The 115343-nt window shown below is 45.0% G+C and carries 92 protein-coding genes and 1 riboswitch (2 of these 93 only partly in view); of the genes, 75 read left to right on the top strand and 17 right to left on the bottom strand.

Translation table 11 applies throughout. The features are described 5' to 3' along the window. From MHB84_RS29265 to MHB84_RS29220, 10 genes are all read left to right on the top strand, one after another. Window positions 1-643 carry the 3' portion of an AraC family transcriptional regulator gene (locus MHB84_RS29265; RefSeq protein WP_076288488.1) on the top strand. Its footprint begins 236 nt before the window's first position, so only the last 643 of its 879 coding nucleotides appear in the window; its start codon lies off the left edge, out of view; its stop codon occupies window positions 641-643. 85 nt (window positions 644-728) lie between these two features. Further along, window positions 729-2003, top strand: coding sequence for an ABC transporter substrate-binding protein (locus MHB84_RS29260; RefSeq protein WP_076288489.1), 1275 nt, complete (start codon window positions 729-731; stop codon window positions 2001-2003). Window positions 2004-2055: 52 nt separating this feature from the next. Next, complete coding sequence (locus MHB84_RS29255; RefSeq protein WP_076288490.1) at window positions 2056-2946, top strand: carbohydrate ABC transporter permease; 891 nt, start codon at window positions 2056-2058, stop codon at window positions 2944-2946. A gap of 15 nt (window positions 2947-2961) precedes the next feature. Continuing rightward, window positions 2962-3843, top strand: a complete 882-nt coding sequence (locus MHB84_RS29250; protein ID WP_064638483.1) for a carbohydrate ABC transporter permease — start codon at window positions 2962-2964, stop codon at window positions 3841-3843. Between the two features lie 196 nt (window positions 3844-4039). After that, entirely contained in the window at window positions 4040-4792 is a 753-nt protein-coding gene (locus tag MHB84_RS29245; RefSeq protein WP_256716775.1) for a response regulator transcription factor, read from the top strand. Continuing rightward, on the top strand, window positions 4761-6413 hold the full coding sequence (locus tag MHB84_RS29240; protein WP_076288492.1) for a sensor histidine kinase: 1653 nt from the start codon (window positions 4761-4763) through the stop codon (window positions 6411-6413). The genes MHB84_RS29245 and MHB84_RS29240 overlap by 32 nt, the downstream gene beginning before the upstream one ends. 219 nt (window positions 6414-6632) lie before the next feature. Continuing rightward, window positions 6633-8270 (top strand): extracellular solute-binding protein, encoded by a 1638-nt coding sequence (locus tag MHB84_RS29235; protein WP_076288493.1) that lies wholly within the window; start codon window positions 6633-6635, stop codon window positions 8268-8270. Window positions 8271-8373: 103 nt separating this feature from the next. Next, a complete protein-coding gene (locus MHB84_RS29230; protein WP_411836161.1) occupies window positions 8374-9324 on the top strand; it encodes an ABC transporter permease in 951 nt (316 codons plus the stop codon). Between the two features lie 10 nt (window positions 9325-9334). Continuing rightward, window positions 9335-10222 (top strand): carbohydrate ABC transporter permease, encoded by an 888-nt coding sequence (locus MHB84_RS29225; protein ID WP_076288494.1) that lies wholly within the window; start codon window positions 9335-9337, stop codon window positions 10220-10222. A gap of 165 nt (window positions 10223-10387) precedes the next feature. Then, window positions 10388-11536 (top strand): glycoside hydrolase family 76 protein, encoded by a 1149-nt coding sequence (locus MHB84_RS29220; protein WP_083678835.1) that lies wholly within the window; start codon window positions 10388-10390, stop codon window positions 11534-11536. Between the two features lie 215 nt (window positions 11537-11751). Here the strand turns inward: MHB84_RS29220 and MHB84_RS29215 are convergent, their stop codons facing one another. Next, window positions 11752-13806 (bottom strand): GxGYxYP domain-containing protein, encoded by a 2055-nt coding sequence (locus MHB84_RS29215; RefSeq protein ID WP_076288495.1) that lies wholly within the window; start codon window positions 13804-13806, stop codon window positions 11752-11754. Between the two features lie 306 nt (window positions 13807-14112). Between MHB84_RS29215 and MHB84_RS29210 the strand changes: the two genes are divergently transcribed. The 10 genes from MHB84_RS29210 (at window position 14113) to MHB84_RS29165 (ending at window position 32319) form a co-directional block, all read left to right on the top strand. After that, the gene (locus tag MHB84_RS29210; RefSeq protein WP_076288496.1) at window positions 14113-15261 is read left to right on the top strand and encodes a GntR family transcriptional regulator; all 1149 of its coding nucleotides are present in this window, start codon (window positions 14113-14115) and stop codon (window positions 15259-15261) included. Window positions 15262-15429: 168 nt separating this feature from the next. Continuing rightward, window positions 15430-17634: a hypothetical protein gene (locus MHB84_RS29205; protein WP_076288497.1), complete on the top strand. Its 2205-nt coding sequence runs from the start codon at window positions 15430-15432 to the stop codon at window positions 17632-17634. Window positions 17635-17680: 46 nt separating this feature from the next. Continuing rightward, complete coding sequence (locus tag MHB84_RS29200) at window positions 17681-20764, top strand: alpha-mannosidase (RefSeq protein ID WP_076288498.1); 3084 nt, start codon at window positions 17681-17683, stop codon at window positions 20762-20764. Between the two features lie 44 nt (window positions 20765-20808). Then, complete coding sequence (locus MHB84_RS29195) at window positions 20809-21735, top strand: ABC transporter permease (protein ID WP_082935088.1); 927 nt, start codon at window positions 20809-20811, stop codon at window positions 21733-21735. Between the two features lie 12 nt (window positions 21736-21747). Beyond that, window positions 21748-22644: a carbohydrate ABC transporter permease gene (locus tag MHB84_RS29190; protein ID WP_063565068.1), complete on the top strand. Its 897-nt coding sequence runs from the start codon at window positions 21748-21750 to the stop codon at window positions 22642-22644. Between the two features lie 62 nt (window positions 22645-22706). Continuing rightward, window positions 22707-24359: an extracellular solute-binding protein gene (locus tag MHB84_RS29185; RefSeq protein ID WP_076288499.1), complete on the top strand. Its 1653-nt coding sequence runs from the start codon at window positions 22707-22709 to the stop codon at window positions 24357-24359. 142 nt (window positions 24360-24501) lie between these two features. Further along, entirely contained in the window at window positions 24502-26511 is a 2010-nt protein-coding gene (locus MHB84_RS29180) for a glutaminase family protein (RefSeq protein WP_076288500.1), read from the top strand. Beyond that, window positions 26511-29756 (top strand): glycosyl hydrolase, encoded by a 3246-nt coding sequence (locus MHB84_RS29175; RefSeq protein WP_076288885.1) that lies wholly within the window; start codon window positions 26511-26513, stop codon window positions 29754-29756. The genes MHB84_RS29180 and MHB84_RS29175 overlap by 1 nt, the downstream gene beginning before the upstream one ends. Window positions 29757-30013: 257 nt before the next feature. Further along, window positions 30014-31588: a glucose-specific PTS transporter subunit IIBC gene (gene ptsG, locus MHB84_RS29170; RefSeq protein ID WP_083678836.1), complete on the top strand. Its 1575-nt coding sequence runs from the start codon at window positions 30014-30016 to the stop codon at window positions 31586-31588. 5 nt (window positions 31589-31593) lie between these two features. Beyond that, complete coding sequence (locus MHB84_RS29165; protein ID WP_076288502.1) at window positions 31594-32319, top strand: N-acetylmannosamine-6-phosphate 2-epimerase; 726 nt, start codon at window positions 31594-31596, stop codon at window positions 32317-32319. Between the two features lie 46 nt (window positions 32320-32365). On the opposite strand, the gene MHB84_RS29160 is transcribed toward MHB84_RS29165, so the two are convergent. Next, entirely contained in the window at window positions 32366-33148 is a 783-nt protein-coding gene (locus MHB84_RS29160; protein ID WP_179087142.1) for an SIS domain-containing protein, read from the bottom strand. A gap of 328 nt (window positions 33149-33476) precedes the next feature. Here MHB84_RS29160 and MHB84_RS29155 point away from each other — a divergent pair, with 328 nt between their 5' ends. The 3 genes from MHB84_RS29155 (at window position 33477) to MHB84_RS29145 (ending at window position 39707) form a co-directional block, all read left to right on the top strand. Then, window positions 33477-37538: an S-layer homology domain-containing protein gene (locus MHB84_RS29155; RefSeq protein WP_076288503.1), complete on the top strand. Its 4062-nt coding sequence runs from the start codon at window positions 33477-33479 to the stop codon at window positions 37536-37538. A 160-nt stretch (window positions 37539-37698) separates the two neighbouring features. Next, window positions 37699-38745 carry an AraC family transcriptional regulator gene (locus MHB84_RS29150; protein WP_076288504.1) on the top strand — a complete coding sequence of 349 codons (1047 nt, stop codon included), beginning with the start codon at window positions 37699-37701 and terminating at the stop codon, window positions 38743-38745. A gap of 167 nt (window positions 38746-38912) precedes the next feature. Beyond that, a complete protein-coding gene (locus MHB84_RS29145; RefSeq protein ID WP_076288505.1) occupies window positions 38913-39707 on the top strand; it encodes an SDR family NAD(P)-dependent oxidoreductase in 795 nt (264 codons plus the stop codon). Between the two features lie 84 nt (window positions 39708-39791). Here MHB84_RS29145 and MHB84_RS29140 read toward each other — a convergent pair whose 3' ends face one another. Then, the gene (locus tag MHB84_RS29140; RefSeq protein WP_076288506.1) at window positions 39792-40697 is read right to left on the bottom strand and encodes a LysR family transcriptional regulator; all 906 of its coding nucleotides are present in this window, start codon (window positions 40695-40697) and stop codon (window positions 39792-39794) included. Between the two features lie 134 nt (window positions 40698-40831). Between MHB84_RS29140 and MHB84_RS29135 the strand changes: the two genes are divergently transcribed. Further along, a complete protein-coding gene (locus tag MHB84_RS29135; protein WP_076288507.1) occupies window positions 40832-41410 on the top strand; it encodes a LysE family translocator in 579 nt (192 codons plus the stop codon). 25 nt (window positions 41411-41435) lie between these two features. Continuing rightward, window positions 41436-42581 carry an epoxide hydrolase family protein gene (locus MHB84_RS29130; protein WP_076288508.1) on the top strand — a complete coding sequence of 382 codons (1146 nt, stop codon included), beginning with the start codon at window positions 41436-41438 and terminating at the stop codon, window positions 42579-42581. 116 nt (window positions 42582-42697) lie between these two features. Here the strand turns inward: MHB84_RS29130 and MHB84_RS29125 are convergent, their stop codons facing one another. Beyond that, complete coding sequence (locus MHB84_RS29125; protein ID WP_072732814.1) at window positions 42698-43357, bottom strand: helix-turn-helix transcriptional regulator; 660 nt, start codon at window positions 43355-43357, stop codon at window positions 42698-42700. Window positions 43358-43522: 165 nt separating this feature from the next. Here MHB84_RS29125 and MHB84_RS29120 point away from each other — a divergent pair, with 165 nt between their 5' ends. From MHB84_RS29120 to MHB84_RS29070, 11 genes are all read left to right on the top strand, one after another. Continuing rightward, the gene (locus MHB84_RS29120; protein WP_076288509.1) at window positions 43523-44926 is read left to right on the top strand and encodes an MFS transporter; all 1404 of its coding nucleotides are present in this window, start codon (window positions 43523-43525) and stop codon (window positions 44924-44926) included. Between the two features lie 33 nt (window positions 44927-44959). Continuing rightward, window positions 44960-45265 (top strand): winged helix-turn-helix transcriptional regulator, encoded by a 306-nt coding sequence (locus tag MHB84_RS29115; RefSeq protein ID WP_076288510.1) that lies wholly within the window; start codon window positions 44960-44962, stop codon window positions 45263-45265. Window positions 45266-45315: 50 nt separating this feature from the next. Next, window positions 45316-45654, top strand: coding sequence for a hypothetical protein (locus tag MHB84_RS29110; protein ID WP_076288511.1), 339 nt, complete (start codon window positions 45316-45318; stop codon window positions 45652-45654). 45 nt (window positions 45655-45699) lie between these two features. After that, on the top strand, window positions 45700-46056 hold the full coding sequence (locus MHB84_RS29105; protein ID WP_076288512.1) for a HesB/IscA family protein: 357 nt from the start codon (window positions 45700-45702) through the stop codon (window positions 46054-46056). Between the two features lie 113 nt (window positions 46057-46169). Then, on the top strand, window positions 46170-47060 hold the full coding sequence (gene murB / locus MHB84_RS29100; RefSeq protein ID WP_076288513.1) for a UDP-N-acetylmuramate dehydrogenase: 891 nt from the start codon (window positions 46170-46172) through the stop codon (window positions 47058-47060). A gap of 6 nt (window positions 47061-47066) precedes the next feature. Further along, the gene (locus MHB84_RS29095; RefSeq protein ID WP_076288514.1) at window positions 47067-47528 is read left to right on the top strand and encodes an Rrf2 family transcriptional regulator; all 462 of its coding nucleotides are present in this window, start codon (window positions 47067-47069) and stop codon (window positions 47526-47528) included. 4 nt (window positions 47529-47532) lie between these two features. Continuing rightward, window positions 47533-48072 carry an NADPH-dependent FMN reductase gene (locus MHB84_RS29090; RefSeq protein ID WP_076288515.1) on the top strand — a complete coding sequence of 180 codons (540 nt, stop codon included), beginning with the start codon at window positions 47533-47535 and terminating at the stop codon, window positions 48070-48072. A 198-nt stretch (window positions 48073-48270) separates the two neighbouring features. After that, the gene (locus tag MHB84_RS29085; protein ID WP_076288516.1) at window positions 48271-49677 is read left to right on the top strand and encodes an outer membrane protein assembly factor BamB family protein; all 1407 of its coding nucleotides are present in this window, start codon (window positions 48271-48273) and stop codon (window positions 49675-49677) included. A 205-nt stretch (window positions 49678-49882) separates the two neighbouring features. Next, window positions 49883-51106, top strand: a complete 1224-nt coding sequence (locus MHB84_RS29080; RefSeq protein ID WP_076288517.1) for an RNA polymerase sigma factor — start codon at window positions 49883-49885, stop codon at window positions 51104-51106. Beyond that, window positions 51082-51273, top strand: coding sequence for a hypothetical protein (locus MHB84_RS29075; protein ID WP_170867790.1), 192 nt, complete (start codon window positions 51082-51084; stop codon window positions 51271-51273). The genes MHB84_RS29080 and MHB84_RS29075 overlap by 25 nt, the downstream gene beginning before the upstream one ends. After that, complete coding sequence (locus MHB84_RS29070; RefSeq protein ID WP_076288518.1) at window positions 51273-52253, top strand: SDR family NAD(P)-dependent oxidoreductase; 981 nt, start codon at window positions 51273-51275, stop codon at window positions 52251-52253. Before MHB84_RS29075 ends, MHB84_RS29070 begins: the two co-directional genes overlap by 1 nt. A 199-nt stretch (window positions 52254-52452) precedes the next feature. Here MHB84_RS29070 and MHB84_RS29065 read toward each other — a convergent pair whose 3' ends face one another. Both MHB84_RS29065 and MHB84_RS29060 read right to left on the bottom strand, forming a co-directional pair. Next, on the bottom strand, window positions 52453-53079 hold the full coding sequence (locus tag MHB84_RS29065) for an HXXEE domain-containing protein (RefSeq protein ID WP_143764610.1): 627 nt from the start codon (window positions 53077-53079) through the stop codon (window positions 52453-52455). A 24-nt stretch (window positions 53080-53103) separates the two neighbouring features. After that, the gene (locus MHB84_RS29060; protein WP_076288519.1) at window positions 53104-53685 is read right to left on the bottom strand and encodes a TetR/AcrR family transcriptional regulator; all 582 of its coding nucleotides are present in this window, start codon (window positions 53683-53685) and stop codon (window positions 53104-53106) included. 280 nt (window positions 53686-53965) lie between these two features. On the opposite strand from MHB84_RS29060, the gene MHB84_RS29055 reads away from it, so the two are divergent. Continuing rightward, on the top strand, window positions 53966-54880 hold the full coding sequence (locus MHB84_RS29055; protein ID WP_076288520.1) for a poly(ethylene terephthalate) hydrolase family protein: 915 nt from the start codon (window positions 53966-53968) through the stop codon (window positions 54878-54880). Between the two features lie 133 nt (window positions 54881-55013). Here the strand turns inward: MHB84_RS29055 and MHB84_RS29050 are convergent, their stop codons facing one another. Further along, entirely contained in the window at window positions 55014-56129 is a 1116-nt protein-coding gene (locus tag MHB84_RS29050; protein WP_076288521.1) for a GntR family transcriptional regulator, read from the bottom strand. Window positions 56130-56536: 407 nt separating this feature from the next. Between MHB84_RS29050 and MHB84_RS29045 the strand changes: the two genes are divergently transcribed. From MHB84_RS29045 to MHB84_RS28970, 16 genes are all read left to right on the top strand, one after another. Further along, window positions 56537-57916: an ABC transporter substrate-binding protein gene (locus MHB84_RS29045; protein WP_076288522.1), complete on the top strand. Its 1380-nt coding sequence runs from the start codon at window positions 56537-56539 to the stop codon at window positions 57914-57916. Between the two features lie 71 nt (window positions 57917-57987). Next, on the top strand, window positions 57988-58881 hold the full coding sequence (locus MHB84_RS29040; protein WP_024631712.1) for a carbohydrate ABC transporter permease: 894 nt from the start codon (window positions 57988-57990) through the stop codon (window positions 58879-58881). Between the two features lie 12 nt (window positions 58882-58893). Then, window positions 58894-59712: a carbohydrate ABC transporter permease gene (locus MHB84_RS29035; RefSeq protein ID WP_024631711.1), complete on the top strand. Its 819-nt coding sequence runs from the start codon at window positions 58894-58896 to the stop codon at window positions 59710-59712. Window positions 59713-59752: 40 nt separating this feature from the next. Further along, complete coding sequence (locus MHB84_RS29030) at window positions 59753-62512, top strand: alpha-mannosidase (protein ID WP_076288523.1); 2760 nt, start codon at window positions 59753-59755, stop codon at window positions 62510-62512. Window positions 62513-62635: 123 nt separating this feature from the next. Next, window positions 62636-68191, top strand: coding sequence for a glycosyl hydrolase family 28-related protein (locus tag MHB84_RS29025; RefSeq protein WP_076288524.1), 5556 nt, complete (start codon window positions 62636-62638; stop codon window positions 68189-68191). Between the two features lie 45 nt (window positions 68192-68236). Then, window positions 68237-69460, top strand: a complete 1224-nt coding sequence (locus tag MHB84_RS29020; protein WP_076288525.1) for an enolase C-terminal domain-like protein — start codon at window positions 68237-68239, stop codon at window positions 69458-69460. 34 nt (window positions 69461-69494) lie between these two features. Next, the gene (locus MHB84_RS29015) at window positions 69495-70337 is read left to right on the top strand and encodes an NAD-dependent epimerase/dehydratase family protein (RefSeq protein WP_076288526.1); all 843 of its coding nucleotides are present in this window, start codon (window positions 69495-69497) and stop codon (window positions 70335-70337) included. Between the two features lie 108 nt (window positions 70338-70445). After that, window positions 70446-72062, top strand: coding sequence for a carbohydrate-binding protein (locus MHB84_RS29010; RefSeq protein WP_341143092.1), 1617 nt, complete (start codon window positions 70446-70448; stop codon window positions 72060-72062). A 52-nt stretch (window positions 72063-72114) separates the two neighbouring features. Further along, window positions 72115-73443, top strand: coding sequence for a family 43 glycosylhydrolase (locus tag MHB84_RS29005; RefSeq protein WP_076288527.1), 1329 nt, complete (start codon window positions 72115-72117; stop codon window positions 73441-73443). A gap of 336 nt (window positions 73444-73779) precedes the next feature. Then, window positions 73780-76251, top strand: coding sequence for a family 43 glycosylhydrolase (locus MHB84_RS29000; RefSeq protein WP_256716777.1), 2472 nt, complete (start codon window positions 73780-73782; stop codon window positions 76249-76251). 219 nt (window positions 76252-76470) lie between these two features. Then, window positions 76471-77388 (top strand): deoxyribonuclease IV, encoded by a 918-nt coding sequence (locus MHB84_RS28995; RefSeq protein ID WP_076288529.1) that lies wholly within the window; start codon window positions 76471-76473, stop codon window positions 77386-77388. A gap of 101 nt (window positions 77389-77489) precedes the next feature. Beyond that, window positions 77490-77834, top strand: a complete 345-nt coding sequence (locus MHB84_RS28990; protein ID WP_024631702.1) for a YojF family protein — start codon at window positions 77490-77492, stop codon at window positions 77832-77834. Between the two features lie 23 nt (window positions 77835-77857). After that, window positions 77858-78532: a bacillithiol biosynthesis deacetylase BshB2 gene (gene bshB2, locus MHB84_RS28985; protein ID WP_076288888.1), complete on the top strand. Its 675-nt coding sequence runs from the start codon at window positions 77858-77860 to the stop codon at window positions 78530-78532. 169 nt (window positions 78533-78701) lie between these two features. Beyond that, entirely contained in the window at window positions 78702-79343 is a 642-nt protein-coding gene (locus tag MHB84_RS28980; protein ID WP_445322117.1) for a hypothetical protein, read from the top strand. Window positions 79344-79503: 160 nt separating this feature from the next. After that, a complete protein-coding gene (locus MHB84_RS28975) occupies window positions 79504-79743 on the top strand; it encodes a hypothetical protein (protein ID WP_143764614.1) in 240 nt (79 codons plus the stop codon). Window positions 79744-79827: 84 nt separating this feature from the next. Continuing rightward, window positions 79828-80082, top strand: coding sequence for a hypothetical protein (locus tag MHB84_RS28970; protein WP_341143091.1), 255 nt, complete (start codon window positions 79828-79830; stop codon window positions 80080-80082). A gap of 116 nt (window positions 80083-80198) precedes the next feature. Here MHB84_RS28970 and MHB84_RS28965 read toward each other — a convergent pair whose 3' ends face one another. The 3 genes from MHB84_RS28965 to MHB84_RS28955 all read right to left on the bottom strand — a co-directional run bounded on the left by MHB84_RS28965 (window position 80199) and on the right by MHB84_RS28955 (window position 82812). Beyond that, complete coding sequence (locus MHB84_RS28965) at window positions 80199-81011, bottom strand: undecaprenyl-diphosphate phosphatase (RefSeq protein ID WP_076288533.1); 813 nt, start codon at window positions 81009-81011, stop codon at window positions 80199-80201. A gap of 16 nt (window positions 81012-81027) precedes the next feature. Beyond that, window positions 81028-81792: a DUF817 domain-containing protein gene (locus MHB84_RS28960; RefSeq protein ID WP_076288534.1), complete on the bottom strand. Its 765-nt coding sequence runs from the start codon at window positions 81790-81792 to the stop codon at window positions 81028-81030. A gap of 168 nt (window positions 81793-81960) precedes the next feature. Next, window positions 81961-82812 carry a bifunctional 5,10-methylenetetrahydrofolate dehydrogenase/5,10-methenyltetrahydrofolate cyclohydrolase gene (locus MHB84_RS28955; RefSeq protein ID WP_076288535.1) on the bottom strand — a complete coding sequence of 284 codons (852 nt, stop codon included), beginning with the start codon at window positions 82810-82812 and terminating at the stop codon, window positions 81961-81963. Between the two features lie 51 nt (window positions 82813-82863). Beyond that, window positions 82864-82945: riboswitch (ZMP/ZTP riboswitch) on the bottom strand. A 241-nt stretch (window positions 82946-83186) separates the two neighbouring features. Between MHB84_RS28955 and MHB84_RS28950 the strand changes: the two genes are divergently transcribed. Genes MHB84_RS28950 through MHB84_RS28940 form a run of 3 tightly spaced genes read left to right on the top strand, consistent with a single transcriptional unit; the run spans window position 83187 to window position 84768 of the window. Beyond that, entirely contained in the window at window positions 83187-83669 is a 483-nt protein-coding gene (locus MHB84_RS28950) for a MarR family transcriptional regulator (RefSeq protein WP_076288536.1), read from the top strand. A gap of 20 nt (window positions 83670-83689) precedes the next feature. Then, on the top strand, window positions 83690-84265 hold the full coding sequence (locus MHB84_RS28945; protein WP_083678840.1) for a nitroreductase family protein: 576 nt from the start codon (window positions 83690-83692) through the stop codon (window positions 84263-84265). 17 nt (window positions 84266-84282) lie between these two features. Further along, the gene (locus MHB84_RS28940; RefSeq protein ID WP_076288538.1) at window positions 84283-84768 is read left to right on the top strand and encodes a nitroreductase family protein; all 486 of its coding nucleotides are present in this window, start codon (window positions 84283-84285) and stop codon (window positions 84766-84768) included. Between the two features lie 169 nt (window positions 84769-84937). On the opposite strand, the gene MHB84_RS28935 is transcribed toward MHB84_RS28940, so the two are convergent. From MHB84_RS28935 to MHB84_RS28925, 3 genes are all read right to left on the bottom strand, one after another. Next, complete coding sequence (locus tag MHB84_RS28935; protein ID WP_076288539.1) at window positions 84938-86200, bottom strand: MFS transporter; 1263 nt, start codon at window positions 86198-86200, stop codon at window positions 84938-84940. 39 nt (window positions 86201-86239) lie between these two features. After that, window positions 86240-87145: an ArsR/SmtB family transcription factor gene (locus MHB84_RS28930; protein ID WP_076288540.1), complete on the bottom strand. Its 906-nt coding sequence runs from the start codon at window positions 87143-87145 to the stop codon at window positions 86240-86242. A gap of 249 nt (window positions 87146-87394) precedes the next feature. Beyond that, window positions 87395-88057: an MBL fold metallo-hydrolase gene (locus MHB84_RS28925; RefSeq protein WP_076288541.1), complete on the bottom strand. Its 663-nt coding sequence runs from the start codon at window positions 88055-88057 to the stop codon at window positions 87395-87397. Between the two features lie 166 nt (window positions 88058-88223). Here MHB84_RS28925 and MHB84_RS28920 point away from each other — a divergent pair, with 166 nt between their 5' ends. From MHB84_RS28920 to MHB84_RS28900, 5 genes are all read left to right on the top strand, one after another. Next, on the top strand, window positions 88224-88751 hold the full coding sequence (locus tag MHB84_RS28920; protein ID WP_076288542.1) for a sigma-70 family RNA polymerase sigma factor: 528 nt from the start codon (window positions 88224-88226) through the stop codon (window positions 88749-88751). Further along, window positions 88738-90210 carry a DUF4179 domain-containing protein gene (locus MHB84_RS28915; protein WP_076288543.1) on the top strand — a complete coding sequence of 491 codons (1473 nt, stop codon included), beginning with the start codon at window positions 88738-88740 and terminating at the stop codon, window positions 90208-90210. The genes MHB84_RS28920 and MHB84_RS28915 overlap by 14 nt, the downstream gene beginning before the upstream one ends. Before the next feature lie 317 nt (window positions 90211-90527). Further along, entirely contained in the window at window positions 90528-91163 is a 636-nt protein-coding gene (locus MHB84_RS28910; protein ID WP_076288544.1) for a glycoside hydrolase family 11 protein, read from the top strand. Between the two features lie 219 nt (window positions 91164-91382). Further along, window positions 91383-92222 carry a formylglycine-generating enzyme family protein gene (locus tag MHB84_RS28905; protein WP_076288545.1) on the top strand — a complete coding sequence of 280 codons (840 nt, stop codon included), beginning with the start codon at window positions 91383-91385 and terminating at the stop codon, window positions 92220-92222. Between the two features lie 344 nt (window positions 92223-92566). Next, window positions 92567-94009, top strand: a complete 1443-nt coding sequence (locus MHB84_RS28900) for a hypothetical protein (RefSeq protein WP_076288547.1) — start codon at window positions 92567-92569, stop codon at window positions 94007-94009. An 80-nt stretch (window positions 94010-94089) separates the two neighbouring features. Here the strand turns inward: MHB84_RS28900 and MHB84_RS28895 are convergent, their stop codons facing one another. Together MHB84_RS28895 and MHB84_RS28890 are read right to left on the bottom strand one after the other, a co-directional pair. Then, window positions 94090-94473, bottom strand: a complete 384-nt coding sequence (locus tag MHB84_RS28895) for a winged helix-turn-helix transcriptional regulator (protein ID WP_063565020.1) — start codon at window positions 94471-94473, stop codon at window positions 94090-94092. Then, window positions 94466-94828, bottom strand: a complete 363-nt coding sequence (locus MHB84_RS28890) for a winged helix-turn-helix transcriptional regulator (RefSeq protein WP_076288548.1) — start codon at window positions 94826-94828, stop codon at window positions 94466-94468. The genes MHB84_RS28895 and MHB84_RS28890 overlap by 8 nt, the downstream gene beginning before the upstream one ends. A 104-nt stretch (window positions 94829-94932) precedes the next feature. Here MHB84_RS28890 and MHB84_RS28885 point away from each other — a divergent pair, with 104 nt between their 5' ends. Then, complete coding sequence (locus MHB84_RS28885; protein WP_076288549.1) at window positions 94933-95847, top strand: arginase family protein; 915 nt, start codon at window positions 94933-94935, stop codon at window positions 95845-95847. A gap of 160 nt (window positions 95848-96007) precedes the next feature. Here the strand turns inward: MHB84_RS28885 and MHB84_RS28880 are convergent, their stop codons facing one another. Then, the gene (locus tag MHB84_RS28880; RefSeq protein ID WP_076288550.1) at window positions 96008-96859 is read right to left on the bottom strand and encodes an aldo/keto reductase; all 852 of its coding nucleotides are present in this window, start codon (window positions 96857-96859) and stop codon (window positions 96008-96010) included. A gap of 226 nt (window positions 96860-97085) precedes the next feature. Further along, window positions 97086-98129 carry an SIS domain-containing protein gene (locus MHB84_RS28875; protein ID WP_076288551.1) on the bottom strand — a complete coding sequence of 348 codons (1044 nt, stop codon included), beginning with the start codon at window positions 98127-98129 and terminating at the stop codon, window positions 97086-97088. A gap of 281 nt (window positions 98130-98410) precedes the next feature. Here MHB84_RS28875 and fba point away from each other — a divergent pair, with 281 nt between their 5' ends. The 13 genes from fba to MHB84_RS28810 all read left to right on the top strand — a co-directional run. Beyond that, window positions 98411-99277 (top strand): class II fructose-1,6-bisphosphate aldolase, encoded by an 867-nt coding sequence (gene fba, locus MHB84_RS28870; protein ID WP_076288552.1) that lies wholly within the window; start codon window positions 98411-98413, stop codon window positions 99275-99277. Further along, window positions 99274-100203 (top strand): 1-phosphofructokinase family hexose kinase, encoded by a 930-nt coding sequence (locus tag MHB84_RS28865; RefSeq protein WP_076288553.1) that lies wholly within the window; start codon window positions 99274-99276, stop codon window positions 100201-100203. The genes fba and MHB84_RS28865 overlap by 4 nt, the downstream gene beginning before the upstream one ends. Window positions 100204-100387: 184 nt before the next feature. Then, on the top strand, window positions 100388-101188 hold the full coding sequence (locus MHB84_RS28860; protein ID WP_076288554.1) for a DeoR/GlpR family DNA-binding transcription regulator: 801 nt from the start codon (window positions 100388-100390) through the stop codon (window positions 101186-101188). A 70-nt stretch (window positions 101189-101258) separates the two neighbouring features. Further along, window positions 101259-102551: an ABC transporter substrate-binding protein gene (locus MHB84_RS28855; protein ID WP_076288555.1), complete on the top strand. Its 1293-nt coding sequence runs from the start codon at window positions 101259-101261 to the stop codon at window positions 102549-102551. Window positions 102552-102566: 15 nt separating this feature from the next. After that, complete coding sequence (locus tag MHB84_RS28850) at window positions 102567-103502, top strand: carbohydrate ABC transporter permease (protein ID WP_076288556.1); 936 nt, start codon at window positions 102567-102569, stop codon at window positions 103500-103502. Window positions 103503-103524: 22 nt separating this feature from the next. Continuing rightward, window positions 103525-104349, top strand: a complete 825-nt coding sequence (locus tag MHB84_RS28845) for a carbohydrate ABC transporter permease (RefSeq protein ID WP_076288557.1) — start codon at window positions 103525-103527, stop codon at window positions 104347-104349. Window positions 104350-104367: 18 nt separating this feature from the next. Next, a complete protein-coding gene (melA, locus tag MHB84_RS28840) occupies window positions 104368-105669 on the top strand; it encodes an alpha-galactosidase (protein ID WP_076288558.1) in 1302 nt (433 codons plus the stop codon). After that, window positions 105669-106622, top strand: coding sequence for a PfkB family carbohydrate kinase (locus MHB84_RS28835; RefSeq protein ID WP_179087144.1), 954 nt, complete (start codon window positions 105669-105671; stop codon window positions 106620-106622). The genes melA and MHB84_RS28835 overlap by 1 nt, the downstream gene beginning before the upstream one ends. 50 nt (window positions 106623-106672) lie before the next feature. Beyond that, entirely contained in the window at window positions 106673-108220 is a 1548-nt protein-coding gene (locus tag MHB84_RS28830) for a right-handed parallel beta-helix repeat-containing protein (protein ID WP_076288560.1), read from the top strand. A 249-nt stretch (window positions 108221-108469) separates the two neighbouring features. After that, entirely contained in the window at window positions 108470-110131 is a 1662-nt protein-coding gene (locus MHB84_RS28825; protein WP_076288561.1) for an extracellular solute-binding protein, read from the top strand. A gap of 96 nt (window positions 110132-110227) precedes the next feature. Continuing rightward, complete coding sequence (locus MHB84_RS28820; protein ID WP_076288562.1) at window positions 110228-112042, top strand: sensor histidine kinase; 1815 nt, start codon at window positions 110228-110230, stop codon at window positions 112040-112042. A gap of 2 nt (window positions 112043-112044) precedes the next feature. Continuing rightward, a complete protein-coding gene (locus tag MHB84_RS28815) occupies window positions 112045-113616 on the top strand; it encodes a response regulator (protein ID WP_076288563.1) in 1572 nt (523 codons plus the stop codon). A gap of 158 nt (window positions 113617-113774) precedes the next feature. Beyond that, window positions 113775-115343: the 5' portion of a glycoside hydrolase family 16 protein gene (locus MHB84_RS28810; protein WP_256716778.1), read on the top strand. The gene runs 480 nt beyond the window's last position; 1569 of the gene's 2049 nt are visible here — the first part of the coding sequence; it begins with the start codon at window positions 113775-113777; its stop codon lies off the right edge, out of view.

The raw sequence follows: 115343 nt of genomic DNA, 5'->3' as shown, positions 1-115343 counted from the left end.
TCATCTTACCATTATCCAGTTTCGATTGGAGTTGCTGACGGGAAGTTTCATAACGGATAACGAAGCACAGAATCTACGAGAGCTTTTCAATAAAACGGTGGTCATTCCGTCAAACATCAGTAACGAAAAAAATCTGGGGAAGTATATAGATGCTTTAGCGAATGAAGAGAAGGATCAACAGGCAGGGTATCGCTGGTTAATGGTTGCCAGATTATATGACCTTATTGTTCATATGCTGCGCACAAATGCACCGATTACAGATAAATTAACTTCAGGATGGCCATGTTCCTCTTCCAAAAAATTTGAATTTCTTGAATCGGTCTGTGAATACCTGGAAGAGCACTATGCAGAACCCATTAAACTCGATCAGGTCGCGGAGCACATTAAATTCAGCAAGTTTCACGTATGTAAACTGTTTAAAGAGATCAAAGGAATCACTTTGATGGAATACCTGAACCATTTTCGAATCATCAAATCGGAATGGGCATTATTGTTTCGTGAAGAATCCATTCTGGATATTGCCATTGGTCATGGGTTCAACAATGTGAACTCATATAACCGTCTTTTTAAAAAATATAATGACTGCACTCCTTCTGAATTTCGTAAGAAGCACCGTACAAATATCACAACATATGAAGGATAATTCACAATATTTGAAGAGAAAGCCTTCTCCAAAATCCATATACTCTAATAAATTGTAAGCGTTTCCTTTTTGAAGGAGGGGGCCCATGAAGAAGTTTAAGCTTAAATATATCTCCATGATTGCACTCGTAAGCGCAGTGATAATGGTGTCTGGCTGCCAACCAAGTGGAGCCAACCAGTCCAAGCAGGAGGAGATCACCGTCTGGAGTTTTACGGATGAAGCAGGTTATGCGATTGAGAAATTCGAGGAGAAATATCCGGACATTAAAGTGAACTTTGTCAATATTCCGGGCAATTTCTACATCACCAAGCTTAAGTCTGCACTACAGACAACGTCCAAGGCTCCGGATGTGTTTATGATCGAGAATGCAAATATAAGAGAGCTGATTGATGTGCCGTACTTGGAGAATTTATCTGAGGCACCGTATAACGCCAATGAACTAATTACAGAGCAATATGCTTTTGTGCAAGCTAATGAGAAGGATAGCGAAGGAAATGTTAGAGCGATCGGTTATCAGGGAACGCCTGGAGGCATTTATTATCGGAGAGATCTGGCCAAAGAATATCTAGGAACGGACGATCCGGAGAAGGTAGCGCCGCAAATTGATACATGGGAGAAGATATTCGAGATTGGAGAAAGGGTAGAGCAGAAAAGTGGAAATAAAGTTCATGCCCTTGCCAACTGGAATGCAATATCTAATTCATTTGATGGTATCCCATGGGTTAAGGATGGGAAGTTAGTCATCGATCCCACCTATATGAAGGTGCTTGACCTTGTTCGTGAAGCACGTCAGCGGCATGTGCTTGCAGAGTTGGATGATGGTAGTGCCGGATATGCGGCTTCAATGCAAAAAGGTCAGGTGATGTTCTATCCAGGAGCAACCTGGGCCTTGCAATACACCTTTAAGGCGAACGCTCCGGATACCGAAGGATTGTGGGGTCTCGCGCCGGGGCCATCCGCTTTTAGTGCCGGAGGAACTTATATTGCGATGTATAGCAAAAGTGAAAAAAAGGATATAGCCTGGAAGTTTATTGAGTTTTATAACTTTGATCATGATTTTCTGTCTGGGCTTGCGACGGAACAGGACTATTTTACAAGCAATATGGTCGTGAATGATCAGCTTGCAGGCTCCGTATCTTCAGCGTATTTGGGCGGGCAGAAGCATTTTGAGTTTTTCTCGGAAGCAGCGAAGCAGGTTCCTGTATATGAGCGAACCAAATATGACTCAATCATTAACAATGATATCTTCAAAAATGTACTCCAGTTGTATCTCAATAACGACATTCAGACCAAAGAAGAAGCCGTAAAACGAATCAATCGTGATGTCAAATTGAGATTTCCGGAGCTGGAAGTGGATTAGCTTAGAAGTAAGCAAATGCCTTTTAATCATCCGATGACTGGGGGTACAAAACATGTTTGCCAAGTCAATCCGCAAAGACCATTACGGATACTATTTCATTGCTCCGTTTTTCATTCTTTTCGCCATTTTTGGGCTATACCCTATTCTGTATTCTCTCTATATCAGCTTCACCAACTTTGATGGAATTACTACGCCGGACTTCGTCGGAATGGGTAACTATATTGCGGTTCTGCAAGATCCTTTGTTCTACAAGACGTTATTTAATACCCTTTTTATCTGGGGTGTCTCTGTAGTCCCACAACTAACCGTTTCGCTTGTACTCGCCTTTATTCTCAACGACAAGTTGCTTAAGGGAAGAGATATTTTCAGAGCGGTTTATTTCTTTCCCAATATCGTTACGGCAGCATCATTGGGTCTACTTGTGAGTCTGATCTTTGATTGGCAATCCGGCGGTTTGAATCATTTTCTGGTTCAAGTTGGACTCATCGATGATCCGATTAACTGGAAAAATGATCCTTGGTTTATGCGACTGATCGTTTCATCCATTCTGTTCTTTCAATACTTTGGTTACTCCATGGTCATCTATCTGGCAGGCCTTCAGGGTATTGATCCGTCACTGCAGGAAGCTGCTCAAATGGATGGGGCGAAAAAGAAACATATTTTCATTCATATCATCGTTCCAATGCTGCGTCCAATCATTCTGTTTCAGATGATCACATCCATTATTGGGGGCATTCAGATTTTCGATCAGCCGTTTACATTGACGAATGGAACGGGTGGTCCGGATCGTGCAGCCATGACGAGTATTATGTATCTGTATAATGTGGCATTCCAAAGTACACGTTTTGGTTATGGAGCGGCCATTGCATTCTGTCTGTTCATCATTATTATCCTGCTATCGGTCGTATCCTTCATGATGACGAAGCGCAAGAGCCGTGCATAGGGAGGGGGAAATGAAATGCCAACCGTCAAACCAGTCGAACAACAAAAAGTTACTCTACAGCAATACGATACTGTGAGGCGTCTGACACTGGGCAAAGTCATTATTTATCTGTGTTTGATTAGCCTAGCCGTGCTCTGTATCATTCCATTTTATCTCATGCTCATCTATTCCACACATAACAATGCAACGATTGCATCGACATTTACGTTTCTGCCCGGCCCCTTCTTGCTGGATAATTATACGAACATGGCTTCCAAAATCAATATCTGGCGCGGGTTTGCCAACAGCTTTTTCATTGCCGGAACGTCTACGGTGTTATCCTTGTATATTGGTTCCCTAACGGCATATGGCTTCGCCAAGTTCAAATTCAAAGGACGTAACTGGCTATTCCTGTTCTTGCTTGCAACCATGATGGTGCCTGGGCAGCTTGCACTGATCGGGATGTATCGTCTGTTCAGTACGTTAGGTTTGCTGGACAGCTATGCAGCGATCATTTTGCCGGCAGCGGCGAATGCATTTAATGTATTTTTTATCAAACAATTTATGGAGAGCAGCATTCCAGACGAGATTATTGAATCTGCACGTGTAGATGGTGCAGGGGAGTTCCGCACGTTCAATCAGATTGTCTTGCCCATTCTGGGCCCAGCCATATCGGCGCTTGGCATATTCACCTTTATCGGTTCGTGGAATAATTTTCTCACACCGCTGGTCCTGTTTTTCTCGCTGGATAAATATCCGCTTCCGGTACTCGTTGCACTGGTACAAGGATATTATGGAATGGATTACGGACTGTTATATTTGGGTGTTGCGATCTCGATCTTGCCTATTATCATTGTTTTTGCGATATTCTCCAGACAAATTATAGGCAGTGTTGCCTTGGGTGCGGTTAAAGGATAACATGTGTACGGAACTAGTCGCCTTCTTGGCGGCTTTTTTGTTGTTTACAAGTTATGCCTATTGCAAAAGTGGCGGAATACCATTTTGAAAGCCTTTCCAAAAATCTATGATATACTACGATATGACTGGCATACCATGGAAAAAAGATATTCCACTTATCGTTTTCTTCACTTTCACTTGCAAAGGAGATGTCATGATGTTTAATGTTCTTGTTGTTGACGATGAGAGCGTTCAAAGAGAAGGCATTAAGGATTTGATCTCTCACTACGGCTTTCCCTTTCAAGTATTGGAAGCTGAGAACGGGATGAGCGCAGAGCGAATCCTGGTTCAGAACGCGATTGATATCCTTATCACCGACGTCAAAATGCCGCTTATGGACGGACTGGAGCTTAGCAAACAAGCCAGGAAAACGCAGCAGAACATAAAGATTGTCATCTGCAGCGGTTATGATGAATTTGAATATGCCCGCAGTGCGATTCGGCTGGGTGTAGTTAATTATTTGCTCAAGCCACTGGTCAGGGAAGAGTTCTTACAGGTGATGGAAGATATTACGCAGATCCGTGCATATGGCGGAGGTCCCGAACCGGATTCAGTGGAATCGAAGGTCATTCAACAGGTGAAGGATTATGTAAAGGATAACCATCAGAGAGATATTTCATTGTCCGAGGCAGCCCACGATGTTTATCTATCTCCAGGGTATTTGAGCATTTTGTTTAAAAAAGAGACCGGGGAAAACTTCTCGAAATATTTGACCGATTACCGTTTGCGGCGTGCAAGCCATCTGCTGGCTCATTCGAATATGAAAATCAATGATATTGCAGGGGCCGTTGGCATAGACAATCATTCTTATTTTGCCAAGCTGTTCAGAAACAGATTCGGTGTCAGTCCGTTACAGTTCAGAGAGTGCGGGGTGCTTCATGATCGGATGGATCAAGAGCAAATTCAATGATATCAAGTTCCGAAACAAGCTGCTGCTGTCGCATTTGGTGATCGCACTCATTCCGATTCTTCTGCTGGGGTTGCTCTCCTTCATTCAATCTTACCGAATTCAAATGAAGGAGTTGCGGAGTGAAGCAGAAGCGAGTCTGGAACAGGTGTCTAACATTATGGATTATAAGATTAATCGGTACAACACGTTAAGTGAGTTCATGGTGCTGAATCGGGATTTATCGCAAATATTTACGAAAGACTACGAAGAAAATTATTATAATATGTACCTGGATTTCCGGGATATCCTGGAGCCGTTGATCTCGAACATCCGGCTGATGGATGATGATATTGAAGACATTACCTTTTATACGTCCGGGGATTTATTGGGAATCCGCAATAATATTTTGCCAATTGGGGATCTCAAGAGCAAGTCCTGGTATGACGGATTTCGAGGCAGGCGCTGGATTGTGGATGGGGAGAAGCTTTATCTCGTTCAGGAATTGATCAGCAATCCGAAAGACAGCAATTTTATGGTGATCTCCATTCAGCATGATAGCATCTTTGCAGACCTGGACAATCTGTCGGAACATGTAGCCGTTTATATTGAGGATGCGAAGCAGCATGTGATCTTTCAGGAAAACCATGAGCATGTTGCTGCGGCCGCAGGTTTGAAAGTTGAGGAGTCTGGTGATTTGAGTCTTAGCCGCTCACTCGCCAACAACGGCTGGACCATTCACTATAATCTGCTGAATACCAATGCGTACGCCAATGCAATTAGTATTTTTCAAATTACGCTGTTTGTCATCATCCTCAGCCTGATTATTACCTTCTTGCTCATTTATGTTATTTCTAATAACTTTACGCAAAGAATTATCCATATCAAGAACAAAGTGGACAAGGTTGAGCGGAACAATCTGGATGTGATTATCCGAAGTTCATCCAGGGATGAATTTGGTGAGCTGACTAACGGTATTGGTAAAATGCTGACAAGGATCAACAGCCTGATCTCCCAGGTGTATCACGCCGAAATTGCCAAGAAGGAAAGTGAATATAACAAGTTGATTAGTCAGATCAACCCTCACTTCCTGTATAATACACTTTCATTTATACGCTGGAGGGCCGAGAAAAGGGCGGATATAGAAACGAGTTATATGGTATCTGCATTAGCCCGTTTCTATAGGACAACACTTAACCAGGGGAAGAATATGGCCACCATTGCGGCTGAGGTGCAGCATATTAAGGCATATTTGGATTTGCAGCTCATCATGAACGATGGCCGATTTGATGTGGATTATCATATCGATGACGATGTACTACATACAGAGGTGATTCATTTTATTTTGCAGCCGATTGTAGAAAATGCCATCAAGCATGGTTTTGTGGAGGCAGCTGCGTCCGATTGTCACATTCACATAGTGGTTGGCCGGGTGGAAGAGGGGATTAAATTAACCGTTCGTGATAACGGTGTTGGCATGACGCCTATACAGACAGCAGGTTTGTTAACAGGAGAGAACGGCGGGTGTGGTGTCCGAAATGTTAATGACCGAATCAAGCTGTATTATGGTGTGGATTACGGGCTTGTTATTCATAGTGAACCGGGCAGCGGAACGGAAGTGTCAATCGTACTTCCTGCCACATGATTGCGTGTAATTATATTAAAAACATAGCGCTAGTACTGAAGCGGTTGCTGTTGCGACCGCTTATTTGTTACTGTTTATAAAATTTAAACACAGAGAAATAAAGTAAATTGGAGGTCATAAAAAAAGTGTTACATATCCGAAAAATGTGGCATATACGCCAATTTTGAAAACGCATACAATTTGGTTATCAAAAGCAAATCAGATAAAGGGGATGACAGGATGAAGAAGCGCACTAAGATGGCTACGCTACTGATTGGAAGCATGATGATGGCTGTAATCAGTGGCTGTACAGGGGGCAATAACGAGAGTGCACAACCGCAAATTTCACAACAGGACTATGAACCTTATGGTAAATATGAGACACCCGTGGAATTTACGATTGGCCGAAATACCAATCATGTGAACAATCTGCCTGCCGGCGATACTATTGAAAACAATCTGGCTACACGCTATGTAGAAGACCGGGTGAACGTCAAGGCCAAGGTAGCTTGGGAAACAGATGATATGGATCAGAAGCTATCACTCTCGATGACGACAGGTGACTTGCCGGATGTAATGCTTGTCAGCCGTGAAATATTTAATCAACTGGTGGATAACGATCTCATTGCCGATATGACAGAGGTTTACGAGAAGACAGCATCCGAGGGTGTTAAAAATATTTATGGTTCCTACGGAGATTTGCTACTGAATCAGGTGAAGGTGGACGGAAAAATCATGGGTCTGCCTATGACGAATATCGGAAACCAGCACCAATTGCTGTGGGTCCGGAAGGACTGGGTGGATAAAGTAGGCGCGAAGCTCCCGGAATCCGTCGAGGATGTATGGAATCTCGCGAGAACGTTTGTGGAGAAGGATGTTTCGGGAACAGGAAAAACGGTAGGTATGGTCATGGATTCCAATGCGATGAACTTTACGCCGATCTTTGCTGCACACGGTGCCTTTCCGATGAACTGGATTCAGAAAGACGGTCAGGTTGAATACGGATCTGTTCAACCCGAAGTGAAGCAAGCGCTGACAGAGCTGAGCGCCATGTATAAAGAAGGTTTGATTGATAAACAGTTTGCTGTCCGGTCGAACGAAGAGAAGGAAGCCCTAGTTATCAACGGACAGGCAGGGATGGTATTTAATCCATGGTGGATCGGCTACACCAACTACAAGGATTCCATTAAGCAAGATTCTGAAGCAGTCTGGGTTGCCGTATCCGCACCAGTAGATGAGAATGGCAAGTTCAAGACGATCAGGCAAGATCCGGTGGGGGGCGGCATCGTCGTTGTGAAGAAGGACTTTGCGCATCCTGAAGCGATCATGAAATCAGTTAATTTAACAACGGATTTTCTGTACTCCTTAACGGAAGACGCAATCAATTACAAGAAAGAGCATCCCGACGAGTTGCTGACCGATGCAAGCCGCTGGAACAATGATCCTACCCAGATTCCGATGCAAGTCGATTATGATGATGTACTCAAGCGTTATTACGATGATCTGATCAAAGCAGATGAGGCAGGTGATGCTTCTGCTGTTCAGGAAGACCGAGTCGTTTCTTTCAAGGCCTATCAGGAATTCAAAGAGAAAGGAAATGCAATTGATGCAAATACCTACGGTGAATACCTCTCCCGGATCGAAGGGCAGCGTGAGGCGAACAATCCGAACCTGGAAGTGATCCCCGCAGGCTTTTATGGAACAACTGAGACGATGAAGCTGAAGTGGGCGAATCTGCAGAAGCTAGAAGAGGAGACCATGCTTAAGATCATTATGGGGGAAGCGCCTGTAAATGAATTCGATAAGTTTGTCGACACTTGGAAACGTACGGGTGGCGATGAGATTACAGAAGAAGTTAACGAGATGAGCAAAAGATGACGATTGCGTGAGCTTAGGTGCGGAAGCCTGATCGTGGACTTTGGCACGGGCTTTCGCCGATAAATCCTGTCCAATTAGGCACATGATGGAGGTGGAAAGGACGATGGCTCAGATGGAAACAACCGTTAGTCAAGAGCGGGAAGTGCGTTACGGGAGGAAAAAGAAACGTAAAACTTTTGATGAAATGACATATCATTTTATGCTGCTGCCTGGCATGATCATGCTGTTCATTTTCTCAATTGTACCGATGTTCGGGGTTGTGATGGCATTCCAAAAGTTCATTCCTGCCAAAGGAATATTCGGGTCCAAATGGGCAGGGCTATCCAATTTCACGTATATGTTTCAACTCCCGGACGCGAAGCAGATTTTCATTAATACATTGGTCATCGCAGTTGGAAAGATTGCTCTAGGGTTGATTGTACCTATCGTATTCGCTCTGCTGTTAAATGAGGTGCGTCTGAAAGTATTCAAGAGTACGATTCAAACCATCGTCTATTTGCCGCATTTTATGTCCTGGGTGGTTCTGGGCACGATGCTGACCATGATCTTTTCCTTCGATGGCATGGTGAACAACTTCCTTGAGTTTCTAGGCTTGGAGCGAATTATGTTCTTGGCGAGCAATGACTGGTTCAGGCCGCTGCTCATTGTGACGGACACGTGGAAGGAATTTGGCTACGGGACGATAGTCTATCTGGCTGCATTAACGGCAATTAATCCTGCATTGTACGAATCTGCCGCAATGGACGGCGCAAGTCGCTGGAAACAGACGCTGAATATCACGCTGCCGGGTATGTTCCCGACGATTATCCTGCTGGGTACGCTGAGTCTTGGTAATGTACTGAATGCGGGTTTTGATCAGGTGTTTAACCTGTATAATCCGCTGGTATATGAAACGGGCGATATTATAGATACTTTTGTGTACCGTATGGGTCTGATCAACATGCAATATTCATTTGCAACAGCGATTGGACTGATGAAATCGGTGATCAGCTTTGTTCTGATCGTGATTTCCTACAGACTGGCTTCGAGGTATGCGGGGTACAGAATTTTCTAGGAGGGTTAGCATGATTCAATCCAAATCGCTCGGCTCCAGGCTATCCCGCCTGTTGATTATGTTTGCGTTAATTCTGATTACGTTCATGTCCTTGGCGCCGATTGTCAATACCATTATGGTGTCTGTCAGCAGTAGTACGGCTGTTAATGCAGGTCGGGTCTATTTTTTTCCAGTGGAGCTGAATTTCTCATCGTATGGCCAGATTCTGAATGATACGAAGTTTTGGAAGGCCTTTGTCATCTCGGTCGAGCGGGTGGTGCTTGGAGGAGCAATCAATATGTTTTTGACCATTCTCATGGCCTATCCGTTGTCACGAAGCGTCACACAATTCAGATCGAGAAACACATATATATGGATTATTGTGTTTACAATGCTGTTCAGCGGCGGAATCGTACCCTGGTATATGGTCATCAGCAAGTTGGGGTTGATCAACAGCATTTGGGCGCTAGTTTTGCCGGGGGCAGTTCCTGTCTTTAATGTAATTCTCCTCATGAACTTCTTCAAGGGAATTCCAAAGGAACTGGAAGAGGCCGCATTCATTGACGGTGCCAGTCCGCTTAAAATTTTGCTCAAAATCTTCATCCCCATTTCCATGCCGAGTCTGGCAACCATCATGCTGTTTGTCATTGTCGGGCACTGGAACAATTTCTTTGACGGGATCATTCTGATTAACGACAGCTCCAAAATCCCGCTCCAAACCTATCTGCAGCAGCTCAGCCTCACACGGGATCAGATGCAGAATCTTTCAGTCGAACAGCTGCAGCAGTTCAATAAAATCTCCAATACAACGTTGAATTCTGCCAAAATTCTGGTATCCATGATTCCCATTCTGCTGATTTATCCTTTTCTGCAACGTTATCTAATCCACGGAATCGTACTCGGAGCCGTAAAAGAATAGTTCTGATTATCAGTATCATTAGCCGTTCTGTCTGAGAAATGTGGAAGGGGGTGAAGGAACGCAACGTCGTCAGGTACAGGCATGTACTGAGCTGGAGCAAGGGATTGACACTGCTTTACAAGTGAACTGTTAGTTAAACGTCGACTGGAGAAGGGAAGGGATCTGATGAGTAAAAGGAAAATGGTGAGCCTCACGCTGGTACTCAGCATTATACTGGTTACCACCATGGGGGCAACGAGTGGTGGCAAGATTCGCTATGCCGATCAGGCGCAGTGGGCGCAAGAGAAGCTGCATGAATACTACTGGAATGATGCATCAAAAATGATGAATAATGCTTATCCATCAACACCAGAAGGTGAACAGGCCTTGAATTACTGGTGGAAGGCTCATGCGGTTGATGCATTGGTGGACGGATATGAACGTACAGGAGACAAAGCGTACACTGAACGTGCGGAAGAACTCGTTCGTAGTATCATTGCTCGCAACGGTTCACTTCACAATGAATTTTACGATGATATGGAATGGCTTGCTCTTGCTGGACTTCGTCTGTATGATGCAACAGGCAGCGAAGAGATGAAGGGATACGTATTGGATTTGTGGGATGATATCAAGACCGCCTGGTGGGAAGATGAGCTTGGCGGTATGGCTTGGAAAAAGGATCAGCGATATAACCGAAATGCGTGCTCCAGTGGGCCTGCCGCCATCTTGGCTGCAAGGCTGTATGAACGTTTTGGCGATGAGCGGGATCTGGAATGGGCCAAAAAAATATATGATTGGGAGAAACAATATCTGGTAAATCCGCAAACGGGCCTGGTAGCGGATGGTTTGGTGCTGAAGGAGGATGGCACACTGGATGTGAATGAAGCATGGATATTCACGTACAATCAAGGCACGTTTATCGGAGCGGGTGTTGAACTCTACCGGATAACAGGGAAGAAAACGTATTTGAAAGATGCCGAGAAAACGGCAGCAGGTTCTCTGAAGAGCTTAACGGATGAGAAGACAGGCATATTTAAAGAGGACGGCGACGGGGACGGTGCGTTGTTCAAAGGCATACTGATCCGCTACATGGTTGAGTTGTATGAAGTCGGGCATAACAAGAGCCTTAAAAAGGCGGTTTATCGCAATGCCGATACCTTACTGAAAGGTAGCCGGGACAATGGATTATTCGGTCAAGCTTGGGGGAAAGCAGCACAGAACCCACTCGACCTTACCGCTCAGCTCAGCGGCGTATTTCTGCTGGAAGGAGCGGCTAAACTGGAAGCAGGCAAAGCGGATAAACCAGGTAAACCGGATAAACCAGTGAAGAAGTAGGCATTTGAGTGGATGATAGGTCAATAGGATAGTAATGATTAGAGGTCAGCGCCTGCATGATTCTTTCCAAAAGAAAGATCATGCGGTGCTGTTATGTTCCGGTGTCACTGTTAAACGGTAGATCAGCGGTGAGGTTCATTCGAAAAAAGCATCGTACCCAATTACTCAGGGTACGATGCTTTTATGTGTCTGCAGATTCATTGTAAGTATGGTTATTACTTGCTAGGGGGTAAGTGGTAGCTTTCTCGGATTAAGGAGAAATAGTCATCAGCACGGACAACCTTGAATTCTGTTCCGAGTTCTTCGGTGATCGCCAGTGCATCGGATGGAGTCGTGCTCCAAGCAAGCAATCCAAGGGAAACGAACAATGGGGACTTACCATCCCAATTCGCTTTCGCTTCATTCAGCACTTGTAATCCGTCTTGCACCGTACTTATTCCACGAATCGTGGATACGGGCAGGCTATCGTTAACGATGTCCACACCATAGTTGTCTTCATAGCTGATGAATAAGCCGGGTGCATGATAATCCTGTGCATAAGCCTTGGCTTTAAATGGCGTGAGAGGTACATTCTCGCTGTCTACACGGTTCAACACATAAGGAATGGTCATGCCGGTCTTTTTCATATATTTTTCGGTTTGCTGCAAAAATTGCCGGAAGCTTGAGTCGGGCCATGCCTCTGGATAGAAGTATCCTGCACCGGACGGTCCTGCGATCAGCAGGTCATTCGGGGTCGCAGTGTTCACATAATAATTCAATATTGCTGGTGCACCTTCGTAGAGAAGCGGGCTAGAAGTCCAGTTAATCGGAACCTTACCTCTGGCCGGATCATCCCACATTACACGCATGCGATGCTGGTTATACTGAAAATTATCACCCTCCGTAAAGGTATACGTTACATAGATTTTGTTCTCCAGCGCAGGTCGCGGAGATTTTTTCACCGGGGTGAAATTCGGTTTTGTCCCCGAGAAAACAGTCAGGTTGCTGAACCAATCGGCTGCAAGAACATAGACGCCATATCGAGATGCGATCTCAACGGAGCTGAACTCACCTTCGACATCATTGCTAAACCAGCCAAGGTAGGGAGTTCCGGGTTTTACATCAGACATGATCTTCTCGAAGAGTGCTTTTTGCTCAGGTATATTGGAATCCAGCCAGAATACCATCGCTTTATTAGCGACTGCATAATCCCTTAAATATGCATAAGGCTCCCGTTGCTCAGCGGAGAGAGGGCGGATATTACCCGCGGATACTTTATACTGATTCCACATGTCCACTTCAGCCGTCAGGTTCTGAGTACCTACAGGAGGACTGAATTCATACACAAAATAATTGCCATTATCGGCGAAACGGTGGCCGCCTTCTCCTTCAGCAACCTTGGAATTTTGTCTATCATACAGGAATTGTTCTTCTTCCGGTGTTCCTGCAATGAAGTTAGCGATCTCTTTTCCATCCGCCTTGACCGTAACCTCATGTACAGCCGGTCCCCAGCCATCTTGAGTAAAGGCGTCATCAAATCGGAGATATACTGAAGATTTTCCCAAGAGTGTAGAAAGATCCAGGGAATACGTATTACGGTTGCTTGCATCTCGAATCTGTTGTTTTTCCTCCGTTATCGTAACAAAGGATTCAGGCATCCCGGAAGGGATGCGAATCGCTGTATCCGGATCAAGTCCAATTAACATTTGGTGGTTCGTTTTCTTCCACAGATTCTCATATTGCCAGGTATAGGCATCTATCCTACTATTGAATTTACCACGCAGGTCATCCACAATCTTCAATTTGTAAGGGGCTTTGGACAATTTGACTGCTAACTCGGGACTGGCAACCACAGCATTTTTCAATCCTGCGAGCGTGGTTGCTACGTTGATTGTATCAGGTACTTGGGGATCATATACAACCATGCCTTTGACTTCGTTGCGATAAGCAGAGAACACTTCCCAATAATCCTGATGAAGCGTGTAAGGCACCTTGATATCCTTAAGCCAGGTCAATTTACCTTCTTCCTGGGACTCAATCAGATAGATTCGGGGTTGTTCTCTGTTAACGATTCCCTGTAATGTTCCCAGCAACAATTTGATGTCACCTGGCGCATCATAGATGTCGGCTGCATCCAAATGTTTAGGCTTTTTGAAACTTGGCAGTTCACGGTGTTTGGACCCATCAGGTTTGGCAGTCTGTACATCCGTTTTCGAAGCTGAAGCAGCGCCGGCGGTTAATGAAAAAGCGCATATGAGAGCTAAACAGAGCATCGTGAATCTACGAGCCATGGCGAATTCACTCCTTGTTATAGTCAAGAATTAGAGCTGTGCCTTCGTAATACCCACCCTCCTTTTTTGGTCAAAAGCCAATCCACACATCTCTATCCAACACATATTAAATATATTCATATATAATTTTACAAGGGGTTCGACAAAACTTCCCATTATTCCTGGAAATCAGGCATATTAAATGCGATGATATCAAGGAGATGTTCTTTGCAACTGCAGATAAGCTCAGCTTGTTTATTGCACTTGCAGGTGAAAGGATATATTATATATCTCAAATATTATGAATGAATTGGTGATGTGATCAAAATGAGTACAAATGATCGAATTCCACTGTATCAACAAATCCAGGACTATATCAGACATGTCATAACTCAAGAAAATATGAAACCCGGTGATCGCATACCGACAGAGAAGGAACTGATGGATCAGTTTCAGGTCAGTAAAATTACAGTTGCCAATGCCTTGACCGGATTAGCAAATGAAAAGTTAATTGCCCGTGTGCCGGGGAAAGGCAGTTTTGTAGCTGAAGAAGCGGATAGTGCTTCTATGACCTCAACGCAAGCGAACACAATGAAAGGTAGAGAGGGGACACTGTCTACAGGAATGATTGGCATCATTGTGCCCTCCATCCATGATTATTTTGCCATCCGGCTCGTTGAGGGAATTGAGCAAGCCTTGCGTGACGAAGGATATCGCAGCATGATCATGTTTACGCATGGCAAGGTGGATAAAGAGAAGGATGTCATCAAGGAAATGAAGGCGCTTGGGGCAGAAGGTCTATTAATCTTTCCTGTGGATGAAGAGAACTACAATGAGGAGATCCTCGGCATGAAGCTCTCGGGTTTTCCTTTTGTACTGATGGACCGTTATTTGCCAGGGGTCGAGACACATTATATTGCGGCAGATGGCAGACGGGGCACAAGGCTAGCTGTGGAGCATCTATGGGAGCTGGGGCACCGGGATATCGCTATTTGCTCGGATTCTCCCCTTCAGACAGTTACGGTTCAGGAGCGGATTGAAGGTTATATTGAGGCTTTAAAAGGCAAAGGCGCGTTAATCAATCCCGCTCATATGATCACGGATTTCCAACCGCTAACTGAACTTAAGGAAGCGGAGGCCCACCCTTTGTATCGATATATCCAAAACCGGATGGTCACAGCCTATGTTTCGCTTAACGGCAGGTTAGGTGTGCAAATCTATCAAATGGCCAAACAAGCCGGGCTTCGAGTGCCTGAAGATGTATCGATTGTAAGCTTCGATGATCCCACCTCAATCGTGGAGGAATTCAGTATATTTACCCATGTTAAGCAATTTGAGCGGGATATGGGGTATCGGGCGGCTGCTAAATTACTTGAAGTATTACGTGGTCATGGGGAAGCGAAAAGTTATAGCAAAATGCTGATTGAACCCGAACTGGTCGTACGTCAAACCACCGGAACGGTTCCTCAAGCTTAATTTTCACAAGAAAAGAAAACCTTTTCCGGAGAGAAGCGGAGAAGGTTTTTTTTATGTTTGTATAAAAAACATATTGAATATATTCATATCATATATTATAGTCTAGAAAATGATGGATAGTCATACATTGCAACCCAAATCAAATACGAGCTTGGGGAGGTTAAGAAAATGGCACGAGATCGAAAGGAAGAGCGTACCGGATTTCAAGAATCTGCTGCTTACCATCCGGATTATGATCTGCAGACTGACTTTGTGATGGTTTACGGGATTGATGAGTCGATGCAGGAACGCATTCTGAAGTGGAAAGAAAAAGGATATGTGGTTCATTTGATGACTGGAGTTGCTTGGGGGACCTATAACAGCTATCTGGATGGCGAGGTCGATGGGGCAACACATTGGGATGAAGCTCAAATGGACCGGGAAGGCAACATGATTCTTCATGGGAGCGAACCAGTTATTCCATACATGGTGCCTACCATTTCCTTTGGTCATTACATAGCGGATCGAATACGTATTGCCGTTGACGCCGGTGTGGAAGCCATCCATCTGGAGGAACCTGAATTCTGGGTAAATGGAGGCTATTCGGAAGCTTTTAAACGGGAATGGCAGTTGTATTACAAAGAGCCTTGGATTCCGCCACACGCTTCACCTGATGCACAATTTCGAGCTTCCAAATTAAAGGCATATTTATATACACGTGTCCTGGACCGATTATGTGCCGAGATGAAGGACTACGCGTTAAAACGTTATGATCGTGTTCTTCGCTTTTATGTTCCGACCCATAGTCTGATTAATTACACACAGTGGCGTATTGTCAGTCCACAATCTCAACTCTTAGAGCTGCCCTCCATCGATGGGTATATTGCACAGATCTGGACCGGGACATCCCGAACCCCCAATGTGTATGAAGGGTTGCGTAAGGAACGTACGTTTGAAACCGCTTACCTCGAATACGGCGTCATGCAGGAACTGGTTCGTGGGACCGACAGACGAATGTGGTTCCTGCATGATCCGATCGAAGATAACCCGAATTACACCTGGGCTGATTACCGCCAGAACTATTTAAAAACGGTGGTTGCCTCACTGCTGCATCCCGGGGTCGCTCATTATGAAGTCGCGCCTTGGCCTCGACGCATCTTTCAAGGCACTTATCCATCCGAGGATGGCACTGGTAAGGAGCAAATTCCGTCAGACTATGCCACAACTTTGCTTCAGGTCATGCACACCCTTGGTAACATGAATCAGGATGTGATTGAAACAGCAGAGGAGCCATTACAAGTTGGCGTTTTTATTGCAGACTCAGCGATGTTTCAACGAATGAAGCCAGACCCTAATGCACCTCATGCCGGTAAATATGATGGAACAGATCCTGAAGGATTCCAGGAGGATGGCGATACAGAACTGCTAGATTTCTCTCCTTTTTACGGTCTGACACTGCCGTTATTGAAACATGGTATTCCTGTCCGTCCACTTCAACTGGATAATGTAAGGCGGTATCCGGGTTACTTGGCAACTTATCGTGTACTCATACTGAGCTATGAATTTATCAAACCGAAATATCCGGACATTCATTATGCCCTTGCACAGTGGGTACAGGATGGTGGAGCGTTAATCTATGTAGGCGATGACAGCGACCCGTATCACGAAATTCGTGCGTGGTGGAATCATGACCGCAAGCAAGGGCAGTCAGATCAGTCGTATAACTCCCCTCGATCACATTTGTTTGAACAGCTAGGTCTAAAAGATAAGAGGCAATGTGTCAATAAGGTAGGAAAAGGGGTAGTTTGCTGGCTGAAAGAACATCCGACTGACTTCACTTTATCCAAGGCAGGGGCTGATCGGCTGCGCCATTCTGTCAAAGAAACAATGGAAGCTGTCCACGGACCAGAACTACAGTGGGAATCGAAGCCTTATTTCAAAATTAGACGAGGTCCCTATCTAATCGTATCGGTTCTCGATGAATCGGTCAGCGAAGAGGCAGTAGTCATTCCAGGACCAATTGTGGATTTGTTTGATTCAAAGCTCTCAGTGCTGAGTCAGTTGACCCTAAATCCGGGAGAGCAAGCCTTGCTCTATGATATTGAAGCGGGTCGTCCAACTGCTGGAGAAGTATCCGTCATTGCTGCTTCTTCCCGAATAGAAGGTCTATCCCAGTCGAACACAGGTTTTCGATTCATTGCAAGAGGACCTGCCAACATGAAGGCAACGGCAAGGTTGTACTGCAAGGGTAAACCATTATCTGCCGAGTATGTGGTTCGAGAGCAGATGGCCCCAGTGGTATGGGAATGGGACCCGGATTCAAAGACAGTGCTTCTTCAGTACGAACATGGCAACGAGAACAATGCAGAGGTTCATGTCCGCTGGACTTCCTGAATTCACAATACAACCTGATTGATGTAACAGAGAGGAGTATACTAGCATGCCCTACGAACCGATAAGGCCAGAACGGTTAAAACAGATGTTAAACAAACTTCGGGAAGCCATATATGAGCCGATTGCCGAATTGGAAGTGACGGCTTGGGTTACACCAGAGCCCGTACCTTACGAGGAACGGATGACCGGCACGAAAGTGAGACTCAAGCAAGGAGAACAATGGGGGGAGTTATGGGACTGTGCCTGGTTCCGTTTTGCAGGTAATCTTCCGGCAGTCACAGGTAACCAAACGACGGTCCTCTTGCTGGATGTCAATGGAGAGCTGTGTCTGGTTGACCATGAAGGATCACCTATCCAAGGATTGACGACGATTAACTCCGAATTTGATTTTTCATTAGGTCTCCCTGGCAAACGAGTCGTGCAGCTCAATGAGACGTCTGTGAATGGCCAGGAAGTTGAAGTGTGGGCAGATGCAGGCAATAACGATCTGTTCGGCAAGTATCGGGGAGGAACATTGAAAGAAGCACTCATCGCCTTCTGCAGGGGAGATATTCGGGATCTCTATTACGATACCGAGGTGCTCTTGGAGACCGCAGAGCAGCTCCATGAAGGTTCCGCTCGGAAGGAGAGAATCTATCAGACGCTCTATGATATTTCAGTACAGTTGATCGATTTCTCGAAAGAGAATGTCGAGCAAGCGAAAAAACGAGTAAATGAACAGTTAACCCTGCAGGGGGGCGATCCGGTCTTAACTCTAAGCGCTGTGGGTCATGCTCATATTGATTTGGCCTGGTTATGGCCGATCCGTGAAACGATCCGTAAAGGAGCTAGAACGTTCTCAACCGTGCTTCGCATGATGGAGCGTTATCCCGATTATGTGTTCGGAGCGAGTCAACCGCAGCTGTACGATTGGATGAAGCAGCATTATCCCAAGCTCTATGACCAGATCAAGGAACGTGTACGTGAAGGCAGATGGGAACCGCAAGGCGCTATGTGGGTAGAATCGGATACCAATGTGCCTGGTGGTGAATCACTCGTACGCCAGATTTTGTATGGCAAGCGTTATTTCCAGCAGGAATTTGGTCTGGAAATGAAATCGCTCTGGATGCCTGATGTATTCGGCTACTCGGCAAGTTTGCCCCAGATATTAAAGAAATCCGGTGTGGATTACATGATGACCCAGAAGCTCTCCTGGAGTGAGTATAACCGGCATCCTCATCATTCCTTTCTGTGGGAGGGAATTGATGGTTCAGCTGTATTAACACATATGCCGCCAGAGGATACTTACAACAGTCCTGCAGCTCCGCGTTCGATCATCAAAGCCGAACAGGGGTATTTGGATAAAAATGTATCAAACCATGCGCTAATGCTCTTTGGTATAGGAGACGGAGGCGGAGGGCCTGGCGAAGAGCATTTGGAGCGGCTGACACGGGAGAAAAACCTGCTTGGCTTGTCCCCAGTTATACAGGAACCATCTTGGAAATTTTTCGAACGACTTAATGAAGAACGTGAACGGTTCCAGACATGGCGCGGTGAGCTTTACCTGGAGAAGCATCAAGGAACACTGACCAGTCAGGCGCGAAGCAAGCGGTATAACCGGAAGATGGAGAAAGCACTGCGCGAATTGGAGTTCGCCTCAGTACTTGTGGCTTCACAGCTAGGCAGGTCTTATCCGTCCGAGTCACTGGAAACGATATGGAAGGAAGTCCTCCTGTATCAGTTCCATGATATCCTTCCCGGCTCTTCCATCAAGCGTGTGTACGATGAGTCACTCATACGATATGAAGAACTTTTAGATCAGACAGAAAATATGATCAACGAAACCTACAGCCATATGGCAGACCAGATCTCTCCAAATATCGAATCCTCATCCAGCTCCTCTGTGGTGATATTCAATTCATTGCCTTGGGAGCGTCAGGAATGGATTCACACGAATGGAAGCTGGCGCAAGGTTCAGGTTCCATCCATGGGATACACAGTGGTATCAGATCATGTGGACCAGGGCGCTATAGATGAGATCGCATCATGTGCCCAGTTAGTTCCGGGAATACAAGAGTCGGAATTTCACGTTTCCGCTGAAGAACGCTGTGTGGAGAACGACACATTCATCGTGAAGTTTGATCGGAATGGAGCCATTATCTCCATCCGGGACAAGGCTGAAGCGCGTGAAGTCATTCCGCAAGGTCATCCCGGAAATGCACTTCGTGTGTATCACGATGAAGGAGATGCTTGGGATTTCAGTCATGACTATTCCGCACATACAGGTATGCCATTAACGCTTCAAGACATTCGCGAGCTTCGTGAGGGTCCAAAAGTCGGGCTGGTCTTCAAATATAACTATGGAGAATCCACTCTGATCCAGACCGTGGTTCTGACAGAAGGCAGCAGACGGATTGATTTCGAGACTACCGTGAATTGGAGAGAGAACGGGAAAATGCTTCGAACTTCATTCCCGGTGAATATCCGTACAGATCAGGTTCACTGTGAGATCCAATTTGGCAGTTTGACCAGACCAACTCATCGGAATACCATGTGGGACTTCGCCAAGGATGAGATATGTGCTCATCAGTGGATTGATTTATCGGAGCCGGATTATGGAGTCGCATTGCTTAATGATTGTAAATATGGTCATAGAACCATCGATAATGTGCTTGGTCTGAATTTGCTGCGCAGCAGCTCGTATCCTGATCCGGAAGCGGATCGAGCGGAGCATACGTTCACCTACTCGTTATATCCGCATCAAGGCAACCATGTTCAGGCTGAGATCTATCGAAGAGGTAATGAACTGAACATTCCGCTTCGTACAGTTTCCTTATCATCTGTATCTGGTAAGCAGAACGGTAAGCTCCCATATTCGAAAACATTTCTTCAGCCGGATCATCCGCACATCATGGTGGAATCCGTCAAAAAAGCCGAGGATGGAGACGACATCATCGTCCGTCTATATGAAACTTCGGGAACACATGTCACCACGGCATTACATCTTGGATTCCATATAGCAGAAGCCTGGACGACTGATCTTATGGAAAATATCATTTCACCCGTTTCATTTGAAGGAGTATCCGAGATGGCTTTATCCTTCACGCCATTTGAAATCATCACGTTACGATTGAAGTTAGGACAGTTATAGCTGGGATGGTTGACCGTCTATCATGAGAAAGGAGAGGTTGGAATGTGATCAAGACACGAGTGAGCAACAATCGATTGATGAAACGAATCTGGCAGCATAAACTCTTTTATTTGTTTATGCTGCCCGGAATCGTCTGGTTTTTCCTGTTCTCCTATGTACCGTTATATGGAATTCAGGTTGCTTTTAGGGATTACAATTTCGTTGGTGGATTCACCGGAAGTCCATGGGCAGGCCTTAAGTACTTTCAACAGTTCTTCAATTACTATCAATCCGGTGACATCATCCGTAACACGATCATTATCAGTCTCATGAAACTGCTTATTGGCTTTCCGATGCCAATCATTCTTGCACTCCTCTTAAATGAAGTCAGAATGATTAAATTCAAAAAGACGGTTCAGACCCTTTCTTACTTACCTTATTTCGTATCCTGGATCGTTGTGGTTACGCTGATGCAACGACTCCTAACGCCATATGGGGGACCAGTTAATGACTTATTAGGTTCATTTGGAGCCGAGTCGATCCAGTTCCTAAACAATCCAACATGGTTCTATCAGATGATCGTCGGTTCAGACATTTGGAAGAATATCGGTTGGAATTCCATCATCTTTATGGCCGCGATTGCGGGTATTGATCAGCAGCTTTACGAAGCTGCCAAAATGGATGGTGCGGGACGCTTCAGACAGATGTGGCATGTATCGCTTCCAGGTATCCGCAATGTAGCTATCATATTATTCATACTCGCTGTGGGCAGTCTGATGAGCGCAGGTTATGAACAACTGCTTCTCCTGAATGGACCGGCAACCGCAAGTCTTGGCAGTGTACTGGACGTGCATGCCATTAACTCCGGGATTCGAGAAGGACGTCTCAGTTACGCTGCAGCTGTAGGACTATTCCAAAGTGTTATCGCACTCATTCTGGTTGTAACCGTTAATCGCATCGCCCGCAAAGTCAGTGATGTATCCCTGTTCTAAGGAGGTGACCTTATGGAACGAAAATGGTCCTTATTCTCGGTGCTTAACTATATTTTTCTTGCTTTGGTTGGATTCTCGATGATTTACCCGTTTATATATATCTTGGCTTATTCACTGAACGACGGTAAGGATTCGATGCAAGGCGCGATTTATTTTCTTCCTCGCCAATTCACGTTGGATAACTATGCTCAGGTATTCGATAACGCACGGATCTGGAAGGCATATCAAATTACGATTATGCGCACCGTGCTGGGTACTTTTCTCCACGTTGTATTGTGTACACTCATGGCCTATGCACTTTCCAAAAAAACATTGCCAGGTCGCTCCTTTTTTACCTTTTACATCTTTTTGCCTACGATTTTCAGCGCAGGATTCATCCCGTTCTTCATTACGCTTCAAAAACTGCATCTGATTAATAGTTTCTGGGTATACGTTTTGCCCTTGTTGTTCAACTTCATGCACATCATCATTATTCGGACATTCCTGCAAGGCATACCGGAGGAACTGGAGGAATCGGCGCGTATTGATGGGTATGGAGATTTTCAAATCTTCGTACGTATCATTCTGCCTCTTTCCGGGCCGGTACTTGCAACGATCTCGCTGTTCATTGGGGTAGCCCACTGGAATGACTGGTTCTCTGGCGCCTACTACGTATCTAACAAAGATTTGATACCGGTACAGACCCTACTGCAAGAAATGCTGACAGAAGCAGAGGCATTATCCAATTCGATGCAGCGTGCAGCACAGCAGGGTGGTCAGACGGTTGGTGGAGTCGGTGGAGCAGGAGCAACACCTGAATCACTTCGAATGGCATTGCTTGTCATTACGGTTTTCCCAATCTTATGTATATATCCGTTTCTGCAACGATATTTCGTGAAGGGGGTTATGATTGGTTCGGTTAAAGGGTAGATCATCCTGACCTGAATTTGCTAGAGCTTTACCGAGATCATTTATTCAAGGAGGCGATTGGTTTGAACAGGATTTGGTCGAAAGGCGTATCCATCTTGCTCGTGTCCATCATGGTTGGAGGTTTGCTGAGCGGTTGCACGGATTCATCAGGGAATGGGGAAGGCGCAGAAGGGGAGAACGGAAGTAAACTCAAAATCTTGCACAATTGGAATGGCTCAGGCGGATCGGATAATGGGATAACCCCTGTCGAGGAAGTCATCAAAGAGAAAACTGGCGTCACATTAGAGTGGGAATATACGAAAGGCAGCGAGACGGAGAAAGTAAACCAGATTTTCGCCACACAGGATTTGCCGGACATTTACACCGGACCTGCATGGGGCGGCGAGCTGGACGGGATCATCAAGGCTGCCAAAGAAGGACAGCTGGTAGATATATCCGATAAATTGGGGGATTACCCAAACCTGGCGAAATCCATTGCGAAAGAGAATGTGCCGCCAGCATTGTATGAAAAAGCGATAGATGCGTATGACGGCAAGAAATATTTACTTTTACAAAATCAGCCCGCAACGAACGAAGACGGCATGGATTGGCTGTATGGCTTCTATGTTCGCAAAGACATCGCTGAGAAAGTCGGCGTGGATCCTCAGTCTGTCGTGACGAAGGAAGACTTCTATAACTTCCTCCAAAAAATCAAAGATGCCAACCTGAAGGAGAGCGGTCAGCCCGTGTTTCCACTGGGAGGCTTTAGTAACGGATGGTCCGTAGGCATCGGAAACACGATGTTCTATTCGGGAGCAGGCTATGTAGACAAAGGTGACGGAACGGTAGAACATAACTTTTTCACCAAAGGATACGAAGAATACACGCTGTTCTATCGTAAACTGGTTGAGGAAGGACTTATGGACCCCGAAGCCTTTACTCAGACGGATCCTATTGCCAAAGAAAAAATTAATCAAGGACGCATTGCTATCCTTGCCGCACATTATCCGGCCATTTTGGACGCCTCCAAAGAATATGTTACTTCACATCCTGGAAGCGATTACATCCCACTTGGACCATTGGAGCGTGCAGATGTTGACCCGAGCAGGCCTGTTGACCTTGGCATTCAAGGCAACAACGTAACGGCTATCACCAGTAGCTGCAAGGGCGCGTGTGTAGATGCAGCGCTCAAGTTTCTCGATTACATGGCTTCTGACGAAGGCTTCATGCTGGCCCGGTACGGAGTTCAAGGGGTTCATTGGGATATGAAGGATGGTAAACCTGTACCGAATAAAGAATGGTTCGATAAGTTTACAGCAGATCAATCCGGTAAAGTTCGCAAAAACGAGGGCATTTCCATTGGGCTGGAATCGATCACGGGGCTTGACCGGATCAATTCGGCAGCAGGTGGCGACATCTGGGCAGACCAGGAAAGACTAGATGCCATGGAAAATGCTCGGAAAATACTGCGTCCAAACGGCATTCAGGTAATTACAGCCTACAACCCGGGCGATGTGATCACCAAATCACCGGAATGGGAAATGTTGAAGCCCTCCATGGACCGGATGGGTGATGCCTGGAAGGAAGCCATTTTCGCAAAATCGGATGAAGCGGCCCTTAGCATTATCAACGACCTGAGGGAACAGCTTCGGAAGACCGGTTACGACCAAGCGATGCAGTTCACCAATGAGAATCTGAAAGGGAAAGATATCGTAACTGTTCAAATGCCGAACTGATGCTGAAGGGTTAAATTACCGATTATTACGGAAATCAAATAGGCTTTGCAGCGCCTTGGTTAACAAGGCGAGCGAAGCCTTTCCCTTTTGGATCAAGAAGCACAGTTTTCGTTGGAAAAATGAATTGAAGGAGATGTAATAAATGACGACGTTTAGACCACCTTCCGTACCTTTGATCACGGTAGACCCTTATTTTAGCGTATGGTCTGCTGTTGACCATCTCTATGATGATCACACCAGGCACTGGACGAACAAAACTCAAGGTATGGTTGGCATGATTATCATTGACGGCAAAATCAGAAGGTTTATGGGGAAAGTAGGCGTTCGCGAAGCTTCAACCGTTGAGGAGCCTGACGTGCTCAATCAGACGAATCTAACCGTTGAGCCGGTGACTACCCGTTACACCTTTGAAGGAGAAGGCATCGAACTTGAGGTTCATTTTACCACACCCCTATTGCTCGATGATCTTGAACTGTTATCCAGACCTGTGACGTATGTTACGTTCCATGTTCGAGCGATAGATGGTCAAGGCCATCAAGTGAAAATCTATTTTGATGTGACAGGTGAATGGTGTGTACATACTCCTGATCAGCAAGTCACCTGGGAGTCTCATGTAATTAATGAACAGTTACACGCCATGTCTATAGGAACGGTGGAACAACCTATATTAAAACGTGCCGGAGATGATACGAGAATAGACTGGGGTTATATGTATCTGGTGGTTCAGCGATCTCATCAATCTCAATCGGTCATCCATGCGGTATCCAAGCGTGAGGAGTATGCCCGGTCAGGTCTTTTTAAGACAGGAGATGATTCTATCCAGCCAAAGTCCATATCTGGCGATATGGCTATTATGGCAACTGAAATGGATTTGGGTCTTATCCATGAAGAGCCAGCATCCCGCTACTTGATGCTCGCCTATGATGATATTCATGCGATTGAATATTTTCACAAACCGCTGAATGCGTATTGGAAGAAAAATGGTATGACATTTGAGGAGATGCTGGTAAAAGCAGCGGATCAATATGAAGAGGTAGTACAACGATGCGACCGCTTTAATCGGGAACTCTTAACGGAGAGTCAGGCTACAGGTGGGAACCAATATAGAGACATTCTGGCATTGACCTATCGGCAAGCGATTGCTGCACATAAACTGGTTGCTGATGAAGCAGGAGAAGTATTATTTTTCTCCAAAGAGAATTTTAGTAACGGCTGTATCGCGACGGTGGATGTGAGCTACCCCTCGATTCCGTTGTTTCTGAGGTATAACATCGAATTGGTCAAAGGTATGATGCGTCCAATCTATAAGTATGCCGAAAGCACGGATTGGACGTTTGATTTTGCTCCACATGACGTGGGGACATACCCTCAAGCTAACGGCCAGGTTTACGGAGAGAACAAACTTGAATACCAGATGCCTATCGAGGAATGTGGCAATATGCTCCTGATGGCAGCAACGGTAGGCAAATATGAGAAGAACGCGGAATTTGCACGTGAGCACTGGGTACTTCTCACAACTTGGGCTTCATATTTGCTGCAACATGGACTGGACCCTGACAATCAACTGTGCACGGACGACTTTGCCGGACATCTGGCGCACAATGCGAACTTATCGATTAAAGCGATATTAGGCATTGCCGCCTATGCGTATATGTGTGATGAACTTGGTTTGCCGGATGGTGCCGTTTATCGTGAAGCGGCTGCAAAAATGGCAGAGGAGTGGTCCTCCATGGCGACAGCAGGTGATCACTACAAGCTGACTTTTGACAGCTCGGATGAGTCATGGAGCATGAAATACAATCTGGTGTGGGATCGTTTGTTGGACCTCAACCTTTTCCCAAAAGAAGTGGCTGCTAAAGAGTTGGCGTATTATCAGCTAAAACAGAATCGATATGGCCTACCGCTGGATAGCCGTGAGACATACACCAAGTCCGATTGGCTCGTATGGTGTGCCACCATGAGCGAAACGCAGCTTCAGTTCGAACAGATGATTTCACCTCTGTGGGACTTTATGAATGAAACATCGAGCCGTGTACCAGTTACAGATTGGTATGACACCATCACCGGAAAGCAGTTAAATTTTCAAAATCGGTCGGTTGTCGGTGGATTTTTCATTCCTTTGCTGAGAAAGACATCTGTATCAAAATCATGATGAGATCAGGTGATGAATTGGAGTTGAAAATCACGGATATTCATAAATTACAACAGCAGTTCAAAAATCCTGAGGCGACGTATCGTCCACAGCCCTTTTGGTTTCTGAACCACAGTTTTAGCAAGCCAGAGCTAGAAAACCAAATTCAATCCATGGTTGAAGCAGGGGTTGGCGGCGTTGTATTGCATGCACGTCACGGGATGCAGGCCTCGTACCTGTCAGAAGAGTTCATGGATACGCTGGATTTCTGCACAAAAGAGTGCCAGAAGCGTGATATGGTTGTCTGGCTGTATGATGAGGACAATTGGCCGAGCGGAACACTGGGAGGTAAACTGACCAGGCAGTATCCCGAATATCGGATGAGATACTTGAGGGTTGAGGAACGAAGATATTTACACGATGCACAGCAGGAAATGTTATCTCTCGATTTTGCCACCTACGCTAACAATGAACTCATCGCAATTCTCGCTTATCGTGCCATCCAGCAAGAAGGGGAATGGCTGATATATGATCAACCTGAGGATATTACAGAGTTATGCGGACAGGAATGGAAGCCTGATAACGACGAGGATTATATTATACTTGCCTGCTGGTCCTGTGAAATTGCTGAAGGGATCACGTTTGCAAAAGGGTATTATCTGGACACGTTGAACCCGGAAGCCGTGCAGGCTTTCATTCAGTCGGCATACGAGCCGTTTCAGCAATTTCAGCCTCATTTCGGTGTGACCATTCAAGGTGTATTCACGGATGAACCTGGGCTCATGATCCACGACGGTTTTTTCGGAGTTGAAGCCATCCGAACGTCGGTTCAGGATGTGAATGCAAATCTGCCCGGAATCGTATTCGCTTGGACACATGGGATGGTGGAGCGGTATGAGCAGGAGAACGGATATGATCTGATTCCAAGATTAGGCGCGTTGTTATATGGTATGGCCGATGGCAGCAGATCTGCGAGGCAGGACTATTATGATACGATTACCCGTTGGTATGTGGAAGGTTATCATGAAGCTATTCGTTCGTGGTGTGAATCACACAGCTTGCTGTACATCGGCCATACGCTGGAAGAACCCGTCTGGGGGCAGGCTCGGTCGCAGGGTAATCAAACCCGTGTATTGCAGCAGTTCCATTATGCGGGTGTGGACTACCTAACACATGGAATCGGTACAAAGGAGAATCCACATCGTATCGTATCCGTAAAGACGGCCGCGTCTGTCGCACAGTTGGATGGGAAAAAAAGAGTTATTTGTGAGTCATTTGGTGCAAGCGGTCATGCCTATGCCATGCGACAAAGGCGGCTTGATGCCAATTTCATGGCATTTTTGGGTGTTAATTTATTTATCCCGCATGCATTTTACTATTCATTTGCAGGGTATCGGAAAACGGATTTTCCACCTACGGAATTTAAGCATGCACCGCATTGGCCACATTATCGGACTTTTGCCGATTATCTTGGTCGGTTGAGTGTACTGGGTTCTTCCACGAAGCGTACACCTGAAGTACTTCTGTTATCACCGATCCACACGGTATATGAGCATATGTTCTTATCCGGTGAATCGAACCAGCATCCAGCTGCGGATCAACTGTTTTCATTATTGTCAGACCGCATGCTGCGCAGCTCTATTGATTACGATTATGTGGATGAGTGTCAGCTCAGGGAGGCGAAGATTACTCATGCTGGAGGATATCAGTTTAACGGAGTACTAAACGAATATTCGATTTTGATTTTGCCGGAAATTACGGTCATGTCTGTAGATATCGCAAAACAGCTTGTTACCTTTGTAAACCGTGGTGGAACGCTTATAGCGGTTGGGGCAATTCCTTGTGATAGTAAGCGACAGCGCCAAGATCCGGAATTACGGAAGTATATGAACGAACTATATGGCTCCGATCCTCAACCAGGGGAATTACAAGCGATTGGCAAAGGGTACAGCTTATTCTATTCCATGAAAAACACAGCTCATAACGACACACTTATGAACTTTTGTGTTCAGTTAAGAGAGTTAACGACATCATCACCAGCGATTGCCTGGAAACAGATCGAGGGGCAAGCTGAGGATCTCATTAGCGTTGAACGCAAAGTTGAAGATCATGTGCACACATGGCTGATGAACTGGTCGGAGCAGCCCGTGACCATTCAACTCCATCAGAAACCTGTGAAAGACCACATAGAAGAACAGATGGAAGAATGGAACTTGGAAAACGGGAATATAAACCCGTTGAGTCAAGATGCTGTTCTAACATTTGTACCGGGAGAGCTTCGGGTTCTATCCGTTAGACCGGATCATGTACCTGATCCGCTTCACACTGAAGATTCGACGCATCCCAAACCGCAAGAGCCTATAAATCATAAAGTGCAACATACCACCGATGTGTTGGTACTAGGTGATCCTTGGCAGTTTCAGACCGTCGAACCCAATGTGCTTGTGTTAGATCAGTGGAAGGTCACATTGAATGACCGTCAGTCCAGAATGAATGCAACGATGCCAGGCCAAGTCAACACGTACCGGACAACATTTGTCGTAACAGAAGAATGGATCGAGCTTGTGAAATCACAGCGAGATGCAGTCTATTTAAACGAACCTGGAAATGAGCAGATCTTCACGATCGAGCTAATCCTTGACGATATCGAGCAAAAAATCCCATCCCATATTGGTTTCCTCCAACGCAGACGTAATGTTGAAATCTTTATTAATGGAATACGGATGGAAGCACTCCAGCCTTCCCTGTGGCAAGATACTCATTACGCTGGTGTGGATATTACCGAACATCTGGTGAAAGGCGAGAATGAGCTTGAAGTTCTCACGGTTTCATTGCTCGAACCTATGCCAGCCATTTCTTTTCCTGCTTATCTGGTTGGTTCATTTGCTATACAAAATCAGACTACATTAACCATTGAACCTGAACAAATGACTGGGGTTTGGAATGTTGAAGGTTATCCTTTCTATTCGGGAGCAGGAGTGTACTCACAGCAAGTGAATTTGTCTGGTATCAGCTTGAATACGGCCAATGAAATTTGGCTGGAAGCGGAAGACATTAGAGAGACGGCTTGCCTGTACGTGAATGGGGAGCAGGTTGGCATCCGGTTATGGCCACCCTATCATTGGAACGTCACGTTTTACATGCTGCCAGGTAATAATGTAATCGACATTCATGTGGCTAATACACTGGAGAATCTATACGGAAAGTCTTCACTACCTTCGGGCATGAATGGGCAGGTAAAACTTGTAACTAAAATATTAAAATAATGCACGATTCAGGTTTAGGTTTTGGATTCGTCGGGAAAGAATATGAACACATTAAAGTCGCCATATTGGCGGCTTTTTTTTGCATTGGAACAAAAAGACTGAGCTTTACTTCGCTGGAAATAATTATACTTGAACCGAGTTATTCATCAAATGATAAGACCTCACACGTAATGAAAGCGATTTAAAATTGTGTTGACGAAAACCATTTTCATAATTATTATGTAAATGAAAATAGTTTTAGAGAGGTGGATATCACTGTGAAGCAATATTTTGAGAAGGCTCAGAAGTTTGGTAAATCGTTTATGCTTCCTATTGCTGTTTTACCAGCGGCGGGTCTATTACTGGGGATTGGAGGGGCTTTGTCCAACGCCAATACGATTAACTCGTATCCATTCTTGCAGATCACATGGTTGCAGCAAGTGTTTACGGTGATGAGCAGTGCAGGAAGTATTGTGTTTGATAATTTGGCATTAATCTTTGCTATAGGTGTGGCTGTTGGACTCGCTAGAGCGGACAAAGGTACAGCAGGATTGGCAGCTGGACTTGCCTATCTGGTCATGAATGCATCGATCAATGCGATGCTGGTCAATTCGGGGAAACTTGCCGAGGATCATTTGGCTAGTGCTGGTCAAGGTATGGTACTTGGAATCCAAACCTTGCAAACTGGTGTACTCGGAGGGATTGTTGTCGGATTGGTTACCGCATGGCTTCATAATCGGTACAACAAAATAGAACTTCCTCAATTTTTAGGGTTCTTTGGAGGTTCACGTTTCATTCCTATCGTTTCATCTTTTGCGGCCATCTTTATTGGTATTGCTTTGTTCTTGATCTGGCCAACCATCCAGCTCGGCATAACGCAGCTTGGAGGTTTGGTCGATAGAACTGGGTATATCGGAACACTGTTATACGGATTTGTTTTACGGATGCTGGGTCCACTTGGGTTGCACCACATCTTTTATCTGCCTTTCTGGCAGACGGGAGTTGGAGGAACAATGGAGGTTGCGGGAAAAGTTTACGAAGGAACACAGAATATTTTCTTTGCTCAACTGGGAGACCCTGCAACCGAGAAGTTTTTCTCGGGTACATCCCGATTTATGTCAGGACGTTTTATCACGATGATGTTTGGTTTGCTCGGTGCGGCACTCGCTATTTATCATACGGCCAAGCCTGAACGTAAAAAAGTAGTTGGCGGATTGATGTTGTCTGCGGCACTCACTTCGTTCTTGACAGGAATTACGGAGCCTCTGGAATTCTCATTCCTGTTTGTTGCTCCAATCCTGTATGTCATTCACGCCGTATTTGATGGATTGGCATTTATGCTTTCACATATTTTTGAGATTACAATCGGTCAGACTTTTTCAGGTGGATTAATCGACTTTATCTTATTCGGGATACTTCAGGGTAATGCCAAAACGAACTGGATTATCGTTCCCATCATCGGTGTGGTCTGGTTCTTCCTTTATTACTTCACCTTCCGAATCTTGATCGTGAAGCTCAATTTAAAAACTTCGGGACGTGAGGAAGAGGTAACATCAGAGCCAGACGCCAAAACGCAAAGTCAGCTCTCCAATACACCCACATCAACGAAAGGTGAAGAACGCTCCATCGCTATTCTGAATGGACTTGGCGGTGCAGACAATATTAACGAATTGGATTGCTGTGCAACACGGCTTCGTGTATCCGTGAAGGATATCGAGAAGGTTCAAAAGGATGCGCTTACAGCTACGGGAGCCAAAGGGGTAGTACTTGTCGGTAACGGAGTGCAGGTTATTTATGGCCCTCAGGTTACAGTGATCAAAAATGAAATCGAAGAAATTATGGAAACGGAGTAATTGCAATGAATGTAGATAAATTAGATAACTTAGGTTTACAAGGTGGTCTCGTTGTATCATGTCAGGCTTTGGAGCACGAGCCACTTCATAGTTCGCTGATTATGGGACGCATGGCAGTCGCGGCAAAAGAGGGGGGAGCGATCGGTATTCGTGCGAATACTGCTGTAGATGTGAAAGAGATCAAAGAACAGGTTGATCTTCCCGTCATAGGTATTGTGAAAAGAAACTACGGAACCAATCCCGTATTTATTACACCAACGATCTTGGAAGTGGATGAACTTGCCGAGGTCCATGCAGAGATTGTTGCGGTTGATGCCACTTTGCGTGCACGGCCGGACGGTAAATCACTGGATGAATTCGTACATGAAATTCGCACCAAACATCCTCAACTTCTAATAATGGGGGATATTGCAACGAAAGAGGAAGCCGTTAATGCAGAACGACTTGGTTTTGACCTGATCTCCTCTACATTGGTCGGATATACAGAGGAGACAGCAGGGATTAAACTGTATGATAATCAATTTGCAGCCTTGAAAGAAATTCTAACTAGCGTACAAACGCCTGTTGTTGCGGAAGGGAATATCATGACACCGGAGATGGCAGCAACGTGTCTGGAAGCTGGAGTCTATTGTGTCGTTGTTGGTGGAGCCATTACGCGTCCTCAACAAATTACGGAGCGTTTTGTCTCTGAAATTGCCAAATTGAAAAAAACTTCTCCTTCTGTCCTATAAAAAAGAGAAGTGAACAAACAGCCAACGAATCAAGTTGGCTGTTTGGTTATTCAGCAGAATATAGAGCTTTTAACGTTTGCTGCCGCGCACTAAGTAAATGTTCATCCTCAAGTAATAGCAGTGAAATCACATCCAGGATGTAAATAATGGCCAACTGGCTGTTGATGAAGTTCACATCTCCGGTTCGCCCGATATCCGGTGTGAAAATGCACAAATCCGAGATTTCGGAGAGGGGGGTGTGATCAAAATTAGTAATTCCAACAACTTTGCTTCCTCTTTTTTTGGCAGCATTTAATGCATCACTGACTTCTAAGGTTCGTCCTGAATTGGATAAACCAATAACCAGATCATCTTCCCCCAAAAGAGAAGCACTCATGATCATCATGTGTGAATCCGTCACCGCATCAATGACGATATCCATCCGCATTAGTCTGTATTTGAACTCCAGAGCAGATAAACCTGAACTTCCCAAAGCATACACATAGATTCTGCGAGCTTTTTTTATGTACTGGACCACTTGTTCGATTCTGTCTGTATCCAGCATTTCTGCGGTTGCGTTGATGATATCATTGTGGATCTGCTGTGTTCTTATAAAGAAATCCGTTTGATTGCGGGGTTGATCCACTTCACGGTTAAGTCGAATTTTAAAATCTACAAAGGTAGAACAACCTACTTTTTTACAAAATCGAGTAATGGTTGACATGGAAGCATTGGTGTAAGCAGCCAAATCCCTAATATTAATATTATTAATGGATGATTTATTACGCATCACATAATCAGCTATTTCCTTTTCTTTCGCTGAAAAACGTTGATATTCAAGCTGCAGCATGTCGATGACACTAGATGACATTATGATTCCCCTTTCCCAGAACATGTTAACTTTTGTATAGTCTATCCTCATTAGTCTACTTCCTAAAAGCCAATTCATCAAACCTTTAAAAATAGTTCTTTATTTCTGTATATTTTCGTCCAAATAGAAGTGAAAACCATATTAATTATTATGTTAACTAAAAACCTTATCCATATTATAAGTCAAATAAATGTAAGAGTTTACATAAGTTTTACTTCCCGCTAACCGGATGCTGATCTTCCCTTGTTATGCTAGGCCTGTTTGGATTTACATAAGCCAACCAATCATACATATAAAGGAGAGAATTATGATCAGTCACCTCTACAAAAAGATGTTATCCATCCTGTTATCGATTGCTTTGATATTCGGATGGCTTGCGGGATTTGGGGGAGTTAATTCAGCCCAAGCCGCATCATTGTCTGAGCCTGAGATGCTGTTAGAGCGTAATGCCAATTGGCATTATTTCGATCAGGGTCAGGATCTACAAGCGGAATGGCGCGCTTCATACGATGATTCGTCCTGGAATTCAGGACAGGCTCCATTTGGTTACAAAGACAACGGTAATGGCGTAAGCACTTCCTATTTTGGATCACTCAAAACGGAAGTCAGCTACGGTCTGGACAAAAAAAATAAACCCCGCACAACCTATTTCCGGACAAACCTAACCGTTAACAAAGATCAAATTGACGGTTACGGGCAAATTCTTGGCACATTCGGTATTGATGACGGTGCAGTGATCTATGTGAATGGTGTGGAAGTCATTCGTTTTGGCATGCCGGATGGAGAGATTGTGTACTCTACTCAAGCAACCTCAAATAAGGACTTGCCGGTTATGTATGAGAATATCGACCTGACTGAGCCAATGAAAGTCAATTTGCATGAAGGCTCAAACGAAATTGCGGTCGAAGTGCATCAACAGAGCGACAGTAGCTCTGACCTGTATTTTGACATGGAGCTTAAAGCCTTGGCTAATGCGCCATCGCTGGATATCAGCAAAGTAACGGTTACCTTCTATGGGGATGCAACAAGTAGCAAAGGCTTCACTTGGTATACGCCTCTTGCATCTGCACAGAGCACTGTTCAAGTGGTACCTAACCTGGGAGGCGTTGCCGACTTCAGTCAGGCCCAAAGCTTCAGTGGACGTGCAACCGTAGCTTCCAACTCCCCTGGAGAAATGGTGCATAAGGCGGAAGCGACAGGCCTTTCCCCTGACACTTCTTATTCTTTCCGTGTTGGTGATCAGGATCTGGGCCTATGGAGTGAGGTTGGAACTTTCAAAACGGCTCCGGTTGATGGAGCATTTACCTTTATTGACCTGACGGATACACAAGCGAAGGAAGAGGATGAGGCGATCCTGTCTGGATCAACTCTGTCCAAAGCACTCGCAACGGTTCCAAATGCTGAATTCGTTGTCCATAATGGAGACGTTGTGGAGAATGGAACTTCAGAGCAAGAATGGAATTGGCTGCTTGGTCATTCGCAAGCCAGTCTTATGAACACGACCATTGCACCATCTGCTGGCAATCATGAGAATAAAAATTATGCGTTCTACGAGCATTTTAATGTGAAGCAGCCAGACGGTGCTGCAACGGTAACAGGCGCATATTATTCGTATAATTATAGCAAAGCTCATTTTATCGTATTGAACTCCAACGAGGATTCATCGGACTACGCCAACTTCTCGAATGAGCAAGTCGCATGGATGAAGCAGGATGTAGCGGAAGCAAAAGCCGCAGGAGCCAAGTGGATTATCGTTAATATTCATAAAGGCCCGTATACGACATCGAATCACGCCACGGATAGCGACATTATTGGTGCAAACGGGGAACGAAAAAAAATCGCCCCGCTCATGAACGAACTGGGGATTGATCTGGTCCTTCAGGGACATGACCATATCTATGCACGGACGAAGCCGATCAAGAGCGATGGTACCGCTGAAGATGTGTCCAAAATAACGGAGACCTTCAATGGACAGAGTATCGAATACGCGGTCCAACCGGATGGAACCATTTATATGATTCCTGCTACCGCCGGGGCCAAAGTATACTTCAAAAACGTAAAACCAGAACTTGGTGAAGCGTACTTCAGCTTGTTCGAGCGTGCGGAAGAAAACCACTCACGGCAATATGGCGACACCACGAGCGCAGCCAGAGGGCAGGTTCAGAACTTCGTTTCATTGACTATTGACGGAGACAAGCTGTCCGCCGTAACGTATGAGATTGACCAAAATAAGAATGCAGAACCATTTGTCGTGGACACGTTCGGGATTATCAAGGAATCGGATACAGTTCCTGTTCCAGAACAGGTAAACAAGGTAACGGTAACGTTCCATGGAGATCCTACCAAGAGCAAGGGGTTCACGTGGTACACTTCCGATCAAGTAACGAATAGCGACCTTCAGGTTGTAGAGAAAACAGCGGCAACACCTGATTTCACGCAAGCCAAATCGGTTCAAGGGCGCTCTGCAAAACCTGCGAATGCTCCTACAGAACTGATGCACAAAGCAGAAGTGACAGATCTGAAAGCTAATACAACTTATTATTTCCGTGTAGGGGATGCTTCCCAGCAAGTATGGAGCGAGACAGGTACCTACCGTACAGCACCGGAGAAAGGCAAATTCACTTTCATTGATCTGGCGGATACACAAGCGAAGGAAGAGGATGAGGCAATTCTATCCTCTGAGACATTGGCCAAAGCATTGGCTACAGTACCGGATGCACAATTTGTCGTTCATAACGGGGATATCGTGGATACTGGTGTGAAAGAGGAACAGTGGAACTGGCTGCTAGGGCATTCGCAAGAAAGCCTCTTAAATACAACCATCGTTCCGTCCGCAGGGAACCATGAGGACAAGAATTATGCGTTTATCGATCATTTCAACATCCAGTCACCGGTGAATTCCGCTACGGAGACGGGAGCTTACTATTCTTATAATTACAGCAATGCGCATTTTGTTGTGTTGAACTCCAATGAGGATTCGGATGAGTATGACAACTTCTCATTAGAGCAAGTCGAGTGGCTGAAGAAAGATGTTCAGGCTGCCAAGAAGAATGGATCCCAGTGGATAATCGTTAACATTCACAAAGGGCCGTACACGACGTCAAATCACGCAACGGATTCGGACATCATGGGAGCAAACGGTGTACGTACCAAGATTGCACCGATCATGGCGGAGCTTGGCATCGATTTTGTACTCCAGGGACATGATCACATCTATGCCCGCACAAAACCGATTGATCAGCAGGGGAAAGCGCGTCAGCCTGAAATGATCACGGAGATGCAAAATGGACAGAAAATCGAGTACTCTGTGAATCCGGATGGCACAATCTATTTGATCCCGGCAACAGCTGGTCCAAAAGTGTATTACAAAAATCCGAGCACAAGTCTCGGTGATGCTTATTACAATCTTTTTGAACTGGCAGAGGAGAATCATGCAGCCAAATATGGTCCTGATCCGAATGACAACCGTCGACCAATGCGCAGTCAGGTACAGAATTTTGTGGGCATTACGATTGACGGCAGCAAACTGACAGCTGTAACGTATGAAATTGACCAAAATCAAAATGGAGCAGCGCCGTTCATTGTTGATCAATTCGGTATCGTGAAGAAGACGGAACCATCGAATCCGGGACCAGGAACGTCCAATCCGGGAACATCGAATCCCGGCTCCGGTTCAGGTTCAGGTAATGGTTCCGGCAGCAGTAATGGTTCTTCAGGAACCGGTGGCGATACAACAACCGGAAATGGTTCGAACAGCGGTAGTGGTAGCGGAACTGATTCCGGCAACAAACCGGATACTGGATCTGGCAATAACGGAAACGGAGGCACTGCGCCAGCCTTGAAAGATACAGCCGGACACTGGGCAAAATCAGCAATTGATAAAGCCGTGACGGCTGGATTCGTCAATGGTTATGGTGATCAGACCTTCCGTCCGAATCAGAAAGTCACACGTGCCGAGTTCATTACGATGCTGGGCCGTGCCTTGAATCTGAATACCGTAAGCGAGACTATTCACTATACGGATGATAACAAGATTCCTTCATGGGCGAAGCCTTATATTACAGCAGCTGCATCCGCTGGCATTGTCAATGGTTACGAGAATGGCTCGTTCGGTCCTAGCAAGACGCTGAGCCGGGCGGAGATGGTAACTATGATTGCACGCGCTGGCGGAATTCAAACGAATTCCAATGCGAAACTGGATTTCAAAGATGCAAAGGATGTCCCAGCATGGGCCGTATCCTATGTAGCTTCTGCCGTGGAAGCAGGTCTGGTGGGCGGTGTAGGTGGCAATCGATTTGCTCCGATGCAGACAGCTACCCGTGCTGAAGCAGTTACACTTATTGTTGGGCTTCTTGAACAATCGAAATAACGCTAAACCTAATTTCAAGAAACCAATGCGGAATGTTCCCGCATTGGTTTCTTGTTTTATTCTGGAGACCGGGAAATATTAGAGACATTGCAAAAGAATCAGAGTCCCTGTACAGTGGATGAATCATTAAGCAACAAAGACTCCAAGAAGGAGGGTATCTATGAAGTCCCACACCTTTGAGCGTATTAAATTCCCGGCAGGGTTTTGGACAGGCTTGCATCAATTAGGGATTGCCGCCCACGATGTAGCTCGTAAAGCACAACTGCCGCTCACGATTATAACTGAACCAGCTGTTACGACCGCTCAATATTTTGCGATCTGGCAGGCATATTCCGATCTCGTCGGTGACACTGCCGAAGGAATCATCAAACTTGCAACCGTCTTTGAAACAGGGAAATACCCGCCGAGTGTCTTAGCGACCTACCACGCACGTGACTACCGTGATGCACTACAACGAATGGCTCGCTACAAACAACTTTGTCCCCCTGAAAGCTTGCGTATTACTGAGGAGGGCGATGATTGTTCAATTGAACTGGAATGGTCTAACGAACAACCAGGTCCGTCATTGCTGGTTGGAGTCACACTGGCATTTCTCCTCGAACTTGGGCGCCGGGGAACAGGTCAACCTTTGACTGCGCGGCTTGTCGAATTTTCGCATACCATGGGTGATGTTCGTACCCTTGAGACTTATTTTGGCTGCCCAATCCGGATTGGTGCAACATGTAACCGGCTTACCTTACATCGTAAAGATTTGGACCGTCCGTTTCTTTCATACAACGAAGAGTTACTGGAGATCCTTACTCCCGCCCTGGACCGATCGCTGAATGAACAGCAGGGCAGTCGTTCTATTACAGACATGGTCAAATGGATTATGAAACGCAGTCTCACAGGAGGTCGCCCCGACATTCAGGTCGTTGCCAAGGAATTGGGTATGAGCGATCGGACCTTGCAGCGCCGGCTTACAGAAGAGAATACAAGTTTCAAGCATCTATTGACGCAAGCAAGACATGAGCAGGCACGAGCCTACTTGGCAGACCCTACACTGGACATTAAAGAAGTAGCTTTCTTAATTGGATATGAAGACCAGAACTCATTCTACCGTGCCTTTCGTTCATGGGAAGGGGATACGCCAACGAATTGGCGTACGGAATATTTAGGAACGAATTCGCTATCCGAAGGATCGCCAGAATCATCAACTCTTCATTAAATGAATGCTTTATATCATTTGGCGTGTGATGCAAGAACTTTGGCGCAACACGCTAGTTACTCGGCTATGTAGACAAGGTAATATAAATCCTATCCGGAGCACAAGACTGTTTATAACATGACAACGATTCAGCTTGCCGCTACAAGAAAATATAAGGAGTAGTTGATATGGATATGGGTTTATACGGTAAAACAGCTTTGGTTACAGGATCGACGAAAGGGATAGGGAAAGCCATTGCCATTGAACTTGCCAAAGAAGGGGTTAATGTGCTCATCAATGGACGAAATGATGCAGAGGTTGAGCGCGCAGTTCATGAAATAAAGACCGAGTTTCCCGCTACCTCACCTCAAAAAGCTACAGCTGATCTGGTGGACATTGGTCAAAGAGAAGCCTTATTTGAAAAATACCCCCAAATTGATATCCTAGTGAACAATATGGGAATTTATGAAATGATGCAATATGAAGATATCAGCGATGAGGTTTGGGAGAAATACTTCCGTACGAATGTTCTCGCTGCAAATGCTTTGTCCAAATTTTACATGCCTAAAATGTTGCAAAATGATTATGGCCGCATGATCTTTATTGCGAGTGAAGAAGCCATCATGCCTTCAGGACAAATGCCTCAGTATTGTATGACCAAATCCATGTTATTATCGTTGTCCAAAAGTTTATCGAAATTAACGGTAGGAACAGAAGTTACCGTCAATACAATCATGCCAGGACCCACCCTCTCTGAAAATGTGCAACAAATCATAGAGAGCATCTACCCTGATGAATCGATGACTTTTTTAGAAAAAGAGAAGGATTTTATGCGCAAAAACCTGCCTCAATCCGAAATTCAACGATTTATCAAGCCTGTTGAGATAGGCAGATTGGCCACATTTGTGTGCAGTCCGTATGCATCGGCATTCAAAGGTTCTCCAATCCGTATGGATGGGGGAATGGTGCCAACCATCTTCTAAACTTTGTTTTTCACTATACAACTGAACGTAAAGAACCTTGAGGGAAGCCCAAGGTTCTTTTTTCGTTTCCATATATCTATAAGCTTAATGGATCAAATCCGATTCGTTTTCTGATACACTGATTGATTTTATAACAAGCTCACTGAAAGCTTTAACGGCTGGAGATAGCCATTTTTTCTTTTTAATCAGCATATGGGAGTAAAGGGGGTCAAACTGTTCGGAATGACTCACAATCTTAAGTTTTCCTCGTTCCACGTCCTCTTTAACTGTCATGTAAGGTAAAAAAGAAAAGCCGAGTCCACTCATAACGGTTTGTTTGATGGCTTCAATACTCCATAACTCCATCGTTTGAAACGGAGGAATATCATGTTTTACAAGATGTTTTTCAAACATGGTTCGATAACTGCATCCTTCTTCGTTTGTGATAAAAAAGGTGGGGTTGTTCTCCAGTTTATACGCATCAAAATGTTCCGGGCCGTCATTGCTGGAAACCAGTACTATTTTTTCCTCGATTAGCTGGTAATGAATGCATTTTTCCGGATGCAGCTCCGGGTACACCATCAAAGCTACATCTACACGCCCACTTATCAAATCAACCTGGTTTTGCTCACATGTACCGTTGGTAAGGATGAATTGAACTTGAGGATATTTCGATGAATACTCCTTGATGATCGGACTTAATCTGGAAATTGTTAAAGACTCTGGTGCAGCTACCCTTAATATACCTTTAACTTCCTGTTCGCTTCTTATGCTTTTAATCTGATCATGAGTTGCCAGCAAATCTTCTGCCAGCGGTATTAATTCCCTCCCCAGATGCGTAAGCTTCAATTGTCTTTTTTCGTATGTGAAAAGCTCCCCGCCAATCTCTTCTTCGAGGGACTGTATATGAGCCGTGATCGTGGATTGTGTGTAGCCCAATTGGGATGCGGCACCGGTATAGCTTCCAACCTCGACAATCGTCTGAAATGTGACAAGATGTCTAATTTCCATCCAAGTTCTCCTTAGCTTGAGACATGTATCGATAAAAATGATAATGCTTTTAATAATTTCGATTTTATTAAGGGTTTAATTCATCATACAATAAAGTCCTTCAGATCGTAAATGATTTCATTGGGGGGTACAGCTTGAATATTGTAGCATTTCTAACGTATGTGATCGTGACCTCCATAACACCTGGACCAAGCAACATCTTGATGATGAATGAGGCACGGAAATTTGGCTTTATTGGATCATGGAGATTTAATGGTGGTATTTTAGCGGGGTTTGGCTTATTGGGGATCATAAGCGGCGTATTTACAACAAGCCTATATCACTGGTTGCCAGTTGTAGGGCCGTATTTTAAATGGGCTGGTGCAGCATATATGCTTTATCTGGTGTGGCTTATGATGGGGAATAAAAGTTCGGAAAAGGATTCGAGGGATGTGCAATCGTCATTTTTATCCGGTGTTATGCTCCAACTTATCAATGTCAAAAGTATATTGTTTTTTCTAACGGTGATGAGTGCTTTCATTTTGCCTTCTTCACCTTCTGGCGGGAGTCTTGTTATTTATTTGAGTTTATCGATCCTTCTGGGATGGTTGTCGTTACTTGTATGGTCGGGGTTTGGCTCTATGTTCAAAACCTTTCTAACTGTCCATGACAGGTCATTTCGATTGCTGATGTGTCTGTTGTTGACATACTCAGCGATACGTATTTTTATTTAACTCAAACCGTAGGAGGATAATTGAAATGAAACCGTTCAAGATCGCTATTCCAGAGCAACAATTACATGATTTATCTAACAGATTGAAACAGGTTCGATGGCCCTCTCGATTCTCTGAAGAACCATGGGCTTTGGGGACAGATTATTCCTTTTTGAAGCGATTAGTGGATTACTGGAGTTCGGAGTATAACTGGCGCGAGCAAGAAGCAAGACTGAATCGTTTCCCGCAATATATTGAGAACGTGGATGGTTTCGATATACATTTTGTTCATGTTCGAGGTGAAGGAGTTTCATCACGGCCGATGCTACTGACTCATGGTTGGCCAGGATCATTCGTAGAAATGTTAGAACTGATTCCTTATCTAACAACCCCATCATTATATGGTGGACAGGCTGAAGACGCATTTGATGTGATTATTCCTTCTTTGCCGGGATTCGCATTTTCGAGTAAACCCACTCAGCCTGGGGTAGGTTCCAAATATGTAGCTACACTTTGGGCGAAACTGATGGATCGTCTGGGTTATGAAAGGTATTTTGTACAGGGAGGGGATATTGGAGCAGGAGTCTCAACGTGGTTAGCCTTCATCTACCCTGAGCGGGTGAGAGGACTTCATCTTAATTATATTCCTGGAAGCTACAGGCCACCACTTACTCAGAATACACCTTCGATGAGCAAAGAAGAGCGCACATACCTTGACTCCGTAGCGGAATGGTCGGAACGAGAAGGCGCTTATAGCGCCCTTCATAGAACCAAGCCGGAAACTTTGGCTTTTGCACTGAGTGATTCCCCGGCAGGTCTTGCCAGCTGGATGCTAGAAAAATTTCGGGGGTGGAGTGACTGTAAAGGAAATATTGAGAGTTCCTTTTCACTTGATCATATCCTCACGAATATCTCGATATACTGGTTTACCAATACGATTGCATCTTCCATGCGAATCTATACTGAAGGTGGCAAAATGCCACTGCATTTCACGGAAGGCCAGCGCATTACTGTTCCAACAGGGGTTTCCGTATTTCCCAAGGAGTTGCCGATGCCTCCACAAAGCTGGGTAGAGCGTGTGTATCATGTTACGTACTGGGAGGAAGCGGATAAAGGGGGGCATTTCGCTGCGATGGAACAGCCAAAGTTATTAGCTGAACATCTTCATCGTTTTATTCATTCCATTAATTAATTTCTCATACAATCCTTTTCTGGACTTTAACGGGAACAAAACGTAACCATTCAGAAAGTCGCCTGTTGGCGGCTTTTTATATAGTTATGCAAGTTTGTTTATGCAAGTTTGTTTGGTTACGAATGATATTCTCTAACCGTATATATGCAGTTTCTTCCTCCAGCCAAAATATACTCTCCACGTTCAATATGAACTTGATCCCCCAGAACCGTTTTGAATAAATGCAATTCATTCTTACATAAGCCGGTACATACTGCTGCAGCTTCACAGATAGGACAATGCTTCTCTATAAATAAGAGGCTACCATCGCCTTGATCCTTAACCTCGGCCATATAGCCTTCATTTGTTCGAATTTCAGCCAGTTTCTCCAGCCTTTCCTTCACGCCGGATGCATCACCAATGTACTGAAGATATTGTTCTTGCATATTTTTATTCCGAACACTGAGCAGCTTGTCCAGTCCTTCATTTCCGAAAGCTTCTTTCATGGAATTGATCAGACTGACGGATAACTCCGAATATCCACTAGGGAAAAAACGATCAGCAGCGGGGGTTAATCTCCATAGCTTGGTTGGTCGACCCATGGGACGAGCCTCTTCTTCGAAAGTAACCAATCCTTCTTCTTTCAGTGCATTTAAATGCTGCCTGATAGCCATTCCAGATAACGCAAATTGGGAGGAGAGTGCCACAACATCCATTCCACCTTGCTGTTTAAGCAGGTTAATGATTGCTTTTCGGGTACTGGTTGAGGCATCCTTTTTCGTTTGATCCCGGCTCATGGTGAACCTCCTTTTTAAGCAACTGAATCTTCATTATTTCATACATTTTAAACAAATACATTGACAAAGTCAAAGGCGAACTGTAGTTTAAACTTTGTAAAGTAAAATGTTTACTAAGTATCCGGATACGGTGTATACATAAAATTCTCTTGGAGGTCCCATATCATGTCGTCCCATTCTCAAAGTATTTTCAGTCCGCGTTATTTTGCATTATCCATAGGAATTATATTGTCAGTGATGGCTGTTGGATTTGAAGGTTTGTCGGTAACGACAATTGCTCCTTCAATTGCTGGAGACCTGAACGGTCTTAACCTGTTCGGCTGGATATTCAGTACATATTTGCTTGCACAGATTATAGGCACCTTGGTTGTTGGTCGGATTATTGATAGAAGGGGACCTGCAGTACCATTTACGCTCGCACTTCTATTGTTTATTGTCGGGCTGGTCGCAGCCGCAACTGCAGGAGATATGTACACCATGATCGCGTCACGGGCCATGCAGGGTTTGGGTGCTGGAGCTATGATGACTTGCGTGTACACGGCCATTTCCTTAAGTTATCCGGACGAATTACGCGCCAAAATACTGGGAGCATTCGGTACAGCCTACGTTCTTCCGTCCATGCTTGGTCCATACATTGCAGGCCTTATTGCAGATCAGTGGTCATGGCAATTTGTGTTCTGGGGGATTCTACCAATCTTGTTGATTTCAGCACTCCTTAGCTTACCTGCATTTACGAAATTAAAATCACAGCCTGCCCAAGGGGCGAATGGATCTGCCGCAACTTGGATGGCACTGCTATTAACGATAGGTACGGGGACTTTATTAGTGGGACTTGGCAAGCTTCCGTCAATTATTGGATTTGTTATTGTCCTTATCGGGGGAGTACTGATGGTATACCCACTGCGCAAACTGCTGCCGGAGGGAACCCTTGCTTTGCGAAGAGGTATGCCCGCTATACTCGCTACGCGTGGATTGTTCTTCGCTGCTTATACCAGTACACAAAATTTCTTGGTGTTGGCTTTAATTGAGGTCAAAGGCATTACACCTTCTCAGGCTGGTTTAATTGTAGCAAGCGCTGCACTGAGCTGGTGTGTCATTGCTTATTTGCAAGGTCGTTGGGACTCGGCAGATCAGGGTCGTGGACGTCATAGACGAATTATTACTGGTGTTCTCCTGCTTGCCATCGGAATTACCATCGTATTTTGGATTCCTGTTGTGACCGTTACCGTAGCGGTTATAGGCCAGATCATAGCTGGAATAGGCATTGGATTAGCACATCCGATTAGCGGTGTTGTTGCGTTTTCCCAAACAGGAGAGGAAGGCGTTGGCAAAACCTCGGCAAATCTGCAATTTGCAGATTCGTTTACACCGGGCGTGGTCATCGGGATCGGTGGTTCCATCCTGGTGGTGTGTCAAGCTGGCGGGATGTCATTGCAATCAGGATTAATCGTAACGATGGGCTTTCATCTGTTGTTGATTGTCTTGAGTTTGATTGCCAGTACTCGGATTGCACCAGTAACAGACCAAATAAGAACGGGACTGCAATCGTTGGGTGTGAAAAACAAATAAACGGGGGTAAGTCAAGGAAGGTGTGATGGTACGATGTTGACTTCGGATACCGAGAAACTTTTCACAGCCTATCGTATTATTGGGACGAAATGGACGATCCATATCCTATGTACTCTTTCGCAAGGTCCTAAGAAATTCAGCGAGATTTACGAAAATGTGCCTTCCATCTCAGAAGCGATCCTATCCAAACGATTAAAAGGTCTTCAGGATGATCAGTTGGTGAAGAGAAAAGTTCGAACACATCCCATACAGATCATGTATGAACTTACACCCAAAGGGGCCGCTCTAGCTGCTTTCATACCCTGTTTGATGGAATGGTTTACTACAAATATGAATTAACGCAATGGAATATCCTGCGATTGCCATCATTTTATCCGGAGGTTTTCTGAATGAACCATGTGTTAATCCTATCAGATACGCATCACATTGTTAAAAGTTTAAGTTTGTTGATTCAAACCGAGCCGTCGTTACATGTACTGGAGGCTACTCGTGATGTGATCGGCAACATGGATCAACTTCCGGATAATTCAGTGATTATCGTAGATATGAATGTGGACAATATTGAGCTGCTAATAGAACAATTTCCCGAGAAATATCGAGTGATATTGTATAGCGGATCGCTGGAACTTATGGATATTCCTATCCATCTGCAATCAACAGGTTGTCGTTATTTTAATGCATATACGAGTCCTGAAGAAATCATTAAGATTTTAATGGGCTGCGTTTGAAAAGCAACAGCTTAGCCAAAAAATACGCTCCAAGGAGGTATAACAATGATTCAGGTCAGTGAAGCAGCAGCAGAAAAAATCGTTGAAATCCTGGCAAGTGCGGATACCCAGAATTCTTTCCTTCGGGTCGGGGTGGGTGAGGGGGGATGCAGTGGTTTATCCTATAACCTTATCGTAGATGAACAGCAAGAAGAAGGGGATATTTTATTAGATAAAGGTGTGTTTCGTATATTAGTTCACACCAATTCGGTCCCATACATTGAAGGACTTGAGATTGATTACGAAGAAAGTGGAATGTTAGGGGGATTCACCATGAATAATCCTAATGCAAAAGTTTCATGTGGATGCGGGGCCAGCTTCCGAATGGCGAATTACCGTGGTGAGGTCAAAAAATGTGATTAATTGTCAGGATGACGGAATATTTTCAACCAATATCTCATATTAAACATACAATGAAGGAGCTTTCTATTGGCCGATCGTGCAATCATGTCTTTTCAACTCAGGGAGAGAATGTCATGAATATTTTTGAAAATCACATACCTTTGGAAAAATTGAAATGGAATGAGCCATTAAAAGACCACACGTATATCAAACTGGGTGGTAAAGCAGACATACTTATCCATCCTACAACGAAAGAAGAAATTGTTAACGTGATTAACATTGCAAAAACACATCAAATACCTCTGACGGTCATTGGAAAAGGATCAAATGTCATTATCAAAGATCAGGGCGTGCGTGGAATAACGCTCTCTCTGAGCGAATTTGATCAGATTAAAGTCTATGGTGACAAGATTGTAGCGCAGAGCGGTTCCAACATTATTGATGTGTCACGTACAGCTTTGGATAACAGCTTAACAGGTCTGGAGTTTGCATGTGGGATACCCGGAAGTACAGGTGGCGCTTTATATATGAATGCAGGAGCTTATGGTGGTCAGATGGATGAGGTCGTTGAACGAGCGCTAGTGGTTACTAAACATGGAGAGTTGCTTAACATGGTCCGAGATGACATGCAGCTTGGTTACCGAAACAGTATCTTCCGAACGGATCACTACATCATACTTGAAGTGGAATTTAAGCTTAAACCAGGGAACAAGGATAACATCTCGAGTACCATGCAGGATTTAACGTTTAAAAGGGAATCCAAACAACCGCTTGAATTTCCCTCTTGCGGAAGTGTATTCAAACGTCCAGAGGGACATTATGTTGGAAAACTCATTCAAGAATGTAACTTACAAGGCACTCGCATTGGGGGAGCAGAAATTTCCAAGAAGCATGCTGGTTTTATCATTAATGCAGATGACGCCACTGCTGAGGATTATTTGGAATTAATCAAATTAATTAAACAAACAGTGCGTGATCAATTTAATATTGAATTGGAGACGGAAGTCATTATTTTGGGAGAGTAGGCTGCTATGAACAGTGAGCTAAGTGTTGTTATCTATATTCTGGTTCTCCTTAGTTCACATGAAAATGAGAAGTTAACCAGTACTCAGATCTCTGAAAGGATTCGGGTGAACCCGGCAAGGATACGCCGAGTCCTTAGCTCGATCAAAAAAGTGGGATACGTTAAGTCAAAAGAAGGTATAGACGGTGGTTATGTTTTGTCCAAAGACCCGCATGAGATAACCTTGAAAGATGTGTACACCCTGGTATCTTCCAAACCGCTTCAGATCCCCAAACCATCCATGATGACAAAAGGGAATTTAACATCAGAGGTAGATATTCAGCTCGTAAACATTTTCATAGAAAGTGAACAACAGTTAATGCAGCAGTTAGAAAAAATCACCCTAGGCAGTATGCTTCATGTGATGAAGGAATGTGCGTTGGGAAACGTGGAATCGTTTGATGATGAAGAAGAAATCATTGGAGGTTAATGTTGTGAAATTAATCGGATTGTCCGGGTCACTGATTGGATCAAAGACACCAGTAGGTGTGAATGCTGTACTCCAATTCGTAAAAAATAATCATCCAGAAATTGAAGTTGAACTCATAGATTTAAGAGATTATAAAGGAATCGAATTTTGCGATGGTCGCAAGTTGGAGGATTACAATGAAGACACCCAGTCGGTGGTTCAAAAATTGATAGATGCTGACTTTTACGTGATCGGCACACCAATATATCAATCCTCTCTGACAGGCGTACTGAAAAATGTATTCGACCTTCTGCCTGTGCAGAGCATTTACAATAAAGTGATGGGTTTTCTAGCAACCGGTGGCACCTATCAACATTATTTGGTAGTGGAAAATCAATTAAAACCGATTGCCGGCTTTTTCCGCTCTTATGTCGCCCCAAGCTATGTATATCTGAATAGTGATCATTTTGATGCAGAGAATAACATTAAAGATACTGAAGCCTTAAGTCGTCTGGAAAAGTTGGCTGAGGAGCTGGTCTTCATGCAGACTCAATTAAAAGCTTGATCCCGCCTGAAATAAGCAAGGAGTCGCCAATTTGGCGGCTTTTTTTGTTTTAAGTTCAATATAAATCTCATAACAAGAGTATAACTATTAAGCAATTCAATGCGTTATATTCATAAAGATTATAGATACGATAGCTCTCTCAAGAAATACACATCTATTAAGGTAACTAATGTAGAAACTATTACAATGGAGGGTATTATGCTCAAAACGAAAAAGAATCGACCGTTTACGAATTTGAAAGGTCAACTATTCCGATGTATCGTCGCAAGCTTTACAGCTGTGGGGCTTCTTGCTCTGGGGGGGAACGCCGTTATTCTGTCTCAAGCACATGCAGACGCACCTGATGTTTCGGTACGCAACTGGTATTCCTACATGGGGATTTCGGTACCAGAACTTAAGCCTTCCTGGACTGCAAAGGTGGACAATTATTTGAATATGAACGAACCTTATATTGGTCATCAGGCAGTAGCAGAAGAGGGTAAGGTATTCACTTTCGCTGATAGCAAACTGATCTCATTGGATGCAAAGACAGGCAAACGGCTATGGTCTTACGGAAAAGGATTAAAACCCTATGTTGTTTACCATAATAACGTCATTTACGGTCTTACTGGGGAGCATAAGCCTTATGCTTTGAACGCGAAGACAGGAAAAGCGATTTGGCAATCAGGCTCATCCACCTGGATCGATACACGATATCGTACAGAAATGTTAGTTCCAACGGGCGATACGCTTTATATTATCCAAGGCAGTACAACATTTGCATTTGATATGAAGACGGGCAAGCTGAAGTGGAGGGCTGACGAGCCGCTTGGTGAAGGAAACGGTACCGACTACCTGGAGGAATCTAATGGCGTCGTGCTTCGAACCTTTTATGTACAGGGGGCACTTACGTCCATTCAACTAAATGCATATGACAAGAAGACAGGCAAAAAGTTATGGGACGATTTCGGTCAAGGAGAAGCACTTCAAATTAAAGACGGTCTCGTGTATTCGGTTGATTATCATTCTTCCAAACTGACAGAATATCAATCAAAACCGGAACGTAAAGTGAGTGTGAATGCCTATAACCTCAAGACTGGCGTACAAAAGGGGAGCCTTGAATATAACTGGAAAATGAATGGTGATCCACCGTATGACTATGGGTATGGGAGTGTATTTGCAAGTAATGGAAAGGTATACATTGAACAAGGAGATCGGGTGGCGGAATACAACTTTGACAAATATATAGCTAATGCGGATCCTCTTCGGACTTATCCGCGCCCTTTTTATAAAGAAAACGGGCTGTCGCTTGGTATCGTGCAGGAAAGGCTGATATACAAAAATGAAACAACGGGAGAACTAGCGGGTATCAAGCTGGTGAATGGTCAGGAAATCAAGTGGTATGGCGACGCCCCTGTTGCTCAAATTAGCGTGTACGGCAAAGGAATGTACCGAACGCAGCGTAACGGAACAATGTTCGGAATTAATATGTTGACTGCTACACCCGTCTTTCGGGTAACCACCGGGGCAGATTTACACGAAGCGACGCTGAAGACAGATGGTATGATCATAATACAGGCGGAGGGTAAACTCCTCGGTGTAAAGCTGCCCGCATCGCTGAGATAAGCAAAGACTGAGTTGTGCTTCCATAAAAGAAAAGAACAAGGGTAGCTGGTCAGTGTGATCGGCTGCCTTTGTTTGTTTTTCATCTTCATAAAAGCAGAATTCATACTAAAGAGGCCAAAAAGTCAAAAATTATTTTTTCTCATGCGTGGCTATTTTGCTTCCTCCGGTGTCTAATTAAATGTAAATCAAGAGGAGGTTCCCCACCATGTCAGGAGCTCATGACACGAAACCTGTTTATCCGGATGAACAGGACAGCATCGCCATCTTTGAGAATACGTATGAGCAATATCGTCAACGAATCAGCAAATACTTCTCACTGAAATTGAATCCATTGGTTGCAGATGATTTGACCCAACAGGTATTTTTGAAAGCGGTCGAAAATATTCACAGTTTTAAAGGAAGCTCTAATCTATTCACCTGGATCTTTAAGATTGCTCAGAACACGGTGAAGAACGAATATCGCAGGTTATCGCGACAAAAAGAATCTCCTTATGATTTTACAGATTATGAATCGCAATCGATCTCTCTTGAATTTACGAAACATGTTGATATTCGCATTGATATTGGCTCTGCGTTACAAAAGCTGGATGAGATTGATCAGGAAATTATTGCATTACGCTTTTTCGTTGACTGCACCTTGCCCGAAATATCCAAGATAGTTGGACGACGGGAAAGTGCAGTAAAGAACAGACTATACAGGGCTTTGGAGAAATTAAGAAAAGAACTAAAAGAGTGGGGGGATATTGCCATCATGTCTATTCAAGACCTGATTTCCATTGTAAATAAAGGTGAAAACCATGATACGAATGATCGTACGACGAAAGTGCATCAAGATTTGTTCGATGAACTCAATAATAGTGTTGAACGAGTGTCGACCAAATATAAACATCATCCATCACAAAAGGTAGTTATTGAAATTTATCCTGATCTGCCAACGTTCCATCAAGCCGTCGGCGAAACAGATGCCCCCAATTGGTTTATGGGCACATATGAAGGGCATACTCTGAAGATTGTCTCTCCATTGAATCCGGGACCGGAGCATACGTATCAATCCATTCTGAAAGGCACAGTCCACTTGTTCGCCATGTGGCTAATCAGCGACATTAATCCTGCAGCTCCCAAATGGATAAGACAGGGTATTGGTGGATATGAAGCTAAACAGATGTCCCAAGATTTCATTAAAGGTTCAACGAAAGATACCATTCGCAACCAGTCGATTCCAACTTTTGATGAATTAAATAACGATACGTGGGATTTTGAAACGATGAAAGGTTTTCAGTTCTCTTATATGATGGTGGAATTTGTGGTTGAGCGATACGGGATAGAGGCATTAAACAAACTGATTCGCAATCCTCTAGATTTCAAAGGGATCTTTCAATGCAGTGAGACTGAACTGTATGAGCAATGGGTGAAGTATATAGAAATATAATAGAAATACAACCTTATACTTTTGTTTATAGGCTCGGTGATGAACCGGGCTTTTTTGTATTAGCAAAGGTTTGGAGCATTGATGTAGGTGAATTCGTTATATTTGACTTAGAGGGCACTCTAAGCTGTAAACTTGAAGAAGACACATCTGGAAGGAGATTATTTTGATGAACCAGGATAATAAGCCAAAAACCTCACAACATAAAATCGGTTCCGGATTCAACCATCGCACAACAGCTGAGGAAGTATTGAGTAACACGGATCTATCCGGAAAACTTGCCATCGTCACGGGTGGATATTCCGGATTGGGTCTGGAGACTACACGTGCACTCGTTCGTGCTGGAGCCAAGGTTGTTGTAACCGCACGTCGGCCAGCCATCGCCAAAGAGGCTCTTGCAGGACTAGCTGGTGTAGAGATCGATGAAATGGACCTCGCAGATCTCACCAGTGTCCGTGCTTTTGCCGATCGTTTTCTGCCAAGCAACCAGAGTATCGACATGTTAATCCTTAATGCGGGGATTATGGCTTGTCCAGAGACTCGCGTAGGGCCGGGCTGGGAAGCACAATTTGCTACGAACCATCTTGGACATTTCACACTAACTAACTTATTATGGCCGGCACTCGTAAGTCAGGAAGGAGCACGGGTTGTATCTGTTGCATCAACAGGACATCATTTCTCACCAATTCGCTGGGACGATATGCAATTTGAGAACGGCTATGAAAAGTTTCCTGCTTACGGACAGTCCAAAACAGCAACCATTCTGTTTAGCGTTGAACTGGATAGACGTGGTGCAGATCAGGGAGTGCGTGCGTTCTCTGTACATCCGGGTGGAATTCTGACGCCGCTGCAACGACATATGCCGAAAGAGGAAATGATCGCATTGGGCTGGATTGATGAGTCTGGTCAAGTTGCCAATCCAAACTTTAAAACGCCAGAGCAAGGGGCAGCAACGCAAGTATGGGCAGCGACATCTCCGCAACTTGAGGGAAAAGGTGGCGTGTATTGCGAGGATTGTGACATCAGTGAGCCAGCTCCTGCGGATGGAGCCTTCTTTGGAGTCAAGGACTATGCTATCGATCCTGAGCAAGCCCGTCGTCTATGGGAAGTTTCCGCCCAGTTGACTCAAACGGATTTACCAATCTCTTAAGATCTGTTTTCTGTTCACGAGGAAAGTCGCCTGAAATGGCGGCTTTTTTGTGTTGGAAATGCCCTTCGTGTACAGCATCCTGTGTAAAAAATGTTTTAAAATAAAGTTCAAGGTTGAAATTTAATCATTTCAAAGAAGAAACGTAAAACGCATCGAATCCTTAGACTCGATGCGTTTATTTTATATTGAAGTCACAGGTTTATTTTTTAGTATAAGATCCTAATTGTTTCTGTGAAAAAGGATGAACAGAGTTTTTGTTTCTCAGCCACATATTGCCTTTAACAATTAAAACATAGACAGCTACGATAAAATAAATGGTGCTCCACATCCAATTTGCTGGTGTTAACATATTCTGTTCATAGGCACTTTTAATGTACCAGATTCCAATTGGCAAATGCAGAAATATCGCTGAAAATAATCCGGGATTATATATACTTTTTGCCTTTATATTGGCGAAGATGCCATGCCAGATAATCTGGAAAAAACCCATTAATACAGGTGCCAGACCCAGCCATACAATGGAAGGGAAGAATACAGGCGGTAAATAAAACACATAGGCGATAATCAGATTAATAATCATGGCTGACTGCTGATTTAACGGGTATCTCTCAGGTGTCTTACTTTGGAACAGAGCTTTATTAAACAATCCTGCAAAGTAACCCGGCCATCGATATTCTTCAAATTGGTGCAGGAGTATGGCAATAAAGCTTAACCACAAAATGCTGTTAATGCGCGGAAGTGTTCCCCAATCCAAGATGAGATAAATGCATACAAGGCATGCAATGATCAATCCCAAGTCTTGCCAATGTTTTCTTAACATGTTCAACTGAATCGCCTCCATCAATGTTGTTTAATGAAAGTATCTTTCAAAGAGCAAGTCAATTTGTGCTTCTATCGGAGCAATCTTCACAGAAGCTCCTTTTTCCAGAATAGGACTCATAAGTGCCGGGAGAAAAAGCGCCCCGAAAACTTGCGTCATCATTGTGGTCAGTCGTTCCGGTTGTTGCTCTCCGGTTATCTCTTTTAACGTATTTTGAACTTTGGGGAACCCCAATAAATTTAAGAATGAACCGTATTCCTGTTGAGATGAGAAATCTGCTGAACCCATAAGAATAATTCTGGATAACAATTCGGGATATTCACGGATGACTTGTAAATAATCCATTAAGAATTGCTTTAATCGATCTCGGGCGGGAATGGATAATTCATCGAGTATAACAAAGGTATGCTGAAAGCTACTCAGAATCATTTTAATAGATTCACTGATCAAATTTTCTTTGGAGCCGAAGTAATAATTAACCAGGGATACATTTGTGCCAGAGGCTTCGGCAATTTTTCGAATGGTGATGCTTTCAAATCCACTTTGTTTGGTGAACTCCAGTGTGGCTTGCATAATCTTTTCTTTTGTTTCACTTTTCTTGTCTGGTTCCATATGTAAAACCTCCAATAAAGTTATTCAAACAATGTTTTAAACAGTGTTTGAATTTATATTAGCACGATTTCCTAATATTGCAAGTCATACATTTGGATTATTGACCATTAACTAAGAAACATCATAGCGAAGGCTTTCGTTAAGGCATGTTCATTTTTTCGTGGGTGTTCTATTATGAAATGCGAAAAGGTTGATGTAACAAAAATATCTCTAAACAAAAAGCGCTATACCTGTGGTATGTTTTACGTACGTATACTGCTTTAATGTGAGAGGAGATTGTATGCCACAAGTGAAAAGAGTAATTCGGAGCAAGTGGTTTCTATGGATAACGGGTGTTGTCGGTATTTTGATCGCTGCATTTTGCGTACTATCCTTCTTCCTCGTAAATTCGGTATCGGCTACTTTTGAAGCCGGAAGTGTTGAAGAAAAATATGCTCTGCCCGGCACGTACGAGGTAGATACGCTGGAGATCAAGGACAAACAAGGCGAGAAACTCTACAGGGTTTATTCTCCGCAATCAACGGATGTCTTGCACCCGCTCATCGCTTGGGGCAATGGAACGGGGGCATTACCTGACAATTATGATCAGTTGTTAAGACACCTGGCCGGTTGGGGATTTATTGTCATCGATACATACAGTCAAACCACAGGTACAGGAAAAGAAATTATGGCTGCGATAGAATATATGCTTAGTGAAAATGAAGCGACGGTCAGCCCGTTCTATCACAGGATTCAAAAAGATCAGGTCGGTGCGGCAGGGCATTCGCAGGGATCAACAGGTGTGATTAACGCTCATACGAATTTTGAGAACGGGGATCTCATCAAAACGGTTGTATCGATTGCTCTGCCTGATCTGAAATATTGTGATCCAGAGGATGTGTACGATACATCAGCGCTGAAGGTACCATTTTTTGTTATTGGGGGAACCCGAGATTTCATCATTTCCCCGTCAGATTCCAACAAATTGGCGTTGGAGAATACCAATCCGGATCTTCCGGTCTTAATGGCCATGGCTAAAGGAGCTACACATACAGCGATAGAGCAGGATGGAGGACAGCATAGAGGTTATTTGACAGCTTGGATGAGATATCAATTGATGAATGATTTGGAGGCAAGAATGGCCTTTGTTGGAAAACATGATGAAATAGGAATGAATAAACATTGGAAGGATGTTACTTCCGCAAATTTACAATAGTCATAGCTCACATAAATCGAAGGACCCTTCTCAAATGGAAGGGTCCTTCTTCGTAATTACGTTGAACTCTCAATAGATTACTATAAATATAAACGTTTTCATTAGTGGTATCCTGTTAAATACCAAACGGTAGCTATGATTTCGCCTTTGCTGTTGACTGTCTGGGAATAAGCATCGTGGGTAACTTGACCTGAAGATACTCACTGCTTGGATTCTCCACTTGTTTCAGGATGACTCTGCCCGCTTCTCGTCCGAGTTCAAGTTCCTGCTGGACAACAGCCGTGGGTGGAATGGTACAGAACTCCGGAAATTCGACATCATCGAAGAACACAACGGATAAATCTTCCGGTACAGAGATCCCCATCTGCATCGCCGCTTGAATAACATGAGGGCTGAAATTGGAAGACAGAAGGGCCGTCATCTGCGGATTTGCCTGTAAAAACTTCTGAATCATCATGATAACCTCTTCATCGCTGTCACTCATGGCCAGACGTGTCATCTGTATACTGCGATCAATCAGAATATGACGGTCCTCCAAGGCTTTCTCATACCCATGCAATCTGTCCTCAATACTTGATGTCCCCTCAGCAAGAGTGGAAATAAAGCCAATTCGACTGTGCCCAAGCTCATGAAGATGCTTAACTGCCTGAATAGCTGCCTCATGGTTGTCTGAGCTGATGGAGTTGGTCTCCACCCCTTTTAGATTGCGGTCCAGAAGGACTAGGGGGAAGCGATTTAGCGTAAGCGCAAGGATCTCATTGTTATAGTGTTCACCCTCAACGGGATAGATAATTAGTCCTCTAACGCCTGCCTGTTTCATTTCCTGGATTTTCAGAATCTCCGTCTCTTGTGAATCATTCGTCTTGGCAAATAACAATTGATAGCCATTCTCTGAAAGGGTGTCCTCAATTCCGCTCAGCAGATTGGCGGTGAACCGATTGTCGAGACGGGGGAGAAGGAACCCGATCGTTGGTGCTATGAGCTGCTCTTTTACCGCTGATGTGATGTTATGAATCTCCTCGGGGCTGTGATCGTTAACAAAGGTGCCTTTGCCTTGAAGTCGGTAGACAACTCCTTTATCGACCAAAGCAGTGAGGGCATTTTTCACTGTGATACGGCTCACACTGAATTGCTCAGCCAGTTCATTTTCGGAAGGAATTCGGCTGCCTGGTTTCCAATTTCCGCTTCGAATCTGGTCAATGATATATGTTTCGATTTTCTTGTACATTGGCTTGAAGGTTCTAACCATCGCATTTTATCTCCATTCACTATTAGTTCGTTCTAAATATATTATATTAATACAACATATACAAGTGCTAAAAATCAATAACAAGTGAGTAAGACAAGAAGATTGAAATTACGAACAAACATGATAAAAAAACCTTATGAATAAACAATTTATTAGGAATACACTTTGTTAAGTTGTATCTAAAAATAAACATTTACAAGTAAAAGTATGTTGTTTATATTGTTTTTAAAGTTTGTTGGATAAAGCGTTTCCAACGAGCCTTCATAATCTTATCTATGCTTCGAATTTTTTATCAAGTGTTCTTTAATTTAAAAAGGGGGTGCAGCGGTTTTTAACGCCAATTTGTTGTCGTGGAATATTCATTAAGCCAGAAACGATCCAAAATTAAAGATAAGGGTGGTTGCGGGATGAAAAAAAGAGCAGGCATGATCGTTACTTTGTTAACTGTTTTCTCACTTATTGTAAGCGCTTGCGGTGATGCGCAGTCCGGGGGGACGGAACCCAAAGCGAGTAAAGAGCTGACGATGTGGACGTGGAAGGTTGCTTACACGCCAGGGATTGAAGCAGCTGCGAAATTGTATGAAGAGAAAACAGGAATCAAAGTCAAACTCGAGACCTTTACACCAGATGATACGTATCGCCAAAAATTCCAGGCGGCAGCCAACTCCAAAAATTTGCCGGATATCGTGAACTGGTGGGCAACGGCAGGAGATTCCATAGAGAACTCGGTGCTCGAGCTGTCTGGTGAAGTGAGTGATGATCTGTTGAACAGCTACTACAGTGCTGCAATGGACCCGATCATTGTCACACAGAGCCAGGTTGATTCCTGGAAAGAAGACAAGAACGCCACCACAATTCAAAAGTCACTGAAGACTGGCCAGTTCTATGGACTGCCGCTTGATATCGGAGGATTCTTTACTTTCTATGGTAACAAGAAGCTGATCGAAGAAGCAGGGCTGACAGCCGAAGCGCCCAAAACGTGGGAAGAGTTCGTCACCATGATGGAGACTGTCAAAGAGAAAACAGGTACTCCTGGGCTAGTGTTTGGTGCAAAGCTGCCTGATCTGTGGGAAAACTGGGCCGGTTCGGCACTGTCCATCATGCTGAACGAACCTCAAGGTTATATTGATCTGCTCGAAAGAAAGTCCAAACTAAGCGACCCTTCAAATCTGCCGGTAGTAAAAGCGATGGAGACATTGGCAAACAAAGATCTGCTTATGCCGGGAATTTTGTCAACGGATATTGATGGAGCAGACCAGGCGTTTGCTGCTGGCAAAGCCGCTTTCGATCTCGGTGGTTCGTTCACAATGTCTACCCTACTGGCTATGGGAATGAGTCCTGACGATATTTTCACCTTCCCGGTACCTCCGCTTGAAGGATCTAAAATTAACAGCTGGACGACTGATCCATTCACGTTAACGATGTTGTCAGTAAATAAAGATTCGCAGAACAAGGCTGAAGCGCTCGATTTCATTAAATTCCTCACCGGTGATCCGGATGCTGCTGTTGCTTTTGCTAATGCGGCGTATACAGTACCTGCACTGAATCTGGGCGATCGTGCAAATGATCTGGACCCGAACCTGAAATCAATTTCAGATGCATTCGCTGCCGAACCTGGTCCTTACAGTCAAGCTTCACCTGCAATCAATACGTATCGTGGCAAGCACAAAGAGTGGGAAGTGTATGCCCAGTCCATGCAATCCATGATCGAGAAAAAGATGACTGCTGAACAAGTCGCCAAGAAGTTCGACGACACCATGGAAAGTCTGAAAGCGAGCGGGAACTAGAACACCAAAGCAATTGGCAAGCCCCGTAAGGGGCTGTCGATTGCCAAATTGAGAGCAAAAGGTGATTGATCATGATAAAAAGTCGAAATAAGTGGATGCCGTATCTCTTTTTACTGCCTGGCGTGCTTTTGTTTCTAGCCATCGGCGTGTATTCGGTCGGATTCTCGATCATGCTCAGTTTTTATAACTGGTCCGGGATCGATTTTTCCACCGCAAGGTTTGAAGGTCTGGCGAATTTTCGTCAGTTCCTGCTCGGTGATGATCCGATTGTAACCCGGAATTTCTATAATGCCGTTCTGCACAATCTGATTATTGCCGTTTCACAGGTTGTGGTCGTCGTTCCAATCGCACTTGTGCTGGCATTTGTGCTGCAAAATACGAAGGCAGCAACGTGGTACCGGACGATTTATTTTCTGCCGATGATCGCATCTGGCGTAGCTATCTTTTATGTATGGAAAGGTTTGTTTGAACCTAGTGGAGCATTCAACTCACTCTTCTTATGGATGGGTTTGGATTTCCTTGCTGTACCTGGTGGAATGCTGGGGAGTTCGTCTACTTCTTTACTCGGTATTATTTTGACATCAATCTGGGGTGGTCTGCCTGGAACGCTGATTCTGTACTACGCTGGTCTGACTTCCATTGATCCGACACTGTATGAAGCAGCAAGTGTGGATGGTGCCAAGAAAACAACCATGATATTGAAAATTACCTGGCCGTTACTGAAGCCAATCACGCTTATTGCCGTCATTCAGATGGTGAACGGAGCCTTTCAGGCCTTTGAGAATGTGTTCATCATGACAGGCGGCGGACCGGCTGGCAGTTCGGAGGTTATTGGTACGCTCGTGTACCGTACAGCTTTTCTAAACAATGATTATGGTCTGGCCAGCGCTATCGGATGGGTATCATTTCTGATTACAGGTGCCATTGCCATATTCAGTATTCGCTCATTCAAGGCAGACATCTAAAAGGAGGAGCACATGGTCAAATATATTAAGCATATCATTCTAATCTTGTACGGATTGACCTGCCTGTATCCTTTTGTCTGGATGATCGGCACTTCGCTGAAGACATCACAGGATGCACTAGCCAATCCACAGAGTCCGTTTCCACAAGCTGCACCGATGTGGTCCACATTTGGTGACGTATGGAACAAATTGAACTTCTATCAGTTTTTCATCAACAGCGTGATCGTAAGTGCAGTCGTGATTATAGGCGTTATTCTCATCTATACCATGATGGCCTATTCGTTTGCCAAATTTGTCTATCGGGGCAAAAAATTCATCTATTACACGTTTATTGCCTTGCTGCTCGTTCCAGGTGTAACCACATTGATTCCGCTTTATATCAACATGACCAATCTCGGGCTGCAAAACACGTATATTGGCATGATTCTGCCCATGATTAATGGTGCTGCACCCTTCGCCATTTTCCTATTCACCAGTTACTTCCGCACAATCTCACATGAGTTATACGAGAGCGCAGTACTGGATGGATGCAACAATTTCAAAATCTACTACAGAATCTATCTGCCATTAGCGTTGCCAGCTATCGGAACCATTGCGATTCTGAACTTTATCGGAAGCTGGAACAATATTTTGTGGCCGATGATCATCGTGGATAGCCGGGATATGTTTACGTTACCGATGGGACTCATGTATCTGGATTCATCTTCATTCAAGAAATGGAATGAACTCATGGCAGGGGCTTTGATTACGGTCATTCCAATCCTGCTTGCCTTCCCGTTCATGCAGAAGATGTATGTCAAGGGCATGACGGTAGGTTCGGTAAAAATGTAAGTACACAACAACTAAATCATACAAGATTGGAATGAAATGAATGACTACAAAAACCGCGCATATTGTCGCACATTCTCACTGGGACAGGGAGTGGTATTTATCCTTCGAGAAGCACCGAATGTTGCTCGTTCAGCTCATGGAGGATTTAATCGAGACGTTTGAAAATGACTCGGAATTTACCAATTTCCATCTGGATGGGCAGTTTATTGTACTGGAAGATTACCTGGAAATCATGCCGCATAGGTCGAACCAAGTCCGCAAGTTAATTGAAGAGGGCAAGCTGATTGTCGGTCCATGGTACATCCTTCAAGATGAATTTCTCGTCAGCAGTGAAGCCAACGCACGTAACCTGTTAATTGGTATTCAAGCCTCAGAACAAATGGGAGGATATGCGAGAATCGGATATTTCCCGGATTCCTTCGGCAATATGGGTCAGGCACCACAGCTCATTAGCCAGGCAGGCATTGAGGTAGCTGTATATGGACGTGGAGTGAAGCCAGTTGGATTCAATAACGAAATTCAGTCTGGCAATGAACATACCTCCAAATACTCGGAGATGTATTGGGAATCTCCCGATGGTACTCGTGTACTGGCGATCCTGTTCGCCAATTGGTACAACAATGGCATGGAAATTCCGGTGGAACCAGAGAAGGCGAAAGTTTACTGGGCCGAAAAACTGGCTGCAGCAGAAGAGTTTGCTTCAAGTTCGGAACTCCTGTTCATGAACGGATGTGATCATCAGCCGCTTCAGAAAGATCTGACACAAGCGTTAAAGACGGCTACCGAGATTATGCCAGATGTGGCGTTTCGTCACTCCAGCTTTCCCGAATACATTCAGGCTTTACAAAAAGCGAAACCCCAATCATTGGACGTCATTCGCGGTGAACTTCGAAGCCAATGGACCGACGGCTGGATCACACTTGTAAATACGGCTTCAGCAAGGGTGTATATCAAACAGCAAAATGTAAAAAGTCAGACGTTACTGGAGAAAGTGGCTGAGCCGCTGGCAGTCATGGCCTCTCTGTCCACAGGCATTTATCCACGGCATGAGCTGTTATATGCCTGGAAGACGTTACTGAAGAATCATCCTCATGACAGCATCTGCGGGTGCAGTGTTGACGAGGTCCATAGGGAAATGATGACCCGATTTGCCAAATCACAAGAAGTGGCGGAAGTCATATCGATTCAGAGTGCTCGTACAATAGCCGAATCCGTGGATACATCTGGCTTTGACGCAGATTATGCGTTGCCTTTTGTAGTGTTTAACACTTCGGGACATCGACGATCCAATGTGATTGTAACTAGGATGGACGTTGAGAGACGTTACTTTGACCACCGGCCTCCGCATGAAAAGTATCAGGAGTTTAAGCGCGAATATGAAGCCTTTGACTCGAACGATTGGGTTGTATTGAACGCGGAAGGCAAGCAAGTGGAAGCCGTAATCACACCCGTTGGACCGACATTTGGATATGATTTGCCGGATGATCGATTCCGTCAACCTTACTGGGCATATCAAGTGGATGTAGAGCTTCATGTCCAGAACATCCCTGGTTTTGGATATCATAGTTTTGCTCTTGTGCCTAAGAGTGTTTCTGGAGAGAATGCGCTTAGCGAACTGACTACCACTGAACTTGTTACAGAAGAGCAAGTGATGGAGAACGATTATGTGCGGATCGAGATTGCGGGGGATGGGTCGTTTACCATGTTGGATAAAGTGAACGGTCGTAATTATACCGGGCTTGGCATTTATGAGGATACGGGGGATATCGGAAATGAGTATATGTACAGGCAACCGGATGAGGAAGCTCCGTTGACTACGCAGGGACTGCCTGCCCAGATTAAGCTGGTACATCATACACCACTGAAAGCCGTTTATGAGATCGTGCATATCTGGAAGCTCCCGTTAGGCGCAGATGAACTGCTGAATGAAGAGATACGCTCCATGGTTCCATTTCGTTACCGGAAATCCCGGCGGCTCGATGAAACTAGGGAGGTGAGCATTCGTACAGAGCTAAGCCTTGAAAAAACGGGTCGTTCGGTTGGCATTAAAAGTTATATCAATAACACGGTTCAGGATCATCGAATTCGCATGCTGTTCCAAACGGGACTCGAAGCAAGTCATGTTACCGTTGACTCTATTTACGAACTGGCAAAGCGCCCGATACAGCCGGAAGCGGAATGGAGAAATCCCAGCAATGCGCAGCATCAAAATGCATTTGTCAGTATCAGCAATGGTCGTGAAGGGCTAACGATTGCGAATAAAGGTCTTAATGAGTACGAAGTATTGGCTAATCAGAATACCATTGCTGTGACACTGCTGCGTGGGGTACGCGAGCTTGGGGATTGGGGAGTATTTGCAACGCCTGAAGCCCAATGTCTCGGACAGCACATTATGGAAATGGAGCTCATTTCACATGATTTGGATGTTATTGAGTCCGAGGCTTATGTGCAGGCGTACCAGTTCCCGGTTCCCTGGACCGTTCAACAGACAGGGGTACATGGTGGAACGTCACCCGCTACCCACGAGTTTTTGCAATGGGAGGGTGATCATCTCGCTTTTAGTGCGCTTAAACGTGGCGAGGCAAATGATGACATGCTGTTCAGGGTGTTCAATGTATCATCGGAGACGACTTCACTGAAGGTAACGCCATCGTTTGAGGCTAAGGAAGTGTACGAAAGTACAATTGTTGAAGATCAAGGTGAAGCCATGAAGGTAGCGGATGAGGGAAGTTATGCTTTGAATGTGGGACCGGCAAAAATTCAGACGATCGGCATTCAACCCACAATACGTTTGATATAAACAATTCAGTCTTGGAGTTCTCTCCACTGCTGCGGATTGAAAACGGATGCATCATGTTCCACATACGACAACCCTGTTTTCGTGCAGCTTGATTACATGATCAAGTTAATGGGAGGTACGATTGTGAACAAACGATTATGGTTAGGTGCCAGGTGTACCATTTCAGTTATGTTGACTATTGTCATGTTATGTTCAGGGTTATACATCACACCAGCAACCACACACGCGGCAGCAGAGAGAGAAGATATTACTGAACAGGGAGACGTCCATCTAAATGATGTGTCACCTGACTCGGTAAGTATTACGTTGGGGGAAACTCCTGTGCAGCAGGGCATAACGGCTCGTCCCGGCGATGGACCTTCAGCAGGGCTTCAAGTGGGGATATCTGACGGCAAGGAGTATTGGAAAACCAATCAGACGGTGAATCCAACAAATCCGGCCGATAACATCCTGTATTTTTACTTTAATGTTGCGGATGAATATTTATTTGAAAATACCGATCAGGACGTGTTCGTCACTGTTGAATATTACGATAGCAATAGCGGAGCGATGTCTCTGCAATACGATTCGAAGCAATCCAATTTCAAGGATGCTCCTTTGTTCCGGTATGAAAATACGGGAACCTGGAAGACACATACTTTCAAGCTCAGTGATGCCAATTTCGGTAACCGCACCCATGATGCGGATTTCCGAATCGGGGTTAGCGGTGCAGGGGCACCAGCCAACAATCCGGAACTTCATCTGGCGAAAGTAACTGTCCATAAGCAGCCTCAGCAACAGGGAGGTACTCAGGCGAAGGTTTATGATACGGAATTCCCTACATCAGATATCGTCATTGCAGATTGGAGCGTAACCGATTATGGAGCAATAGGGGACGGTGTCTCGGACGATACTCAAGCTTTCAAAGAAGCGCTGGCAATAGCCGGAAATCAAGGTGGCGGAGTTGTGTTCGTACCATCCGGAACCTATAAATTAACCGGAGAGCTGGTTATTCCAACAGGCGTTACACTTCGCGGAGATTGGGGGAATCCCGAAGAGCATGGCGGGTTAGTCAAAGGTACAATCCTTGCTGTATATGGCGGCAAAGGTCAAGCTAACGGGAACAGCTTCATAAAGATGGAGCCTTCCAGTGGGGTAACACATTTGTCTATCTGGTATCCCGAACAGATTATAAATAACCCGGTGGCTTATCCATGGACGATGGAACAGCTTCCAGGTGACAGTGCCACGGTGAAAAATGTAACTCTCGTCAATGCATACCAGGGGATCAAGATTGGCCCGGAATGGAACGAACTTCATTATGTGAAGGATGTATACGGCACCACACTGAAAACCGGTATCTTTCTGGATTTCACAACAGACATTGGGAGACTGGAAGAGCTTCATCTGTCCCCGAATGTATGGGCGAACTCTGGTTTGTCAGGAGCACCTGAGCAATCTCAATTGCGTGAATATATGATACAGCAATCAGAAGGTATCGTAATGGGGCGCTCGGACTGGGAGTATATGTCGAATATTCATATCTCGGGTTATAAGACAGGCATACGAATCACGACAAGAACAGGAAGCCTTGAAACAGCCAATGCGCAGCTGTACAAGATTCAGATTGACGACTGCAACGTTGCGCTGAAGATTGAAGGCGTCAATGATTATGGATTGCTGGTGACAGATAGCCAATTCGAAGCGAGTGCTGGTCCGAATCCTGTTGCCATTTATGCAACGGAAGGCTTTCACTCTATTGCTCAGTTTAACAGCGTAACGGTGGGCGGGGAGCCCAAACATGCGGTTGTGAATGAAGGGCGTGGAACGTTGTCCTTTGAGAGCAGTTCTTTCGTGAATTGGGGTGAAGGAAGCGGAGATTATGCCATAGTTGCGAAGAGTGGTTCGCTTATACTGGGCAGTTCTACCTTCGCCAAGCCGGATCGGCACCTGCTTCTTCAGGGAGATGTGGCAACAATCAATGCCATACATTCCGGACACGAAGGCAACCTTGCAGTGAACGATGAAAGTACCTCGGCGGAACTGAACATCCATAAGGAAGAAAATTTGGTGTTGGAAACGATCCCTAATGTTCCTTCAGTAGATATTGCTGTGCAGCCCAAGCCGGGTACTCGCGAATTGTTTAACGTAGTGAGCCAGCCCTATTTGGCTGATAACACAGGGAATACGGATTCATCCCAAGCCATCCAACAGGCATTGAATGATGCCGAAGCAGCAGGTGGAGGAACGGTCTATATGCCGGCTGGTATTTACCGGGTTGAGCAGGCTCTTGTGGTCCCGACTGCCGTAGAACTGCGGGGTAATTATGATGTACCTCATCATACGATTGGGAATGGAACCGTTATTTTTACGAACTATGGAGAAAACGACCCGGATGCCGATGCCTTCATTCAGCTGAAGCAAGCAGCTGGATTACGCGGATTATCCGTCTATTACGATCAACAAACATGGTCTGATGCAAATCCGGTGAAGCCTTATGCCTGGACTGTGCAAGGTCAAGGGAAAAACGTATACCTGATCGATACAACCTTGGTTAACCCTTATCAGGCTGTCGACTTCGGCACCCATGATACAAGTGGTCATTATATCGATTATGTAGCGGGATCTCCGCTCAAGGAAGGTATATATCTTGGTGGCGGGTCAGACGGAGGATACATGCGGAATGTGCAGTTCAATCCGCATTATTATGGTCGGAACAATTATCCAAATCATCCATCGAATGATGAAGAATTTAATCAAATTTGGAATTATCAAAAAGAGAATCTGGACGCCTTCCGTATTGGGGATGTTACCAATCAGGTTATTTTCAATACATTTGTATACGGATCGAAGTACGGTATTCATTTTGAAGAACAGAATGGAAGAGGGCCCGAAGCTGTCGTTATTGGTCATGGCACGGATGGCAGTAAAAAGGGAGCCGTATTACAACATGCGGGAACAGCTGGTCTTTCGTTTATCAATACAGAGCTTGTTTCCATGAGTACAACAGACAAGGTATACGTGGAGGTTGGGCCAGACTTTGGTTCCAAAGCGGTGTTCTTCAATACGTCCATGTGGGGAGACACAACAAGATCTTTTGATATTCACGGAGGAGATATCCGCATACAGCAGGGAAACTTCACAAACGTTGGTGAAATCGGCATTAATGCAATCGGTGGTGATATTACCCTCTACAATTCCTATTTTCAACAGCCACGTACAAATCATGTGGTTGCAGGTCCAAACGTAGAGAAGATGGTGATATCCAACAACCTGTTTAATGGCGGTTTTCAGATTGAGAATGAAGCCCCTCCTGGAAAAGTGACGGGTACCAATCTGTTTCCTTTGGCACTCAAACTGAACCAGCTTGGGTATGATCCATCCAGACCAGGTGATCCCGGAAGCACGCTGACTTTGACTAATGTTGCAGGTGAGGCTTTGCTTAAAGGGCAGATCGAACTGATTGAACCGAGTGTGTATCAGGCGATGTTTAAGCCAGTACGATTTGAGGGGCTGGGCATTGGGAAAAGCAAGGATGTGGCGCTTCCCTATATATCAAGTGACTTGCTCAAATTCAGAGTAACGCTTGAAAACGGATTCCGTTATGAGACTTCAGTCAAACTGTCACAATCCTTTGCGGCACAAAAAGATGCTGTTGGAACGCTGCCATTCATTGAGGTTTCCAGTCCGGAGCATTACAACAGTGTCGGTGGAAGCTGGGGAGGTCCGAATGACCTCAGCATTCAAGCTAAAGCAAGTTGGGATGCGGAAAATTTGGTTCTCAAGGTGGACGTCAAAGACGATATTCACCATCAATCCAATACCAATGGCGATATATGGCAAGGAGACAGTTTACAGCTCGGTATTGACCTTGGTAAAGAGGATGGTGCGGCCAGCAAACAGGTGAATGAGCTTGGTTTTGCACTGAATCAGGAAGGTGTCATCACGAAATGGAGATGGCGAGCTCCGGAAGGGGTTGCACCAGGATTATTGGAATCCGCATCAGCAAACATTACCCGGGACGAGACGACTCATATTACTCATTATCAAATTACGCTGCCTTTTGCAGCACTTCATCAGGAAGGATATTCATTCCAACCTGACAAACCTATCGGTTTTGCATTGCTTGTCAACGAAAACGATGGCGAAGGACGATCAGGCTTTATGGAGTTTAATGGAGGGATCGGTACAAGTAAAGATGCACGATTATTCGGAAACTTGTATCTGCTTACGGGTGATTATGTGACATTGTTGGAGCAATCGGCCGAGGCGAGTGTTCGTACTGCGGAGCAAAAGAAAGATGTTACCTCTATAGATACAGCAGCCAACTTCGTCACTCTGCTACCAGCCGGCACGTTAAAGTCCTCATTACTCGTGAGACTCGCTGTTCTTACATCAGGTTCCAATCCGAATCCCGGGGGACCCAATCCACAGCCAGGCTCGGGTTCTGGTTCGCAGCCAGGTGCTGGAGGGGGCCCTACGACTGGAGGGAAGAATGAACCAACACCCGCCGCTCCTGGTGCTACAATGCAGCTTCAGCCCAAGCTGGATAAAGCTGCTGCATTGGCAACAGCCGAGCTCACCAACAAGATGATGGAGGATGCGTTCAACCGCATCACCCCTGATCAGGACAGGAAAAAGAAGCTGATTGTAGACATCGAATCCGTAGATGGTGCTGAAGGGTATGCTCTGACACTTCCATCCAGCTTTTTGCAGGAAGTACCCTCTACCCATTGGTTGGAGATTCGAACAGCATGGGGAGTGCTGCTGGTTCCGAGCAATTTGCTGGCCAATACCAAAGGAACGATTGGAGAGCGTATTAACTTGGTATTAAGTAAGGCTGATCAAAGCACTTGGAGTGCCAAGATGAAATCAGACTTAGGAGAGCGGCCTGCGATTTCATTATCTGTGATATCGGATGGAAAACCCGTTGCATGGCAAAATTCCATTACGCCAATCACAGTAAGTTTACCCTATCTGCCTAATGTAACTGAACTGCTGGACCCGGAAAAACTCGCAGTACGACGTATCGCGGATGACGGGCAAATGATCTCCATTCCAAATGGGAAGTTCAATAAAAAATCGGAACAAATGATTTTCAAGACACGACAAAACGGAGTTTATGCAATCACTCAGGATAATCGAACATTCCAGGATATACAGCAACTATCATGGGCCCGCCATGCCATCGAAGTTCTAGTGTCCAAAGGGGTTATTCGTGGAATGACAAAGGCAGAATATCAGCCTCAATCCATGATCCGCCGAGCGGATTTCGTAACTCTGCTTATCAATGCCTTAGAATTACAACCAGATCAGGGAACCAAGGTGGAACGCTTCGCGGATGTACCTGAGCATGTTTATTACGAACAGTCCGTGAATACCGCAAGAACGCTGGGCATCATTCAAGGGGCAGGCGCGGATCGATTCTCGCCAGCGTCTCCAATTACCCGGGAAGAAGCAGCGGTTATGATCTACCGAGCTATGCAAGTTATCGGGATGCAGCCTCCTCCTGAAGGTGAATCCGGTCTGAATGACTATAAAGATACTCATTTGATTAAGGCATATGCCCGCGATGCCATTGATTCATTAACCAAATCAACAATAATGGAAGGAAGCAATGGCAGCTTCCATCCGGAAGATACAATGACACGTGCTGAGACCGCAGTGCTGCTGTATCGTTTATACAACCGTTTGCCTTAAATCTTCCGATAGGATTGAAATGGAGCAGATGAGGAGAGTGAACACATGGCTAAAATTACACGGATAGAATGCATACGTACAAGGCACGACGGAAGCTGGACCATTGTGAAGATTTCGACGGATCAGGATGGTCTTTACGGATTGGGTTCTGCTTCCGATCTTTATAATCCCGAAGCGGTGGTACAGGTCATCGAGCAACTGCTGGCACCATTACTCATAGGGAGGGATGCATCCCAGATTGAAGATTTGTGGCATCTCATGCATATGAGCGGATATTGGAGAAATGGGGCAATACTTCATACGGCCATTGGTGGAATTGACATGGCCCTGTGGGATATCAAGGGCAAGGAAGCGAATCTACCGGTATATCAATTGTTAGGAGGGGCCTGCCGTTCGGCAGTTCCCTGTTACGGCCATGCCGGTGGTGCTGATATCAGCGAGCTGAAAGAGGATGTATCTCGTTTTATGGAAGAAGGATACACGGTCATTCGAGTGCAGATGGGAGGTTACGGTGGCGGGGGATTTGTTAGCGGCAAGGACGCGAATTTGCCGCGCGAGCCCTGGAGCAGCGGTCCTGTATTCGATGAAAATGCGTATCTGCATGCGATCCCTGACATGTTCGAGAAGTTGCGCCTGGAATTTGGTAATGGGATTCAGTTTACCCATGATGTGCATGAGCATTTGTCCCCCATTCATGCCATTCAGCTGTCGAAGCGGCTGGAACCTTATCATCTTTTCTTTCTGGAAGATGCACTTGCTCCGGAACAGATCGGTTGGTATCGACAGCTGCGTCAACAGAGTGCTACGCCGCAGGCCGTGGGAGAATTATTTGTTAATCCTCAGGAGTGGACTGGTCTGATTCAAGAGAAGTTGATCGATTTTATCAGAGTTCGGGTATCGAAAGCAGGCGGAATCAGCGCTTGTCGCAAGATCGCTGCGCTTGGCGAAGCCTACGGAGTACGAACAGCCTGGCAGGAGGGTGGGGAGAATGATCCTGTAAACCAGGCAGCTGCTGTCCATCTGGATATGGCCCTGTGGAACTTTGGTATCCAGGAAATCAATCATTTTAAACCTCATGAGTTGCAGGCATTCCCGGGACATATCGTCAGAGAGGGCGGATATCTATATCCTTCCAACAAACCGGGACTGGGCATTGAACTGGATGAAGTGAAGGCCAGATCATTACTAAGTGACTCATGGGATCACAACAAATATCATCGGCCGTATCCTCTAGACCGCAAAGCGGATGGGACATTGGTGCGACCCTAACGAAGTGAAAAGAACAGACAGGAGAGATATAGGAATGAAGACGATTGCAGTTACAGGCGGAGGCGGAAAGCTGGGTTCACAGGTCATTGAGAAGCTGCAATTACAAGGTCATGATGTCGTATCGCTGGATAAACACCTGTCTGACCGGGTGCGTTGCAGACAGATTATTGTCGATCTGAACGATTATGGTCAAGTCGTGGGAGCACTTGCCGGAGTGGATGCGATCATCCATCTGGCCGCAATTCCTGCGCCGCTTCACTACCCTCACAGCTACATTTTCGCTAATAATACACTTTCCGGATACCATGTGCTGGAAGCAGCCTCTTTGCTTGGTATAAAAAAGGTGATCATGGGCTCCAGTGAATCATCCTACGGATTTGCCTGGGCCAACAAACCCTTCGCTCCCGATTATTTCCCGGTGGATGAACAGCATCCGCAACAGCCGCAGGAATGTTACGGCCTGTCCAAGATCGTTAATGAGGTCACTGCAGAGATGTTTCATCGGAGAAGTGGGATACAGGTGATTTCCCTCCGTTTTTCAATGATTGTCGGACCAGGAGAGTACAGACATTTGGCTATTGCGAAGGCGGAAACGTTCAAGCACATATTGTGGAGCTACATTGATATCAGGGATGCCGTGGATGCTTGTTTGGCTGCTCTGCACGCCGATTATGATGGGGCTGTTCACGTTAATGTTACCGCTAATGATACGTTAAGTGATCGGCAAACGACAGAATTGCTCGCCACCTTTTATCCTAATGTAAAAGATCTACGGACACCTTTCTCTAGTCGAGAAGCCATTGTTAGTAATGGAATGGTGAAAGAGATTCTGTCCTGGGGCCCGAAGCACTCGTGGGCGGATGAAGAACAGGAGTAGCTTATGCGCAACTAAAATGAATAGGGGGATACTATGCTAAATTTCATGCAAAAAAACAAGAAGGTTTTGGCTTTTGCAAGTGCGGCATTATTGATTCTTACGTTGTGTTTGTCTATATCACCTTCCATCGTATCGGCAGCTTCCGCGTTTAATCAAACGCAGGCTTCCAGTTATAACAGTCAATCCGGAGTCCAACTGGAAAGTTCCAGCGAGGGAGGGCAAAATGTCGCATTTATCGACAACGGCGATTACATTGTATTCAACAATGTGGATTTTGGTAGCGGTGCCAATTCAATCGACGTGAGAGTAGCCAGTAATAACAGTGGCGGTACGATTGAGGTCCGTCTGGATAGCCTAAACGGGACACTCGCGGGAACTGTTGCTGTTCCAGCTACGGGCGGGTGGCAATCCTGGCAAACGAAGTCCGGGTCAATCAGTGGTGCCACTGGTGTACACACAGTGTATCTTAAATTCACGGGCGGAACCGGCAATTTATTCAATCTACTCTGGTTCAAGTTCAGTGCTTCCGCCGCAGGCAGCGGAGGCGATGTCGTAGGCAAGCTGTATGCCGGGTATCAAGGCTGGTTCAACGCAGCCGGAGACGGTTCACCGAACGGGGGCTGGGTGCACTGGTCCAAAAATAGCAGTGCGCCATCAGCAAATGGCAACGTGAATTTCGAGTTGTATCCAGACCTTCGCGAATATTCCAAGCTGTATCAGACTAGTTTGGCGAACCTCGGTAATGGTTCTCCTGCCAAATTGTTCTCCTCTTACGATCAGGAGACGGTCAACAAACATTTTGAGTGGATGCAAACCTACAATATCGACGGTGCAGCATTGCAACGGTTCGGCGCAGATGAGAGTGACACACCTAACAACTGGAAAAGCAACCGGGACAGCGTAGCCGTCAAGGTTAAAAATGCCGCGGAATCTTATAATCGCAAGTTCTATGTCATGTATGACATTACGGGCATGAATGCGAGCAATTGGGTACAGGCAGTCAAGCATGACTGGACGACCAATGTTGTGAACAACATGCACCTGCCATCATCTTCGGCCTATGCGAAGCAGAATGGCAAAATGGTTGTCTGCATCTGGGGTATTGGCTTCACGGATCGGCCGGGTACTGCAGCAGAGGCGGCCGATTTGATCGGTTGGTTCAAAAACCAGGGGATCTATGTCATCGGTGGCGTGCCTACGTATTGGAGAACGGGAAATAACGACTCTCGATCTGATTTTATGAACGTCTACAAATCGTTGGATATGATCTCGCCTTGGTCCGTTGCCCGCTTCGGCAATATTCAGCAAGCGGACAGCTTCAAAACCAATCAGCTTCAACCTGATCTGGCTTTCACACAGCAAAATGGAATTGACTATCAGCCAGTGATCTGGCCGGGTTCGGCTTGGTCGAACATGACTGGTGGCCCAAGAAACGAGAATCCGCGTCTGCATGGAGACTTTATGTGGAGGCAGGCCTACAATCTGAAGAGCATCGGTATCAATACCGGATATATCGCAATGTTTGACGAGTACGATGAAGGTACGGCTATTGCCAAGATGGCAGAGAATAGCTCCATGATTCCAACCAATCAATATTTTCTAACGCTGGATGCCGACGGTGTTGCCGTATCTTCAGACTTTTATCTCCGACTTGCAGGGGATATCAATCGCATGTTCAAAAATCAGATTCCAGTGACGGCAAACCATCCAACAAATCATCAATAGAGCCCAAATGGCATGATTTTAACAAGTTCGTATACGTTCAGGAGGATTAAAAATGACTACTAATGATATTGGCTTCGAAACCACACGCCAAAAGACTACATCCATGAATCCAGCAATCACATCTATATATACAGCAGATCCTTCGGCCCATGTATGGAACGACGGTAAAATTTACATTTACGCATCTCATGATATGGACCCAGCCAGAGGTTGCGATCTCATGGACAGATATCATGTTTTCTCCTCGGAGGATATGGTTCACTGGTTGGACGAAGGGGAAATACTCCGTTCAGACGACGTTTCCTGGGGCAGACCGGAGGGCGGCTTCATGTGGGCGCCTGACTGTGCATACAAGAATGGGACCTATTACTTCTATTATCCGCATCCAAGTGATTCGAACTGGAATGATTCCTGGAAGATCGGGGTTGCCACCAGTAGCTATCCAGCACATGGCTTTACGGATCAAGGGTATATCGAGGGGCTTGGCGGGTTTGCACTGATTGACCCGTGTGTAATTGTAGACGATGACAATAGCGCCTATATCTACTATGGTGGCGGCAGTGTCTGTCTGGGAGGCAAGCTCAATGAAGATATGATGTCACTGGAGAACGGCATGACAGAAATGCAAGGACTTGAGGATTTTCATGAAGCGGCCTGGGTGTTCAAAAGAAACAATCTTTATTATCTTACCTATGCGGACAATCTGGAAGACAACAACCGTATGAGATACGCAACAAGCGAGAATCCGCTTGGCCCATGGACGTACCGAGGCATTTTTCTGGAGCCGACTGGCTGTTCCATTACCCATGGCTCTGTAGTAGAATTCAAAGGGCAATGGTATCTTTTTTATCACAATCAAGCGATCTCTGGAGAAGGTACGCTGCGTAGCGTATGTATCGACTATCTGGAGTTCGATGAAGATGGTTCCATCAGACCTGTGGTTCAGACAAGGGAAGGTGTAACGTCCGTTGGTCCAGCCCCGGTTCCTGCACGGCAACAGAAAGTTTATGCAGGTGCAGCTTGTCAGGTTTTTGGTGGAGCTGAAATCAGGACATTGCAATCCGGTCAAACCGTGGTCGGGAATCTTCAATCCTCAGAAGCGTACGCCTTGTTTAAGAATATAGATGGAGGCGAAGGCGGAAGAACATCGATTGAGCTTCATTATGCGACTGGTGAACAACTAGCCAAATTGCATCTGACGATTAATGACCAGGACTATTCTTTACTGAATGCGCTATCCACTGGCGGTTTGCAGGAGTTCGGCGGAATCACCAATGTCACCGTTCCTTTGGAGCCGGGTAATGTTAACACAATCCAAATTTCAGGTGGACATGGTGAGATCAATCTTTTAAGCCTCACCGTTACCCCATTGTTGGATTAATACGTAAGAAACGGGATAGACGTTTAAACCTCAGGAGAGTTTTCCTGAGGTTTTTTCTTGTAAATATGAACGAGTGAGTTCTAATAAAAAATAAGCACTTTTTTCCAACAAAATGCCAAATAAATGACAACGAAATGTTATTTCTATTTGTAACTGCTTACTTTATGCTAGATTTCAACACCCGATGAAGAGACTGGATTATGTCTGTACATACGGTTATGAGGGTTAGCCGTTGTGCAGAAGAAAACAAGTTCTTCGGATGTAAGACAGAAGCGCACGTAGAGAACCTTGATGTATTTGTAAGCGGTAACAAAAAACAGACTAGGAGGAAATCATGTGAGGAAGAGTCGTCGATTCATGTTCACGCTGTTGGTCATTTTATTAATGGTTTCGTCAGTGCCACTCCCTGCCACAGCCTATCAAAATCCGCAAACGTTACCGGATGAATGGGGACAATATGGACTCGGGGACCCCTATGTATTGAAATTTAATGGATACTATTACCTGTATGTAAGCACAAGAGATACGGACGACGGTGTCAAAGTCTGGAGCTCTAAAGACCTGGTGAATTGGTCGTACCGTGGATTAGCTGCAACAGATCCCATTACGCACGGAGCTTATGCTCCTGAAGTTGTTTACTGGAATGGCATGTTCTACATGTATACATCACCTGCCGGAAAAGGACATTACGTGCTGAGCAGCACAAGTCCTACCGGACCCTTCAATGTAGTAACGGGCAACCTTGGAAAGTCGATTGACGGTAATGTGTTTATTGACGATGATGGCTCGTTCAGCTTCTATCACGCAGCACAGGGCCGAATAGATGCAGCACCGATGAGCAGTCCGACTGAGATCGGAGTGAGTGCGTCAACAGGAGTGGGGATGGGAGGCTGGACTGAGGGTTCAACCGTCTTCAAACGAAATGGAAAATACTATATGACCTATACAGGTAACCATGTATTTAGCAAAGGATATCGGGTGGATGTGGCTGTTAGCACCACAGGTCCGAGGTCCGGATATGTTACTGATAGCACTAACCCGGTATTAATTCGTACAGAGGGTCCCACCGTGGGATTAGGACACAACACTGTAGTAACAGGACCTAATCTGGACACTCACTATATGATGTATCACAATTTGGAAGGTAACGGAATTATTGGACCACTGCGGCATCTGAACATGGACCGAATTGTATGGAATAACGACAAGATGATCGTGCAAGGTCCGACTTCAACGGATCAACCCAATCCTGAAATGCCTGTTTTCTATGACTACTTCGATCGTTCTGCAATCGGAAGCAATTGGTCCAACGTGAACGGTGGTAATTGGGGCATCTACAATCAGGAACTCATGTGGCAAAATTCATTGGGCAGCTCAACTTGGTATAAACAAGTGACCGCTTCGAGCAGCGCATCGGATTATACGGCTGAATTTAACATGAAGGAAATGAATCGGGGAACGTCCACCAATCCGAGATACGGCGCTACATTCTCCTATACGAATGAGAACAATTATGGTGTTGCGCTGATCAGTTCGAAAAACAAAAGACTTGAGACATTTTTCCGTATTAACGGAGTGGATCAGGCTTGGCAAACATTCGATTTGCCTGCCGACTTCAATTATTCGAAATGGCATAACATACGGATAGAAAAATCGGGATCAACGTTTAAATACTACGTAGATGGTATGTTCAAAGCAACACGTACCGCCAATGTAGGAGCAGGCAAAATTGGTGTTCTGACAGAGGATACACATGCTGACTTCGGCTATACTGCTTTTAACAACGATGTGAACGGAAGCAGTGCATGGAATGCCTCCAAGCCGATTCCAGGTACAATCGAGGCCGTTCATTATATGAAAGGAGGCGAAGGTGTCGCTTATCACGATACAACGGCTGGGAACCTGGGCGGGGCTTATCGGACCGATGCCGGGGATATTCGCCTGAATAACGAAGGACTGTTCAACTTAGGCTGGAATCAGACGGGAGAATGGTATAAATACAAAGTAAATGTAGAGTCAAGTGGATATTACGATATTGATTTTCGCATGGCTACCTCGTTGGACGGGGCACAGATCCGAGTGTGGGATGGTTCGACCGACTTAACGGGTATCGTCAATGTACCTAATACGGGCGGATGGGATAATTGGAAAAACATCTCCAAGAAAAAGGTCTATTTAAATGCTGGACAACGGGAATTAAAGGTTGAATTCGTAACTGGCGAGGCTGATTTCTCAAGAATGACGTTTCAGAAGAATGTTGATGTGACAAGTGTAAGTGATAATTTTAACGACGGCGACGATAATGGATGGACACGGTTTGAAGGAACCTGGGCTGTAGAGAATGGTGAATACAGTGCAGGGAGCACCGGACCAGCGAAATCTACATTTGGGGATACAGGATGGGCAGATTATACGGTCGAGGCGGATATTAAGATGATTGACTCAGGGGGAGACGGGGGTTTACTTGTCAGAGTGAACAATCCATCCCACGGCACAGAGCGAGGCCAGAACAATTATGATGCTTTACAAGGATATTATGCTTATCTGACCACAAGCGGAGTCAGTCTGGGCAAGATGAATTATAATTGGGCGCTCCTCAAGAGCAACGCGCAGTCATATTCCACCAATACCTGGTATCATATGAAAGTTGCCGTTAATGGTACAAACATCAAAGTTTATGTGGATGATATGGTTACTCCGAAGATCGATTATACGGACAACAGCCTGAATCCGTTCACGCATGGCAAAATCGGTGTTAGAACGGCAAACAAGCATACGCATTTCGATAAAGTATCGGTTACTCCCTGAACCCGGAAGCCAAACGTTGAGAATACAAATCGTTGTAACGAGAACTGGAATGCATATTAAGCCGCCAATTGGCGGCTTTTTTGCCTTAAACGATATAAACTATTGCGACCAAATGATGCCTTCCTCTGATCTCCTTCACCACCGTCATTTCCCATTAGCCAATCCAACCCATTTCATTGATAATTGAATGATGGATTCGACAGGAGAGGGTGGTTGGTAATGAAAAGTAGTGAACTTCTGATTGGATCGCATGTATCCTTTGGAGGAAAAGAGATGCTTCTCCAGGCTAGTAAAGAAGCCGCTTCTTATGGCGCATCTACTTTTCTGATGTACACTGGCGCACCGCAGAATTCGAAACGAAAACCTATTTTGCAATATAATATAGAAGCAGGTCATTTGCACATGAAGCAGCATGGCATTTCCAATATTGTTGTGCATGCTCCATTCCTAATTAATCTGGCGAATAGTTGCAAACGAGAGGTGTTTGATTTTAGCGTACAATTCCTGCGGGATGAGATCGAACGAACGGCATCGCTTGGATCAAACCAGCTTGTTCTTCATCCCGGGGCACATGTAAACGCTGGATTGGACATCGGTATTCGACAAATAATCCGGGGATTAAATGAAGTATTACAAGACAATAATCACCCGGAGGTACAGATTTCGTTGGAGACGATGGCGGGAAAAGGAACAGAATGCGGAACAAGTTTTGAAGAACTGGCACAGATTGTCGATGGCGTGCAACGGAATGAACGACTCTCCATATGTCTGGATACTTGTCATGTTCATGATGCCGGATACGATATTGTTCATCATTTTGATGGAGTACTCGAGCAGTTTGACAAGGTTCTTGGCCTTGATCGACTAAAAGTACTGCACATCAATGATTCCAAAAATGTGCGGGGATCGAGGAAAGATCGCCATGAGAACATCGGACACGGACATATCGGGCTTCAGGCCTTGGATTATATTGTGCATCACCCCCAACTTGCGTCACTTCCAAAATTGCTTGAGACGCCGTCGATTGGTAAAATTAAATATAAAAGTGCACCTTATCGACATGAAATTGCCCTGTTAAGAAGAGAGTGCTCAGAACCTGTGCAGAAGGAAGAGGATTCTTTAGAAAACAGTAAATAGAGAGAATTACAAACATCCGCTCACTCATTCCATGTTTATTCTGACGGGACATATGTTAAAATGGATGTAGAACGTTACTTTTTACTAAAAAGGAGGCCGCCATGCAGCCAATAGAGCCTCAAGACATCCAACACCGGATCAATCAACTTCTCGATCAGGACCTATATTTACACCTCGAACTCACGTCAGGTGCTTACGCCAGTCACTTCGATAGCACCAGGCATCCGGGGTCGGCATTCATTTCCAATGCGGTCATACGATATACGCAAGGATCTATCTCGGGCACGGGCCCATATCGAGTTGGCTTAAAGACCACTCACGGCTGGATATACGCTGAAGGACTTACACACATTGACGAGCTGGAACAAGAACGACTTATTCTGGCTGGTCACGATAGTCAAGGAAAGCTGGTTGTAGCTTTACAACTTAGTCGGGAATTGTTCTGATGAAAGCGGAGGATCAAATAAGCATGAATAACAAACAGATTGAACATCAGCGCATTTTAGTTGTGTTTCCCCATCCCGACGATGAAGCGTTCAGTTCATCGGGAACATTGGCGAAATACATAAAAGGCGGTGCTCAAGTCACTTATGCTTGCCTGACTCTAGGGGAGATGGGACGTAATATGGGCATCCCTCCATTTGCCAACCGGGTCACCTTGCCAATAATCCGTAAGGATGAACTCATAGAGTCCTCCAATGCGATTGGTATTCAAGATTTAAGGATGCTCGGTTTTCACGATAAAATGATCGAGTTTGAAGATCCTGAACTGCTAGATGGCCATATTTTGGCCCTGATCAAGGAGCTTAATCCTTCACTGGTCATTACTTTCTATCCGGGCTATAGTGTGCATCCCGATCATGATGCAACCGGAGCTGCGGTTACGCGAACGATTGGTCGACTGCCTGCAGAGGAGAGACCAATTGTGTACTGCTGCGCATTCTCGAACAATCACGAGGAGAGCATCGGAAAAGCGGATGTGATTGAAGATGTGAGTGGATTCCTCGCCGAGAAAATGGCATCGATTCGAGCTCACCGTTCGCAATTCCAAGCGCCTGAACTTGTCGGCAAGCAGGAATTGGATGATGAACAAATCCGAAATCGGTTTGGAAGAGAAGCGTTTTGGACCTATAAGTTCGATTAATTTTACAGTTTGTACTATCTAATTTTCGTAAAAAGTCGCCATTATGGCGACTTTTTTTCGTTTTAAACATAACATATTGTTCAGAGGTGATTGGATTGGGAAGGGGCAATCGTATGGTTTCCATTCGCTTGCACGGGTAATAACATATTGACCATTAAACTCGTAAGGAGTGATACAATTGAAAGAACTTCGTTCTGTTTTTATTAAAATCCCGATGCTCTTTATGTTAGTTGCACTTACAGCTTGCTCTGGAGAAACGGAGCCGTCGTCCACCACTGAAACGTCAACACAAACAAATGAATCGGTTACAGCTCCCACCACAGAAAACGAGGAAACATCTGAAACGACACGACCGCAAACAGAAAGTTTGGATTTGATGTCAGGGGAGGGCAATTCTTCACAAACGGCAACCTTACATCAAGGAGAGGGTTTTTCATTGTACGTGTTCGAGAAGTTTTCTTTTGACGCTGCCAAAGGCCGCTTGTCGCTGACAAGCAATCCGGACTACTATGTAGATATTGAACCGCTGCCCTCAGATTATGATCTGGAAAAGCTTAAGACGACTGGGCAAGAGGACTTGGAAAAATTCGGTGAGGTGACTGATTATAGTGGAGAACTGATCGAGCATCCGCTTGGTTTCGCTGAGCTTTATCTTCAAGCCTCAGGTGAAAAAGGGATAAACGATTATATGGTCTGGAAATCAGAAAAAGGTGACGCTTTTTTATTCCGTCTTCACAATCCCAAAGGTGAAGAAGCCTCTGATTTCGCTGGTCCGGTCCTTGTGTCCTTATCCACGGTTCAAGGCGAATAGTCGTCATCGTCATCTTAAGGAGTGAATGGACATCGTAATACCAAAAATGCGAAGCAAACGAATCATTCGAATTACTGCGATACTCATTTTACTTTTGCTCATATCATGCATCGCATTTGTTTATGTGAATGACAGACCTGGCGGACTAGCCGATCGGCGTATGTCCAAAGCAATGGGAATGAGTGAAACCATGCATATTCCTATAGGAAAAACTGCTGAAGAAGCGATCCGAAAGTTTAGAAATAATGATGATTCATTACAAATCATTCATCAAGAACCGGTGGACGGCGGCATAATTTTGTTTAAACAAAAAACGGGTCAGGAAAATAACAGCAATCTTCAGATGGAGTATGCTCGGAAAATAATATTCGGATGGAAGTGGGCATGGGGTGGCGGATAATCCATTGGTGAATCATCTCAATTCACGTCTGCAATGGATTACATGAGCATACCTGAATTGAGTCATATATCGACACCTTTCCCTATGCTGTTTGGACATATACTAGACCCGGCTATTCAGCGTGTAACTGTCGAGTTCGAGGGGAATGAGAAACCAGTACTTGCGGAAGCCAAGCTGGTTGAGGTGGGCCCGGAAAGCATAATCTGGTTTGTATCACTGCCCTCGTCTGCAACAATTCCGTATGAAATAAAGGGATTCAATGATAAAGGGGAGCTCGTAACCCATAAACAAATGGATGATCCGAATGGCATGGGTTCCATGGTTCTGGAAGAGCGTTAAAGAGTGATCGTACGGGACCTGCGAGTAAGGCGGGATCGTCAAGTTTGGAAAACAATAAAAAGGGAACAACCCATTGTTGAGGGTTGTTCCCTTATACGTTACAAGGAAATTCGAGTTTACAAAAAAATAAGTAAAAGAATTCCGACTACGAAGCAATAGTATGAAAAGTAAATCAAGTTCCCTCTTGCCATAATTCCCATGAACCATCTCATTGAAAAGTAGGTTACGATAAGGGTCGTAATGAACGCTAAAATGTAAGGTACAGCCAACTGCGCTCGGTGCGGATCGGTTACAATGTCAGATGCGCCTAAAATTACCCCGCCGATGCTAATTGGAATGTAGAGCATAAAGGAAAATTTCAACGCCGTTTCTTGTTTCATCCCGACAGCAATAGATGCAATGACTGTTGCACCAGAGCGGCTTATTCCCGGAATAAGAGCCACCGCTTGAGCCAGACCCACCAGTGCTGCGTCTTTCGCAGACAAATCGCCATCTCTTTTGCGCCCGCGAAGGTTTCGAATGAGCCATAGGGCAACCCCTGTAATCAGTAAACTAATCGCAACCGTATAGACAGAAGTGAATATTTCTTCAATTTTATCCTTGAACAGCACAGCCCCGATCGCAGCAGGCAGGGTACCAATGATTATGTATAGACAAAACATAAAATCTGCTTTGTACTCCGCATTGCGAGAGACTAGGAATCGCCAGCCTCCTACAATAAGTTTTTTGATATCTTCCCGAAAGATAAACATAATGGCAATCAGTGAGGCTGTGTTCGTCAAAATTTCAAAGGATAATCCGTTCTGCTCCATGCCAAGCAATCGTTGAACGATAATCAAATGTCCGCTTGAAGAAACCGGAATAGGCTCTGTAGCCCCTTGTACGATACCTAATAACACATATTTCAACCATAAAATAAAGTCTTCCATTGTATCCTCCTACTCATTATTTTCGATTAGCTTTGACATATTTCAGTTGGGCCACAATAATGACACTAATAATCACCAAAAGGAACCACGAACTGATCTTGCTAAAACTGACCAGCTGCCAGGAATCATGCTGGTCAGGGTATTTCCAGCCGTTAAAAAATGTAGCTATATTTTCAGCGGTCCAGATGAAAAAACCTACGATGATAAAAGCAAGTGTTAACGGCATTCGATAGGTAGTTAATCGTACCCGATAGATAATCCATGTTTTTCGAAAAACAATAAATACCAGAGCGGTCAACCACCAACGGAAATCGGGAATAAAATGATGTGTGAAAAAGTTGATATAGATGGCTCCACCTAACAGAAACGAAGATGCAAACCCAGGCCAGCCTGTCATGTCCATACGCAATCTGCGCCATATTTGACACATAAAGCTTGCAACACTTGCATACATAAATCCGCTATAAAGGGGGACACCAAAGAGCTTGGTATAACCAGGCTCGGGGTATGACCAGGATCCCATCCATACCTTATACATCTCCAGTACCAATCCAATCACGTGAAATATACATATGACTTTGATTTCATCACGTGTTTCCAATCCGCTCCGGTACATAAGGTATTGTACTGCTAATAAAACAAGCAGAATGGCATCATAGCGATAGAGAAAGGGTATCTGAATTACGCTAGAAAGGGCCAACGTTCCAAAGATCGCCACAGGAAAAATGCAACTCATCGCCTGATGATAACCAAAATGCAGGAGCTGTACTAAAGGTTTCAAGTTATGTTTATCTCCTTCCTATGCCTTGTTCATAATAATATAGATATGGTCCGTTTGTAAAAAGAGAAAAAAAGATCTATATATTTTCTTATTTTCAATTCGTGCTTAATCAAAGACAAATAAGGCCCCTCGTCAACTGGAGGGACCTTGTTTTTTTGGACAATTCAATTATGCATTTTCAGACAGCTTGTAGGCAGATTTAATCGTATGTTCGATGAGCGTCGCAATTGTTACAGGACCAACACCGCCTGGTACAGGTGTAATTGCTGAAGAAGGAACAAAGCAAGCTTCGTAATCCACATCTCCGACGTTGCCTTTGTTATAACCTGCATCAATAACGACAGCACCTGGTTTAATCCAATCTCCTTTAACAAAGAGCGGTTTGCCGACGGCTGCAATTATGATATCGCCAAGCTTCACGATTTCCTCCAGATTCACGGTTTTGGAGTGGCAGGTCGTCACCGTTGCATTCCGGTTTAGCAGCATGGCTGAGACAGGTTTGCCCAGAATTGGACTTCTTCCGATGACAACCGCATGTTTGCCCTCGATCTGAATATTGTAGAAATCCAGAATACGCATAATAGCCTGTGGTGTACAGGAAGGGAATTCTGCATCTCCAAAAGCATTAAGTGCAAAACCGAGGGTCGTTACACCGTCAACGTCCTTCTCGATGCTAATGGCATCAAAAGCTGCTCTTTCATTGATGTGATTCGGGACAGGGTGCTGAAGCAAAATACCGTGTACGGAAGGGTCATCATTTAGCTTGTTAATTTCTTGAATTAATTCATCTGTGGTGGTATCCGCAGAAAGAACGACCTTAATAGAATGCACGCCTAATCGAGCACAAGCATTTCCTTTCATTCGCACATAGGTCGCTGAAGAAGGATCATCTCCGACGAGAATTGTTGCGAGACAAGGCTGAATGCCTTTTTCCTCCAGAATGGCAACCTTCGAGGCCATGTCTTCCTTCATAAAATCCGCTACCGTTTGTCCATTCAAGATCAGTTTGTCAGTACTCATTTTCACATCGCCCTTTCAACATAAAAAAGAGGCAAGGAAATAAATATTCCTTACCTCTGCCCAGGCGTACGGCTTATTACAAAACCATATGCTCCCTCACGGTTCACCGTGTTCGCCAGTTACATATGATCGTTTGAATTGTTTAGATTGATAGTACTTGAAAAAGCAAAATTGTTCAATAGTTAATGGATTTCACTTTGATTTGTATGGGGTATTAGTTTCCCTGGTAGCCACAATCTTCGTCATATAGTTGATAACTGTTATCACTCGTGTTATATTGTTAACTAGTAAACTATTTAATATTAAATTCCTGAATTAGTTTAATCATTTAAGGGTTTTTTATTGTTTATAAGTAAATAAGGAGCGATTGAAGAATGGATTCAAACGATCGAACAAAACAGTTACTGTATGACCAATTTATCCGATTTTTACATGTATATGAGAATCACAAGGATACGGAAATTGAACATTTTCTAAGTATCGCTCAGCGGGAAAGCATGGACAAAATCCCTCAGCATTTGACCGCGGTTCATATGATAGATTGCATTGGCAAACATGAGCCTATTAACAACACGGGTATTGCTGAGGCGATGAATTTGTCCAAAGCGAGTATTACCAAGATCGGCAACAAACTGTTGGAGGAAGGATTCGTCAAACGTACGAAAATGAATGACAACAAAAAGGAGAGCTATTTCCGTTTGTCACCGCAAGGCAAAAAGATCTTTGAACTGCATGAACGTTTACATGTACTTGAGGCTGAACGGTTCTATCGTTCTTTGGACAAATATTCGGAACCGGAGCTGAAAATAATACATCAATTTCTTCAAGACAGCAGCATGTATATGGAATCCAGATAAACTGAAGGAGAGTGAAACACTTGAGTCTGGCAGAATTGATCAGGGAACGCAGAAGTATTCGTAAATGTAATTCTACACCGGTGGAACAGGAGTTGGTTGTTGAATTGCTGCACAAGGCAACACGGCTTCAACCATCTGTTGAATTTGGCTCATGGCGTGTTGTTTATGCCGGAACTCCCGAAGCACGCAAACGGTTGGTAGACTGCATGCTGGAACAGATGTCGCAGAGCAAGTTCGGCAAGTTGATTCCGGGAAAACTGCTGGATGTGTTTAAAAAGAGGTTTACCGATATTCCTGCTCATGTCATTGTTATGTCGACTGTAGGACCGGATCGTCTGACCAATGACCGCAATTATGCGGCTGCCTGCGGGATGATGCAGAGCTTCCAACTGCTGGGATGGGAACAAGGGTTAGGAATGCTGTGGGATACAGAATCCATGATTCAGAATGAAGGCTTTTTCAAAGGAATTGGACTGCGTGAGGATGAAAGATTTGTTGGCATTCTTCATATGGGATATTACGACAAAGCGCCAAGAAGCCGGAAAAGAACACCAGCTGAGCAAAAGTGGACTGTATTTCAGGGTCAAACTACGTAGAAGGGGAGGATGTAAAAATGGAATTGGCCAATCTGCAAGGAGGCATACACAGTCCAAAAGATTTTTTGGATCGACCGGTATCACAGGAGCTAATCCTTGAATTGCTCAATCACGCCGTGTGGGCGCCAAATGATGGACTTCGTGAGCCGTGGCGATTTATTTTTGCCGATAACCGTAATGGGAAACTCATGCAGGGATTGCAGGAGCACGCTCCAGCCTATCTTCTGGTCTTGATGAAGGAAGAGGCGGATCATCATAAGCGGGAAGAGGACTTTGCAGCTGTCTGCTGTCTGATCCAAAATTTTCGTTTGCTTGCCCATGAACAGGGGTTGGGTGTGCGCAGCACGTTGCATGACTGGATGTACGACCGGAGCCGTGCTGAAAAGTTTGGCGTGTTAGGCAACGAGCGGATTGCTGCGGTTCTGGAATTGGGATATGGCGCTGTACAGCTGGAAGGGAAAGATGAGATATCAGAACCTCAGCTTCAGTTCGAACTGCTGTAGCGGGAAAGATATAGGGAAGAGAATTCAAATGAAAGAGGAACGACAAAACCTTAGCAGGGATTGTCGTTCTTTTTTTATGCGGTATGTATACGATTTGATGATTAAAAATCAGCTAAAGAGGATACACACGACTAATCCAGAGATTCACCTATTTTAAAAAATGACATTTCTATAATGTGTTAATTTCCTTGTTATAAGAACTGAATCGTGTTCTATTCTGTAAAGTAGATAAATCACCATCTAAATTCTTCAGGTTCGGAAGGAAAGCTGCCGCAGCCGAACAAAGCAAGGGGAGCAGACCCAAAGACAAGAATAAGAAAGGCAGACCATAGAGTTCTGCAACCGCTGCACCTGCAAATGCACCTACAGGCTGTAGTCCGCCACCAATGAGGAACCGTATTGAGTTGACTCGGCCTTGCAGAGGTCCAGGGACAAGAGTGCCATGCAAAGATGAACTGAGAGAACCAAAGAAAGGTCCTGCTGCACCAGCGGCACATAACGCAACGAGCGCAAACGGGTAACTCGGGAATAGGCCCAGTAAGGCGTTAAAAAGCCCGATGGCGGCTAGGCTGCACAGCATGATTGTCCGTCGTTTTTTGATTTCACCCATCCACGAAATGATCAAAAGTCCTACTAATGTGCCACATGCTGAAGCAGTGGTGAGTGTACCCATAGCAGCGGCATCCCGATCTAACACTTCACGAACAAAAGGAATCATCATCGTCCAGATCGCTACAGAAGACATGTTGCTGATCGAAACAATGCCCATAATCGAAAGCATAGCCGGGAAACTGCGATAAAAGGAGAATCCTTCATGGATATCTCTGAGATAAGCCTTAATTGAAAAGGACGCCTTAGCTGCTACTGGCTTCTGCATTGTGGGCAGATAGAGCAACGTGGCAATCGCGGCGGTGTAACAAACGGCGTTGATGCCCAGCGTTGGCAATGCCCCAGCTACGGCAGTAAGAGCTCCGGCTAAGGCTGGGCCCAACAATGCAGCTGCATTACGGCAGCCGTCGATTACCGCGAATGCACGCACCAGTTTGCGTTCATCTGATACTCCGGGGACAATTGCCATTGCGGTGGGCATGAATAGGGCAGAACATGCCCCGCTTAGTCCTGCGGCCAGAAAAAGGTGCCATAATTGCAAGTGGCCAGCGAGTCCCAGACTCAGCGGTAATAAGAGAGCAAGCAATCTAACAGAAGCAAGCACTGCCATGAACCGCCCTCGGTGTAACCGATCGGATAACGGCGAGCCGAGCAACCGAATGACCACTTCTGGAATGCTAAAGCTTAGTGCCATCGCACCCATAGCCATCTTAGATGCAGTTATTTCATAGACAAGCCATTCCATAGCCAGAAGACCAAATACGTCACCAAATGAACTCAGAGTGACAGTAGCAAGTAAACCATAATAACTGCGTTTAAGCATGAGTGTTCCTCCGTGTGCGTAGGTTAAAGGGCATTATCATTATTCTTCAATATAAGCTGAAATCTGTTCCGAAAGCTTGTTGAGTGCTTCTAAACGCAAGCTGTAAGAGGTAGTTTTCTGGTTATAATGCACGATAACAAGCCCCGCTGCTCTCAATGAAATAAGGTGGTAGTGTACCGTGCTCTTAGAAAGTTTAACCTCGCTAACGATCTCAGTGAATGTTAACTGCTTTCCGGCTAATAAACGGAGGATGTATAATCTGGTTTCGTCGGACAATGCTCGTGTTAGACGCAACAACCGATGTTCAGGCCGGCCCGTTGCTGGTGGGAGAATATCGGCAGAGTAACTGGTGAAAATCAGTTCATCAAAGATGGCTGAGGTAACAAAGGGACGAGCATGATATTGAGGGATTAGAATCACTTGTTTGAGCAGTGGGGTGGGATAAAGACGCATACCCTCCGTTGCCTCCTCATAGACCTCTAGGTCATTGGTTCCGTTTAGCATGGACCGTCTGGTTTCAGCTTCTAAGGCAAGACCATCGATAATCGCCGAATCAATTTGGCTGAAATAGTGGGTATCCCATTCACGCAGCGCTTCGGATGTCCGGCTGCGCAGTTCCGGGAGATTGGAGGGAACGGACAACTTCACATTAGCAGCGATGTCATATAGTTGGCCCGTGGTTAGGTCTTCAAGCCAATCCAAAAAACCACTCACTGAGCGTTCACCAGGACAACTCCAAATATAAGGTGCAAGGCTAAAATCATCTACAAGTTTCATCGTCTCCCGCATTTGTTGCAGTTTGGCAGGTGCGAACCGATCTTGTACTTCTCTGACCCATAGTTTTCCAGCATCCAGAGCATTATGATTCTGTTTGCTCATGAAAACCGTCAGGCTGCTTACACATTCATAAATGGGCGCGAAATCAACTTCCACTTTGTAGTTCATAGCTCGAATTTCCCCCTCGTCTTTCGCGTTCTATAATTATAGAACAACTAATTTGTTTTATTGTATACGAACAATTATGGGTTTGCAACAAAAATGTCCAATGATTTACTTAATCTCTTCAACGAAAAAAGACGTTCCACGGGTGGAGAGCACCTGGAGAAGCGTCTTTATGATTTATAATGACAGCAAGATGAGCAGACTGATTTTAAAATAACTGAATAATACTCACCGAAAGTGTATATTGAAACTTTAATCTTGGTTGAGTGCTGCTATCTGATCTTTGACATTTACATCACTCAATCCTCCGTGGTAACAAACAACGGATGTAATGTCGAGATCTATATACTTTCTTAACGAGAGTTTTGCTGCGTTCATATCCGGTGTAGTCGGGGCGTGAATTCCACCAAGCATACCGTCTACACTGTACATGGAGTCCCCGGCAATGAGGGTTTTACTTTCCTTCAAATAAAGACTGATATGACCGGGTGTATGTCCAGGCGTGTGAATAACGTGAATCCCGCCGCAAAACGGCAGTTCCTGACTATCTATTAAAGTATGATTTACTGTGCCCTTTGGTGGATTATCCAGGTGACCATCTTTTATTAGAGGCAGTTCCCCTTGGATGTACGGCTTATCCAATTCGTGTGCATATACTTTAATAGTGTTGCCACGCGTCTGTAAAATCTCCGGAAGATTCCCTATATGATCGACATCCTGATGGGTCAAAATCACCGCATTTAATTTGTATAGAGAGACACCAGCCTTCTCCATTGCCACACGTAAATCCTCAAATTGACCTGGAAAACCAGTGTCTATTAGAATATTCATTTCTTGGTCCTTTAAAAGAATGGGGTGTATCACATTCCCATGATAGTCTAGATGGAGCATTTCGACTCCCTTTGAAATTTCCATAATATTAGTCCTCCGTAGAAAGAAATAGTATCTCTTTGTAAACGAATCAACTTCGTATAAAGATACGGGGGTAGAATTGAAAAAAAAGATTAGGGTTTTCTTGTGAACCAAATCAAGTATAGGATGATCTAATGAATAGAAGGAATGAAGGAAAGGGGGATCATTGGTGGATTTATCAGAAAAAGCCGAACTTGCAAGACAAGGAGATAAGGAAGCTTTTGTATTTTTAATACGTGCTGTTCAACAAAGCCTATTTGTTATAGGAAGATCAATCGTTAAAACGGATGAAGATTGTGCAGATGCGATACAGGAGACCATTGCTAAAGCTTTTTCTAATGTACATACACTGAAAGAGCCAACTTATTTTAAAACTTGGATCATTCGGATTTTAATCAATGAGTGTAATCGGATTATTAAGAAAAAAAAGCGAGTATCCCTTGTCCCTTATGATATGAGAAAGACATCTTATAAGGGGGATTTTGAACAAATTGAGCTGTTTGAGGTAATTGACGAATTGGATGAACAGCTTCAAACCATCGTGACACTTTTTTATATCGAGGACTTATCGGTCAAGGAAATATCTAGAGTGCTTGAAGTTTCTGAAGGAACAGTAAAGTCAAGGTTATTCAGGGCCAGACGACAATTATCAGAGCTCGTTCTAGGGGAAGGAGAGGGCAAATATGAATTTTCATGATCCGGTTGACCGTGAGATCAAGCAATTATTAAATGCTAAAAGAAAAGACCTGATCATTCCTGATGCAGTTCAACTAGCTATGGAGAACGCACTTTCCTCCATTTCTGAGCAGAAGGTAAAAAAGAAATATCCCCATAAAAAATGGAGATGGGCAGCAGCAGTTATAGCCCTCTTTTTCATCCTAGGAGCGGTTTCGATTTATTCGGTGCCAACATTTGGTGAAATGATCCGGTCTTTATTTGCCAAGGATAACCCAGATATTGGACTTTTGCGGGCACAAGAATTGGGACTAGTGCATAATCCTCATATCAAAGTAAAGGACAAAGGTTATACGCTGGTAATTGATGAAGCTGTTGCAGACCCTACCCGAGTGACGATGGCTCTTCAACTCTTTGATAAAAAAGGTAAGCACGATCGCTATAAGTTACTCCTTGGAGATCTGAACAACATTACAATCAAAGATGCTAACGGTAAAGACTTGGACACCATGTACGATATGGGGTACACAAATGATTTTTATTATATGGTTGCTTTCTTCAATGAGCCCTTGCAAACAGACAAGATTACAATAGAAGGGAATATTGGGACGCTTGGCAACAGAAACGAGCCTTCCATTGAAGGAGATTGGAACTTTAGCTTTGATATAGATATGAGAGAGGCTAACCAGCAAACGAAGATAGAAGAATTATCAGGTAGCTACACAACGCCACACGGAATGACAGTCACTTTAAAGAGGTTAACGAGAATGGTGCAAGGAGTCCGTTTTGAACTGGAGACTGAACTCAATGATGCTGCAATGGCAAGGTCACCCGGTGATTTATGGGAAAAGCAGATGTTGAGCTTTCACTTTGAAACCATAGAGAATGAAGAAATTCATTCGGTAAATTCGAGAAAGAATGGTGACATGGTTAGTCTGATGTCTACTGATTATGCAGTCATTGGAGACGGAAAGATACGTTGGAGTTATATTTTCAAGTACTTGCCAGAGAACGAACCATATCGTTTTATTTTGGATGGTTACTCGGTAGCGGAAACAGACGGTAGCAGAATTTCCTTTAGGCCATCGGACCTGATAGAACCCAAAGCTTTTCAAATATTAACAGACCGCATAGAGTTGGTTGGGACGTCGCTTGAGGACTCACAAAACCCTGATGCCACATTTGAAACCGCCGTATCGTTCTACGGGGAAATGGATAACGAAATAAACAATGAAGAATGGAAAGCATACGATTCAGCAGGCAAGCAGTATGACGTTAGTAAGTGGGGGATTTCAACCTTAAAAAATACGCTTTCTAATAATTGGAGAGAGGGATTTATTAGTATGGGAAATCGCGATACGCAGCAGCCTTATGAATATCGGATTATGGGGTTAGACCACATTCCGGAGGAACTTATCCTGGTAAGACGTGTAGTGGATAAAAGGTACAAAGACCCGGACTGGTCCGTAATGCTAAAATAATTTATTAATGTGTAGTCTATCCATCACTAATATCCTCAGCATCACTTTCACAGCCGCCCTTCTGGGCGGCTTTTTGCATATTTGTTTTCCTGTAGGTAGAAGTCGATTTTTAGAAGGAAAACAGACATAAATCTAAACATATTAGAGATTAATCTTTAGTTTGTCAGGTTTTTATGTAACCGCTATCATTCTATAATTTAGTCAGAAAGGAGGTAAAAGTAAAAAAAGAATTGCATCAAATGGTAATTGAGAACTTCAACCGAGAATCAGACGAAAGCAGTCGATAAGGCAAATACAATCATATTGGGAGGTAGAGTATGTTTAAATTTAGCAAAAAAATGTTGACGGTCATTCTTGCGGCTTCCATGAGTTTTGGCGTGTTTGCAGCAACCTCAAGTGCAGCGACAGATTATTGGCAGAATTGGACCGATGGCGGCGGTACGGTTAATGCTGTGAATGGATCGGGCGGAAATTACAGTGTGACATGGCAAAATACGGGGAACTTTGTTGTTGGTAAAGGCTGGAATGTTGGATCTCCAAACCGGACAATTAACTATAATGCTGGGGTTTGGTCTCCATCCGGCAATGGCTATTTGACACTCTACGGGTGGACAAGAAATGCACTTATTGAATATTACGTTGTAGATAGTTGGGGCACATACCGACCAACCGGAACGTTTAAAGGTACTGTCAACAGTGATGGAGGAACCTATGACATCTATACAACGATGCGATACAATGCACCTTCCATTGACGGTACACAAACCTTTGCCCAGTACTGGAGCGTAAGACAGTCGAAGAGAGCGACCGGGGTTAACTCCGCTATTACGTTCAGTAACCATGTGAACGCATGGGCAAGCAAAGGAATGAATCTGGGTAGCAGTTGGTCTTACCAGGTGTTAGCGACAGAAGGATATCAAAGCAGCGGAAGTTCCAACGTAACGGTGTGGTAAGTAATCCATGGTAAGCAACCACACGGTGACCCGTTTAACGTAAGTAAAACAGATTTTTATACATTAGGGACAGGCTCAATGCCTTTTCCTCAGATCTACCATCAGTCCGGATATGTTGAAGGCCGTTTTCAGTCAGACAAATGGCCTTCGACGTTGCCGGATGAGAATGGCAGTCATCATAGCCACTTATTTTCCCATTAGCTTAAAGGAGATCGTTCAATGAGAAAGCTGTTGATGTTCTTTTTAATAGCAACAATGCTAGTGATCAGTGCTTGTTCACAGGATAAACCCGAACCGAAGGATAACCTTGTATTCGTCCAAGGTGGAACGTTTAAGAACAACAAGACCAATTTTGCCGGTAGAAATGTGACCCTGTCGAACTTTTATATCGGAAAATATGAGGTAACTCAAAAAGAGTGGGAAGATGTCATGGGAAATAATCCCTCCGGATTCAAAGGAGAACAATTACCCGTAGAAATGGTGAGTTGGTATGACGCGGTAGAGTATTGCAATCAAAGAAGCATACAAGAGGGCTTGAAGCCGCATTACAACATCGATAAGGGTACCCAAGACCAGAATAATAAGAATGATAACGATAATATAAAATGGACAGTAACGATTAATGAGGGAACTAACGGTTACCGACTGCCTACAGAAGCGGAATGGGAATATGCCGCAAGCGGAGGTCAGGAGAGCAAGAATTACACATACAGCGGCAGCAACAACGCCGATGAAGTCGCATGGTATTGGAAGAACGCCGGGGACAAAATCTTAACTGGAGACTGGAACTGGCCTGCCATAGAGAGCAACAAAAACAAAACCAAATCAATTGGTACCCAGCAGCCCAACGAGCTTGGAATCTACGATATGTCTGGCAATGTCAGAGAATGGTGCTGGGATTGGTACAGCGATGCTGAGAGCCAAATTGCTTCATTTCGGGTTGTAAAAGGCGGAGGCTGGATTGGCGGTGTCAATAATAACGAGATCGCTTTTCGAGGGAAATTTGATGCAAATGGTTTTGGTCCCGATCAGGGTTTTCGTGTTGCTCGCGGAGAATAGTCGAAAGGTGGTAAATTATCTAAATAGTTTAAGGCGGCCTCATATGCTGAAAAGTAGGTCGTTGAACATAAAGAGATGTCCATGCTAATGCAGATTAGCCAGGACATCTCTTTTTTGAAATGCTTGTATTTCATTCAAAATGCACAGGATCGGAAACGTGATGCATTGCCGTACAATTTGAACCTTTACTTTGCAGGATCAAAAAGTATCCTACGACACAAAAATGATCGGATCATACAAAAAAGTGCGTACTATTCAACGGTTAGGGCACCTGATAATCTAAAATTCGAAGGGCAAGTTGAATTGTCGTTCAATATAAAAAACGTACTGAAGGGGTGGGAAATATGCCAGCGTATCAACTTCACTTGAAAGATAAACGGATCGTATGGGGAAACGCAATAGATGTGGAGTCTCTCATTGGCACATATCCACAGGACTCGATTAGAACAGGCGAGAATGTGGCTTTAGATTGGAAATTGCCTGACGGCATATATAGAGCAAAAGAGGTCGTCATAGAGCTGGATAAACTGCTTGAGGCGATTCTGGTTCAGCTGGGCGAACCGATAAACGGTGATCCTTCGGTGTTATTGGATAGCCTTCAAGCCAATTTGGCAATCTCCGGTGATTTGTCATCGCTACCGCTTGGTCCATTAGCTTTGAAGGATAAGGCAGGTGTTGAAATTACAACACAGGCGGCACGCATTGGTGAACAATTGGTTCACTGGGCAAGAGAGATTAATTCTGAAAAGAGGGCACTGTCGCAATATGGACCAGAAACCCTTGGAGAGCTGGAATTTAGAAGTCATTGCTACGGTCATACCCTAATACCGGAAGCTATTGCTCAGGTTTGGGGTCCCGCTGGGGGGCCGAGAGTTATGCAGTTATATAATGAATACTTACACCAATTTGTGTTACTGCGGGATGCATTACTTCCTTTTGCCAATTGGGAACAAGTACCTTTTGAAGTCAAGGAACACACGCAATTCAAAGGATTACGTTTTCTGGAGCCTGCCCGTAAGGTCTTTTTAACTCAATTGCTCGGGAAGGAATTAACGCACAAGGCGATTGTCCAGTATGCACAGAGTGTGCTTAGCTCGGGTTTGACTTCGGTAGGTTACGGCTTTCAATATCCTTTGGGAACTGTGTTGCCCGCTGGATTGGGAGAGTCGGCTGGAACGGCTGCGCGTTATCTTCTGAAATGGCATCCGGTACAAACCATTGAGACTAAAGATACAAAAGATATAGTTGCCATCTCATTGGAATATGAATATGACGATTATTATGCTGCACCACGAAATGAAGCAGGAACGGGTATAACTGGCAATAAGGATTACCTTCATATTTCAGAAGACCATAGTGATCTCCCATCCATCGCAAGGCTGCTTCCGAATACAGGGTCAGATCGAACAACCGTGCGTTTCACTGTGGAGAGAGAAGGTCATGCATCATCTAGTGTAGAATCTAGTGTGGATCTCGGTCAGCTTTTCAGGGGACATCGATTTTCATATCGGCCTGAAAAGAACAACCATTCCAAGGAAGCTACTGTGAAGCGAACATCAACCAGCATTCATCAGGTAGCAGACATTTTGTCGCATTCCGGATTGGTGACAAATACGGATAATGGAGTCCATGTCATACCAACAGGCGGAAATGAACTTGTACAGTGGGCTTTATTAGGCAAGCTGTATCCCGAAAATGTGGTGTTAGTGGACAAAGGAGATCAAGAGGAGCTGGAAGCAGCTTTGGTTTCTGGGAAGGGGTATGGAACGCAATTTTTGGTGTTGTAATGCTATAAACCATTCGTGACAGATGATATGACGACGGCAGCGTACTCGTATAGAGCTGCTGCCGTCTAATTACGACTACTTTAATTTACATTAGCGATGTCGCGGCGAGAGTCATCATTGTCGCAAGATACTTCGTCGGGGAATTTCTCGATATAAGTCGTGCCAAACTTGCACAACATCTGTAGCATGGGGGCCAGTTCCTCGCCCAGATCGGACAAATAATATTCTACTTTTGGCGGTGCAACCGGATAGACCTTGCGAATAATCAGGCCGTCACTTTCAAGCATTCTGAGCTGCATTGTAATCATGCGTTGGGTTGCGTCAGGAAGAAGTCGCTGAAGCTCATTAAACCGAATGGGACCTTTAGTTAAGTGATTGAGTATAGAAATTTTCCATTTGCCGCTAAGTAAGCTCATAACAATTTCCGAGGTACAGCGATAGGTTTTATTTCTAAAGTTAATCATCCTCCAACACACCTCTTTCACTTTGATTTTGTACTCCCCACTCACATAAACCTTCCAGAACGGGCAATAATGTTTCCGCTTTATCGGTCAGTCTGTACTCGACTTTAGGCGGGACTTGAGGATACTCTTTCCGTTCGACCATGCCATCCGCTTCCAATTCTTTTAGTTGTGAACTCAGTGTTTTAAACGTAATCGCTCCAATTTGTCTTTTCAGTTCATTAAAGCGTACCGGTTGGTTTTCTGCTAAAAGATAAATAATGACCATCTTCCATTTGCCGCCAATGACAGACAATGTATAGCCAAAAGGCGTATCTTGAATATGTTTAACCTTACCTTGATATTCAGCCATGCTCATATTTATGCTATCCTTTCAGGTAGTACCTGTCATAATTGTGCGTACTACTTTTCGATTTGCGTTCAGTTTATACTAACCTTACTTTGAAGTAAAGGAGAGAAAACATGAATCAAAAAACAATACGTCTGTTAATGCCACAATGGCAAGGCGGGAATAATCCTAACTACTCTTTTGGCGCGGAACTGCTTGCCTGGCTGGCTCCTGATAATGATCAACCACTGATTCAAGTTCCTGTACAAGCATATGATGGAACTCCACTGGAAAACGAGAATGGTGTAAATGGGAGGAAACAGCTCCTTGAACAATTGGAAGCAGCCCAGCATATTATTCATGCTCACAAGCCTGACCGCATCGTCATGTTTGGTGGAGACTGCTTGGTCGAACAAGCTCCGTTTGCCTATTTAAACGAACGGTATAATGGAGAGTTAGGCTTGATCTGGATCGATGCGCACAGTGATTTGGTTGGTTACGTGGGATATGATAACGGACATACGCTACCACTGGGCAATCTTTTGGGAGAAGGGGATGAGGAGTTTGCACAACATGTAAAAATTCCTCTAAAACCTGAAAATGTCTTTATCGCGGGGTTGGCAACGCCTACAGAACAGGAGGGCGAAGTGATCTCAGAAGCGTTTGAACGATTAGGTATAACGACTGTAGAATCAGATACAGAAATGATTCAAAGACTTGGCATTAGAACTTCCGGAGCTGAAGAGTTAACAAAAAGTACGGAATCCATCAAAGAGTGGATCAAAGAAAGCGGTATTAAGCATCTCGCTATTCACCTGGATCTAGATGTGCTTGATCCTAAGGCTTTTCGTTCGTTATTATTCGCGAATCCTGAAGGACCTTATACGTTCTCTCCTGCGGGCAGCTTGCAAATCTCCCAGCTCCTGCATCTACTCAAAGAACTATCGGAAGAAACAGATGTGGTGGGATTGGGTATAACCGAGCACATGCCGTGGGATGCAATTAACCTGAAAAACCTGCTGGGGGAAATACCTATTTTAAATAAGTGAAATTCTATGCGAGGGCTAATCATCGCTGAACAATATAATTTATCTCACCAAAGCAAAAAAAGGGCCGTATATGACTACGGCTCCTTTTGTTTATCTTTCTTATTACTTGCCTCTGAATGAGAGCTTCAATGAAAAGGAACTGAACGATCTCCCGGGAGGGTCAGATATCAAGTTTACGTGTACCGATCCACTTCACCATCTCTGGGTCGTTATGAGAAAAGAATAGACTCTGCTTCGTATCTAATGCAGTAATCGATTCCATATCATCTTGGCTTAATTCAAAATCAAAGATATTGAAGTTCTCAACAATTCTTTCTTTACGAACAGACTTCGGAATGACAACGACATCTCGTTGTGTCAACCAGCGTAAAACGACCTGAGCAACAGATTTATTCACTTTTTTCGCAATGGATAGCAATACATCATTCTGGAAAAGATCATTTCTTCCTTCAGCAAAAGGCGCCCAGGATTGAATCTGAACATTATTCTCTTTCATAAAAGCAGCACTTTCGATTTGTTGATTGAAAGGGTGTGTTTCAACCTGGTTTACGGCAGGAACTACCTCGTTATGAATGATTAAATCGATCAGACGATCCATCTGGAAGTTGCTAACTCCAATAGCACGGACCTTTCCTTCACGATACAATTCCTCCATAGCGCGCCAAGAGCCGTACACATCGCCAAAAGGCTGATGAATTAAATACAGATCCAACACATCCAATTGCAATCGTTCCAGAGATTTTTGGAATGCTTTTTTAGTGTTTTCATATCCAGTATCCTGAACCCAAAGCTTTGTAGTAATAAATAACTCTTCTCTTGGGACACCACTTCGTTTAATGGCTCGACCAACGGCTTCTTCGTTCAGATATGAGGCAGCTGTATCAATCAGGCGATATCCTGCCATAATGGCATCGTAAACGCTTTGTTCGCATTCATTTTGATCTGCAATTTGATAAACACCAAAACCCATAATGGGCATCTCCACACCATTGTTAAGTATTACTTTTTCCATGTTAAAGCCCTCCTTTTTATATACTTATTATGTACCAAATCATAATTCTAGCGTTATATCATTCATATCAAATGTTTGCCTAATTATCTCACAGGACGTATAAAATTGATTTTTGACCTTCAAGTAAAAGACTTCTATTCTGCCTCGAATAGAAGTCTTAGGATTCTCCTTTAAAAATTACCCTTGCTCAAAACGTCCAAGCGGATCAAAAGAACTAAGCTTTCTTTTATAGCTTGACCCAGGCTACCAGGCCATCGGGTTGATCCGGGTTAATACCGTGCCGTTCGGCATTAGCCAAAGCGGCTATTTGCGAGATGAAAATGAAAGGAATACCCCGTACTGCTGTGTTAACTGGATGACTTGTTGTGATCTCAAGGTCTATGAACTCTTGCGGGATGTCCATCGCCCGATCGGCAAATGTAATAATTGTGGCTCCACGCTCCTTAATATCCCTCAACAGATTGCGTTGATGCTCAATACCACTGTCCGATAAGGCAGCGATCACTAAAGTATCCGAGCTTACGGTGACCATCGGCCCGTGCCGAACGTCAAGAAGATGGTATGCGTGGGCTTGTGTCTTGGCAATCTCGGTCAGAGCGATGGCGCCCTCAGCTGCCAGCCCTTGTAGTTCACCGTCTGCGAGCAAGACTGCGTTTGTCCAATTGAAGTTGGAGACGCGGCGGATGCTGTCCTCTACACGTGCCATGTAGGCTTCACCTTGATGAATCGCTTCCTGCATATCGATAATCAGCTCCTCATCACCAGCAAGAAAAGCGGCAAGCAGCAGATTGGCTGCATACAGATTGGTTACTGTGCGGGTCTGGCAAACGCTATGGTCGAAAGCCCAGGGCAGTTCCAGAGGGAAATCGGCGCTTTTGGATAACGGCGAGTCCGTTACACAAGAAATCGTTAATAAAGGAATACGTCGATCAGACTGGAGCAAACGCAATGCTTCAACGACTTCACTCGTACTGCCAGATCGTGACGGCGCTATGATCAGACTACCCTCCAGCATGGGACGATAGCGGTCTGCATGGAGCATGAGATCACCCGCGGCAAGTGACATTGCAGGCAGGCCGGCACGCAAACGGAAGGAAAAAGCGGCCGCTTCGCTCAAGCAATAACTGGACCCGGCGCCAACAAAGGTTACGGAGGTAATCGCTTGAGCTTGGACAAAGGCAGTAAATTCCGTGCGCTTGGCCAGTAAATAGTTGTACGTCTGCTGCAGGGCCTTATATTGTTCTTTTACTTCACGATAAGTCAAACTCATAAAAAATACCTCCCGGGAATGATTTAGATTGATAACTTCAGTTTGTGATCTTTTCGATCAAATATATAGTTATATGATTGTGTTAATCATAATTATGCCTTTACAACGCACTAAATTGCAATAGTTTTCCAAAATAATGATTGATTTAATCAAATAAAAAGATTATTATGATCACAAGCTAGAAATTATCAAATGTTTCCCATACTCATCTGACCCGTGAAGGGAGGTGCAGGATCGTTCAAATCGTCGCGAGCGACGAAACCTTAAAAGGGGGAATGGATATGCCACTGATCTCGTCCACTGAAATGCTGCAAACAGCTCGCAGAGACCAATACGCCATCGCTGCATTTAATGTTCATACCCTGGAGATGCTTCAGGCTGTCGTTGAAGCGGCTGTAGAAACCGAGTCACCACTCATTATTCAAACTACGGTGGGTACAGTCAACCACTTGGGTCCAGATTACATTGCTCATGCGGCTAAAACCGCAGCGGACTTGACGGATATCCCTATCGCACTTCATTTGGATCACTGCACTGATTTTTCAACGATTATCCGATGTATACGAGCAGGTTATACCTCTGTAATGATCGATGCATCCATGTATCCTTTTGAAGAAAACGTGAACCTAACCCGTAAAGTGATGGAGGTTGCCCAGGCATCTGGCGTAAACGTGGAGGCAGAGCTTGGCAAGGTTGGCGGTGTTGAGGACGATATTGTCGTTGAGGAACAGCATGCTTCCCTAGCAGATCCGGAAGATTGCGTGCAATTTGTTGAACGCACCGGCGTAACTACACTCGCTCCAGCAATCGGTACCGCACACGGTATTTATAAGGGACAGCCGAACATAGATTTTGTACGAATTGAAACCATTGCGAATCGAGTATCGGTTCCTTTGGTGCTGCACGGTGGTTCGGGCATTCCAGCTGAACAGATTCATCGGGCGGTTGCACTGGGGATGTCCAAGGTAAACATAGCCACAGAGCTGCGTATTGCTTTTTCCGAAGCTATCAAAGATGTATTTGTAATCCATCCAGAAGAGAATGATCCACGCAAATACATGGCTCCGGCGAAGGAAGCAGTTAAACGGCTTGCCATGGAGAAAATACGGTTATGTGGAAGCACTGGCAAAGCCGGCGTAGTCCGATGATTACCACAGTTACACTCCATGCGGCCATCGACCGGACGTTGTACGTTGACAAGTTTGGCGTAGGTCAAGTGCATCGAGTGACAAGACAGGTTAATGAGCCAGGTGGCAAAGGCAATAACGTAGCCAAGGTGATCCGGCAGCTCGGCGGTGAAGTCACAGCTACAGGCATTATTGCCGGCAACAATGGTGTATTTATTGAGAGCAGTCTGACTGAACGGGGAATACGGACTTCTTTTATCCAATCAGCGGGAGACTCCCGAGTCTGCCTTAACATTGTGGACGATTCCTGTGGTACCTCTACAGAGCTACTTGGGCAGGGCCCAACCATGTCAGAAGCCGAAGTTGAAGCGATCAAGAAAAAAGTACAGGAGCTAGCCACGCAGTCCAGTGCAGTTGTGATGTCTGGAAGTTTACCCCCAGGTGCGCCGGACACATTGTACGCAGAATTGATTTGTATTGTCCGTTCAGTAGGAACGAGAGCCTTTCTGGATACAGGTGGAACAAGTTTCAGCATTGGGCTGAGTGCAACGCCCCATTTCGTGAAGCCAAATGAACTGGAACTGGCCGAGTGGCTGGGGCAAAAGCCGAAAGAAATTAACGGATGGGCCCGTGCAGCGCACAGGTTGGCGCATCAGGGCATTGACGAGGTGTGCATAACACTCGGCAGTGACGGTGCTCTGGCTATTTTAAATGGAAAAGCATATCTGGCAAAACCGCCATCCATTCAGCCTGTGAATACGGTAGGTTGCGGAGACGCCTTTGTTGCCGGCATGGCATATGCAGGAGAACGCGGTGATTCGCCCGACTCCAGACTGCGTATGGCTATCGCGGCTGCCGCAGCGAATGCAATGTCTTCCAAAGCAGGTGACATCGATCATGTACTCTTTGAGAAGTACGTACATCAGGTGCAAATTATACCTTTATGATAGTTGAAGGTTTGGAAAACCAGCTTCATATCCCTCATGAATAACCGTTAGATAGATGCTTTTCTTATGGGATGCAGTTCATGTCGACATATTGCAATCCATCCTTTCATCCTACACAATAGAGCTAGCACGGGCTGAAGTTAACGGATATCATGCAGGCCCAGACATATTAAAGGAGAGACTTATGCAATATTCAAAGGGTGAACTGCGCAGAGCACAAACATTGGAACTGATTAAATCGCATGGGAAAATATCGCTGCAAGAGATTGTCCAGACGGTTGGCTGCTCGGAAGCAACCGCAAGACGTGACTTGGACGCACTTGAAAAAGCGGGCGAGATTATTCGAACAAATGGGGGAGCCATATATGAAGGAGGCCTGACGTCGGCGGTATCGGAGCTGCCTTTTGCAGCAAAACGCGATTTCCGACGGATGGATAAGGAACGGATTGCGGCCACGGCGGCAGCCCTTGTTAAAGAGGGAGACATTATCTGCCTGACGGGAGGTACAACGACGTTCTTTATTGCGAAAGCACTCAAAACGCACCGTAATATTACGATTGTCACCAACGCGGTGAATATTGCTTATGAATTGGCTGATGCCGAAGATATTCAGGTCGTCGTGATTGGCGGCGTTATGCGGTCTAAAAGCTACGAGTTATGCGGTCCGCTGGCGGAAAGCGTAATCGACAAAATTAACATTACGAAAATGTTTCTCGGGGTGGACGGAGTAACGCAGAATTTCGGCTTTACGATGCATTCCGAGCTTGAAGCTCGTATTGCCCAATTAACAATGGAACGTTCCAGCGAGGTTTATGCTGTATTCGATCAAAGCAAGATTGAGAAAAGTGCTTTGTTTACGATTGCTCCCTTAACTCAGGTGACTGGAGTGATTACGAATAAACAGCCGGAGGGATGGTTTGAGCAGGCGTGCCGGGAGCATCAGATTGCGATACATACAACTACAGACCACATTGCTTCTATATAAATACACGTAAAACTCAAATGTCCTTCCCTTCATATGCTGGCTAATTTGCAGGACAAGGGAGGATATGCGAATGCATTTTTCCAAGTTTATGCTGATCATTGCGATGGTTTGTGTTGTATTCGCTGAAGCGGGCTGTTCCAGCTCCTCCTCTTCAGGCGGCGATACATCCGCAGACCCGCAAGGTAAGGTGAATCTGGTCTTTTGGAGTCATCAGGAAGACGCCATTGTGGGCGCATACAAGAAATTAATATCCAAATACCAGACCTTACACCCCGATATAACGATCGAGTATCAGACCTTTCCATATGATGTATACAGCCAGAAGCTGAAAGCCTCATTCTCCGCGAAGAAACCACCCGATATTGCCGAATTTTTCGGCACGTGGGTGCCCGAATATTCCAAGAACGACCTGCTTGTCGAAATCCCTGATAGTGAAAATGTAAAAAAAGAGTACTATGATGCTCCCCTTGGGGGATATTTGCGAGATAACAAGTTATATGGGCTGCCACTTGAGTACAACATTGAGAATGGCGGCATGTTGATTCACCCGCAAATGCTCAAAGACCAAGGCTTCGATCACGCACCGTCCAACTGGACAGAGCTTGTGGACTACGCCAAAAAATTGACTGTCCGTGAGAACAATGTCATCAAAGTCAAAGGCTTCGATTTTGTATCTGCAGACAATATTACGTTTACTTTCTTATCCCTTATTTTGCAGCAAGGTGCAAGTTTTATGGGTGAAGACGAACATGTTAATTTCCACTCACCGGAGGCGGAGAAAGCGATGTCCACCTTGGTTTCGCTCGTGGCCGATAACAAAGTTGCGGATTTAACCACGTTCGGAAGCGAGCTGGATACCTCTGACTATTTTTTTCAGGGGAAATCAGCCATGACCTATCGCGGTCCGTGGACGATTGCTGCGGGACAGAACAACTACAAAGTTGATGATTTTGAATACGTTTCCGTGCCTTCCTTTACGGAAAATCCACCTGTTTTTGCTGCCGAATCCGGTTGGGGGCTAGCGGTGTCCAAGAAAAGCAAACAACAGGAGGCTGCGCTTGATTTCATCCAATTCATCTCGGAGAAGGACAACCTCTCGACCTGGAATACGGATACCTTTACCGTTCCAGCCAAAAAAGAAATTGCCGAAAACCCGGAATTCCTGAAGAACAATCCTCATCTAAAGCCCTCGCTGGACATATTGGCGTTAGGTCAATGGATCGGTCCTATAGCAGACCGGGATTTCTTCTTCAAGCAGGTTAACGACAATTTCCAACTGATGGCCAGTGGGCAGCAGAATGTTCAGGACGGGTTAGCGAACATCGAACAGACAATCAATGATAATCAGGATCAACATAAGTGATAGGGGTGCTGGGGTATGAGTACTGCTATATCTACCAACAAGGCGGAAAAGGTTAACCCAGCGGTAAAGTCAACAGCTTACAGGGCAAAACGAAGGTTCATCATCATCTCACTCGTACCGATCTTGCTTCTGTTCGGGGTGTTTGCTTTCCTTCCCATCGCTTGGAGCCTGGGCTTGTCCGCATTCAAGTATGATCCGCTCAGCTCAAACGCGATATTCGTGGGGGCGCAGAACTACATTCGTATGTTTCAGGACTCCATCTTTCTGAAGTCATTGTGGGTAACCTTCAAATTTGTATTTATCGCCGTATTGATCAACATTGTTATTACACTTTTGATTGCTTCAGCGATACAGCGAGTCCGCATCCCTTGGCTCAAAAATGGCTTTCGGACCGTATTTTTTCTTCCCACGATCGCTCCGCTGGCGGGAACGGCTATCGTATGGAATACCATGTTCAACTACAATGACGGCTTGTTCAACATGATTCTCGCCAAGCTGAATATGGCGCCGATCCAGTGGCTCAGTGATCCGCATTATGCGCTCTACTCCGTCATCATGATGACCTTGTGGGCTGATATTGGCTATAATATCGTTCTTTTCATTGCTGGACTCGATTCTATCCCGGATATGTACTATGAAGCAGCGACGCTGGAGGGAGCGGGCCGATGGCATGTCTTTCTTCACATCACACTGCCACTGCTGCGCAGAACGTTGCTGTTTGTATCCATCACGACAGTTGTTTCCTATTTTCAGGCCTTCCCACAATTTCAGATTATGACCAAGGGCGGACCCTTCAACGAAACACGAGTGCTGTCATTGCAAATCTATGAACAGGCATTCTCCAGCTCCAATATGGGGTACGCATCTGCTATGGCAACCGTATTTCTAATGATCATCCTGCTTGTGACGCTGCTGCAACTTCGGTGGGGACGCACGCAATGGGAACATTGAGAGGAGAGGGGAGAAGAAACCGATGCCGCGTAAATTCAGCCTGTGGGAAGGGTTTACTATCGCAGTTCTTGCAGTTATAGCTTGTGTTATGCTTTTGCCTTATGTATGGATGGTGCTGTCATCACTAAAAAGTAACATGGACATCGTCTCCGGTTCCGGCGGTTTTTTTCCAAGTAAGCCGAGTCTGGACGGATACCGAACGGTTTTTAGCGAGGCGCCGTTCGTCACGTGGTTGCTGAACAGTCTGGTGACTTCCGTCATTATAACAGTGGTGACCTTGTTTACTAGCGCTCTAGCTGGATATGTCTTTGCTAAGCATCAGTTTAAAGGCAAGAAACTGCTATTCATTTTGATCCTGGCAACCATGATGATTCCCTTTCAGGTTATTATGATTCCCACGTATCTGATCACCGCTGAGCTTGGACTGGTTAACCATTTGCTGGCGATTATTTTGCCTAATCTGGTTAGCTCCTACGGCGTATTTCTGGCCAAACAATTCATAGAAGAGATTCCACAGGAGCTGCTGGAGGCAGCAAGGATGGACGGTTCTGGCGAATTCAGGCTGATGCTTCGTATCGTTATGCCGCTTATTCTGCCGATGCTGTCAGCGTTGGGGATATTCACGTTTATGAACTCCTGGAACAACTATCTGTGGCCATTGATTGTATTAAATGATGAGAGCAAGATGACCGTTCCACTGGCATTGGTCTATTTTAATGGAACGCATCAGGTCAATTACAACGTCGTTATGTCAGCTGCGGTACTGATTACAATACCGGTTATTATAATGTTCCTGATCTTCCAGAAGCAATTTATTAAAGGCCTAGCTATGACGGGCATGAAATAACGGGTGAGGAGAAGAGTTATGACTAAAATCTCAATTATCGGAGCAGGCAGTGCATTTACGCGAGAGATCGCTATGGATATCCTGCTGATTGAAGGCTTGGAGGGTGGCACGATTGCCCTGGTTGATATTGACGAGCGGCGGCTTGAGTTGGCACGTAGGCTGGTGCTTCAAATCGTAGAACGGACAGGAAAGAAGTGGGAGGTGCTTGCCTCTACGGATCGCAGAGAGGTCATCGGCGGTTCACAGTTCGTGATTAACCAAATTGAAGTAGGCGGACTGGAGACGGTTCGTTATGAATATGAAATTCCGCTGAAATACGGGGTTAAGCAGTGCATTGGCGATACACTTGGACCCGGAGGACTATTCAAGACACTCCGTACCCTTCCCAGCTGGATTGAAATTGTACGGGACATTGAAGCGCTCTGCCCAGACTGCATCATTCTAAACTATACCAATCCAATGTCGGCGGTTACACTCCTGACTTCCCGCATTACGGATATTCCGGTAGTGGGACTATGCCACTCCATTCAGAATACGTCGGCTCAACTGGCCGAATATGCCGGAGTTCCATATGAAGAGATGTCATGGAAAGCCGGAGGTATTAACCACATGTCCTGGTTTGTGGAGCTGTCGCACGCCGGGAGGGATCTGTATCCAGTACTACTGGAGAAAATGAAAACTCCTGAACTGCTGCGGCAGGACCCGGTCCGCTTTGATGCGATGAAATACCTGGGTGCATTCGTCTCGGAATCCAGCGGCCATTTCTCGGAGTATATCCCATATTACCGTAAACGCCAATCGCTTATCGACCAGCACTGCAACTCAGGTTATAACGGAGCTACGGGATTCTACGCTGACAACTGGCCGATCTGGCGGAGAGAGAATGATGAGCAGATCGTTTCACAGCTTGAGGGAACGGTACCGCTTGAGCTGAAATCCAGTAATGAATATGCTGCCATCATCATTGAAGCAGTATTGAAGAATGAGCCGAAGGTCATCTATGGTAACGTTCCTAACCGGGGGTTGATTGAAAATCTGCAGGCTGATGGTGTGGTGGAAGTGGCCTGTCTCGTTGATGGGAAAGGCGTTCAGCCCTGTCGCTTTGGAAGACTGCCCGAGCATTTGGCCGCATTATGCCGCTCGAACATGGCTTTTTTTGACCTGGCTGTAGAAGCTGTGCGGAGGAGTGACAGGGAGATGGCTCGCCATGCACTGATGCTCGACCCACTAACTGCTGCCGTATGCTCCCTGGAGGAGATCGGAAGTATGTTCGATGAACTGTATGAGGCGGAACAGGGATTTGTTCCGGTATTGAAATGATGCAGAGACAACAAACAAGTCCCGTTGTTGTCATTGCTGGCGAGCTAAATGTAGACGTCATTGTATCGGGAACGGATGTCATGCCGGAATGGAATCGGGAGAAAATGGTCGATGGCTTCGAGATTGTACTTGGTTCCTCTTCAGCAATAACGGCCTGTGCGCTGGCAAGTCTGGGAGCGGATGTGAGATTCGTTAGCGTAGTGGGAGATGACGATTTCGGCAAATTCTGTATAGCTGAGCTGCAGCGTATGGGCGTAAATACAGAGCATGTAACCCGATTATCTGGCATCAAGACAGGTGTAACTCTGTCGCTCTCCACACCCGATGACCGCGGGTTGTTAACTTACGCTGGCAGTATCCCATTGTTAACACCGGATTATATCCCGGAGTCCCTGCTACAGCAGGCCGCACATCTTCATTTTGGTTCCTATTATTTACAGGATGGAATGAGACCTCATTGGCGAGAGCTCTTTACAAGATTGCGGGCAGATGGAATCAGCACGTCTTTTGATACCGGTTGGGATGTATCCAATCAATGGGACCGCGAGGGCATAAGTGCACTACTGACGGTGACTGATTTGTTTATTCCCAGCGAGGATGAACTGCTGCACATTTTCCCTGCCGACGGAGTGAGCCATGTGCTTGATTCCATGCTTCCTGATGTGGCGGGTATTGTAGCGGTCAAACAAGGGTCAAAAGGTGCTACACTGCGCGAACTGGACGAAAGTAGAATATCGGCCGAATCTTACACTTTGACGCCCGTCGATACGACAGGAGCAGGAGACTGTTTCAACGCAGGAATCATATATGGATACTTGCTTGGAATGCGAAGCGATGAACTGCTGCGATTTGCCAATGCATGTGGAGCATTGTCCACACTTGGCATTGGTGGCACAGGGAGTTTGCCGACGATGGAGGCTGTTCTTCTTTTGCAGGCTGAGCATGAACAATAAATCCTGATTTTAATCTAACACAACCAAATTGATCAAAGGGAGTTGAGAATATGTTGAAATTCGGTAAAACATTGCTGGTGGGATTAAGTATGGCGGTAGGGATAGGACTGATTTCAGGCATTGAATGGTCCTCATCTGCTGCAGCAGCAGGTACGGATTACTACGTAGCGACAAACGGAAATGACTCCAACACGGGAACGAGCAGCGCTCCATGGAAGACGCTCCAGCACGCAGCGGATGCTGTTCCTGCAGGCAGTACAGTGCATGTTCGTGGCGGTGTGTATAACCAGAAGCTGAAGATCACCCGCTCAGGCTCTGCTTCACAAGGGCCGATTGTATTCACTAACGATGGTACGGAGACACCGATTATTGACGGCACAGGACTTTCGGTTAGCGGGATTGAAGGGTTGATTGACCTGACCGATGTGAATTACGTTACTCTTCAAGGATTTGAAATTCGCAATTATACTACAGCTACCAAGGACGTCATGCCCGTAGGCATTTATGTTCACGGATCGGGCAGCTTTATCAATTTGTCTGGCAACAAAGTCCATGATATCAAAAACACGGCCACTCCAACTGGTAGTGATCTGCTTGGCCGTGACGCACATGGGATCGCCGTATACGGCACAAAAGCACCTGAATCCATTCACGATATTACGATTAGTGGTAATGAACTGTATAATCTTGTGCTCGGCTCCAGCGAATCGCTGGTTCTCAACGGGAACGTGGACACCTTCTCGGTGACGAATAATGTTATTCACGATAACGACAACATTGGCATTGATCTCATCGGTTTTGAGGGGAAAGCGCCGAATACGGCTTACGATCAGGTGCGGAACGGACTCGTGAAGGGCAACAGAGTCTACAATATCACTTCCAACAATAATCCTTCGTATGGGAAGTCACTTCCGAATAACAGTAATGCGGCCGATGGCATTTATGTGGATGGTGGCAAGGATAGTATTATTGAACAGAACTACAGCTACAACAATGATATCGGTATCGAGATTGCGTCAGAGCATGCCGGTAAATCTACCAGCAATATTACAGTACGCAGTAACGCAGTCTACAACAACCGACTCACCGGCATCGCGATGGGCGGGTATGATACTAAACGCGGCTCCACAGTAAACTGTAAGGTCGTTAACAATACCGTATACAAAAATGATACGCTTGGCGATGGCAGCGGCCAGCTTTACGTTCAATACGATACACAAAATAACGTAATTAAGAACAACATTTTCGTAGCCAGCTCTACAGATGTATTGATTTACAATGAATACACCAAGAATTCCGGAAACGTTGTGGATTATAATCTTTATTTTGCCCCTGCCGGAAGCAATGGAGCCAGCTGGACATGGAAAAATAAAGATTACACAGGATTCTCCGCTTATAAAACGGGAACTGGCAATGACGCGCATTCCTTGTTCATTGATCCCAAATTTGTGAATGCTTCGGGATACGATTTCCATCTTCAATCTACATCTCCAGCAATTGATGCCGGGAACACGGACAATGCAATTATTGGAACACTGGACATTGAGGGGAAACCAAGAGTACAGGGAGCTGCTGTGAATATCGGCGCTTACGAGTGAGACTTATAACCTAACGGGAAGACTCTCCCGAAGGCAATCCAACAAAGGCAGCTGAGTAATCAGCTGCCTTTATTTTATTTTAAGAGTACTAACCCTTTTTAAATAGCTGTACCTGAATTAGACCTTACGTAAACTCATATTTAGGTAGGGAGCGGCATTTCCATTTCGAGCCAAGGATAGTAAAATCGGTTATAGCATGATTAATGCTAAGGTTAATTCACAACTGTAGCGAAGAAAGGAGGGGATGGAATGAAACTCGGTTTTATCAAGTACAGCGTGATTATCTATTGGGCCATAATCTTAATGCTAGTGTTGAGTGCGTGTTCCCGATCAGAGCAAAATGTAAGTCCGTCACTCCCACAACCCGCTCATCCTAAACAACAGCCAGCTGAATACAGGCCAAACCCGGATGAACCCGGATGGAAGCTTGATAACAGACCTGTGGATTTGACCTGGTTTGTGGGTGCGAACTGGTATGGTCACACATGGGGTGAGAGCATAACCTCCAAGATTGTAACTGAGAAAACAGGTGTCAACATCAAATTCGAAATGCCATCCGGCGAAGCCAGTGAACAAATTGCGCTCATGATGGCCTCCGATAAGCTGCCGGATTTGATAACAATAGGTTCGTGGGAAAGTGCGATTAATAAGTTATGGGAAGGAGATCAGGTATATGCCTTAAATGAATTGGCGGAGAAATATGATCCTTACTTTTTCAAGGTCGCGGGGGACGGTGCATTGAAGTGGTATCGTCAGGAAAACGGCAATACATATGGCATTCCAAATGATTCATACAGCCCCAGCCTAATGCAGGCCACTGGTTTGACGGCTGCGAACCAAACCTTCTTGGTGCGAAAAGATCTGTATGAGGCTATGGGAAGACCGGATTTGAGCACTCCGGAAGGCTTTCTGAACGCGCTGCAATTGTTAAAGGATCAGTATTCTGTGTATAAAGGTCAGCTCATCAGTCCTTTCTTTGCTCAGGGGAATGTCTCTTACGGAATGACTGATTACCTGCAAAACCTGCTGGCTATTCCGCATGAAAAGGACGGCAAATTTAACGACCGTATGACCGACCCGGACTATATTACCTGGCTAAAAACCTTCCGCACAGCATATGAGCGAGGCTTGATTAATGTAGATTTTCTGGTGGACTCGAATGCTCAGGTAGAGGAAAAAACCAGTAATGCCCGTTATTTTATGATGATTCGCGAGTGGACTGGTATGGCGGCTATCAATCCGATCCTGGCTGCGGGTGCATATCCGAATTCGTACTACATCGCTGTAGATGGACCGCAAAACAGTCAAGGTGATTCCGCCAGACTGTTTCCTGGCAACATGGACGGCTGGATGGTTACGATGATTAGCAAATCCACCAAGAGTCCTGAAAGAGCCATCCGATTTTTGAGCTATTTAGCGAGCGAAGAAGGCCAAAGGGATGTATTTCTGGGCAAAGAAGGCGAAACATGGGCGATGAGGGATGGCAAACCGCAGTTGACGGCCGAAATGGTCCAATTGCTTGACACAGATAGGGAGCGTCTGGAAAAGGAATACGGTATCATGGATACCTACTGGATGCTACGCAACCCTGCTTTCGTTAACCAGTGGAGACCAGAAAAGGCGGCATCCGTTAAGCAAATGGAGGAGTTCGCGAATAAACAGGCGGATATGGACAGCGGCATCTATAAGGGAATAGATCCTGTTGGAGATTCCGATATAGCCTTATCCTGGTCGCGTATTTCTCAGAATTGGGAAGAAGTTCTGCCTGAACTGATTACTGCCAAAGATGAAGCTGCTTTTGATAAAATATTCGAGAATTTCTTGGCCCGCCGTGTGAATTACGGTTTTAATCAGGTAATGGAGTACCGTCAGACCGAGCTGGAAGCGAGAAAAGCTAAGATGGCTGAATAATCATTTCCTATCAACCTCGCTTTCTATCGACTAACTTGTAATATATGGTATAACAAAGGTGGTGAGGATTTCAGAGTGAATTACCTACTGACTAGATTGAGGAAACTTTACCGCAATGCCCGTATATCCCAAAAGCTGTTTCTGGCGTTCAGCCTGATGATTGCCATTCCCGTTATTTTAGTATCCTTTTTATATATTCGCATGCAGGAAACCCAGCTATACAAGGACGCTATGTCAGCGGGCAACAGCCATGTTTCATGGTTGAACGAACAATTGCGCAGCAGAATGGACATCATTGAGAACGCTTCCAATACGGCGCTCACTCAAAAGTCATTTGTGGATTTTATTCATTCCAATATGCTTGTGGATGGACTACGACTGGTGAAGTTTAAGCAAAACCAATTTGAGCAAATGCAAAATATCATTCAGAGTAATGCGATGATCAGTGAGCTCAGCTTTTACGTGGATAACCCGAATTTGTATGAAATCTGGCCTGAAATCTATCATTATCAGAAATTTTGGCCGCAAGATTACTGGGCTAAGCTTCGGGATGAAGGTGGTGCGGCTTACCGCTTATTTTCTTTTAAGGATGGTGAACATACGCTATCATACTACCGGCTGGTTCGCCTTCAGGGTCAGGAGAAAAAAAGGCCTAGTATTATGGAAATTCGCGTTCCGCACAGTATGTTTTTCAGCGATCTGCTCCAGGAGAGCAAGGGAGACTTCTTTTCTGTTTTAATGAACGAAAGCGATCCTCCCCAATATGTTTATAATCCCCAGCATGAGTTTTCTCGAAAAGCCGGAGAAGGACTGGACGAAATCCTTGGTGGTATTCATCGCCAGCTGGATGTACTGCCACAGGAAAGTCCCGTTAAGATTAAGGTCGGTGATCAGAGCTACTATGCACTGTACCGATATATCGCTCCGCTAAATACTTATGTGGTCGATATCGCTTCCCATCAGGCATTGATGAAGGGGCCACGCAGCTGGTATGCATTTGTGGTAACGATTACATTATTTGTTCTGCTGCTCATCATGCTGCTCGTATCACATACAACTCGGCGCATTTTCCGACGGCTGGACAATGTACTGGCTTCAATGCGTCAGGTACGAAAAGGAGAACTGGATGCAACGATTGATACCGGCCTTGATGAGAACGAAAGAGGGGATGAGATTGATGAAGTGGCTGTGAGCTACAACAAAATGTTACATGAGGTTAAACGTCTGATGACACAGGTCGTGGATAAACAATTGATCGCCAAAAATGCACAGCTGCATTCACTGCATTCGCAGATCAACTCTCATTTTTTGTATAACGCACTGGAATCTATTCGAATGCTCGCGGAGGTTCAACGGCAACCTGCTATTGCGAATTCATTGGTATCATTAGGTTCGCAACTTCGCTACAGCATGCAGTGGCGCAGCGATACGGTTGCGCTTCGCGAGGAACTTGCTAACATTCAAAGTTACGTTCAATTTATTAATTTAATGGAAGGCGGCAGCATCATATTGAGGGCAGATCTTCCGCAGGAGGTGCTCCGCTATGCAATTCCTAAAATGTGCATGCAGCCTATCGTTGAAAATGCAGTGCATCACGCTGCACCATCAGGCGGGAGTGTGTGTATTCAGATCACCGTTTCAGTGGAGAATGACCGCTTGCTCATTAACATACGAGATGATGGTGAGGGGGTAGACCCGGAGATGTTAGTACGACTGCAAGGGGCACTGCGGGGAGACTCGGATTCGCCGATTGTTACCAGCAAGAACGGACTTGGTTTGGAAAATGTGAATAAGCGGCTGCAGCTTCATTATGGCGAGGATTACGGTCTTTGGATTGATAGTGTTCAGGGCGTTTATACCTGTGTAACGATACGTTTGCCTTGGGAAAATGTAAATCTTGGAGGGTGGTAGGAGTGATCAATATTCTGGTTGTGGACGATCAAAAGCATATCCGTGACGGTCTGCAGGCGATGCTGCATCAATTTCCTCTGGAGCTGAACAATATTTACTGTGCCGCAAGTGGGATGGAGGCGCTAATCCTTTTACGCCAGCATAACATTCACATTGTTATTACTGATATTATGATGCCGGACATGGACGGGCTGGCACTGATGGCACAGACCAAAGAGGAGCGCATCGAGGTGGAATACCTCATTATTAGCGGTTATAGTGATTTTACATATGCTCAAAAAGCCATCGAACTTGGGGCAAAGGGATACTTGTTAAAACCTTTGAAGCGAGAGGATCTGCAAACTTCACTAGAGCATGTATGGCAAGAAATCCAGACACGGCAGGCTCTTAAGCACAACATTCAGCATATCTCCCGTCTCGCCCGAGAGACTGATCGTAAAGAATTACGAATGTTTATGCGGGGAGCATTAAACGATGAGGCTTGGATCCTCCAAATCCAGGAACAAAATCCTTCGCTTTGGCACAATTATCGCTTATGTTTGCTGCGAGAGAAATGTTGGATCAACCAGCCGGGTTCCAGCAGCGTCCATAGCATGGAAGCTATTGCTTATGGTGTGTTCGGTAGACAAGGTTGCGTTTGCCTGCAACACAGCCCGCATCTGATCCTCGCAGTGAGTGCAGCCATAGACCCGGAGGCTTTGCCAGCGGCGCTCAAGGAAGGAATGATCGATGCGATAACCGTTATGACTGACCCGCAGCAAGGATTGAAGACGTTGCCCGGCAGTTATACACAAGTACATGAGTTATTCCACCATAGTTATCTGTTTCCAGATCAATATATCATCCTGCCAGCAGCTATTGAGCATATGGAGCAGCAGTGGCAACTCCCTTATGAAGAGCTTTATGAACTGTTCCAGTCTGTTGGGACTGACGATAGTGGTAAAATTGCTCAGGGCGTGTCCGCAATATTTCATAAAAATGTGCTGCAACGCTATCATATTCGCTATACCCAACAGCTCTGCGGCGCCACAGTGCAGATGATGGAGGAATACGAACGAGTTGTTCGTCCCTACATGGGTGAAGAATCGCTGGATCTTGAATCTTTGCGTAATCTCTTTGATTATCCGGGGATGCGCGATTATATTCAAGCGCTGCAACAGCAGCTGCTTCGACTGAATCAGTTCTATTTTGAATATAAGCACAGTTATCGCAATTCTCAGGATCTAAATGAAGCCATCCGTTTTATACACGAAAGCTATCATAAGCCGCTGGACCTTGCGATGGTATCCAATCATGTGTCGCTTAATTACGCCTATTTCTCAAATCTGTTCAAGAAGAATATTGGCAAAGGTTTTGCCGAATACCTGAGAGATGTACGTATGGATAAAGCGCGGCGTCTTCTAGCCGAAACCGACCATAAGATTGTTGAAGTGGCTGCTATGGTAGGCTATGAAAGCTACAAAAGCTTTACACGAGCGTTCCGCCTTGCGATGGAAATTCAACCCACAGAGTATCGACAAATGATGCGCCAAAAGGTAGAACGTGAAGTGCAATACCACAGTACAAATATATAAATTGAATCAAAACCCAAAAAAATGGGATATAACAAAAATAATTGTACCTTTTCAGCAGTTTATCCTATTCGATAGAATAAAGATGTTCCCCGATGTAAGCGATTACCTTTAAACGCATAGATTGGGAGAAACTATTATCCTATCAAAGGAGGGCAATTATGAAACCATCTCACTTTACGGAGAAACGGTTTATGAAAAAGGTACTTGGTTTGTTCTTAGTGGTTGTGATGCTGGCCAGTGTTGGTGTGCTGCCAACTACAAAAGTTCAAGCAGCTGGAACGACAGTTACCTCAATGGAATATTTCTCACCAGAAGATGGACCTGTGATTTCAAAATCTGGCGTTGGCAAAGCCAGCTACGGATTTGTTATGCCTAAGTTTAATGGAGGCTCCGCAACTTGGAACGATGTTTACAGTGACATTGGTGTTAATGTGAAAGTAGGTAACAACTGGGTTGATATTGATCAAGCCGGAGGTTATATCTATAACCAAAACTGGGGGCACTGGAGCGATGGAGGATTCAATGGTTATTGGTTCACCCTTTCCGCAACAACCGAAATTCAACTGTACTCCAAAGCGAATGGGGTTAAGCTTGAATACCAACTTGTATTCCAAAATATTAACAAAACAACCATCACAGCGATGAATCCGACACAAGGGCCGCAAATTACAGCAAGTTTCACAGGCGGTGCAGGCTTTACATATCCAACGTTCAACAATGATTCTGCGGTGACCTATGAAGCCGTAGCTGATGATTTGAAGGTATATGTAAAACCCGTAAACAGCAGCACATGGATTGATATTGACAATAATGCAGCCAGCGGCTGGATTTATGATCACAACTTCGGCCAATTCACCGACGGTGGAGGAGGCTACTGGTTTAACGTAACGGAGTCGATCAACGTCAAATTGGAATCAAAGACTTCCTCGGCTAACCTTGTTTATACCATTACGTTTAATGAACCTACAAGAAATTCATATGTCATTACGCCATACGAAGGTACAACCTTCACAGCAGATGCGAATGGTTCGATTGGAATTCCACTTCCCAAAATTGATGGGGGTGCGCCAATCGCCAAGGAACTGGGCAACTTTGTATACCAGATTAACATCAATGGACAATGGGTGGATTTGAGTAACTCCAGTCAGAGCAAGTTTGCATACTCGGCTAATGGCTACAACAACATGTCTGATGCCAACCAGTGGGGATACTGGGCCGATTATATCTATGGTCTTTGGTTCCAGCCAATCCAGGAAAATATGCAGATTCGTATCGGATATCCGCTGAACGGACAGGCGGGTGGAAATATTGGTAACAACTTCGTCAACTATACCTTCATCGGCAATCCAAATGCTCCGCGTCCGGATGTATCCGATCAAGAGGATATCGCAATCGGAACTCCAACCGACCCGGCTATCGCGGGCATGAATCTTATCTGGCAGGATGAATTTAACGGAACTACGCTGGATACAAGTAAATGGAACTATGAAACAGGCTATTATCTCAATAACGATCCTGCTACCTGGGGATGGGGAAATGCAGAACTGCAGCACTACACAAACAGCAGCCAAAATGTATTTATACAGGACGGAAAGCTGAATATCAGGGCTCTGAACGATAGCAAATCTTTCCCGCAGGATCCGAATCGGTATGCACAGTATTCCTCCGGAAAGATTAACACCAAGGATAAACTTTCCTTGAAGTACGGTAGGGTAGATTTCCGTGCC

Origin of the sequence: Paenibacillus sp. FSL F4-0087 (genome assembly GCF_038020215.1) — a bacterium.
GTDB lineage: Bacteria > Bacillota > Bacilli > Paenibacillales > Paenibacillaceae > Paenibacillus > Paenibacillus taichungensis.
The sequence above is the reverse complement of the archived record's forward strand: the minus strand, read 5'-3'. Positions and strand labels throughout refer to the sequence as shown.

Excerpts from the sequence above, each read along its gene's own strand:
- MHB84_RS29050 (WP_076288521.1), bottom strand. The coding sequence starts at position 56,129 with ATGGTTAGAACCTTCAAGCCAATGTACAAGAAAATCGAAACATATATC.
- MHB84_RS29075 (WP_170867790.1), top strand. The coding sequence starts at position 51,082 with ATGGGTGAAGTATATAGAAATATAATAGAAATACAACCTTATACTTTT.
- MHB84_RS28975 (WP_143764614.1), top strand. The coding sequence starts at position 79,504 with ATGTCCAAAGCAATGGGAATGAGTGAAACCATGCATATTCCTATAGGA.
- MHB84_RS28925 (WP_076288541.1), bottom strand. The coding sequence starts at position 88,057 with ATGGAAATTTCAAAGGGAGTCGAAATGCTCCATCTAGACTATCATGGG.
- MHB84_RS28855 (WP_076288555.1), top strand. The coding sequence starts at position 101,259 with ATGCATTTTTCCAAGTTTATGCTGATCATTGCGATGGTTTGTGTTGTA.
- MHB84_RS29225 (WP_076288494.1), top strand. The coding sequence starts at position 9,335 with ATGATTCAATCCAAATCGCTCGGCTCCAGGCTATCCCGCCTGTTGATT.
- MHB84_RS28830 (WP_076288560.1), top strand. The coding sequence starts at position 106,673 with ATGTTGAAATTCGGTAAAACATTGCTGGTGGGATTAAGTATGGCGGTA.
- fba (WP_076288552.1), top strand. The coding sequence starts at position 98,411 with ATGCCACTGATCTCGTCCACTGAAATGCTGCAAACAGCTCGCAGAGAC.
- MHB84_RS29175 (WP_076288885.1), top strand. The coding sequence starts at position 26,511 with ATGAGATCAGGTGATGAATTGGAGTTGAAAATCACGGATATTCATAAA.
- MHB84_RS29180 (WP_076288500.1), top strand. The coding sequence starts at position 24,502 with ATGACGACGTTTAGACCACCTTCCGTACCTTTGATCACGGTAGACCCT.
- MHB84_RS29120 (WP_076288509.1), top strand. The coding sequence starts at position 43,523 with ATGTCGTCCCATTCTCAAAGTATTTTCAGTCCGCGTTATTTTGCATTA.
- MHB84_RS28935 (WP_076288539.1), bottom strand. The coding sequence starts at position 86,200 with ATGCTTAAACGCAGTTATTATGGTTTACTTGCTACTGTCACTCTGAGT.
- MHB84_RS29255 (WP_076288490.1), top strand. The coding sequence starts at position 2,056 with ATGTTTGCCAAGTCAATCCGCAAAGACCATTACGGATACTATTTCATT.
- melA (WP_076288558.1), top strand. The coding sequence starts at position 104,368 with ATGACTAAAATCTCAATTATCGGAGCAGGCAGTGCATTTACGCGAGAG.
- MHB84_RS28850 (WP_076288556.1), top strand. The coding sequence starts at position 102,567 with ATGAGTACTGCTATATCTACCAACAAGGCGGAAAAGGTTAACCCAGCG.
- MHB84_RS29005 (WP_076288527.1), top strand. The coding sequence starts at position 72,115 with ATGACTACTAATGATATTGGCTTCGAAACCACACGCCAAAAGACTACA.
- MHB84_RS28950 (WP_076288536.1), top strand. The coding sequence starts at position 83,187 with ATGGATTCAAACGATCGAACAAAACAGTTACTGTATGACCAATTTATC.
- MHB84_RS29215 (WP_076288495.1), bottom strand. The coding sequence starts at position 13,806 with ATGGCTCGTAGATTCACGATGCTCTGTTTAGCTCTCATATGCGCTTTT.
- MHB84_RS28885 (WP_076288549.1), top strand. The coding sequence starts at position 94,933 with ATGAATCAAAAAACAATACGTCTGTTAATGCCACAATGGCAAGGCGGG.
- MHB84_RS28890 (WP_076288548.1), bottom strand. The coding sequence starts at position 94,828 with ATGAGCATGGCTGAATATCAAGGTAAGGTTAAACATATTCAAGATACG.
- MHB84_RS29260 (WP_076288489.1), top strand. The coding sequence starts at position 729 with ATGAAGAAGTTTAAGCTTAAATATATCTCCATGATTGCACTCGTAAGC.
- MHB84_RS28895 (WP_063565020.1), bottom strand. The coding sequence starts at position 94,473 with ATGATTAACTTTAGAAATAAAACCTATCGCTGTACCTCGGAAATTGTT.
- MHB84_RS29110 (WP_076288511.1), top strand. The coding sequence starts at position 45,316 with ATGAACCATGTGTTAATCCTATCAGATACGCATCACATTGTTAAAAGT.
- MHB84_RS29190 (WP_063565068.1), top strand. The coding sequence starts at position 21,748 with ATGGAACGAAAATGGTCCTTATTCTCGGTGCTTAACTATATTTTTCTT.
- MHB84_RS28845 (WP_076288557.1), top strand. The coding sequence starts at position 103,525 with ATGCCGCGTAAATTCAGCCTGTGGGAAGGGTTTACTATCGCAGTTCTT.
- MHB84_RS29205 (WP_076288497.1), top strand. The coding sequence starts at position 15,430 with ATGGCACGAGATCGAAAGGAAGAGCGTACCGGATTTCAAGAATCTGCT.
- MHB84_RS29125 (WP_072732814.1), bottom strand. The coding sequence starts at position 43,357 with ATGAGCCGGGATCAAACGAAAAAGGATGCCTCAACCAGTACCCGAAAA.
- MHB84_RS29220 (WP_083678835.1), top strand. The coding sequence starts at position 10,388 with ATGAGTAAAAGGAAAATGGTGAGCCTCACGCTGGTACTCAGCATTATA.
- MHB84_RS29165 (WP_076288502.1), top strand. The coding sequence starts at position 31,594 with ATGAATGTAGATAAATTAGATAACTTAGGTTTACAAGGTGGTCTCGTT.
- MHB84_RS28860 (WP_076288554.1), top strand. The coding sequence starts at position 100,388 with ATGCAATATTCAAAGGGTGAACTGCGCAGAGCACAAACATTGGAACTG.
- MHB84_RS29040 (WP_024631712.1), top strand. The coding sequence starts at position 57,988 with ATGATAAAAAGTCGAAATAAGTGGATGCCGTATCTCTTTTTACTGCCT.
- MHB84_RS29015 (WP_076288526.1), top strand. The coding sequence starts at position 69,495 with ATGAAGACGATTGCAGTTACAGGCGGAGGCGGAAAGCTGGGTTCACAG.
- MHB84_RS28955 (WP_076288535.1), bottom strand. The coding sequence starts at position 82,812 with ATGAGTACTGACAAACTGATCTTGAATGGACAAACGGTAGCGGATTTT.
- MHB84_RS28915 (WP_076288543.1), top strand. The coding sequence starts at position 88,738 with ATGAATTTTCATGATCCGGTTGACCGTGAGATCAAGCAATTATTAAAT.
- MHB84_RS28865 (WP_076288553.1), top strand. The coding sequence starts at position 99,274 with ATGATTACCACAGTTACACTCCATGCGGCCATCGACCGGACGTTGTAC.
- MHB84_RS28965 (WP_076288533.1), bottom strand. The coding sequence starts at position 81,011 with ATGGAAGACTTTATTTTATGGTTGAAATATGTGTTATTAGGTATCGTA.
- MHB84_RS28970 (WP_341143091.1), top strand. The coding sequence starts at position 79,828 with ATGCTGTTTGGACATATACTAGACCCGGCTATTCAGCGTGTAACTGTC.
- MHB84_RS28875 (WP_076288551.1), bottom strand. The coding sequence starts at position 98,129 with ATGAGTTTGACTTATCGTGAAGTAAAAGAACAATATAAGGCCCTGCAG.
- MHB84_RS29245 (WP_256716775.1), top strand. The coding sequence starts at position 4,040 with ATGTTTAATGTTCTTGTTGTTGACGATGAGAGCGTTCAAAGAGAAGGC.
- MHB84_RS29020 (WP_076288525.1), top strand. The coding sequence starts at position 68,237 with ATGGCTAAAATTACACGGATAGAATGCATACGTACAAGGCACGACGGA.
- MHB84_RS29250 (WP_064638483.1), top strand. The coding sequence starts at position 2,962 with ATGCCAACCGTCAAACCAGTCGAACAACAAAAAGTTACTCTACAGCAA.
- MHB84_RS29150 (WP_076288504.1), top strand. The coding sequence starts at position 37,699 with ATGAAGTCCCACACCTTTGAGCGTATTAAATTCCCGGCAGGGTTTTGG.
- MHB84_RS29115 (WP_076288510.1), top strand. The coding sequence starts at position 44,960 with ATGTTGACTTCGGATACCGAGAAACTTTTCACAGCCTATCGTATTATT.
- MHB84_RS29045 (WP_076288522.1), top strand. The coding sequence starts at position 56,537 with ATGAAAAAAAGAGCAGGCATGATCGTTACTTTGTTAACTGTTTTCTCA.
- MHB84_RS29145 (WP_076288505.1), top strand. The coding sequence starts at position 38,913 with ATGGATATGGGTTTATACGGTAAAACAGCTTTGGTTACAGGATCGACG.
- bshB2 (WP_076288888.1), top strand. The coding sequence starts at position 77,858 with ATGAATAACAAACAGATTGAACATCAGCGCATTTTAGTTGTGTTTCCC.
- MHB84_RS28930 (WP_076288540.1), bottom strand. The coding sequence starts at position 87,145 with ATGAACTACAAAGTGGAAGTTGATTTCGCGCCCATTTATGAATGTGTA.
- MHB84_RS29060 (WP_076288519.1), bottom strand. The coding sequence starts at position 53,685 with ATGGAACCAGACAAGAAAAGTGAAACAAAAGAAAAGATTATGCAAGCC.
- MHB84_RS29030 (WP_076288523.1), top strand. The coding sequence starts at position 59,753 with ATGACTACAAAAACCGCGCATATTGTCGCACATTCTCACTGGGACAGG.
- MHB84_RS29160 (WP_179087142.1), bottom strand. The coding sequence starts at position 33,148 with ATGCTGCAGCTTGAATATCAACGTTTTTCAGCGAAAGAAAAGGAAATA.
- MHB84_RS28880 (WP_076288550.1), bottom strand. The coding sequence starts at position 96,859 with ATGGAAAAAGTAATACTTAACAATGGTGTGGAGATGCCCATTATGGGT.
- murB (WP_076288513.1), top strand. The coding sequence starts at position 46,170 with ATGAATATTTTTGAAAATCACATACCTTTGGAAAAATTGAAATGGAAT.
- MHB84_RS28940 (WP_076288538.1), top strand. The coding sequence starts at position 84,283 with ATGGAATTGGCCAATCTGCAAGGAGGCATACACAGTCCAAAAGATTTT.
- MHB84_RS29105 (WP_076288512.1), top strand. The coding sequence starts at position 45,700 with ATGATTCAGGTCAGTGAAGCAGCAGCAGAAAAAATCGTTGAAATCCTG.
- MHB84_RS28990 (WP_024631702.1), top strand. The coding sequence starts at position 77,490 with ATGCAGCCAATAGAGCCTCAAGACATCCAACACCGGATCAATCAACTT.
- MHB84_RS28835 (WP_179087144.1), top strand. The coding sequence starts at position 105,669 with ATGCAGAGACAACAAACAAGTCCCGTTGTTGTCATTGCTGGCGAGCTA.
- MHB84_RS29095 (WP_076288514.1), top strand. The coding sequence starts at position 47,067 with ATGAACAGTGAGCTAAGTGTTGTTATCTATATTCTGGTTCTCCTTAGT.
- MHB84_RS28995 (WP_076288529.1), top strand. The coding sequence starts at position 76,471 with ATGAAAAGTAGTGAACTTCTGATTGGATCGCATGTATCCTTTGGAGGA.
- MHB84_RS29235 (WP_076288493.1), top strand. The coding sequence starts at position 6,633 with ATGAAGAAGCGCACTAAGATGGCTACGCTACTGATTGGAAGCATGATG.
- MHB84_RS28900 (WP_076288547.1), top strand. The coding sequence starts at position 92,567 with ATGCCAGCGTATCAACTTCACTTGAAAGATAAACGGATCGTATGGGGA.
- MHB84_RS29130 (WP_076288508.1), top strand. The coding sequence starts at position 41,436 with ATGAAACCGTTCAAGATCGCTATTCCAGAGCAACAATTACATGATTTA.
- MHB84_RS29230 (WP_411836161.1), top strand. The coding sequence starts at position 8,374 with ATGGCTCAGATGGAAACAACCGTTAGTCAAGAGCGGGAAGTGCGTTAC.
- MHB84_RS29055 (WP_076288520.1), top strand. The coding sequence starts at position 53,966 with ATGCCACAAGTGAAAAGAGTAATTCGGAGCAAGTGGTTTCTATGGATA.
- MHB84_RS29035 (WP_024631711.1), top strand. The coding sequence starts at position 58,894 with ATGGTCAAATATATTAAGCATATCATTCTAATCTTGTACGGATTGACC.
- MHB84_RS29085 (WP_076288516.1), top strand. The coding sequence starts at position 48,271 with ATGCTCAAAACGAAAAAGAATCGACCGTTTACGAATTTGAAAGGTCAA.
- MHB84_RS29070 (WP_076288518.1), top strand. The coding sequence starts at position 51,273 with ATGAACCAGGATAATAAGCCAAAAACCTCACAACATAAAATCGGTTCC.
- MHB84_RS29200 (WP_076288498.1), top strand. The coding sequence starts at position 17,681 with ATGCCCTACGAACCGATAAGGCCAGAACGGTTAAAACAGATGTTAAAC.
- MHB84_RS28910 (WP_076288544.1), top strand. The coding sequence starts at position 90,528 with ATGTTTAAATTTAGCAAAAAAATGTTGACGGTCATTCTTGCGGCTTCC.
- MHB84_RS28825 (WP_076288561.1), top strand. The coding sequence starts at position 108,470 with ATGAAACTCGGTTTTATCAAGTACAGCGTGATTATCTATTGGGCCATA.
- MHB84_RS29155 (WP_076288503.1), top strand. The coding sequence starts at position 33,477 with ATGATCAGTCACCTCTACAAAAAGATGTTATCCATCCTGTTATCGATT.
- MHB84_RS28905 (WP_076288545.1), top strand. The coding sequence starts at position 91,383 with ATGAGAAAGCTGTTGATGTTCTTTTTAATAGCAACAATGCTAGTGATC.
- MHB84_RS29080 (WP_076288517.1), top strand. The coding sequence starts at position 49,883 with ATGTCAGGAGCTCATGACACGAAACCTGTTTATCCGGATGAACAGGAC.
- MHB84_RS29140 (WP_076288506.1), bottom strand. The coding sequence starts at position 40,697 with ATGGAAATTAGACATCTTGTCACATTTCAGACGATTGTCGAGGTTGGA.
- MHB84_RS29240 (WP_076288492.1), top strand. The coding sequence starts at position 4,761 with ATGATCGGATGGATCAAGAGCAAATTCAATGATATCAAGTTCCGAAAC.
- MHB84_RS29210 (WP_076288496.1), top strand. The coding sequence starts at position 14,113 with ATGAGTACAAATGATCGAATTCCACTGTATCAACAAATCCAGGACTAT.